This is a genomic window from Flavobacteriales bacterium (assembly GCA_026129465.1).
GTDB lineage: Bacteria > Bacteroidota > Bacteroidia > Flavobacteriales_F > PHOS-HE28 > PHOS-HE28.
Window position 1 is genome coordinate 2,820,619 of sequence record JAHCIA010000001.1, and the last position, 114,492, is coordinate 2,935,110.

At 62.3% G+C, this 114,492-nt stretch carries 108 protein-coding genes (2 of these 108 cut by a window edge); 55 read left to right on the top strand and 53 right to left on the bottom strand.

Annotation, left to right across the window (positions count from 1 at the left end):
• Window positions 1-184, bottom strand: the 5' portion of a protein-coding gene (locus KIT10_11970) for an NAD-dependent epimerase/dehydratase family protein (protein MCW5899975.1). It extends 767 nt beyond the left edge of the window; only the first 184 of its 951 coding nucleotides appear in the window; the start codon lies at window positions 182-184; the stop codon falls past the left edge of the window.
• A 90-nt stretch (window positions 185-274) separates the two neighbouring features.
• Here KIT10_11970 and KIT10_11975 point away from each other — a divergent pair, with 90 nt between their 5' ends.
• The 3 genes from KIT10_11975 to KIT10_11985 all read left to right on the top strand — a co-directional run bounded on the left by KIT10_11975 (window position 275) and on the right by KIT10_11985 (window position 3,000).
• Window positions 275-1,396 carry a rhodanese-related sulfurtransferase gene (locus KIT10_11975; protein MCW5899976.1) on the top strand — a complete coding sequence of 374 codons (1,122 nt, stop codon included), beginning with the start codon at window positions 275-277 and terminating at the stop codon, window positions 1,394-1,396.
• 68 nt (window positions 1,397-1,464) lie between these two features.
• A complete protein-coding gene (locus tag KIT10_11980) occupies window positions 1,465-2,622 on the top strand; it encodes a homogentisate 1,2-dioxygenase (protein MCW5899977.1) in 1,158 nt (385 codons plus the stop codon).
• Between the two features lie 156 nt (window positions 2,623-2,778).
• Window positions 2,779-3,000: a hypothetical protein gene (locus tag KIT10_11985; GenBank protein MCW5899978.1), complete on the top strand. Its 222-nt coding sequence runs from the start codon at window positions 2,779-2,781 to the stop codon at window positions 2,998-3,000.
• On the opposite strand, the gene KIT10_11990 is transcribed toward KIT10_11985, so the two are convergent.
• Together KIT10_11990 and KIT10_11995 are read right to left on the bottom strand one after the other, a co-directional pair.
• Window positions 2,992-3,387 (bottom strand): IS5 family transposase, encoded by a 396-nt coding sequence (locus tag KIT10_11990; protein MCW5899979.1) that lies wholly within the window; start codon window positions 3,385-3,387, stop codon window positions 2,992-2,994. The two genes, KIT10_11985 and KIT10_11990, sit on opposite strands and share 9 nt — an antisense overlap.
• Window positions 3,318-3,758, bottom strand: a complete 441-nt coding sequence (locus KIT10_11995) for a transposase (protein MCW5899980.1) — start codon at window positions 3,756-3,758, stop codon at window positions 3,318-3,320. Before KIT10_11995 ends, KIT10_11990 begins: the two co-directional genes overlap by 70 nt.
• A 105-nt stretch (window positions 3,759-3,863) precedes the next feature.
• Between KIT10_11995 and KIT10_12000 the strand changes: the two genes are divergently transcribed.
• The 6 genes from KIT10_12000 (at window position 3,864) to hppD (ending at window position 8,228) form a co-directional block, all read left to right on the top strand.
• Window positions 3,864-5,051, top strand: coding sequence for a hypothetical protein (locus tag KIT10_12000; GenBank protein ID MCW5899981.1), 1,188 nt, complete (start codon window positions 3,864-3,866; stop codon window positions 5,049-5,051).
• A 371-nt stretch (window positions 5,052-5,422) separates the two neighbouring features.
• Window positions 5,423-5,629: a DUF2281 domain-containing protein gene (locus KIT10_12005; protein MCW5899982.1), complete on the top strand. Its 207-nt coding sequence runs from the start codon at window positions 5,423-5,425 to the stop codon at window positions 5,627-5,629.
• Complete coding sequence (locus KIT10_12010; GenBank protein ID MCW5899983.1) at window positions 5,629-6,015, top strand: type II toxin-antitoxin system VapC family toxin; 387 nt, start codon at window positions 5,629-5,631, stop codon at window positions 6,013-6,015. Before KIT10_12005 ends, KIT10_12010 begins: the two co-directional genes overlap by 1 nt.
• Before the next feature lie 194 nt (window positions 6,016-6,209).
• Window positions 6,210-6,446 (top strand): hypothetical protein, encoded by a 237-nt coding sequence (locus tag KIT10_12015; protein MCW5899984.1) that lies wholly within the window; start codon window positions 6,210-6,212, stop codon window positions 6,444-6,446.
• Window positions 6,431-6,748, top strand: a complete 318-nt coding sequence (locus tag KIT10_12020; GenBank protein ID MCW5899985.1) for a type II toxin-antitoxin system RelE/ParE family toxin — start codon at window positions 6,431-6,433, stop codon at window positions 6,746-6,748. Before KIT10_12015 ends, KIT10_12020 begins: the two co-directional genes overlap by 16 nt.
• A 334-nt stretch (window positions 6,749-7,082) precedes the next feature.
• Window positions 7,083-8,228 (top strand): 4-hydroxyphenylpyruvate dioxygenase, encoded by a 1,146-nt coding sequence (gene hppD, locus KIT10_12025; GenBank protein ID MCW5899986.1) that lies wholly within the window; start codon window positions 7,083-7,085, stop codon window positions 8,226-8,228.
• A gap of 75 nt (window positions 8,229-8,303) precedes the next feature.
• Here hppD and KIT10_12030 read toward each other — a convergent pair whose 3' ends face one another.
• Window positions 8,304-8,723, bottom strand: a complete 420-nt coding sequence (locus KIT10_12030) for a DUF4345 domain-containing protein (protein ID MCW5899987.1) — start codon at window positions 8,721-8,723, stop codon at window positions 8,304-8,306.
• A gap of 162 nt (window positions 8,724-8,885) precedes the next feature.
• On the opposite strand from KIT10_12030, the gene KIT10_12035 reads away from it, so the two are divergent.
• From KIT10_12035 to aspS, 3 genes are all read left to right on the top strand, one after another.
• Window positions 8,886-9,788, top strand: a complete 903-nt coding sequence (locus KIT10_12035) for a polyphosphate kinase 2 family protein (protein MCW5899988.1) — start codon at window positions 8,886-8,888, stop codon at window positions 9,786-9,788.
• Window positions 9,789-9,820: 32 nt separating this feature from the next.
• Window positions 9,821-10,219 (top strand): hypothetical protein, encoded by a 399-nt coding sequence (locus KIT10_12040; protein ID MCW5899989.1) that lies wholly within the window; start codon window positions 9,821-9,823, stop codon window positions 10,217-10,219.
• A 63-nt stretch (window positions 10,220-10,282) separates the two neighbouring features.
• Window positions 10,283-12,040 carry an aspartate--tRNA ligase gene (gene aspS, locus KIT10_12045; GenBank protein ID MCW5899990.1) on the top strand — a complete coding sequence of 586 codons (1,758 nt, stop codon included), beginning with the start codon at window positions 10,283-10,285 and terminating at the stop codon, window positions 12,038-12,040.
• On the opposite strand, the gene KIT10_12050 is transcribed toward aspS, so the two are convergent.
• Window positions 12,037-13,695, bottom strand: coding sequence for a hypothetical protein (locus tag KIT10_12050; GenBank protein ID MCW5899991.1), 1,659 nt, complete (start codon window positions 13,693-13,695; stop codon window positions 12,037-12,039). The two genes, aspS and KIT10_12050, sit on opposite strands and share 4 nt — an antisense overlap.
• Before the next feature lie 74 nt (window positions 13,696-13,769).
• Here KIT10_12050 and KIT10_12055 point away from each other — a divergent pair, with 74 nt between their 5' ends.
• Together KIT10_12055 and KIT10_12060 are read left to right on the top strand one after the other, a co-directional pair.
• Window positions 13,770-14,246 (top strand): nucleoside deaminase, encoded by a 477-nt coding sequence (locus KIT10_12055; protein ID MCW5899992.1) that lies wholly within the window; start codon window positions 13,770-13,772, stop codon window positions 14,244-14,246.
• 57 nt (window positions 14,247-14,303) lie between these two features.
• On the top strand, window positions 14,304-15,035 hold the full coding sequence (locus KIT10_12060; protein MCW5899993.1) for a zinc-dependent peptidase: 732 nt from the start codon (window positions 14,304-14,306) through the stop codon (window positions 15,033-15,035).
• A 7-nt stretch (window positions 15,036-15,042) separates the two neighbouring features.
• Here KIT10_12060 and KIT10_12065 read toward each other — a convergent pair whose 3' ends face one another.
• From KIT10_12065 to KIT10_12075, 3 genes are all read right to left on the bottom strand, one after another.
• Window positions 15,043-15,792: a succinate dehydrogenase/fumarate reductase iron-sulfur subunit gene (locus KIT10_12065; protein MCW5899994.1), complete on the bottom strand. Its 750-nt coding sequence runs from the start codon at window positions 15,790-15,792 to the stop codon at window positions 15,043-15,045.
• Between the two features lie 59 nt (window positions 15,793-15,851).
• On the bottom strand, window positions 15,852-17,855 hold the full coding sequence (locus KIT10_12070) for a fumarate reductase/succinate dehydrogenase flavoprotein subunit (protein MCW5899995.1): 2,004 nt from the start codon (window positions 17,853-17,855) through the stop codon (window positions 15,852-15,854).
• 100 nt (window positions 17,856-17,955) lie between these two features.
• Entirely contained in the window at window positions 17,956-18,630 is a 675-nt protein-coding gene (locus tag KIT10_12075; GenBank protein ID MCW5899996.1) for a succinate dehydrogenase cytochrome b subunit, read from the bottom strand.
• 311 nt (window positions 18,631-18,941) lie between these two features.
• On the opposite strand from KIT10_12075, the gene KIT10_12080 reads away from it, so the two are divergent.
• Window positions 18,942-20,258 (top strand): aminopeptidase P family protein, encoded by a 1,317-nt coding sequence (locus KIT10_12080; GenBank protein ID MCW5899997.1) that lies wholly within the window; start codon window positions 18,942-18,944, stop codon window positions 20,256-20,258.
• Between the two features lie 75 nt (window positions 20,259-20,333).
• Window positions 20,334-20,858 carry a hypothetical protein gene (locus tag KIT10_12085; GenBank protein MCW5899998.1) on the top strand — a complete coding sequence of 175 codons (525 nt, stop codon included), beginning with the start codon at window positions 20,334-20,336 and terminating at the stop codon, window positions 20,856-20,858.
• 45 nt (window positions 20,859-20,903) lie between these two features.
• On the opposite strand, the gene KIT10_12090 is transcribed toward KIT10_12085, so the two are convergent.
• Window positions 20,904-21,044: a hypothetical protein gene (locus KIT10_12090; GenBank protein ID MCW5899999.1), complete on the bottom strand. Its 141-nt coding sequence runs from the start codon at window positions 21,042-21,044 to the stop codon at window positions 20,904-20,906.
• Window positions 21,045-21,052: 8 nt separating this feature from the next.
• Entirely contained in the window at window positions 21,053-21,313 is a 261-nt protein-coding gene (locus KIT10_12095) for a hypothetical protein (GenBank protein MCW5900000.1), read from the bottom strand.
• Window positions 21,314-21,723: 410 nt separating this feature from the next.
• On the opposite strand from KIT10_12095, the gene KIT10_12100 reads away from it, so the two are divergent.
• The 4 genes from KIT10_12100 (at window position 21,724) to KIT10_12115 (ending at window position 27,548) form a co-directional block, all read left to right on the top strand.
• Window positions 21,724-22,476: a response regulator transcription factor gene (locus KIT10_12100; GenBank protein ID MCW5900001.1), complete on the top strand. Its 753-nt coding sequence runs from the start codon at window positions 21,724-21,726 to the stop codon at window positions 22,474-22,476.
• Entirely contained in the window at window positions 22,476-25,550 is a 3,075-nt protein-coding gene (locus KIT10_12105; protein ID MCW5900002.1) for a histidine kinase, read from the top strand. The genes KIT10_12100 and KIT10_12105 overlap by 1 nt, the downstream gene beginning before the upstream one ends.
• A complete protein-coding gene (locus tag KIT10_12110) occupies window positions 25,547-25,816 on the top strand; it encodes a hypothetical protein (protein MCW5900003.1) in 270 nt (89 codons plus the stop codon). Before KIT10_12105 ends, KIT10_12110 begins: the two co-directional genes overlap by 4 nt.
• 175 nt (window positions 25,817-25,991) lie before the next feature.
• A complete protein-coding gene (locus tag KIT10_12115; GenBank protein MCW5900004.1) occupies window positions 25,992-27,548 on the top strand; it encodes a hypothetical protein in 1,557 nt (518 codons plus the stop codon).
• Here KIT10_12115 and thiL read toward each other — a convergent pair.
• Window positions 27,545-28,588 (bottom strand): thiamine-phosphate kinase, encoded by a 1,044-nt coding sequence (gene thiL, locus KIT10_12120; protein ID MCW5900005.1) that lies wholly within the window; start codon window positions 28,586-28,588, stop codon window positions 27,545-27,547. The genes KIT10_12115 and thiL overlap by 4 nt on opposite strands.
• A gap of 62 nt (window positions 28,589-28,650) precedes the next feature.
• The gene (locus tag KIT10_12125; protein MCW5900006.1) at window positions 28,651-31,812 is read right to left on the bottom strand and encodes a hypothetical protein; all 3,162 of its coding nucleotides are present in this window, start codon (window positions 31,810-31,812) and stop codon (window positions 28,651-28,653) included.
• A 377-nt stretch (window positions 31,813-32,189) separates the two neighbouring features.
• Here KIT10_12125 and KIT10_12130 point away from each other — a divergent pair, with 377 nt between their 5' ends.
• The 3 genes from KIT10_12130 to KIT10_12140 all read left to right on the top strand — a co-directional run bounded on the left by KIT10_12130 (window position 32,190) and on the right by KIT10_12140 (window position 34,307).
• Complete coding sequence (locus tag KIT10_12130) at window positions 32,190-32,516, top strand: iron-sulfur cluster assembly accessory protein (protein ID MCW5900007.1); 327 nt, start codon at window positions 32,190-32,192, stop codon at window positions 32,514-32,516.
• A 109-nt stretch (window positions 32,517-32,625) separates the two neighbouring features.
• Entirely contained in the window at window positions 32,626-34,074 is a 1,449-nt protein-coding gene (gene sufB / locus KIT10_12135; protein ID MCW5900008.1) for a Fe-S cluster assembly protein SufB, read from the top strand.
• A gap of 17 nt (window positions 34,075-34,091) precedes the next feature.
• Window positions 34,092-34,307, top strand: coding sequence for a DUF2905 domain-containing protein (locus tag KIT10_12140; GenBank protein MCW5900009.1), 216 nt, complete (start codon window positions 34,092-34,094; stop codon window positions 34,305-34,307).
• A gap of 12 nt (window positions 34,308-34,319) precedes the next feature.
• On the opposite strand, the gene KIT10_12145 is transcribed toward KIT10_12140, so the two are convergent.
• From KIT10_12145 to KIT10_12160, 4 genes are read right to left on the bottom strand one after another with little or no spacing between them, the layout of a single operon-like run.
• Window positions 34,320-34,790 (bottom strand): hypothetical protein, encoded by a 471-nt coding sequence (locus KIT10_12145; protein MCW5900010.1) that lies wholly within the window; start codon window positions 34,788-34,790, stop codon window positions 34,320-34,322.
• Complete coding sequence (locus tag KIT10_12150; protein MCW5900011.1) at window positions 34,774-34,983, bottom strand: hypothetical protein; 210 nt, start codon at window positions 34,981-34,983, stop codon at window positions 34,774-34,776. The genes KIT10_12145 and KIT10_12150 overlap by 17 nt, the downstream gene beginning before the upstream one ends.
• Window positions 34,984-35,016: 33 nt before the next feature.
• A complete protein-coding gene (locus KIT10_12155; protein MCW5900012.1) occupies window positions 35,017-35,172 on the bottom strand; it encodes a hypothetical protein in 156 nt (51 codons plus the stop codon).
• A gap of 15 nt (window positions 35,173-35,187) precedes the next feature.
• Entirely contained in the window at window positions 35,188-35,406 is a 219-nt protein-coding gene (locus tag KIT10_12160; protein ID MCW5900013.1) for a hypothetical protein, read from the bottom strand.
• A 366-nt stretch (window positions 35,407-35,772) separates the two neighbouring features.
• On the opposite strand from KIT10_12160, the gene KIT10_12165 reads away from it, so the two are divergent.
• The 4 genes from KIT10_12165 (at window position 35,773) to KIT10_12180 (ending at window position 39,994) form a co-directional block, all read left to right on the top strand.
• The gene (locus tag KIT10_12165) at window positions 35,773-38,202 is read left to right on the top strand and encodes a tetratricopeptide repeat protein (GenBank protein MCW5900014.1); all 2,430 of its coding nucleotides are present in this window, start codon (window positions 35,773-35,775) and stop codon (window positions 38,200-38,202) included.
• Window positions 38,203-38,323: 121 nt separating this feature from the next.
• Window positions 38,324-38,590, top strand: coding sequence for a hypothetical protein (locus KIT10_12170; GenBank protein ID MCW5900015.1), 267 nt, complete (start codon window positions 38,324-38,326; stop codon window positions 38,588-38,590).
• A gap of 204 nt (window positions 38,591-38,794) precedes the next feature.
• Window positions 38,795-39,550: a response regulator transcription factor gene (locus KIT10_12175; GenBank protein ID MCW5900016.1), complete on the top strand. Its 756-nt coding sequence runs from the start codon at window positions 38,795-38,797 to the stop codon at window positions 39,548-39,550.
• A 153-nt stretch (window positions 39,551-39,703) separates the two neighbouring features.
• Window positions 39,704-39,994 carry a hypothetical protein gene (locus KIT10_12180; protein MCW5900017.1) on the top strand — a complete coding sequence of 97 codons (291 nt, stop codon included), beginning with the start codon at window positions 39,704-39,706 and terminating at the stop codon, window positions 39,992-39,994.
• Here the strand turns inward: KIT10_12180 and KIT10_12185 are convergent.
• Together KIT10_12185 and KIT10_12190 are read right to left on the bottom strand one after the other, a co-directional pair.
• Complete coding sequence (locus KIT10_12185) at window positions 39,986-40,381, bottom strand: IS5 family transposase (protein MCW5900018.1); 396 nt, start codon at window positions 40,379-40,381, stop codon at window positions 39,986-39,988. The genes KIT10_12180 and KIT10_12185 overlap by 9 nt on opposite strands.
• Window positions 40,312-40,752 carry a transposase gene (locus KIT10_12190; GenBank protein MCW5900019.1) on the bottom strand — a complete coding sequence of 147 codons (441 nt, stop codon included), beginning with the start codon at window positions 40,750-40,752 and terminating at the stop codon, window positions 40,312-40,314. Before KIT10_12190 ends, KIT10_12185 begins: the two co-directional genes overlap by 70 nt.
• 105 nt (window positions 40,753-40,857) lie before the next feature.
• On the opposite strand from KIT10_12190, the gene KIT10_12195 reads away from it, so the two are divergent.
• The 7 genes from KIT10_12195 (at window position 40,858) to KIT10_12225 (ending at window position 52,192) form a co-directional block, all read left to right on the top strand.
• Window positions 40,858-41,460 carry a hypothetical protein gene (locus KIT10_12195; protein MCW5900020.1) on the top strand — a complete coding sequence of 201 codons (603 nt, stop codon included), beginning with the start codon at window positions 40,858-40,860 and terminating at the stop codon, window positions 41,458-41,460.
• Window positions 41,461-41,508: 48 nt separating this feature from the next.
• Complete coding sequence (locus tag KIT10_12200; GenBank protein ID MCW5900021.1) at window positions 41,509-43,032, top strand: T9SS type A sorting domain-containing protein; 1,524 nt, start codon at window positions 41,509-41,511, stop codon at window positions 43,030-43,032.
• A gap of 130 nt (window positions 43,033-43,162) precedes the next feature.
• A complete protein-coding gene (locus tag KIT10_12205) occupies window positions 43,163-45,481 on the top strand; it encodes a VCBS repeat-containing protein (GenBank protein MCW5900022.1) in 2,319 nt (772 codons plus the stop codon).
• A gap of 30 nt (window positions 45,482-45,511) precedes the next feature.
• Window positions 45,512-47,617 carry a T9SS type A sorting domain-containing protein gene (locus KIT10_12210; GenBank protein MCW5900023.1) on the top strand — a complete coding sequence of 702 codons (2,106 nt, stop codon included), beginning with the start codon at window positions 45,512-45,514 and terminating at the stop codon, window positions 47,615-47,617.
• A 145-nt stretch (window positions 47,618-47,762) separates the two neighbouring features.
• Window positions 47,763-48,266 (top strand): hypothetical protein, encoded by a 504-nt coding sequence (locus KIT10_12215; GenBank protein ID MCW5900024.1) that lies wholly within the window; start codon window positions 47,763-47,765, stop codon window positions 48,264-48,266.
• Between the two features lie 148 nt (window positions 48,267-48,414).
• Window positions 48,415-49,944 (top strand): hypothetical protein, encoded by a 1,530-nt coding sequence (locus KIT10_12220; GenBank protein ID MCW5900025.1) that lies wholly within the window; start codon window positions 48,415-48,417, stop codon window positions 49,942-49,944.
• Window positions 49,945-49,948: 4 nt separating this feature from the next.
• Window positions 49,949-52,192 (top strand): energy transducer TonB, encoded by a 2,244-nt coding sequence (locus KIT10_12225; GenBank protein MCW5900026.1) that lies wholly within the window; start codon window positions 49,949-49,951, stop codon window positions 52,190-52,192.
• 563 nt (window positions 52,193-52,755) lie between these two features.
• Here KIT10_12225 and dxs read toward each other — a convergent pair.
• Window positions 52,756-54,699: a 1-deoxy-D-xylulose-5-phosphate synthase gene (dxs, locus tag KIT10_12230; protein ID MCW5900027.1), complete on the bottom strand. Its 1,944-nt coding sequence runs from the start codon at window positions 54,697-54,699 to the stop codon at window positions 52,756-52,758.
• Window positions 54,700-55,090: 391 nt separating this feature from the next.
• On the opposite strand from dxs, the gene KIT10_12235 reads away from it, so the two are divergent.
• The 4 genes from KIT10_12235 to KIT10_12250 all read left to right on the top strand — a co-directional run bounded on the left by KIT10_12235 (window position 55,091) and on the right by KIT10_12250 (window position 59,581).
• Window positions 55,091-55,813, top strand: a complete 723-nt coding sequence (locus KIT10_12235; GenBank protein MCW5900028.1) for a pirin family protein — start codon at window positions 55,091-55,093, stop codon at window positions 55,811-55,813.
• A 121-nt stretch (window positions 55,814-55,934) separates the two neighbouring features.
• Window positions 55,935-56,480, top strand: a complete 546-nt coding sequence (locus tag KIT10_12240) for a YceI family protein (protein MCW5900029.1) — start codon at window positions 55,935-55,937, stop codon at window positions 56,478-56,480.
• A gap of 110 nt (window positions 56,481-56,590) precedes the next feature.
• The gene (locus tag KIT10_12245) at window positions 56,591-58,252 is read left to right on the top strand and encodes a hypothetical protein (GenBank protein MCW5900030.1); all 1,662 of its coding nucleotides are present in this window, start codon (window positions 56,591-56,593) and stop codon (window positions 58,250-58,252) included.
• Window positions 58,253-58,312: 60 nt separating this feature from the next.
• Window positions 58,313-59,581 (top strand): NAD(P)/FAD-dependent oxidoreductase, encoded by a 1,269-nt coding sequence (locus KIT10_12250; GenBank protein MCW5900031.1) that lies wholly within the window; start codon window positions 58,313-58,315, stop codon window positions 59,579-59,581.
• A gap of 78 nt (window positions 59,582-59,659) precedes the next feature.
• Here KIT10_12250 and KIT10_12255 read toward each other — a convergent pair whose 3' ends face one another.
• Both KIT10_12255 and KIT10_12260 read right to left on the bottom strand, forming a co-directional pair.
• A complete protein-coding gene (locus tag KIT10_12255) occupies window positions 59,660-60,604 on the bottom strand; it encodes a T9SS type A sorting domain-containing protein (protein ID MCW5900032.1) in 945 nt (314 codons plus the stop codon).
• A gap of 108 nt (window positions 60,605-60,712) precedes the next feature.
• Window positions 60,713-61,816 carry a hypothetical protein gene (locus KIT10_12260; GenBank protein MCW5900033.1) on the bottom strand — a complete coding sequence of 368 codons (1,104 nt, stop codon included), beginning with the start codon at window positions 61,814-61,816 and terminating at the stop codon, window positions 60,713-60,715.
• 70 nt (window positions 61,817-61,886) lie between these two features.
• Between KIT10_12260 and KIT10_12265 the strand changes: the two genes are divergently transcribed.
• The 5 genes from KIT10_12265 to KIT10_12285 all read left to right on the top strand — a co-directional run bounded on the left by KIT10_12265 (window position 61,887) and on the right by KIT10_12285 (window position 69,073).
• Window positions 61,887-63,176: a DUF2029 domain-containing protein gene (locus KIT10_12265; protein MCW5900034.1), complete on the top strand. Its 1,290-nt coding sequence runs from the start codon at window positions 61,887-61,889 to the stop codon at window positions 63,174-63,176.
• Window positions 63,177-63,231: 55 nt separating this feature from the next.
• Entirely contained in the window at window positions 63,232-66,597 is a 3,366-nt protein-coding gene (gene ileS, locus KIT10_12270) for an isoleucine--tRNA ligase (GenBank protein ID MCW5900035.1), read from the top strand.
• A gap of 580 nt (window positions 66,598-67,177) precedes the next feature.
• Window positions 67,178-67,600, top strand: coding sequence for a TraR/DksA family transcriptional regulator (locus KIT10_12275; protein ID MCW5900036.1), 423 nt, complete (start codon window positions 67,178-67,180; stop codon window positions 67,598-67,600).
• 29 nt (window positions 67,601-67,629) lie between these two features.
• Entirely contained in the window at window positions 67,630-68,301 is a 672-nt protein-coding gene (locus KIT10_12280) for a lipoprotein signal peptidase (GenBank protein MCW5900037.1), read from the top strand.
• A gap of 538 nt (window positions 68,302-68,839) precedes the next feature.
• Window positions 68,840-69,073: a hypothetical protein gene (locus KIT10_12285; protein ID MCW5900038.1), complete on the top strand. Its 234-nt coding sequence runs from the start codon at window positions 68,840-68,842 to the stop codon at window positions 69,071-69,073.
• A gap of 190 nt (window positions 69,074-69,263) precedes the next feature.
• On the opposite strand, the gene KIT10_12290 is transcribed toward KIT10_12285, so the two are convergent.
• Complete coding sequence (locus KIT10_12290; GenBank protein MCW5900039.1) at window positions 69,264-70,160, bottom strand: hypothetical protein; 897 nt, start codon at window positions 70,158-70,160, stop codon at window positions 69,264-69,266.
• On the bottom strand, window positions 70,157-71,170 hold the full coding sequence (locus KIT10_12295) for an aspartate-semialdehyde dehydrogenase (protein MCW5900040.1): 1,014 nt from the start codon (window positions 71,168-71,170) through the stop codon (window positions 70,157-70,159). Before KIT10_12295 ends, KIT10_12290 begins: the two co-directional genes overlap by 4 nt.
• Before the next feature lie 60 nt (window positions 71,171-71,230).
• On the opposite strand from KIT10_12295, the gene KIT10_12300 reads away from it, so the two are divergent.
• Window positions 71,231-74,653, top strand: a complete 3,423-nt coding sequence (locus KIT10_12300; protein MCW5900041.1) for a lamin tail domain-containing protein — start codon at window positions 71,231-71,233, stop codon at window positions 74,651-74,653.
• 10 nt (window positions 74,654-74,663) lie between these two features.
• Here the strand turns inward: KIT10_12300 and KIT10_12305 are convergent, their stop codons facing one another.
• From KIT10_12305 to KIT10_12330, 6 genes are read right to left on the bottom strand one after another with little or no spacing between them, the layout of a single operon-like run.
• On the bottom strand, window positions 74,664-74,810 hold the full coding sequence (locus KIT10_12305) for an SsrA-binding protein (GenBank protein MCW5900042.1): 147 nt from the start codon (window positions 74,808-74,810) through the stop codon (window positions 74,664-74,666).
• A 4-nt stretch (window positions 74,811-74,814) separates the two neighbouring features.
• The gene (locus KIT10_12310) at window positions 74,815-75,636 is read right to left on the bottom strand and encodes an OmpA family protein (GenBank protein ID MCW5900043.1); all 822 of its coding nucleotides are present in this window, start codon (window positions 75,634-75,636) and stop codon (window positions 74,815-74,817) included.
• A 32-nt stretch (window positions 75,637-75,668) separates the two neighbouring features.
• Window positions 75,669-76,571, bottom strand: coding sequence for a cation transporter (locus KIT10_12315; GenBank protein MCW5900044.1), 903 nt, complete (start codon window positions 76,569-76,571; stop codon window positions 75,669-75,671).
• 33 nt (window positions 76,572-76,604) lie between these two features.
• The gene (gene dnaG / locus KIT10_12320) at window positions 76,605-78,551 is read right to left on the bottom strand and encodes a DNA primase (GenBank protein ID MCW5900045.1); all 1,947 of its coding nucleotides are present in this window, start codon (window positions 78,549-78,551) and stop codon (window positions 76,605-76,607) included.
• A 58-nt stretch (window positions 78,552-78,609) separates the two neighbouring features.
• Window positions 78,610-79,053: a hypothetical protein gene (locus tag KIT10_12325; protein MCW5900046.1), complete on the bottom strand. Its 444-nt coding sequence runs from the start codon at window positions 79,051-79,053 to the stop codon at window positions 78,610-78,612.
• A 5-nt stretch (window positions 79,054-79,058) separates the two neighbouring features.
• The gene (locus KIT10_12330) at window positions 79,059-80,033 is read right to left on the bottom strand and encodes a polyprenyl synthetase family protein (GenBank protein ID MCW5900047.1); all 975 of its coding nucleotides are present in this window, start codon (window positions 80,031-80,033) and stop codon (window positions 79,059-79,061) included.
• A 101-nt stretch (window positions 80,034-80,134) separates the two neighbouring features.
• Here KIT10_12330 and KIT10_12335 point away from each other — a divergent pair, with 101 nt between their 5' ends.
• A complete protein-coding gene (locus KIT10_12335) occupies window positions 80,135-80,857 on the top strand; it encodes a hypothetical protein (protein ID MCW5900048.1) in 723 nt (240 codons plus the stop codon).
• 20 nt (window positions 80,858-80,877) lie between these two features.
• Here the strand turns inward: KIT10_12335 and rlmN are convergent, their stop codons facing one another.
• From rlmN to KIT10_12370, 7 genes are all read right to left on the bottom strand, one after another.
• The gene (rlmN, locus tag KIT10_12340) at window positions 80,878-81,951 is read right to left on the bottom strand and encodes a 23S rRNA (adenine(2503)-C(2))-methyltransferase RlmN (protein MCW5900049.1); all 1,074 of its coding nucleotides are present in this window, start codon (window positions 81,949-81,951) and stop codon (window positions 80,878-80,880) included.
• Window positions 81,941-82,633, bottom strand: a complete 693-nt coding sequence (locus KIT10_12345; GenBank protein ID MCW5900050.1) for a 2-C-methyl-D-erythritol 4-phosphate cytidylyltransferase — start codon at window positions 82,631-82,633, stop codon at window positions 81,941-81,943. Before KIT10_12345 ends, rlmN begins: the two co-directional genes overlap by 11 nt.
• Window positions 82,634-82,743: 110 nt before the next feature.
• On the bottom strand, window positions 82,744-83,793 hold the full coding sequence (queA, locus tag KIT10_12350) for a tRNA preQ1(34) S-adenosylmethionine ribosyltransferase-isomerase QueA (protein ID MCW5900051.1): 1,050 nt from the start codon (window positions 83,791-83,793) through the stop codon (window positions 82,744-82,746).
• Between the two features lie 174 nt (window positions 83,794-83,967).
• Window positions 83,968-84,720, bottom strand: coding sequence for a tRNA pseudouridine(55) synthase TruB (truB, locus tag KIT10_12355; protein MCW5900052.1), 753 nt, complete (start codon window positions 84,718-84,720; stop codon window positions 83,968-83,970).
• Window positions 84,720-85,514, bottom strand: a complete 795-nt coding sequence (locus KIT10_12360; protein MCW5900053.1) for an undecaprenyl-diphosphate phosphatase — start codon at window positions 85,512-85,514, stop codon at window positions 84,720-84,722. Before KIT10_12360 ends, truB begins: the two co-directional genes overlap by 1 nt.
• Complete coding sequence (locus KIT10_12365) at window positions 85,511-85,768, bottom strand: DUF3098 domain-containing protein (protein MCW5900054.1); 258 nt, start codon at window positions 85,766-85,768, stop codon at window positions 85,511-85,513. The genes KIT10_12360 and KIT10_12365 overlap by 4 nt, the downstream gene beginning before the upstream one ends.
• Before the next feature lie 11 nt (window positions 85,769-85,779).
• Window positions 85,780-86,655: a permease-like cell division protein FtsX gene (locus KIT10_12370; protein MCW5900055.1), complete on the bottom strand. Its 876-nt coding sequence runs from the start codon at window positions 86,653-86,655 to the stop codon at window positions 85,780-85,782.
• A gap of 65 nt (window positions 86,656-86,720) precedes the next feature.
• On the opposite strand from KIT10_12370, the gene KIT10_12375 reads away from it, so the two are divergent.
• The 3 genes from KIT10_12375 to KIT10_12385 all read left to right on the top strand — a co-directional run bounded on the left by KIT10_12375 (window position 86,721) and on the right by KIT10_12385 (window position 91,899).
• Window positions 86,721-89,642, top strand: coding sequence for a leucine--tRNA ligase (locus KIT10_12375; protein ID MCW5900056.1), 2,922 nt, complete (start codon window positions 86,721-86,723; stop codon window positions 89,640-89,642).
• Window positions 89,643-89,701: 59 nt separating this feature from the next.
• Window positions 89,702-90,541 (top strand): DUF3108 domain-containing protein, encoded by an 840-nt coding sequence (locus KIT10_12380; GenBank protein MCW5900057.1) that lies wholly within the window; start codon window positions 89,702-89,704, stop codon window positions 90,539-90,541.
• A gap of 86 nt (window positions 90,542-90,627) precedes the next feature.
• Window positions 90,628-91,899: a peptidoglycan DD-metalloendopeptidase family protein gene (locus KIT10_12385; protein MCW5900058.1), complete on the top strand. Its 1,272-nt coding sequence runs from the start codon at window positions 90,628-90,630 to the stop codon at window positions 91,897-91,899.
• Here KIT10_12385 and KIT10_12390 read toward each other — a convergent pair.
• A complete protein-coding gene (locus KIT10_12390; protein MCW5900059.1) occupies window positions 91,875-92,540 on the bottom strand; it encodes an NAD-dependent dehydratase in 666 nt (221 codons plus the stop codon). The two genes, KIT10_12385 and KIT10_12390, sit on opposite strands and share 25 nt — an antisense overlap.
• Window positions 92,541-92,614: 74 nt before the next feature.
• Between KIT10_12390 and KIT10_12395 the strand changes: the two genes are divergently transcribed.
• The 3 genes from KIT10_12395 to KIT10_12405 are packed head-to-tail and all read left to right on the top strand — an operon-like array spanning window position 92,615 to window position 94,145.
• Complete coding sequence (locus tag KIT10_12395) at window positions 92,615-93,202, top strand: hypothetical protein (GenBank protein MCW5900060.1); 588 nt, start codon at window positions 92,615-92,617, stop codon at window positions 93,200-93,202.
• Between the two features lie 34 nt (window positions 93,203-93,236).
• Entirely contained in the window at window positions 93,237-93,470 is a 234-nt protein-coding gene (locus KIT10_12400) for a transcriptional regulator (protein ID MCW5900061.1), read from the top strand.
• Window positions 93,471-93,500: 30 nt separating this feature from the next.
• A complete protein-coding gene (locus KIT10_12405; protein MCW5900062.1) occupies window positions 93,501-94,145 on the top strand; it encodes a hypothetical protein in 645 nt (214 codons plus the stop codon).
• A 12-nt stretch (window positions 94,146-94,157) separates the two neighbouring features.
• Here the strand turns inward: KIT10_12405 and ispG are convergent, their stop codons facing one another.
• From ispG to KIT10_12465, 12 genes are all read right to left on the bottom strand, one after another.
• A complete protein-coding gene (gene ispG / locus KIT10_12410; protein ID MCW5900063.1) occupies window positions 94,158-96,107 on the bottom strand; it encodes a (E)-4-hydroxy-3-methylbut-2-enyl-diphosphate synthase in 1,950 nt (649 codons plus the stop codon).
• Window positions 96,108-96,160: 53 nt separating this feature from the next.
• Entirely contained in the window at window positions 96,161-96,775 is a 615-nt protein-coding gene (locus KIT10_12415; GenBank protein ID MCW5900064.1) for a DUF4230 domain-containing protein, read from the bottom strand.
• 14 nt (window positions 96,776-96,789) lie between these two features.
• Complete coding sequence (locus KIT10_12420) at window positions 96,790-97,695, bottom strand: DMT family transporter (GenBank protein MCW5900065.1); 906 nt, start codon at window positions 97,693-97,695, stop codon at window positions 96,790-96,792.
• Window positions 97,696-97,708: 13 nt separating this feature from the next.
• Window positions 97,709-98,581 carry a hypothetical protein gene (locus KIT10_12425; GenBank protein ID MCW5900066.1) on the bottom strand — a complete coding sequence of 291 codons (873 nt, stop codon included), beginning with the start codon at window positions 98,579-98,581 and terminating at the stop codon, window positions 97,709-97,711.
• On the bottom strand, window positions 98,578-99,156 hold the full coding sequence (locus KIT10_12430) for a DUF502 domain-containing protein (protein ID MCW5900067.1): 579 nt from the start codon (window positions 99,154-99,156) through the stop codon (window positions 98,578-98,580). Before KIT10_12430 ends, KIT10_12425 begins: the two co-directional genes overlap by 4 nt.
• A 39-nt stretch (window positions 99,157-99,195) precedes the next feature.
• Window positions 99,196-99,552 carry an MmcQ/YjbR family DNA-binding protein gene (locus KIT10_12435; protein ID MCW5900068.1) on the bottom strand — a complete coding sequence of 119 codons (357 nt, stop codon included), beginning with the start codon at window positions 99,550-99,552 and terminating at the stop codon, window positions 99,196-99,198.
• Window positions 99,549-100,313, bottom strand: coding sequence for a cyclase family protein (locus KIT10_12440; GenBank protein MCW5900069.1), 765 nt, complete (start codon window positions 100,311-100,313; stop codon window positions 99,549-99,551). Before KIT10_12440 ends, KIT10_12435 begins: the two co-directional genes overlap by 4 nt.
• Window positions 100,303-101,427 carry a radical SAM family heme chaperone HemW gene (hemW, locus tag KIT10_12445; GenBank protein ID MCW5900070.1) on the bottom strand — a complete coding sequence of 375 codons (1,125 nt, stop codon included), beginning with the start codon at window positions 101,425-101,427 and terminating at the stop codon, window positions 100,303-100,305. Before hemW ends, KIT10_12440 begins: the two co-directional genes overlap by 11 nt.
• Window positions 101,428-101,430: 3 nt before the next feature.
• A complete protein-coding gene (locus tag KIT10_12450) occupies window positions 101,431-102,969 on the bottom strand; it encodes a HAMP domain-containing histidine kinase (GenBank protein ID MCW5900071.1) in 1,539 nt (512 codons plus the stop codon).
• Window positions 102,970-103,013: 44 nt separating this feature from the next.
• Window positions 103,014-105,698: a hypothetical protein gene (locus KIT10_12455; protein ID MCW5900072.1), complete on the bottom strand. Its 2,685-nt coding sequence runs from the start codon at window positions 105,696-105,698 to the stop codon at window positions 103,014-103,016.
• An 86-nt stretch (window positions 105,699-105,784) separates the two neighbouring features.
• Window positions 105,785-106,993 (bottom strand): RNA-binding S4 domain-containing protein, encoded by a 1,209-nt coding sequence (locus tag KIT10_12460; GenBank protein MCW5900073.1) that lies wholly within the window; start codon window positions 106,991-106,993, stop codon window positions 105,785-105,787.
• On the bottom strand, window positions 106,977-107,357 hold the full coding sequence (locus KIT10_12465) for a YraN family protein (GenBank protein ID MCW5900074.1): 381 nt from the start codon (window positions 107,355-107,357) through the stop codon (window positions 106,977-106,979). Before KIT10_12465 ends, KIT10_12460 begins: the two co-directional genes overlap by 17 nt.
• A 96-nt stretch (window positions 107,358-107,453) precedes the next feature.
• Between KIT10_12465 and KIT10_12470 the strand changes: the two genes are divergently transcribed.
• Entirely contained in the window at window positions 107,454-108,098 is a 645-nt protein-coding gene (locus tag KIT10_12470) for a DUF4412 domain-containing protein (protein MCW5900075.1), read from the top strand.
• Window positions 108,099-108,108: 10 nt separating this feature from the next.
• On the opposite strand, the gene KIT10_12475 is transcribed toward KIT10_12470, so the two are convergent.
• The 3 genes from KIT10_12475 to KIT10_12485 all read right to left on the bottom strand — a co-directional run bounded on the left by KIT10_12475 (window position 108,109) and on the right by KIT10_12485 (window position 111,308).
• Entirely contained in the window at window positions 108,109-109,056 is a 948-nt protein-coding gene (locus KIT10_12475; protein MCW5900076.1) for an LD-carboxypeptidase, read from the bottom strand.
• Window positions 109,057-109,102: 46 nt separating this feature from the next.
• Window positions 109,103-110,587: a T9SS type A sorting domain-containing protein gene (locus KIT10_12480; GenBank protein MCW5900077.1), complete on the bottom strand. Its 1,485-nt coding sequence runs from the start codon at window positions 110,585-110,587 to the stop codon at window positions 109,103-109,105.
• A gap of 103 nt (window positions 110,588-110,690) precedes the next feature.
• Window positions 110,691-111,308, bottom strand: coding sequence for an outer membrane beta-barrel protein (locus KIT10_12485; GenBank protein MCW5900078.1), 618 nt, complete (start codon window positions 111,306-111,308; stop codon window positions 110,691-110,693).
• Between the two features lie 57 nt (window positions 111,309-111,365).
• Between KIT10_12485 and metG the strand changes: the two genes are divergently transcribed.
• Genes metG through KIT10_12500 form a run of 3 tightly spaced genes read left to right on the top strand, consistent with a single transcriptional unit; the run spans window position 111,366 to window position 114,035 of the window.
• Complete coding sequence (metG, locus tag KIT10_12490; GenBank protein MCW5900079.1) at window positions 111,366-113,495, top strand: methionine--tRNA ligase; 2,130 nt, start codon at window positions 111,366-111,368, stop codon at window positions 113,493-113,495.
• A 22-nt stretch (window positions 113,496-113,517) separates the two neighbouring features.
• The gene (locus KIT10_12495) at window positions 113,518-113,790 is read left to right on the top strand and encodes a hypothetical protein (protein ID MCW5900080.1); all 273 of its coding nucleotides are present in this window, start codon (window positions 113,518-113,520) and stop codon (window positions 113,788-113,790) included.
• Entirely contained in the window at window positions 113,736-114,035 is a 300-nt protein-coding gene (locus tag KIT10_12500; protein ID MCW5900081.1) for a type II toxin-antitoxin system RelE/ParE family toxin, read from the top strand. Before KIT10_12495 ends, KIT10_12500 begins: the two co-directional genes overlap by 55 nt.
• Window positions 114,036-114,041: 6 nt before the next feature.
• Here the strand turns inward: KIT10_12500 and KIT10_12505 are convergent, their stop codons facing one another.
• Window positions 114,042-114,492: the 3' portion of a 1,4-dihydroxy-2-naphthoyl-CoA synthase gene (locus KIT10_12505; GenBank protein ID MCW5900082.1), read on the bottom strand. 404 nt of this gene lie beyond the right edge of the window; 451 of the gene's 855 nt are visible here — the last part of the coding sequence; the start codon falls outside the window, past its right edge; it ends in the stop codon at window positions 114,042-114,044.

Consider the following 114,492-nt stretch of genomic DNA (forward strand, 5'->3'; position numbering starts at 1 on the left):
TGCGCTCGATGCCCCGTCGGTCCATGGCGTCCACCATCACAAAGGGGCCATCCTGCTTCGCTTGAGGCTCCTTGATGTCGGAAGCCACCACATTGTCGTTACCGAAGCGGGCCCGGAGGCCTTCGACCAACTCGGTGCCGATCTGGCCGCTGGAGCCGATGACGAGGATGCGTTTGTCGGGCATGCGCAAGCTTTGCTGAGGCGCCAAATGTAGCGCCCACCCATGGCCCCGGATGCCCCTGAGGCCGTGGCCCTTCGGCTATCTTTGTCCGGCATGGAAGCCCATCATTTGCGCAATCATCACGGCCCCCTTGAGCTTCGGGCCCGTCTGGGATCCGAGGGCTTTCCGCGCACCACGCTCAGTTTCTACCGATACGTGCGGCTGGCCGACCCCGCTGCCCTGAGGAGCGAACTGTACACCGAGTGGGAAGCGCTGGGCGTTCTCGGGCGCATCTATCTGGCCCATGAGGGGATCAATGCCCAGCTTTCGCTGCCCATGCACCTCCTGGACAGGTTTCGCAAGGCGCTGGACGCGCGGCCGGAGTTCAACAGCGTGCCCTTCAAGATCGCCGTGGAGGATGATGGCAGGAGCTTCCTGAAGCTTGCCATCAAGGTGAAGAACAAGATCGTGGCCGACGGTCTCGCGGATGATGCCTTCGACGTGGCCAACGTGGGTGAGCACCTCGATGCGGCCGCCTTCAACAGAAAGATGGAAGAAGGTGCGCTGGTGATCGACATGCGCAACAACTACGAGTGCCTCATCGGGCATTTCGAGGGCGCCTACCTGCCCAGGGCCGATACGTTCCGGGGGGCGATCGAAGAGGTGAAGGAAGTGATGAAGGAGAAGAAGGACGCCGAGGTGCTGCTCTATTGCACCGGCGGCATCCGCTGCGAGAAGGCCAGCGCCTACCTGAAGCACGAAGGCTTCACCAACGTGGGCCAGCTGCACGGCGGCATCATCGACTACGCGCGGCAGATCAAAGCGCAAGGCCTGAAGAGCAAGTACAAGGGGCAGAACTTCGTGTTCGATGAACGCCTGTCCGAGCGCATCACTGACGATGTGGTGAGCACCTGCATGCAGTGCGGCGCAAAGTGCGACCGCATCACCAATTGCCACGAAGCGACCTGCAACCTGCTTCTGGTGCAATGCGAGGCTTGCGCCACCAAGTACGCCGACTGCTGTTCGCCCAGCTGCCGCGAGATCCACCAGCTGCCCATCGAAGCCCAACGCGTCTGGCGCAAAGGCCGCAGCACCCGCAGCACCAGGACCAAAGCCATCAACGACCCCGAAGGCCTGCGTCGCCGCATCCGTGAGGAAGAGGAGCTGCTCGCGCTCAATGGCACACTTCAACCCGAACTGACGACCGTCAACCCACAACCGACAACGAGCGCTTAGGCTTGCGCGGCAGAAAACTGACAACGGGCAACCGCCAACCCGCTCAACTTTCAACCCCCAACCGGCCAATGCCGATCTACCATACACTGGGCAAGATCCCTCACAAGCGGCACACCGTCTTCAAGAACGGCAAGGACCGCTTCTTCTACGAGCAGCTCTTCGGCACCATCGGCTTCGATGGCATGAGCACCCTGAGCTACCACGTGCACCGCCCCACCATGGTGAAGGAGTTGCGCAAGCCGAAGGACGTCAGCCCCAAGATCGCCATCGAGAAGAACATGCGCTCGCTGCGGCTGCACGGCTTCAAGACCAAGCCGGAGAAGGACCACCTCGCTGCGCGCAAGGCCATTCTGGTGAACAGCGATTGCGCCATCGTGCTCGCCGCGCCCCAGGCCAAAACCGTGGACTACTTCTACAAGAACGCCGACTGCGATGAGATGATCTTCATCCACAAGGGCAGCGGCACCCTGCGCACCTTCCTGGGCAACATCGACTTCAAGTACGGCGACTACCTGATGATCCCCCGCGGGATGATCTACACCATGGAGTTCAAGGACAGCGACAACCGCCTGTTCATCGTGGAGAGCCACCGGCCCATGTACACGCCGAAGCGCTACCGCAACTGGTTCGGCCAGCTGCTGGAGCATTCACCGTTCTGCGAGCGCGATATCCGTCGACCGAAGAAACTGGAGACACACGATGAGAAGGGCGACTTCACGATCAAGGTGAAGAAGCAGAACCTGCTGCATGAATTCGTGTACGCGAGCCACCCCTTCGACGTGGTGGGCTGGGACGGCTACAACTACCCCTACGCCTTCAGCATCCACGACTTCGAGCCCATCACCGGCCGCGTACACCTGCCGCCGCCCATCCACCAGACCTTCGAGACCGACGCCTTCGTGGTATGCAGCTTCGTGCCACGCCTTTACGACTACCACCCGCAGGCCATCCCCGCGCCCTACAACCACAGCAACATCGACAGCGACGAGGTGCTCTATTACGTGGACGGCGACTTCATGAGCCGCAACGACATCGGCCCGGGCCACATCAGCCTGCATCCCGCCGGCATCCCCCACGGCCCGCACCCCGGCGCCATGGAGCGCAGCATCGGCAAGAAAGTGACCGACGAGCTGGCCGTGATGGTGGACACCTTCAAGCCGCTGATGGTGACCGAGGAGGCGCTGAAGCTGGATGATGGGAAGTACTGGAAGAGTTGGTTGGAGTGAGTTGTCACCCTGAGCCCGTCGAAGGGTAGGGCGTGCCGGCGCCAAGTGCCCGCCGTCGGGCTATCCGCAGTAGTCCTCGCCGAAGACGGCTCCGGGCTACTTGCTCCTATCCCTCACGCACCGCCCTCAACTTTGGCCTGTCAAGACTATCGAGCAATGCGCATCTATCTCGACAAGAACATCTTTTCTGAGTTGAGAAAACCAGAGCGGCAAGCCGATTTGGAATTCCTCATTCAACTCAAGAAGAGACATGTCTTCGTCTTCTCGGAAGCGCATCTTGAAGACTTGAACCAGGACAAGACTGAGAAGAAGCGGGACGATCTCTTGTTCATGGAACAGCTGGTAGATCGGAACTACCTAGAAGCCATCTCAAAATAGTTTGCGCATGAGGATCATGGCACAAGCGAGCTGGACGAAGCCCAGGAAGTTGATGCTGTGATACTCGTAGCGGACCACAGTACGCCTGAAGTTGTTGAGCCAGGCGAAGCATCGCTCCACCTTCCATCTCCGCTTGTATCTGCGAAGCTCCCTTCCATCTTGGGATTTTGAACGCCCTGCGCGGTTCGGTGCGATCATGCGGACCTTCCTGCGCTTGAGCTTGCGATCGAGCTGATCGCTATCGTAGGCCTTGTCGCCGATGAGCACTTGGGGCAATTCTTCCATGAAACGCGCGGCCAGCGTTTGGGTCACGAGCTTCACTTCGTGGGTGCTGGCTCCGAAGGTCCGTACGGCGATAGGAAGACCAGCAGCGTCTGTGACGACCATGATCTTGGTGCCTTTACCTCGCTTAGTCGGGCCGATATGGAGCCCCCTTTTTTGGCACTGGAGAAGGTGCCATCGATGAAGCATTCTGTGATGTCGATCTTCCCTCTTCGTTTGAGGTCCTGCGCCAAGGCCCACAGCACCTTGTCCCATACGCCCTGCTGACACCAGCGCTGGAAGTACCGATGGCACGACTGGTAAGGAGGGTAGCGCGGTGGAAGATCCTGCCATCTGGCTCCTGTCCGGCAGATCCATAATACCCCATTGAACACCTCCCGAGCATCCAGTGGCTTCCTGCCACGCGTCTCGGTCCTCTCTTGAATAGGTGAGAGCAGGTCCTTGACCGCTTCCCACTGGGCGTCCGTGCAGTCCATCGTTTTGGACATCGAAAGAGGACATGCACGGTGAAAGGATCAAGACCCTCCCTTCTTCGGTTGTCAAACGCCCGTTGTTCATGGCTCAGGACACCTCAACTATTTTTGAGATGGCCTCTAGTCAATGATCTGAAGGAAGGTCGTGCCGACATTCTAATCGCCACCCCAACTGAAGCATTTGACGGCAAGTCATTCTTCACTCCGGGAAGTATTGGCGACTTGTTCGGCGCGTTCGATGGCCTGAGCGGAACACTGTCAGTCTTGATGAAGGGGCTGTTCAGCATACGGCTGCCTTTGAACCTGGCCTCTAACATTGCCGCCATGGATGAGGCCGGGCGGAAGATCTGGCTAAAGCTCATCCCCAATCCAAAGGACTACTACACAATCGGGGAATGGACTGAACTGTTTGGCTCATTCCTCGATGCGCTCCACGAAGACAGATCTGTTTACAAGGGAGTTCGAGGGGCAATGAGAGAGGCTGCAATGGAGTTTGACTTCTCCATTAGCTCTAAGGATATCAAGATGGTAGACCGCACCGGCAAGGAGTGGTCATTGATCGACATGATCAACACAGGAGTTGAAAACGCCAACAAGAACAAGACGCCCTCAACTCACGACTACCTGACGACGACCTTTCTCATGCTGAACTTGACCGGGGTAGACGATGAGCCGAACAAGAAGGCACGATTCACGAATACGCAGAACGATGCGGGCCATGCTTTCTTCGGTGGACACTGCGACTATCTCGTCTCCAACGATGTTGGGTTCATAGTCAAATCGAACATCGTTTTTGGAATGAGAGGAATTGCCACGGAGACGATGAACCTACAGCAGTTCCTACAACGGATGAGATACTTAGAGCAGATATCGGAGCAGAGTGGAGCAGCCCTTTTCAAAGCGCTAGGTCATGGTCTTCGGCATTCGTTCCTCACCACGTCGCCAAGCGTGATGTTCCCATGGCGCACCTATGTGGACTACAAGGTGAATGAACGCTATCTAAACCATTTCAACCGACTCCAAGCTATCCATGAGGGAGAGCAATCGTTCTTACTCCTAGAGCGTCATCAGAACAATCTCTCCCAGTTCGACATGTACTCGGAGTATCAGGTCGTAGTTCACCAACTTTTGGATCTCTTCGGTCTTGATGACGACGGTCTTGGCCGATTCAACGAGTTAGATATTGAGCAACTGCGTGCCAAGACTTGGAAGGGTCGGTGGTGGACGCTCAATGGTGCCACAATTGGTGTTGAGGTGAACCAGGGCACGAAGAAATTCTGCTTGCTCATTCTCTAGGAACGCTAAGTCAAGTGGCAGCTGAGATTCGCGTGAGGGATAGAAGCGGAAAGCCCGCAAGCCGGTAATCGGGCGAGGACTTGTAGGCCCGGGTCAAGCCCGGGCTGAACTCCTAGCCTGACCCGGCCGACACTGAGCGAAGCCTAGCGGAGTCGAAGGGTGGGCCGGGGCACGCCCCAATGACCTCTAACAGCGAACATCCATCGCTAAGCCCTCTGTTCCTCACACTCCCGCCATCACCCGCAACCGTTCCAACAGCACCGCCGACCGCTCCGTGGCGACCGGTAGCACGAAGTGTCCTTCGATGACTTCAATGCACCGCTGGACGAGCGGTTTTGCTGAACGAGTCCTGTACGTTGTACCTTAGCAGTATGTCCAGCGCCGGCCTCTTCATCAAGATCGAATCGCTCCCTTCAGGGTTGCGCAAGGAGGTGGAGGCCTTCATCGACGGCTTGCTAAAACGCAAGCGCAAGGGAGAACCCAAGCGCAAGCCCATCCCGTTCGGCAAGTTCAAAGGCAAGATCCGTATGGCGGATGACTTCGATGGGCCATTGGATGACCTGAAGGACTACATGTGATGGATGTCCTGCTGGACACCCACATCCTGCTCTGGGCATGGAGCGGCGATAAGCGCCTTACGAAAGCCCAGCGTGAGCTGATCGCATCCGAAGAGGTCCGTGCTTGTGTGAGCATCGTCCCGCTCTGGGAGATCGCCATCAAATCCTCATTGGGCAAACTGGAACTGATGGCACCGTTGGATGAGATGATCGCCTCCTTGCCGGAGTTCGAGTTCCACCTGCTGCATTTGCGAACCGAGCATGTGCAACGGGTCACCACCCTCCCCCTCCACCACCGCGATCCCTTCGACCGGATGCTCATCGCACAGGCGAAGCACGAGGGTATGCATCTGCTTACGGCGGATCCGCACTTCGCCGCTTATGGGGTGCCGGTGATCGCAGCGTAGTGGGTGTTTCGCGTGAGGGATGGCAGCGGCAGCCCGCCGCAGGGTTGGGTGAGCAGCGCACGGAGCGAGGAGGCCCGAGGAACGAGGGAGCCCGCCGACCGCTAGGCTGGCGAGGATAACGCGCGTGGGCATGATCAACGTGCCGCGCTCGGTCCCACAGGTCCTGTTTTACCTTTGGACTACAACCAAGAGCCATGAGCCGCATCGAGATCAAGCAAGCGAACATCGCGAAACAGGTGCTGAACACCAGCGATGAGGAAGTGCTGGACCAGGTGAAGGCCGTGCTGGACCTGCAGAGCGGTGACTGGTGGAAGAACCTGCCCGCCAAGGTTCGCAAGGACGTGGAACTGAGCCTTGCCCAAGCCGATCGCGGTGGGACGGTGAGCCACGCCGAAGCCATGAAGCAGATCCGCGCATGGCGAAAGCGGTAAGGTGGACGCCGAAGGCGATCGCCACATACATCGAAGTACTGAGCTACCTGCGGGAGAAGTGGACCGCCCGCGAGGAACAGCGGTTCGTGGACGAGGTGGAGGATACCGTCCGCTATATCGTGATGTTCCCGAAGGGGTTCCGGAGTACCGGCCATGAACGCCTTCGAGAAGCACCGGTCAAACCATACACTATCCTGCTCTACCGCATAGACCGCTCAGCCATCGTGATCATCGGCCTGTTCGATATGCGCCGGCATCCGAAGTATTTGAAGCAACTGAAGAGCGGATGGAAGAAGGCGTGAGCACCTGGCAAGAGAGGACCTGGGATTTGATGCGGTAGCGGGCATTCCGCGTGAGGGATGGTAGCGGCAGCCCGCCGCAGGGTTGGGCGAGCAGCGCACGGAGCGAGGAGGCCCGAGGAACGAGGGACCCCGCAGCCCGTTGCGGTGCCGCACAACGCAAGGTGGCTACAGCGAACAGCCCGACCCGAGGCTTTGCGAGGGGCACGCCCACACCTCGGCTGCGCTCGGCGGGACATGCCCGATACCCACACTGATCCAAATCATCCCCACCCCCGCAAAAAGCCCGAACTTTGAGGCACCGAGCGTTCGGAGAACCCATCTATCCCCTATCCCAATGGCAACCGGACTCAAAGACGTCGACTACGGCCTGGAGAAGATCATGGCTGATGCACAGGACTTCCTGCCCCTGCTGGGCACGGACTACGTGGAACTCTACGTGGGCAATGCCAAGCAGAGCGCGCACTACTACAAGAGCGCGTGGGGCTTTCAGAGCCTGGCCTACGCCGGCCTGGAGACGGGCGTGAAGGACCGCACGAGCTATGTGCTGGTGCAGGACAAGATCCGCCTGGTGCTCACCACGCCGATGAACCCCGAGAGCCCGATCAACGAGCACATCCGCAAGCATGGTGACGGTGTGAAGGTGATCGCCCTGTGGGTGCCCGATGCGAAGAAGGCTTGGGAGGAGACCACCAAGCGCGGCGCGAAGAGCTTCATGGAGCCGGTGCGCGAGGAGGATGAGCACGGTTACGTGGTGCGCAGCGGCATCCACACCTATGGCGAGACGGTGCACATCTTCGTGGAGCGCAACGAATACAAGGGTCCCTTCCTGCCCGGCTACCGCGCGTGGAAGAGCCACTACAACCCGGAGCCGGTGGGCCTGAAGTTCATCGACCACATGGTGGGCAACGTGGGCTGGGGCGAGATGAACCAGTGGGTGGATTTCTACGCCCGTGTGATGGGCTTCGCGCAGCTGGTGAGCTTCGACGACAAGGACATCAGCACCGAGTACACCGCGCTGATGAGCAAGGTGATGAGCAACGGCAACGGCCGCATCAAGTTCCCCATCAACGAGCCGGCCGAGGGCAAGAAGAAGAGCCAGATCGAGGAGTACATCGAGTTCTACAACGGCGCAGGTGTGCAGCACATCGCGGTGGCCACCAACAACATCATCGAAACGGTGGGCGCGCTGAAGGACCGCGGCGTGGAGTTCCTCTACGTGCCGCCCAGCTACTACGACACGGTGCTGGACCGCGTGGGCGAGATCGACGAGGACCTGGCGGTGCTGAAGCAGCACGGCGTGCTGGTGGACCGCGACGACGAAGGCTACCTGCTGCAGCTCTTCACCAAGCCGGTGCTGGACCGCCCCACGATGTTCTTCGAGATCATCCAGCGCAAGGGCGCCAAGAGCTTCGGCAAGGGCAACTTCAAGGCGCTGTTCGAAGCGATCGAACGGGAGCAGGAGAATCGGGGGACGCTGTAGGAGCGATCAACCATACGAGCGAAGGGCGTTCACCATGCGGTGGACGCCCTTCGTGCTTGAAGAGGCGGATCGCGCTCACACCGCCATCACCTTCCGCTCCCACCTCATCCGCCAGCCCAGCAGCCCCAGCGCCACCAGGCACAGCGTGCTTTCGACCACCAACCACTGGCTGCCGAAGTCGCCCAACGGGCCTTCCACGGAGATGGTCATGAGGCGCGAGAGGGCGTACATGCCCCAGAAGAGCGCGATGAAGCCCAGCGCGGCTTTGCGGTCGGTGAAGACCAGGTAGAGCAACACGCCCAGGATGGCGATGCCCACGCCTCCGTACACCCCGCGGATGGAGCTGTAGGCGTCGGTGTTGTCGAGCTTCACCTGCACGAGGTCCATCACGGCCTGCGGATCGCCGAAGGCCATGAAGCTCACGGAAAGGATGCCCATCACCGAGATGCCGATGAGCAGCCAGCTGCTGATGGAAAGAAGTCTGTTGGTACGCATGATGTGGTGGTGTTATTGGTTTCGGCGGCAAAGGTCCCGGGGCCACGTCCCTCGGGCACTTGATGTGGATCAAGAAGCGACCAGCGTCGGGTGGAGGGACCCGCTCGCGCACTCCACCTTCTCACCGCTTTCACCACCTTCACCACTCCAACAGCATGACCCATGCGTGCCATCCACCTCTCCGACCCGCGCTTCGTCATCACCAGGCCCGGCACCTTCCGCCTGAAGGACCATGTGTGCGACCTGCCCAGTTCCGCCATCAAGAAGGAGTTGAAGAAGCAGCTTGATGCCGACAAAGCGGTGATCAGCGACCTGCAGGAAGTGCTCTACGCCTCAGGGAAGCATTCCGTGCTCCTGCTTTTCCAAGCCATGGATGCGGCCGGCAAGGACAGCTGCATCCGCCACGTGATGAGCGGCGTGAACCCGCAGGGTGTGGACGTGCGCAGTTTCAAGGCACCCAGCACCAAGGAGCGCAACCATGACTTCCTGTGGCGCCACGCCAAGGCCATGCCCGAGCGCGGCTTCATCGGCATCCACAACCGCAGCCATTACGAGGAGGTGTTGGTGACCAAGGTGCATCCGAACTTCATCCTGGGGCAGAACATCCCCGGCATCCGCAACGAGAAGGACATCACGAAGAAGTTCTGGGAGCAGCGCTATGCGAGCATTCGCAACTTCGAGGAGCACCTGGCCCGCAACGGCACGGTGATCATGAAGTTCTTCCTGCACATGAGCAGGGAGGCGCAGCGGAAGCGCTTCCTCGAGCGCATCGACGATCCGAAGAAGAACTGGAAGTTCAGCACCGGTGATGTGGCCGAGCGACGGCATTGGGACAAGTACCAGCAGGCCTACGAGGAGGCCATTCGCGCCACGGCCACGAAGCATGCGCCGTGGTACATCATTCCCGCCGATGAGCAGTGGGAGAGCCGCGCCTTCGTGGGCCGTCTGCTGCGGCTGCGCCTGGAAGCCTTGGGACTGAAGCATCCCGAGCTCCATCCGGAGGAAAAGGCCAGGCTGAGGGACGCCCGTCGCGAACTGCTCGCGGAGAAAGCCTCCCGCCCTTGAGCGGACGTACCTTCGCGGGACCGAGACGCCCCATGACCTTCCTCCGAACCCTGCCATTGCTGCTGGCCACCGTGCTGCTCCAAGCCTGCGAGCGCGATGACACCCGGCCCACGGTGAACCCCACCATCGAGTTCCGCACCGAAGCCGGCTACACCTTCAACAACGCCACCGTGACGGTGGGCGATACACTCCTGGTGGGGGTGGTGATCAAGCGGGGCACCGACGCCATGAACCACTTCAAGGTCGCCCGCAGGTACGACAACGGTCCGGAGGAAGTGACCGACAGCCTGTCGATGGGCACGGACGTCTTCGAATTCGACAAGACCATCGTCATCCGCGATGTGCCCGGCACCGAGTTGTGGCGCTTCAATGTGGTGGAGAACGACGGGGACGTCATCCGCCGCTCGCTGACCTTCACGGTGGAGGAGTAGGCCCGCTACGGGTGGTAGCGCAAGGATAACTTCGCGCCCTGCCCGCCCTTGGCGGCCTTGCCCATGTACCGTACCCACACCTGCGGCGAACTCCGCCTCGCCGATGCCGGAAAGACCGTGACCCTCGCCGGATGGGTCCAACGCACCCGCGACCTGGGCGGCATGACCTTCGTGGACCTGCGCGACCGTTTCGGCATCACCCAACTCGGCTTCAACACCGAGCGGGACAAAGCCCTATGCGAGCAAGCCAATGCATTGGGCCGCGAGTTCGTGGTACAGGCCACCGGGGTGGTGAAGGAGCGGGAAAGCAAGAACAGGAACATCCCCACCGGCGAGATCGAGCTGATCGTCACCGAGCTGAAGGTGCTCAACGCCGCGAAGACCCCGCCCTTCACCATCGAGGAGGAGACGGATGGCGGCGATGAGTTGCGCGCGAAATACCGCTACCTCGACCTGCGCCGCGCCAACGTGCGCCGCAACTTCGAGCTGCGCCACCGTATGGCCATCGAAGTGCGAAACTATCTCAGCGCGCAGCACTTCCTGGAAGTGGAGACGCCCGTGCTGATCAAGAGCACGCCAGAAGGCGCGCGCGATTTCGTGGTGCCCAGCCGCATGAACCAGGGCGAGTTCTACGCGCTGCCGCAAAGCCCGCAGACCTTCAAGCAATTGCTGATGGTGGCCGGCTTCGACCGCTACTTCCAGATCGTGAAGTGCTTCCGCGATGAGGACCTGCGTGCCGACCGGCAGCCCGAATTCACGCAGATCGATTGCGAGATGGCCTTCGTGGAGCAGGAGGATATCCTCAACACCTTCGAGGGCATGGCGAAGCACCTGTTCAAGTCCATTCACCGGGTTGAATTCAACGAGGCCTTCCCACGCATGTCGTTCGATGAGGCGATGAAGCACTACGGCTGCGACAAGCCGGATCTGCGCTTCGGCATGCGCTTCCACGAGCTGAACGATCTCGCGCAGGGTAAGGGCTTCAAGGTCTTCGACGATGCCGAACTCGTTGTCGGCATCAATGCTGAAGGCTGCGCGAACTGGAGCCGCAAGCAAACCGACGCGCTGATCGACTTCGTGAAGCGCCCGCAGATCGGCGCCACCGGCATCGTCTTCGTGAAGTGGACCGAGGAAGGACTGAAGAGCACCGTGGACAAGTTCTTCACCCCTGAGCAGCTGCATGCATGGGCCAGTCGCTTCGGCATGAAGCAAGGCGACCTGCTATGCATCGTGGCGGGCAAGGCCGATAAGGCGCGCAAGCAACTGAACGAACTGCGGCTGCACATGGGCGAGCTGCTTGGCCTGCGCGACCCGAAGGTCTTCAAGCCGTTGTGGGTGATCGATTTCCCCCTTCTGGAGCAAGATGAAGAAACCGGCCGCTGGCACGCCATGCACCATCCCTTCACGGCCCCGAAGCCCGAGGATGCACAGAAGCTCGTGAGCCAGCAAGACCTGGGCAGCGTGCGCGCCAACGCCTACGACCTGGTGATCAACGGCACCGAGATCGGCGGCGGCAGCATCCGCATCCACGACCGCGCCATGCAGGAGGCGATGTTCCGTGTGCTGGGTTTCACGGATGAAGACGCCCGCTACAAGTTCGGCTTCCTCATGGACGCGTTCGAGTATGGCGCGCCCCCGCACGGCGGCGCGGCCTTCGGCTTCGACCGCTGGGTGGCGCTCTTCGGCCACCGCACGGACATCCGCGAGTTCATCGCCTTCCCGAAGAACAACGCGGGGCGCGATGTGATGATCGACGCGCCGAGCCGGATCGATGAGGAGCAGCTGAAGGAGTTGGGGATCGCCGCCGGATCGCGCGCCTAGTGCTTCACGATGCGGAAGACCACAGGTGCGGCAGGCGCCACCCGGGTCACCCGGAACAGGTAGATCCCAGCAGGTGACCCGGCCAGGGAGACCCGGTCGCTGGGTCCCACTTCATGGACCAGCCGGCCCTGAGCGTCCACCACGGTGATCCAGGACGGTGTGGACGGCAGCAGGAAGGCCAGTTCCTGATAGGGATCGTAAAGCAGGTCCAGTGTCGTGACTTCCGTTCCGGGCAGGCCCGTGGTCATGTCCGCCAGCTTCACCAGAAAACCATCGCCACCGCCACCGAAGAATTCCTGCTGCGCGCCCGGCGTGGCGATGCCACTGGCCGAGAGGGTGCTGCCGCTCACCACCGCCCAGCCGTCGGGATGTGCGCGCGCCGCGAATAGACCATCGCCCGAAGGGCCGCCGAGGTAGCTGCCCCAGAGCCGTGCACCGCTGGGGGTGAACCGGGCCAAATAACCATCGGACAGCCCCGCGTTCGCTGGCTGGAACGCATCCGGGGTGGCGATGCCCGACGGCGATCCACTTTGACCGGCGAGCAGGATGGTGCCGTCGTTGGTCACAGCCACACCGCGTGCGTCGTCGTAATTGCCGCCGCCATAGTAGGTGCCCCATTGCAGTATGCCGTCCGAATTGAAGCGCGCGAGGAAGGCATCGAAACCGCCCGCCAGCGTGTTCTGGTGTCCATTCAGGGCGATGCCTGCCGCGGAAGTGGTCGATCCAGCCAGGCAGATGTTCCCCATGGGGTCGCTGGTCACTTCCAAGGCCTGGTCGAAGCCGCCTCCACCGTAATAGGTGCCCCACAGCCGTACTCCGGCCGCATCGAATTTCATCAGAAAGGCGTCCCGGCCACCACCCGGTGTGTCCTGATGGGCGGCTCCCGCATGGATGCCGGCCGCTGATTGGGTGGAACCGCACACGATCACCGCACCGTCGCCGTCCACGTGCACGCTCTCGCCATAGTCCACCGCATCACCGCCGATGAAAGTGCACCACAACAGCAGGCCATCCGCGTCGTACTTCGCCAGGAAAGCATCGCTGCCGCCACCGCCATGAACGCCTTGGTGGGCTCCTGGTGTGGCGAAGCCGTACAAGCTCTGCGTGTTGCCCGTCACATACACCGATCCATCAGCGGAGGTGGCCACCGAGATGATCGCGTCGAGTGCCTCCCCGCCCAGGTAGGTGCTCCACAGCAAGGCGCCATCCTCGGAGTAGCAGGCCAGGAAACCATCGCTTTCGCCACCACCGTAGGCCGGCTGGCCCGCATTGAAGGAGAGGTCCGATTGCGAAGTGGTGTGGCCCGCCAGCATCACGCGGCCCCCGGCGGCGATGGCCACCGCGCTGCCGTAATCATGGCCGGGACCTCCGAGGTAGGTGGCCCATTGCAGCAGGCCTTGCGCGTTGAAGCGTGCCACATGGCCATCGAAATTTCCGCCGCCATGGACCGCCTGTGCCGCGTCGAAAGCGATACCGGAGATCGATGCGGTGCGGCCGCCCAGCGCGATGCTCCCGTTGGTGTCCAGCGCCAGAGCCACGCCCCAGTCCTCGGCGGGGCCACCATGATAGGTGGCCCATTGGGGTTGGAGCGCTTGTGCGTGAAGCGTTGCGGTTTGTGCCAGGGCGAACATGAGCATGGTGCAGGTCCTGTGCATGCCGTTGGATTTGCGGCAGCAATGTTAGCGGGCACGAGGTGTATACGCGTTGTGTATTGCGCATCTTCGCGGGGATGCGAGACGATGATCGTTTTCTGCGCGAGGCCATCGCCCTGGCCCGCCAAGGCATGGACCGCAACGAGGGCGGACCCTTCGGCTGTGTGATCGTGAAGGACGGTGCGGTCATCGGGCGCGGCAACAACCGGGTGACCAGCAGCAACGATCCCACGGCGCATGCCGAGGTGGTGGCGATCCGCGAAGCCTGCCGGTCGCTCGGGGCCTTCCAGCTGGACGGCTGCACGCTTTATACCAGTTGCGAGCCCTGCCCCATGTGCCTGGGCGCCATCTACTGGGCGCGCCCGGACCGCATCGTGTTCGCCGCCACGCGTGAGGATGCCGCCGAGGCGGGCTTCGATGACCAGCTGATCTACGACGAATTGCCGCTGCCTCCGGAGCAACGGCGGATCCCCACCCAGGCGCGCGTGCTGCGCCACGAAGCGCGGGCGGTGTTCGAGGATTGGAAGGCCAAGGAGGACAAGGTGCGCTACTGAGGCATGCATGAGGATCCGTCCGTGGGTTGGTGGCCCTTCATCCTGGCGTTCGGCGGGATGACCCTGTTCCTCGTCATGAAGCTGCGGGAGTCGGGCCTTTGGGGCCGGACCACGGCGCTCGATCGGCGACATCGGTCCATCCTCGCCAAGTACGCCATCCACTACCAACGGCTGGACCCCGTGCTGAAGCGCAAGTTCGAGCGCATCGTGGCGGCCTTCGTGCATGACAAGGAGTGGCGTGGGGCCGGCATGGCCGTGGCCGAGGAGATGAAGGTGATGATCAGCGCATGCGCGGCCGAATTGCTGCTCGGCTTTCCGGAGGAGCCGGTGCTGAAGCACTTCGAGACCATCGTCGTGTTCCCGGACACCTACCGCAGCACCACCTCAGGACACATGCACCAGGGCGAGGTGCGCCCCAAGGCCGGCATCATCATGATCTCCTGGAAGGACTTCCTGCACGGTTACGCGCACACCCGCGATGCGCACAACGTGGGCCTGCACGAGATGGCGCACGCGCTGTGGTTCGAGAACCGCATCGCCAACGGGGAACAGGACTTCATCCACCCGGAGTTGTTGCAGGACTGGATCGATCATGCCGATGCGGAGATCGAGCGGATCAAGGGTGGGCAAAGCCGCTTGTTGCGCAGCTATGCGGGCACCAACCAGGCGGAGTTCTTCGCTGTGGCGGTGGAGTACTTCTTTGAGCGCCCCAAGGAGTTCAGGGAGGACCTGCCGGAACTCTACGCCACGTTGAGCGCCATGCTGCGCCAGGACCCGGCTTCGTTGTAGCGGAGGTTCACTCCTTCGTCACGCTCGCCACCAGGTACTCCCGGTTCATGCGAGCGATGTGCTCCAGACTGATGCCCTTGGGGCATTCCACCTCGCAGGCGCCGGTGTTGCTGCAGTTGCCGAAGCCCTCCTTGTCCATCTGCTCCACCATGGCCAGCACGCGGCGTTCGGCTTCGGGACGCCCCTGGGGCAGCAGCGCGAACTGGCTCACCTTGGCGGCCACGAAAAGCATGGCGCTGCTGTTCACGCAAGTGGCCACGCAGGCGCCGCAGCCGATGCAGGTGGCCGCGTCGAAGGCCTTGTCGGCGTCGTCCTTGGGGATGGGGACCGCGTTGCCGTCCACCAGGTTGCCGCTGGTGTTCACACTCACGAAGCCGCCTGCGGCCTGGATGCGGTCGAAGGCGCCGCGGTCCACGGCCAGGTCCTTGATCACCGGGAAGGCCCCTGCGCGCCACGGTTCCACGTGGATGGTGTCGCCGTCCTTGAACTTGCGCATGTGCAGCTGGCAGGTGGTGATCATGCGGCCCGGTCCATGCGCCTCGCCATTGATGAACAGGCTGCACGATCCGCAGATACCCTCGCGGCAGTCGTGGTCGAACGCGATCGGGTCCTTCCCCTGGCGCACGAGGTCGTCGTTCAGCACGTCCAGCATCTCCAGGAACGACATGTCCTCGGAGACATCGTTCACGGGGTAGGTCTCCATGCGGCCTTTGTCGTTGGGACCGGATTGGCGCCAGATCTTCAGTGTCAGTTTCATGTTGCCCATGTTCCTGTCGGATCAGGCAGGTCGACCCCGAGGGTCGACGCTGCCGGGGTCTATTTGTATGAACGTTGCGTCAGTTTCACCTCCTCGAACGTCAGCGGCTCCTTGTGCAGGTTGGCCTTTCCGGGATCACCGGTCCATTCCCAGGCCGCCACGTAGGCGTAGTTGGCATCATCGCGGAGGGCCTCACCGTCGGGGGTCTGGTATTCCTCGCGAAAGTGGCCGCCGCAGCTTTCGTTGCGGTCCAGCGCGTCCAGGCACATCAGCTCGCCCAACTCCAGGAAGTCGGCCACACGACCGGCTTTCTCCAGTTCCTGGTTGAACGCATTGGCCTTGCCCGGCACCCGCACGTCCTTCCAGAACTCTTCCCGGATCTGGCGGATCTCCTGGATGGCCTGTTTCAAGCCCTCCGCGTTGCGGGCCATGCCGCACTTGTCCCACATCACCTTGCCCAGGCGGCGGTGGAATTCGTCCACGGGCTTGGTGCCCTTGTTGTTCAGGAAGTGGTCGATCCGGTCCTTCACGGCCTTCTCCGCCTCGTCGAACTCCGCACGCTTGGTGTCGATGGGGCCGGTGCGGATGTCGTCGGCGAGGTAGTCGCCCACGGTATAGGGCACCACGAAGTAGCCGTCGGCCAGTCCCTGCATCAAGGCTGAAGCACCGAGGCGGTTGGCGCCGTGGTCGCTGAAGTTGGCCTCGCCCAAGGCGAAGAGGCCCGGCACGGTGGTCTGCAGGTTGTAGTCCACCCAAAGACCGCCCATGGTGTAGTGCACGGCAGGGTAGATCTTCATCGCGTCCTTGTAAGGATCCTCGCCGACGATGTTCTCGTACATGTCGAAGAGGTTGCCATACTTGGCGCTCACCACTTTCTCGCCCAGTTCACGGACCAGCTCCTTGCCGGGGTTCTCGATCTTCTGCACGTTGGCCTCCAGCTTCCCGTAGCGCTCGATGGCGGCGGCGAAATCGAGGTACACCGCCTCACCGGTCTTGTTCACCCCGAAGCCCGCATCGCAGCGCTCCTTGGCGGCGCGGCTGGCCACGTCGCGGGGTACCAGGTTGCCGAAGGCCGGGTAGCGGCGCTCCAGGTAGTAGTCGCGGTCGGCCTCGGGAATGTCGCTGCCTTTCTTGCGGCCCTCACGGATCGCCTGGGCATCCTCCAGTTTCGCAGGCACCCAGATGCGACCGTCGTTGCGCAGCGATTCGCTCATCAGCGTGAGCTTGCTCTGGTGCTCACCGCTGACCGGTATGCAGGTGGGGTGGATCTGCGTGTAGCAAGGGTTGCCGAAGTAGGCCCCGCGCTTGTGCGCCTTCCACGCGGCCGTGACGTTGCTGCCCATGGCGTTGGTGCTCAGGAAGAACACGTTGCCGTAGCCGCCGGTGCAGAGCAGCACCGCGTGCGCGCCATGCCGCTCGATCTCGCCGGTGATGAGGTTTCTCGCGATGATGCCGCGCGCCTTGCCGTCCACCACCACCACATCGAGCATCTCGTGGCGGTCGAACATCTTCACCGTGCCTTTGCCCACCTGGCGCATCAGCGCGCTGTAGGCGCCGAGCAGCAGCTGCTGCCCTGTCTGCCCACGGGCGTAAAAGGTGCGGCTCACCTGCACACCGCCGAAGGAGCGGTTGTCCAGCAGTCCCCCGTAGTCGCGGGCGAATGGCACACCCTGCGCCACGCATTGGTCGATGATGTTCGCGCTCACCTCGGCCAGGCGGTACACGTTGGCCTCGCGGGCCCGGTAGTCACCGCCCTTCACCGTGTCGTAGAACAGACGGTAGGTGCTGTCGCCATCGTTCTGGTAGTTCTTCGCTGCGTTGATGCCACCTTGCGCCGCGATGCTGTGGGCCCGACGCGCGCTGTCCTGGAAGCAGAAGGCCTTCACGTTGTAGCCCATTTCCGCCAGAGAGGCCGCGGCGCTGGCGCCGGCCAGACCAGTGCCCACCACGATCACGTCGATGCGTCGTTTGTTGGCGGGTGCCACGATGCGGATGTGGCCCTTGTGGTCGGTCCACTTCTTTTCGAATGGACCGGCGGGGATCTTGCTGTCGAGCTTGCTCATGGAATGCGGTTGTCGGTTGACCGTTGTCCGTGGTCAAGCTGCCGATGCGGGGGTCGGACAAATGACAACTGACAACTGGCGCTTGGCATGCGTGCGTGGATCAACGATTGATGAACATCCACACAGGGATGAGGGCGAAGAACACCGGCAACACAACGGCGACGAAAACGCCGATGTTCTTGATGATGGGCATGTACCTCGGGTGGTTGAGCCCCAGCGACTGGAAGGCGCTTTGGAAGCCATGAAGCAGGTGGAAGGCCAGCACGGCCATCATCACCACGTACAGGGCCACATACCACAGTTCCGAAAAGGCGAACGCGACCACCGCGTAGAGGTCCTTATTGCCTGCGGCGTCCAGGCCGAGGTCGCCCCAGTGCATCTCATACCAGAAGCGCTTCATGTGGATGACCAGAAAGACCAGCAGGAGGGTGCCGAGCAGGGCCATCTGGCGGGCGTACCAGGCGCTGTTGGTGCCGGGCTTCTCGTAACTGTACTTCACCGGGCGTGCCTTGCGGTTCTGGATGGCCAGCAGGAAGCCGTCGAAGGCGTGGAACAGGATGCTGAAGTAGAGCACATAGCTGATCACCTTCACCACCGGGAAGGTGGTCATGAAGTGGGCGTACGCATTGAACCGCAGCTGGCCTTCGGGACTCATGTCCAGCAGCTGCAGGTTGCCGGCCAGGTGGGTAATGAGGAAGAGGACAAGGAAAAGGCCCGTGAGGGCCATCCAGTACTTCTTCGTGAGGGAGGAGCCGAGGAGGGCGGATCGTGCCATGGTCAATTGCTAACAGCGGAAGCGGCGATAGCGTTCGCGGCCGCGAAGGTAGCGGGCAGGGGTTCATGACGGGTTCCCGGGTTCTGTCAGGTGGCCGTTTCAGCAGGATGGCCCCAAGCCAGTTCAGCTTCGAACGAAACGCATGGAGACATTGCCGAACCAGCAGGACACGGACCCCCAACTCGGTCCATACCCCCAGCACGAACCCATTTGTGATGGTGCCATTCGGCAGCCCGGCTTTGGTCAGTCGGTCTCTCGCCGGCGTGCGACCCCACTTCTTCGCACCCCCTTCGCTCTCCTACCTTCGCCCTATGCGCTACACCCCCCCTTCCGCCGCCACCTACCGAGAGCATCGCGCCCGTTTCCGCCAGCAGATGGAGAAGGGTGGTCTCGCCATCTTCCACAGCAACGACGTGATGCCCACCAGCGCCGACGGGCACCTCCCGTTCAAACAGGCAAGCGACATCCTGTACCTCACGGGCATCGACCAGGAGGAGACCATCCTGCTGCTGTTCCCCGATGCGGTGGACCCCAAGGACCGCGAGATCCTCTTCGTGCGCGAGACCAACGAGCACATCGCCATCTGGGAGGGCGCCAAGTTCACCCAGGCCGAGGCCACCGCCTTGAGCGGAATCGCCACCGTACTCTGGACCAGCGCCTACGAGGCCACCGTGAAACGGCTGCTGCCCCAGGCGGAGAAGCTGTACCTGAACAGCAACGAGCACCTGCGCCAAAGCAACGAGGTGGAAACGCGTGAGGAGCGGCTGAACAAGGTGCTGCGAGAGCGCTACCCGCTGCATGAACTGAAGCGCAGCGCGCCGATCATGCACCGCATCCGCAGCCGCAAGACGGCCGAAGAAGTGGCGCAGATCCAGCGCGCGGTGGACATCACGGGCAAGGCCTTCAAGCGTGTTTGCGGATTCATCAAGCCCGGGGTGAAGGAGTACGAGATCGAAGCGGAGATCACCCACGAGTTCCTGCGCAACGGCTCGCGCGGGCATGCCTACACGCCCATCATCGCCAGTGGCTACAGCGCCTGCGTGCTGCACTACATCACCAACGACCAGGTCTGCCAGGACGGCGATGTGGTCCTGATGGACTTCGGCTGCGAGTACGGCGGCTATGCCAGCGATCTCACGCGCTGCCTGCCGGTGAACGGCCGCTTCACCGATCGCCAGCGTGCGGTATACAACGCCGTGCTGCGCGTGAAGAACGAGGCCACCGCACTGCTGCGTCCCGGAACGATGCTGGCCGACTACCACAAGGAGGTGGGCCGCATCATGGAAAGTGAGCTGATCGGTCTGGGCCTGCTGGACAAGACCGAGGTGAAGAATCAGGACCCCGAGCGCCCGCTTTACAAGAAGTACTTCATGCACGGCACCAGCCACTTCCTGGGTCTGGACGTGCACGACGTGGGCCTGTGGACCGAGCCCATCGCCGAGGGCATGGTCTTCACCGTGGAGCCGGGCATCTACATCCGCGAGGAGAAACTGGGCATCCGCCTGGAAAACGATGTGCTGGTGACCAGTGGCGCGCCTGACGACCTGTTCAAGGCTATCCCGGTGGAGGCGGAGGAGGTGGAGGAGTTGATGGCTTCCATCAGGAAGGCGTCCGGCGTGGCCATGTGATCCTGTTGCAGGCCCCCGGCTGATACCATCGTTACCTTCCGTGCTCGCCGGCATTGAGGGAGAAACTCCATCACCATGCGCATCCTGCGTCACCTCGGTTTCGCTGGCCTGTTGGCCGGCTCCCTCTTCAAGCTCATGCACTGGCCGGGCGCCAACCTTTTGGTCCTGACCAGTGCCATCATGATATTCCTGGCTTGCGTGGCGGCCTTTGTGCGTGCCCGTGAGCATCGCTCCACCGGCACGACCATCGCGCGGACGACCGGCTTGTTCCTGTTGGTGAGCGGTGTGCTGCACCTGCTGACCATACCGGGTGCGCTGCTCATGCTCTATGGTTCGGCGGGCGCAGCATCCTTCCTGCTTCTGTCGGACCGCATGGGTCTGCGCATGAAGGATGTCCGTCCACCACGACTGGCCGGACTGCTCCTGACGGGTCTGTTGTTGATGGCCACAGGAGGTCTGTTCAAGCTGATGCATTGGCCCACGGCCAACGTCCAACTCCTGGCCGGTCTCCTGGCCAGTGCGGCATGGATACTCGCCACCATGAGGGATCCCAAGCGCGGCGAGCGATCCATGTCCGTTGGGTCGCCAGAGCCACGATGACGGGCCACCTCGCCGATCGCAGGGCGATGGGCGCAGCAGGCCTGTTCAGCGGATGAGGTAGACCACTTGCACCGCCGTTTCCAGCGTGGTGTCCACCACACAGGTGTGGTGGACCTGTCCATACTCGTCCTTGTCCAGCACATTGCCGGCCACGGTGAGCCCGCGGTACACGGGAATGATGGGCATGGAGGAGGTCAAGCGACGCGGCGGAGTTGGAAGGGCTTCACGGTGGAGGTCTCCCCGTCGAGCACCATCAGGTAGTACTCCTCGCCGTCGAGGTCGGTGATGCGAACCCGCGTCACAGGGCCGCGCACTTCGCCGGTCTTCACGATGCGGCCTTGGTCGTCGCAGATGTCGAATAGCGCGTCATCGGTGCCCGGCTCATAGTCGAACATGAGCAGGCGCTCGATCTGGTCGATGCGTACGCGGATCTGGGTGCTTCCTTCCCTCGGCATGGTGGCTGACGGCTTCTACGCCGCCCGGGCCGCCGGGGTTCCGGAATGCGACGGAGCCCGGCCCGCCATGCGGCGGACCGGGCCCCTGCCACCAAACCAAGAACGAACGTCCTTGACCTAACTGCCCTGGTCGTTGAAGATCCACAGGCCCCGAGCTTGATGCGTGCTGGTGTTCATGGCAACGAGGGTTTTCGCTTTGACAACTCCAAAATACCGCGGGTTGTTCTCCATTCCTTGGCGGGAACGAGCAACGGCCCTGGCGCATGGACCAGCGGCGATGGTGCCGTGTGGAGAAGGGTCCAGCAGCCTGGCCCCGGCCCGCTCCGTTGGCCCGATCGGAAGCGCCGTTCACCGGCCGCACGTTCCCGCTATGGACGACCGGCCTATCTTTTCGCCAAAGACCTGAAGCCATGGCCCTGCGCGCGTTGATCGTGGATGATGAAGCCGATGCCCGGGAGAACCTCCGCCTGATGTTGGAGGAACACTGCCCCGAAGTGGAGATCGCCGGGCAGGCGGCCAGTGCGGCCGAGGCCCGGGCCAGGATCCAGGAGCTGCAACCCAATGCCTTGTTCCTGGACATCAAGATGCCGGGCGAGGACGGCTTCCAACTGCTGGCCTCCATCGCCGAGTTGGACCTGCCGGTGGTCTTCACCACCGCCTATGATGAGTATGCGCTGAAGGCCTTCAAACAGAATGCGCTCGCCTACCTGGAGAAGCCCATCGACACGGAGGAACTGAAAAGCGCCGTGGTGAAACTGCAACGACTGGCCGGCGTGATCGGCAGTGCCCAGCCCTCGGCGATCGCGGCTTTGATGAAGGACCCCGCATCGCCGTTGAGTTCACGGCTGGCCATTCCCGGCCGGGAGGGACTGGTGCTTCTGAAGCATGAGGACATCCTGTACCTGGAGGCCAACGACAGCTACACCACCGTGCATCTGAAGGATGGCAAGCGCAGTGTGAGCAGCAAACACATCCGGGTGTTCGAGAACAACCTCGATCCCAAGGTCTTCTTCCGGGTCCACAAATCATTCATCATCAACCTGGCCCACCTGTCCAGCTTCAACCGGGCCGAAGGCAACATGGCCGTGCTCGACACCGGTGCCATGATCCCCGTTTCACGCCGGCGACTGCCTGATTTCCTGGCCCTGATCAACACCTTCTGATGACCTCGAACGGCCGGCATCGGGCCGTGTCGGTGCGCATCGTTGCGATCCTGCTGCCGGGGTTGTTCCTCGCTGCGGGTACGCGGGGCCAGCAGCACTCTTTCCGGCAGTTCACGCCACAGGAGGGTCTGGCCCAAAGCCAGGTGCGCTGCATGGCGCAGGACGCTGACGGATATCTGTGGTTCGGCACCCTGGGCGGGGCCAGCCGGTTCGATGGACGCGTGTTCGAGAACCACGCCTTGCAGGAGGGCATACCGGATGCGCACGTGAGCGCCATGGCCGTTGACGGAGAAGGCCGCTTGTGGCTCGCGTCCGGATCGGCGCTTGTGAGGCGCGCTGGTCCGAAGTGGATGCGGGAGGAGTTGCCGCCGGGCCTGGGTGGCGCACGCATCCTGGGCCTGGTGGCCGGCCGTGATGGCCGGCTTTTCGTGGGCACCGATGGCGATGGCATGTTCGTGCGCGACCGGGACGGCATCAGGCCTTTGCCGGGTTATCCGGCCGATACCGCCTCCCATGTGCGCTCCCTGCTGGCGCTGCGCGATGGACGCCTCTTGATCGGGCTGCGCAATGGTCTGTTGCTCTGGGATGGCGGCCGCTGTACCCAAGTGCCGCTCGGCGATACCGAACCCAAGGCCGTGAGCGCGCTGGCGGAAGGACACGATGGCGGTTGGTGGGTGGGCACCTTCCTCGAAGGGCTCTACCACATCCTGCCCGATGGAAGACAGGAGGAGTACGACGAGGAATCGAACCTGATCCGCAACAACGTGCGCTGTCTGCTGGTGGACGACAAGGGCAGGCTTTGGGTGGGCACCAAGTTCGGCCTCAACCTGTTCGAGGATGGCCGGTTCAAGGTCTTCACCATCCACCAGGGCATGCCCAACGACAACGTCTGGTGCGCCTTCCAGGATCGCGAAGGCAACCTGTGGTTCGGCACCGATGGCGCTGGCGCCTTGCGTTACGCGGGTGACCGCTTCACGACCTTCACCATACGCGATGGTCTGTGCAGCGACCTGGTGATGAACATCACGCAGGATGCGCAGGGCGACCTGTGGCTGGGCACCTACGACAATGGCGTGTGCCGCATGGACGGCATGGCCATGGTCAATACGCTGGATGGTCTGCCCAACAACACCGTGTGGAGCGGCTTGTGCGGCCGTGATGGCACCCTCTGGTTCGGCACCAGTGAAGGCCTTGCCCGTATCGAACGTGGCGTGGTGCGTCCTCTGTCGCGGGAGGCATCACTCGCCCGGCAACGTGTACTCGCTTTGCATGAGGATGAAGCGGGCAACATCTGGGCGGGTACTCGCGATGGGCTGGTGCGCATAGGATCCGATGGGCAGGTGAAGCACCACCAGGCGGGCCCCGATGGACCCGGACGATCCATACGCAGGATCATCGACATTGGCGATGGCAAGATGCTGCTCGCCACGGAACAGGGCCTTTGCCGCTACGACCATGGAGTGTTCACCCGGTGGACCATTGCGGACGGACTGAGCGATGACAATGTGATGTGCCTGCTGCGCGATGGCGCCGGACGGGTCTGGGCGGGAACTTCCAATGGCATCACCTGCATGGAGGGTGGCGTGTTCAAGATCATACGACTCGCCTCGGATTTCGGATCCAACTATGTGGACATGCTGCTGAGCGACGAACGGGGACGTATCTGGGCCGGCACCAACAACGGACTCTTCGTCTTCCATCCGGACAGCTTGTTCGCCGACCCCTCCGCCCATGCACGGATCACCATGAACGACGGTCTGCGCGGTCTGGAGTTCAACTTGAACGCGGGGTTCGCCGATGCACGGGGAAGATTGTTCATGGGCAGTGCGGCGGGACTGGTCCACCATGATGTGCGCCGGCATGGCGATCCACCCCGGCCGCCCGCGCCCAACGTGCGCATCACGGGCCTGCGCTCCTTCCTTCAGCACACCGATTGGTCCGGCCAGTGCGACAGCATCGATGCCTCCGGCCTGCCCATTGGCCTTGAGCTCGCCTACCGCAGACATTACCTCACGTTCGACTACACGGGCATCAGCCTTGGCGCGCCCGAACGCGTCGTGTATCGCTACCGGCTGCTCGGGCTCGACAATGAATGGCTTCCGGCCACCGACGCGCGTTTCGCCAGTTGGAGCAATCTGCCGCACGGCGAATACACTTTCGAGGTGATGGCCGCCCTGCAGGGCGGGCCTTGGAGTGCACCGTCCGCATTCACCTTCAGGATCTCGCCGCCATTCTGGTCGCGCTGGTGGTTCTTCGTATTGGTGCTGGCGGCCATGGTGCTCGCGGTCCTCGGGGTGGCCCACTACAGGTCGGTTCGCAGGGCACGCGCCGAACGCACCCGGCAGCTCATGCTGCGGTCGCGCATGTTGCAACTGGAGCAGCAAGCATTGAACGCGAACATGAACCGGCACTTCGTCTTCAACGCGCTCAACAGCATCCAGTACCACATCAACCGGCAGGATCGCGCCACGGCCAGTCGCTACCTCACAAGCTTCGCCAAGCTCATCCGAAAGAACTTGGATGCCAGCCAGAACGACACCACCACCCTGGCGGAGGAGCTTGAGCGTTTGGAACTATACCTCACCTTGGAGCACATGCGTTTCAAGGACCGGTTCAGGTACACCATCCAGGTGGAAGCGGAAGTGGATACCTCACAGGTGCGTTTGCCCGCCATGATGCTGCAGCCGTACGTGGAGAACAGCATCTGGCATGGCATCTTGCCCATGCAGGAGCAGGGCCAGGTGGACATCCAGGTGGCGCGGTCAGGTCCCGGGCGCGTCCAGGTCACCATCGAGGATGACGGGGTGGGGGTGGAGCACAGCCTGCGGGCCAAGGAGGGTCAGGGTGGCGACCACATCTCCCGGGGGATCGAGATCACGAAGGGCCGGGCGGACATTCTGAGACATCTGGCGCTCACGGACATACGTATCACAGGACCCGAACAGCGCCACAATCCGGGGACGGGCGAGGCCTTGGGCACCAGGGTCGTGATCGACCTCCCCATGGGCCATGGCCCTGCTGAAGGCAAGCAGGGTTTGCGAAAGGGCCAGGGCCAGCCTATATTTGGAACATGATGCGGCTCCTCAGAACATTGGAGATCCTTCCCGCGCTGATGGCGGTGGCCTTGGTATTGGCCTTGTCCGCCTGTGGCAAAGAACCGCTGGTGGAGCCCTGCACTTATGCTGATGATGCTGCGGTGGCGAAAGCCGGCGGTGAAGGCCAGGGAGCCACTTCTTCAGGTGCCAGCACCGATGAAGGCAATGGCGAGGGCACGGACATCAGCGATGACGGCGACGATCTCGGGGACAGCGAACGCAACCGCAAGAAGAGGCCGAACTGACCCCCTTGGTCCGCCTCTTTCAAGGAACGCCCGGCATGCCGGGCGTTTTTCTTTGGGATGCATCGCCCCCGCTTCCTCCGCGGTGCATGCCGTTGCCCGTTGACCATACCGACCGATGTCGCATGCCTCGTAGTTTCCCTCTGCATCCGGCATCAAGGCCGGCACATGCCACGGCATGCCGAACAAGGCCCACGACCATGTGCATCGACTGGTGCGGTCGATGACGAGCACCGAGAAGCGCTACTTCAAGGTGCATACGGGCCGCCACGGTCAGGGCACCGGCCAGCATGAGTTGTTCGACGCCATCGCGGCGATGGAGGTGTACGATGAGGCCGCCTTGCTTGAGCGTTTCAGGGACCAGGCCTTCAGCCATCATTTCGCCATCACCAAGCGCCGGCTCTACGCATCGATACTGCGCTGCCTTGAGGCTTACCATGCCGACGGTTCGGTGGACGCCAGGCTGCACGGCATGCTGCGCCAGGTGGACCTGCTGCATGAGCGTGCGCTTTACGAGGATGCGGCCAAATTGCTGCAAGGCACCCGGCGCCTCGCCAGGCAGCACGACCGGCGCGCGATCCTGCTGGCCCTGCAGGACAGGGAACGCAAATTGTTGGAGCAGGGCAACTACGGCAAAGCACGCCTGTCGGATGTGGAGCGGCTTGCCACGGGCAGTGCGGAACTGCTGGCGGAGCAGGCCGAATTGGACACACTATGGGACCTGAAGAGCAGGGTCTTCCTGCTGCTCTATCGTGAAGGACGCGCGCGCGACATGGCCATGCGGGCGGCCTTGGATGAAGCGCTTGACCACCCCCTGCTCGACATTGCTACGCCGCTGCGCTCCGCGCACGCGCGGTTCCTCCGCCTTCATATCCTGGGCGCGGCGGCCTTCGCACTAGGCGATCTGAACACGTGCCATGCGCATCTGTTCGCCAACCTGGAATTGCTGCGGGCCGAGAAGGAGAAGTTCATGGACGACCCCTCGCTCGTGATCGGGGTGATGAGCAATCTGGTCCATGTCTGCGACAGCTTGGGCAGGACCGACGAGGCCGGCCAGCTGCTCCAGGAATTCCGCACGCTGCCGGCCACCTGGGCCATGCCGGAGACGGAGGACCTGGAGACGAAGCTGTTCATCAGCACCAACAGCCTCGAATTGTCGCTGCTGATGCGAAGCGGCGAGTTCGGTCGCGCTCTGGACCTGGTGCCTTCGATCGAGAAAGGTCTGCGGCGGCATGCGGGCCGGATGGGACCCGTGCGCAGGGGGGCGTTCCTCTACCAGGTGGCCTTCGCCCATTTCGCGGCAGGCCACCCCGATCAAGCCGTGAAGTGGCTGCACAGGTTGCTCAATGATGTGCGGATCGACGAGAGCGCGGAGATCGTCAGCTTCGCGCGCCTGCTCGATCTGCTCGCGTTGTATGAGGCCGGAAGAACGGACCTGCTGGCCTATGCGTTGCGGAACACCGAGCGCATGTTGCGGGCACGTTCCCGCACGCATCGTTTCGAGCCGGTCTACCTGGAGCTTGTCCGTCAGTTGCTCAAAGGGGGTGATGGTGCCACCATCGATCGGGCGATCGGAGCATTCCTCGGTAAAGTGCGCGCCCTGGAAGGCGATCCGCAGGAGCATGCGGCATTCGACCATCTGGACCCCATCGCCTGGGCGGTGGCCAGGCTGGAAGGGAGGGCCTTCGCGGAGGTGGTGCGCGAAAGGGCCCGCCGGGTGGGTCGTGCCGCCTAGTCGCGCTTCAGGAAGGCATCCCAGCCCTGCGCGGTCAACTCGTGCTCACTGCCCTGCTTGTCCACCAGGCGGTAGCCGCTGGCCTTGTCGGTCATGTGCCCCACCACGGTCAGGTTCGGGTTGCCCTTGAGCTTGTCGAAGTCCGCCTGTGCGATGGTGAAGAGCAGTTCATAGTCCTCGCCTCCGTTCAACGCGCAAGTGGTGGGGTCCAGGTTGAAGTCGAGTGCGGTGCCGTGGGTGGATGGATCGATCGGCAGCTTTTCATCGTAGAGGCGCACGCCCAGGCCCGAGCCACGGGCAAGATGGATGGCCTCGCTGGCCAGTCCATCGCTGATGTCGATCATCGACGTGGGCCTGACGTTCAATTGTTTCAGCAGATCGATGATGTCGCGCCGCGCCTCAGGCTTGAGTTGCCGCTCCAGGATGTAGTCGTGTCCGGCAAGGTCGGGCTGGGCACCGGTCTCGGTGAAAACAGCTTTTTCGCGCTCCAGAATTTGCAGGCCCATGTAAGCGCCGCCCAGGTCGCCGCTCACCACCAACAGGTCATGGTCCCGCGCTCCACTGCGGTACACGATGTCCTCCGGCCGTGCCGCCCCGATGGCCGTGACGGCGATGACAAGCCCGCTGCGGCTGCTGCATGTGTCGCCGCCTACCAGGTCCACACCATATTTCTCGCAGGCCAGCAGCATGCCCGCATACAGCTCATCCACGGCCTCCACGGGGAAACGGTTGCTGAGGGCCAACGCCACGGTCACCTGCCGGGGAGTGGCATTCATGGCGTAGACATCGCTGAGGTTCACCACGATGGCCTTGTAGCCCAAATGCTTCAAAGGCGCATAGCTGAGGTCGAAATGGACCCCCTCCACCAGCATGTCGGTGGTGACCACCTGGTGCAGACCCTGGGCGTCGATCACGGCCGCATCATCGCCGATGCCCTTCACTGAGGAGGTGTGCTGCAGCTGGATACGCGAGGCGAGGCGTTCGATGAGGCCGAATTCGCCCAGGGCGGAGAGCTCGGTGCGGGAAGGAGTGTCGGGCATGGTTCGGGCCGTCGCATCCCGATCGATGCGCGGGGCAGCGAAGCTACAGGCGCGGAACGGCTTCAATGGCGCACCACACGCACAGCCGCACGGTGGTCCCCGATGTCGAGTTGGAGCAGGTACACACCTGCCTCAGCAGGCAGCAGATCGCCGAGTGTGAAGGTGAACGTACCCTTGTCCACGCCAAATGTGGCATGCGCCACGGATCGCCCCAAGGTGTTCAGCGCGCGCACATGGAGCATTCCGCTGAAGGGCACATCCAGCTGGACCAGGGCATCGTGCTGGAAGGGGTTGGGCCAGACGCGGGGATCGGAGAGTCCCTGCATGTCATAGTTCAAAGCGATGATCGGCGAATGTGATGTGGTGCCGTCATGGTCCACCTGCCGCAGTTGGTAGAAATGGATCCCCCGCTTGTTCGGCCGGTCGTCCACAAAGTGGTAGTCCACGGGCGACCATGAATCGCCCATGCCGGTCACGCGGCCTATGGTGGTGAAGCCCGGGTCTTCCACATGTTCGGCTGATCTTGAAAGCACATCGAACCAGGCGTTGTTCTGTTCGCTGGCGGTGGTCCAGTGAAGGAGGCCATCCTGGCCTGAAACGCGGCCCGTGAACGAGAGCAGGGTGATGGGCAGGGGGTTCTGGCCGGAGATGGAAGCCAGGGTGAAGGGACCGAAGCGGTCGTTGGGCCCTGAGGTGACCGTGCCGGCCGCGATGTTGCCCGTGGTCCCTGTATTTCCGCGGTCGAACCAGGAGGGGGTCGGGGCGAGCGTGTCGAAATGCGCCACCCTCAGGTCGGGCAGGAAGGTCACCCCGCAACTGTTCACATCCCAACTCAGGGTCACCTGGCGCGCATGCGTGCCCACCTCCCGGTCCAGATGCCAGAACTCGCAGCTGCTGATGTGGTCCAGCGGTGGGTTCACCAGGTCGTTGTAGGGTGGCTCGGGATCCTGGTCGAAGTACTCCGCCACCAAGGACTCGATGGACAGACTTCGTCCCAGCGCGATGTTGTCGATGGCGAAGGACTTGCTGTTGACCACGCCATTGCCATTGTTCCGCCAGCGAATGCCGATGCGGGCGTTGGGGTTGTTGTTCAGCGCATTGGCCAGGGCGGGTGGCGGGCCACCTCCGACACTGAAGCAATTGTTGTTGGTGAAGTCGAACACATGCACCCATATGCTGCCATCGTAGGCCCATAGTGAAGCCACATCATCGGCATCCACGGTGTTGCCGCGCCGCGCCGCATAGCCGAAGCTGGTGATGGTGGTGTTGGAGAAGTCCATCACCGGCGATTCGGCGCGGAGGTCCGTGATGTTGTCCGGGCCATCATCGTAAAAGGCGCCGCAATCCACCGTGGGGCAGATGCCTCCGGCCAGCGGACCGATGTGCAGGGTGGGGTTCGTGCCCGGGGAAGGTGGACAACTGTTCAAAGGTCCCGACTCCGAATAGCTGATGTACCAGCGGTTGCCGGCCGGTCCGTTGGCCCCTGTGGCGGTCACGGTCCATGTGCCGAAGTCCGTGGTGTAATTGTGGGCGTCGCAGCCGGCCGCGCAATCCCCCGCACCGCGTGTGAAGGTCTCGGTCGATGGTCCCAAGGCCGAAGGCGCGGGCACGGCGCTCATGCCGATGGGTCGCATCAGCGCCCCCTTGCCCACCGGGAAAGTGAAGGCCGCATTGCCCAGTTTGCGCATCCTCCCCGTGACGAAGCTGGCGTTGCTGCCCCCGGTCGCGGTGGCGGTGGTGTTCAGCGTGAGCGCCGGTGCACCGCCGTCGTTCAATATCCGCCCGGAGGTCAGCTGCAGGTTGTTGTTCACCGTAAGGGGCATCTGCAGGGCCACGTCACCGGCCGCTTTGGCGACGGTGAGGTTGAAGGCCGTGAATCCGCCGGACCCGCTGATCGTCTGCTGCTGCCCGCCCGCCAGCGTGATGCGCCGCGTGTTGGCCGCCCCGTGGCCGATACCGCCGTGGCAGAGGATGTCGCCTTCCACGGAGAGGCCCGTGCCCGTGATGCTGAGTGTGGAGCCGGCCCGCACGGACATATCGCCCAAAACGGACATGGGCGTGGCGTTGGTGTTCGAGTAGGTCAGGGTGCTGCTGTTGGTGCCCGCGCCGCCCACATCCAGGTCGCCCAGGATCGTGGGGAAGCCCGTGGTCCCGGCGAAGGTCACCGCGAAGGCCAGGGTATGGAGGTTCTCGATCACCAGGTTGGGGTAGATCATGCCCACGGCCGTGGCCGAAGGGATCAGGCCGCTGTTGCGCCGCAGGATCCAAGTGGCCGTTTCCGCCATGCTGGCGATGCCCCCGAAGTAGTTGTCCTGCCAGTCCGTGGCATTGCTCGATCCGGTCTTGATGTACGTGCCGCTCGTGCCCAGTCGCCAACGTGCGCCTGCATCCCATTGGGTGGAACCCGGGGCCGCCCCGTTCAACGCATCCTCCAAGGTGCCCTGTACGTCCAGGTCCACCCCGGCGCCGTCGGCGATGCGGGGCGGACCGCCGGCCAGCACGAGCGTGCCGCCCTGTTCCACGGTGGTCTGGTCCATGGAGGCGTATTGGCTGATCGTCGCCGTGTGCCCGTTGCGGATGGTGATGCTGGCCGACACATGCGATGGGGTGTACGGCGTGGCCGACCACGGTGCCGCACCGGTGGGAGAGGTCTCCCAAATGCCCGCATCGTGCCAGGCACCGGAACCCACCGTTCGGAAATGGTCCGCGCTGTTGGCCGCCACGTAAATGTCGTCGATGCGGGAAACACCACCCGCAGCGACGGTGCCGCCACCCACGGAGGTGTTGTTCGTCATGATCCAGCGGAAGAACAACGAAGGCTGGTTCTCGCAGGCCACAGGCAATGGCACCGCCGTGAGGACGCCCTGGTTCCAGTTGTTCGCCGTGGTGATCGGCGGTACGGTGGCCAGCGCGGTCCATGCCCCTGCCACCCCGATCCGGTATTGCAGCGTGAAGTTGCGGGGTCCTGTGCCGGAGCTTGTCTGGCGCGAGGAGATCCAAAGGTTTTGGTGGCCCGTGGTGTTCACCTCGATCTGCCACCATTTGGCCCCCGCGCCAGCATCCCAGTCGGTCGCATGGGCGCTGAAGGTGGTATGGCCTACGAAAGTGAAACCCGGTGCCGCCGTCCCGATCGCCACGATCTGGGCGCCGGCGTTCTGTGGAACGGCCACATCCACCAGGGCATCGTCCGGGTTGTTGGGGAAAGTCCAACCCGCCAGGGTCAACTGGCCTTGGACCCACTGTGGAAACCCGGCCGCGACCAAAAAAAGGACGTGAAAACCGACCCGGGCCGGCGAACACATGCGCTTGGGTTGAACGGGGCCCATGATCCTGGTTGAAAGGTGGTACCGCACGATCAGGACAATTCGCGAGCGGACAAGTTCAACTTCGTGCAAAGCTATGCTGACCGTCAGCGCCATGGGGTCCTGGTCATCAGGCCATTTGGCGGGCGGGCGGCTGGATCTTGCCCAACAGGAACAATGCGTGCCGCCGATCGTTGTCCGCCTGGCCCATGACAAGGGCCTTGGCAGCTTGACTACCTTTGCGATGCCCCTTCTTTAGAAGCAATCCAAACAAGGGGAGGGTAGAAGACAAAAGTGTCATGATCAAAGTCTCTGAGAGCGCAAAAGCCGAGGTCACCAAGCTCCTCGGCATGGAAGGCCGCGGGTCAGACCACTTCGTGCGTGTAGGCGTGAAGGGCGGCGGTTGCAGCGGCCTGATGTACGACCTGGACTTCGACGATCAGCTGAAGGACGGCGACAAGGTTTTCGAGGACAACGGGGTCAAGGTCGTCGTGGACAAGAAGAGCCTGCTCTACCTGCTGGGCACCACGCTCGACTTCAGCGGTGGCCTCAACGGCAAGGGTTTCCAATTCGTGAACCCCAATGCGAACCGGACCTGCGGTTGCGGGGAAAGCTTCAGCATTTGAGGAAGAAGCCGCAGAGGCGCTATGACGCAGAGAACCCAGAATGAAAGCCCGCCGCAATAGCAGAACGCCCTCCCTGCGTCTCTGCGCCTCTGCGGCCAGCAATTGAGCCATGGCACAAGACACCGACGACATCCTCCGCGAGGTCACCGAGAAGGAATACGCCTACGGTTTCGTCACGGACATTGAGAGCGAGAAGGCGCCCAAGGGCCTGAACGAGGACATCGTGCGTTTCATCAGCGCCAAGAAGAACGAGCCCGATTGGATGCTCGAGTGGCGCCTGGAGGCCTTCCGCCTGTGGCAGAAGATGGAGGAGCCCGATTGGGCCCACGTGCACTACCCCAAGATCGACTACCAGAACGCCTATTACTACAGCGCGCCCAAGAAGAAGCCCACGCTCAACAGCCTGGATGAAGCCGACCCTGAATTGGTGAAGACCTTCGAGAAGCTGGGCATCTCGTTGGAAGAGCAGAAACGCCTGGTGGGCGTGGCGGTGGACGTGGTGTTCGACAGCGTGAGCGTGAAGACCACCTTCAAGGAGACGCTCAAGCAGAAGGGCATCATCTTCTGCGCGTTCAGCGAGGCCGTACATGAGCACCCCGAACTGATCAAGAAGTACCTCGGCAGCGTGGTGCCCCGCACGGACAATTACTTCGCCGCGCTCAACAGCGCCGTATTCAGCGATGGGAGCTTTTGCTACATCCCGCCGGGCGTGCGTTGCCCCATGGAGCTGAGCACCTACTTCCGCATCAACGAGGCCATGACGGGCCAGTTCGAGCGCACATTGCTGATCGCCGATGAGGGCGCGTACGTGAGCTACCTCGAAGGCTGCACCGCCCCCATCCGTGACGAGCACCAGCTGCACGCCGCCGTGGTGGAACTGGTGGCCCTGAAGGACGCCGAGATCAAGTACAGCACCGTCCAGAACTGGTACCCCGGCGACAAGGAGGGCAAGGGCGGCATCTACAACTTCGTCACCAAGCGCGGACTCTGCCTGGGCGATCGCAGCAAGATCAGCTGGACGCAGGTGGAGACCGGCAGCGCGATCACGTGGAAGTACCCCAGCTGCGTGCTCAAGGGCGATGACAGCATCGGCGAATTCTACAGCGTGGCCGTGACCAACAACCGCCAGCAGGCCGACACCGGCACCAAGATGGTCCACATCGGCAAGGGCACCAGGAGCACCATCGTGAGCAAGGGCATCAGCGCGGGCCTCAGCAACAACAGCTACCGCGGCCTGGTGAAGATCGGCAGGGGCGCCAAGGGCGCACGCAACTTCAGCCAGTGCGATTCGCTCCTGCTCGGCGACCGCTGCGGCGCGCACACCTTCCCCTACATCGAAAGCGAGAACCCGAGCGCGATGGTGGAACACGAAGCCACCACGAGCAAGATCGGTGAGGACCAGATCTTCTACCTCAACCAGCGGGGCATCGAGACGGAGAAGGCCGTGAGCCTGATCGTGAACGGCTACTGCAAAGAGGTGCTCAACCAGTTGCCGATGGAATTCGCGGTGGAAGCGCAGAAGTTGTTGGCGGTGTCGCTGGAGGGATCGGTGGGCTGAACGGGCCCGGATACGCGATGCGCCGTGCACTCATCCTCCTCGGCCTATTGATCCTGCTGATCGGCCTGCTCTGGCCGTGGCTCACCCAGGGCAACTGGTGGCGCTGGTTCGGACGCCTGCCGGGGGATATCCGGATCGAACGCGAAGGCTTCAGCTTCTACTTCCCGATCGTGACGATGATCGTGATCAGCGTGGTGATCAGCGCCGTGCTTTGGGTGGTGAGGAGGGGGTGAACGACGGGACCCTCACGCGGTTCCTTCCCGCCTTCGCTGCAATTCATCTACGTCCAGCAGGTCCTTCGGCCGGGCGGACTTGATCTTGCTGTTGACCAGGTCGTCGAAAGCGAGCACCCGGATCCGAGTGACCGGCTCACCAGCGATGGAAGCCTCTACCGCACGGGCGAACGCTTCTTCAAAGGAACAGCCCGGGTTGAAGCTGGTGATCAACTCCAATTCCTGCTCGGAAGAGATCTTGATGGACACGTTCTGCTCGGCGCTCAGCACCGATGGTGGCAGTTCGCTCTCATACCCCATGCTTGCAAGCACTTGCTTGAGCCGATCGAAGTTCTCCGGTGTTGGTTCGATCCAGAGATCCACATCAGCGGAATTGCGCTGGTAGCCGTGGAAGTTGACAGCCCCTCCGCCAACCATCAAGTAACGCAGGCCCAGTTCGCGCGCCGACCGCAGAAAGCCGAGCACATCATCCTCGTAGCGCATCCTTTCGGCGACGAATGATGAAGTTGCCCTTGCTTTCCTCGACCCAACCCTTCACCACATGCGGAAGGTCGAAGCTGCGCAGGAACGATAGCAGCCGCTCCGATGGGCTCAAGGCCAGGAACTCCCGCTCTCGCCGGGCGTTGCTCTCCGCCTTGGTCTCAAAGCGGAGGTCGGGTTTGCGGGGGGCATGCATGGACCCCGAAGATACGTGGGGCAAGCCCTCGTGTCAGGCCCCGAAGGACTTCAACCGGGTGGCTGTCTTCTCCCCCAACATCTCCTTCACCGCCTCTTCCACCGCCACGTCATCGATCCCGCACTCCCGGTACAATTCCGGCTGCGTGCCGTGCTCGATCCACTTGTCCGGGATCGCCAGGCGCTTCACGTGGGCGGCGTAGCATCAGCAGATATGGTTCTCAGGGGGGCTGCGGAGCGTGACATACCACACTTCTCGACCACTGTAATACAACCCTTCCTCTTTCACTGCCAGGGGCAGCATGGTAAAGCAAGCAGGCAAGAGTCCGCCCCTTGCATAGGCATAGAAACTTGCAAAGCCCTTGTCGCAGGCGCCGGTGAACTCGACCAGAACCTTGCCTTCCATATCGCGCGGGATCACCATACATAGACAGTGTACGTCCAACGGCGGAAAGCCATGTGAGCCAGACGCCCACTCAAGCGTGATGGGGACGCTGTCGTGCAGGATGGGAGCGAGCTTTACAAAGGACTGAGCGCCGACACCGATGCCGCATAAGGGCAAAGCACTGACAAGCAACGTCCTCGTTACGATGCTCGGTTGTGACCCCATCAAAACCATCTCTATGCGGTCCGAACAAGCCAGAATGAGCGATCGCTCGCTTGAGTGAAGCAGTATATCTAATACTCGACAGCACTGTGATCGGAAAGTTGATCGGTGGCGCAGCTTTCGACTCATGTCGATATGATGTTCATCATAAGCGACTGAAAGTATCGGCGATAGTCCCTATCATTGATAGCGTTGAGGAAAGTTAGTGCATCCAATTGTGGTGTTGACGAACAGGGCCAGCCATCCATGGTGAGAGCTCTTCGTCCAATAGTCTTCATAGCGCTATTGGGTGCTGATTGCCTTGGCGGATCCACCCTTTTCGCACAAAAGGTCGCCCGTATCGATTCCATCGAACAGGTGATCTCCTCCGCCAAGCATGATACGACCCGGATCGCCGCCATGCTGGCCCTTGGCGAGGCGATCTACATGACGGATCCCGACCGCAACTGGGAATTGTCAGCTCAGGCATTGACCGAGGTGGAACGTGCGTTGCGGCGTTCAGGAATGGGAGCCACGGAGCGAAGGGCCATGCGGCGGTTGAAGGCGCTCGCATCGAACAACAAGGCCGTTTCACATTTCATCTACGGCGAACTTGACAGCGCATTGACATTGTTCCGCGATGCGGAAGAGATCTACAAGCGCGTCGGTCCGGCAACGAGAGAAGCGGATGCATTGAACAACCAGGGGTTGGTGTACGGGGTGTTGGGGAATGTTCCGGAACAACGCCGTTGCCTGATCACTGCGCTACAGGTCTATGAGCGGGAAGGGGATGAAGTGAACGCGGCCAAGGCACGGATCAACATGGGCAACCATCTGAGGGAGCAGGGCCACCCCGATAGTGCGCTGCACTATTTCGGACAAGCGTTGGCGGACTTCGAAAGGCTGAGGTCCGATCACGGCGTTGCGAGCTGTGTGTTGAACATCGGGCAGGCCTTGGCCCAACAGGGCAAGCCGGTCCCTGCCATGGAGCATCTTTTACGCTGTGAGGTCATGTTTGAAGCGTTGGGTGATGTACGCGGCCTCGCCGTGTGTCTCAACAACATAGCCTCCATCCAAATGGATCTCGGTGCCACGGTCGAAGCGCTTCAATACCTCCACCGTGCGCTGGAACTGAACACGATGATCGGCGCGAAGGCCGAGCAGGCCACCAACCAATTGAATATCGGTGGATTACTTGAACGCCAGGGTTACGTGGACCTTGCGACGGAGCGATTCGAGCAATGCTTGTTGCTGTATACTGCAATTGGGGACCAGGTGGGTTTGACGATCGTCCATGGTCAGCTTGGTGACCTCTTGAAAAAGAGCGGGTCCATGGATCAGGCCGCGGTCCATTTCAACGAGGCCGTCCGGCTTGCCGAGGGCATAGGCCACCCCAGTGAACTGGCCAATGCCAAGTACAAATTGGCGCACTTCAAGAAGGACCTTGGTGACCTGGCAGCCGCCATGCACCTCTTCCATCAAGCCCTGGAACTGGATCTCAGCACCGACGACAAGTCTTCCACATCGCAAACCCAGTCGAGCATTGCAGAGTTGCATTTGAAACTGGCCGACAACGCTGCGGCCATCGAGTGGGCTGGCAAAGCACTGGCTACCGCCAGGGTCGCTGGTTATCCCAAGGACCTACTACGGGCTGCTGGTGCATTGCATGAAGCACTGGTCCGGAAGGGACGGTGGCGGGAGGCCGTGGAGATGCTGCAACTGTACCATCAGATGAAGGACAGTGTGAAGAACGCCGAACAGGCGAAGCAGGTGCTCAGGTTGCAACTGGAGCATGTTTTCCACCACAAGCAACTGGCCGACAGCCTCGCTCACCAGGCGCAATTGGAGGAACTTGAACATGAGCGCCAGGTGGCCGAGTTGAGGTCCAGGCAAGCGCGCGATCGTTCCTGGGCCATGGCGGGTGGTTTGATCGTGCTGGCCGTTGGTGGCGGTACCATTTTCCGGCTGGACCGCAAACGCAGGAAAGAGCGTCACGCGCGCCAAGCCGCGCACTTGCAAATGCGCCTGCTGCGGACGCAGATGAACCCCCACTTCCTGTTCAACGCCCTGCATGGCCTGCACGGCTACATCCAGGAGAACGAGCGGGAGCTGGCCACGGCCTTTCTGGCCAGGTACACCCGCCTGATGCGGTTGGTGCTGGAACATAGCCGGCAGGACGACATCACCCTGGCGGAAGAGATGGAAGCGCAGCGCCTTTACCTTGAGTTGGAGCAAGAGCGCATGAACGGCCGCTTCCAGCATCAGATCGAGGTGGACCCAAGCATTGACCCCGACCAGGTGCTGGTGCCGCCGTTGGTCATCCAGCCCCTGTTGGAGAACGCCATCTGGCACGGCATCTCACCCAAGCAGGGCATGGGGCGTATCCAAGTGAAAGTGACTCGGCACGATCAGTACCTGCGCTTTGCTGTGCAAGACAATGGCGTGGGCCGTGAGCATGGGTGTCAGAATGACACCGTTAGGCATGGGCGAACCTCCCTCGGCACTACTATCACGCGCGAGCGGCTGACCCTGATCGGCCAACGCCATGGCATGGATGCCGACCTGGTCGTCATGGACCTCGAGCAAGGGACCCGGGTGGAGGTGCGTTTGCCTTACGCCCAGACGGACGGTTAGAACAACCGTGCGCACGGTCATTTCCGCCGTCCACGCATTGGCGCTTCACAGAACCCTGATACACCATCAATTTGGCAGTACCGGAATGATCCGGATAGCCCCAATTGATACCCCCTTTCCGATGAGCACCGAAACCACCACCAAGCCCACCACCACCATCGTGATCAACCAGAAAAGCATGGGGCTGGCCCTGCTGCTCTCCTTCCTGTTCGGCCCGCTGGGCATGCTTTTCGCCACCATCGCAGGCGCTGTGGTCATGTTCATCATTGCGGTTCCGGTGGTGCTGTTCACCGGAGGCCTCGGTCTGTTGTTGACCATCCCCATCGGCATGATCTGGAGCGCATCGGCCGTGAACAGCTACAACCGGAAGCTGGCGGGTGGCGCTTGATCGACCCTTGAATATTTTCCGGCAATTACAGATGGTGCGTATGGTATGCATCATATCTATGATGCCGGTCGATCCACCCTACCTAGGACACCGATCGAGACTTGCATATTTCGCGGAAAGATCTACTTTGCCCTCCGAAGCCGATATGGGTGATCAGTGTGGAAGGATATCGGCATAGTGACCACATGAATGGTTCGATCACCCATGAAGCCCAGCCTCACCGCCGTTATCGTAGAGGATGAAGCACGCGCCCTCGCCCACCTGGAGGGCCTGTTGCGCAGGCAGCATCCCGAGGTGGATCTGCTGGGCAACGCCGTTGATGTGGAAGCCGCCATCGCGCTCGTGCGCCGGGCACAGCCACAGGTGCTCTTCCTCGACATCGAACTGAAGGACCGCACCTCTTTCGATATCTTGAAGGCCTTGGGTGATGCCCGTCCCCATGTCATCTTCACCACGGCCCACGATGGCTACATGCTACAGGCCATCCGTTTCAGCTGCCTGGACTACCTGCTGAAGCCCATCGACCCGGCCGAACTACGCGAAGCGGTGGCCAAAGCCCAGGAGGCCGTGCGCAGCGCGGAGCGCCCCGCGCAGATGGACATGCTATTGAAGAACATCGATCGCGCCGGAAGTGATCGCGTGATCGCCGTGCCGGTGGCGGATGGATTGGAATTCGTGCACGTGAACGAGATCCTCGCCTGCGAATCGGACTCCAACTACACCACGCTACATCTGCGCGATGGCAAACGCATGGTGATCTCGCGCAGTATGAAACAGTTCGAGGATCTCCTCCAGGGCACGGCCTTCATGCGGGTACACAATTCCTGGCTGGTGAGCCTAAAGCACATCCGCAAGTACCTCCGCGGCGATGGCGGCGAGGTGGTGCTTTCCAGCAACCTGCACGTGCCGGTGGCCAGAAGGAAGAAACAGGAGCTGATGGACTCGTTGGAGATGGTTTGAGATCAGGATAGGATCATGCATGCCCAGGCCACATCACACGATCGCCGTTCAGATGGAAGGATCCACCATCCACACAATGACTTCCACCGTCCGCTCGTGCGTGCGGGTTCTCTTGCGATCGACGAATCAGATTTGGACTCAACATTTAGAACCATGACGACCATGTCTATATCTCTCATTACTGCGGCTCGGGCTCTAGAACGCTTTGGCCTTCTCGTTATCCTGTTCATGTTGCCGTTCGGCTGGGAGGCCTCGGCGCAGCAGGTGCTCACCAACAAGGACTTGGTCCAGTTGGTAGAATTGGGGATGGGCGAGGAAGTGATCCTGAGCAAGATCGCGACCAGCCTGAACGATTTTGACACCAGTACAGAGGCCTTGGTTATACTGAAGAAGGCCGGACTAAGCAGTGCGGTCATTGCCAAAGTAGAAGCCATCTCAAAATAGTTTGCGCATGAGGATCATGGCACAAGCGAGCTGGACGAAGCCCAGGAAGTTGATGCTGTGATACTCGTAGCGGACCACAGTACGCCTGAAGTTGTTGAGCCAGGCGAAGCATCGCTCCACCTTCCATCTCCGCTTGTATCTGCGAAGCTCCCTTCCATCTTGGGATTTTGAACGCCCTGCGCGGTTCGGTGCGATCATGCGGACCTTCCTGCGCTTGAGCTTGCGATCGAGCTGATCGCTATCGTAGGCCTTGTCGCCGATGAGCACTTGGGGCAATTCTTCCATGAAACGCGCGGCCAGCGTTTGGGTCACGAGCTTCACTTCGTGGGTGCTGGCTCCGAAGGTCCGTACGGCGATAGGAAGACCAGCAGCGTCTGTGACGACCATGATCTTGGTGCCTTTACCTCGCTTAGTCGGGCCGATATGGAGCCCCCTTTTTTGGCACTGGAGAAGGTGCCATCGATGAAGCATTCTGTGATGTCGATCTTCCCTCTTCGTTTGAGGTCCTGCGCCAAGGCCCACAGCACCTTGTCCCATACGCCCTGCTGACACCAGCGCTGGAAGTACCGATGGCACGACTGGTAAGGAGGGTAGCGCGGTGGAAGATCCTGCCATCTGGCTCCTGTCCGGCAGATCCATAATACCCCATTGAACACCTCCCGAGCATCCAGTGGCTTCCTGCCACGCGTCTCGGTCCTCTCTTGAATAGGTGAGAGCAGGTCCTTGACCGCTTCCCACTGGGCGTCCGTGCAGTCCATCGTTTTGGACATCGAAAGAGGACATGCACGGTGAAAGGATCAAGACCCTCCCTTCTTCGGTTGTCAAACGCCCGTTGTTCATGGCTCAGGACACCTCAACTATTTTTGAGATGGCCTCTAGTGGAAGCGGGCAACAGCAGCTCCTACAACAAGGTCGTGGATGCCAATGACCCTGCTGCGCCCCACCGGCCAGGCATCTATTATTTCAACGAATCGGGGAACTTGGTGGAGCTACTGCCCAATGTGACCGCGCAAAGCAAAAGTCGCGGCAATCTGGGTACGCGCATGAGCTATGGCATCGCCAAGACCAAACAGGTGTCGCGCCTCAGCAAACCCACCGCGCGCACCCAATTCGATCGGGTGCCGGAGTTCTATTTCTACTTCAACCAACAGGAGGCAGCCTTCGAGCAGAACCTGTACAACTTCTACGGATTCGTTTCGGCCACCAGCCCAAACGAGTTCACCTTGGCAAAACTCACCCCCAAGGAAGATGCCCGCGAACTGGAGACCGGTGCGGCCAATTACTACACTTCCGAGCACGGCATCAGTTCCAAACACGCGGTGGACTTCAGCTTCGACCCCATCGCTCCCGGCATCTACAAGGTGACCCCGATCAACCTCCCATCAGGCGAGTATTGCTTTGTCTACACCGGAGCAGCACCCAGTGCTTACTCTCAGCAGAAGGTGTTCGACTTTGGTGTGAGATGATTCCTGTGCGCCTATTCCTAACTTCCAAAACAAACGAACATGCGGTACATGACAGCACTTTTGACCATGCTCACTTCACTGTGCGCGTTCACTCAAGCCGGTGGGGTGCTCGACCCATCCTTTGGAACCAATGGAATAGTAACGACGAGTATTGGCCCCGTCAGTGATTGGGCTTCGGACGTTGCTCTGCAAGATGATGGGAAGATTGTTGCCGTTGGCTTCGCCGGAATTACGTCGAACCCCTTCTCGAATGATTTTGGCACTGCTCGATACACTTCTAGCGGACAACTTGACCCTACTTTCGGGAGTGGAGGAACGGTAATGACCCATATCAGCGGAGACGACCAGGCGCGTGCAGTCGGCATCCAACCAGATGGCAAGATTGTCCTCGTGGGAACATCGTCGACGAATAGCAATGGAAACATCACGATAGTGCGATACAATGTGAATGGGACACTGGACAATACATTTGGTTCCAATGGAGTAGTTGTACGTAATACCGCGGTGAATGATGCAGGATTTACGCTAGCCATTCAACCTGATGGTAAACTACTGGTTGGTGGAAGCGCAACTGTAGGTGGTACATTGCGAATGATAGTTGCCAGATACAACCCCAATGGATTATACGACAATTCTTTTGGAACAGGAGGAGAGGTGATATTGAACTTTGGCCATACGGCGGCTGGTGTGTTTGATATGGAAATACTCTTGGATGGAAGAATACTTCTCGGAGGCTACTCCGGCAATACCAATGCACGCGATTTTGCGGTAGTACGGCTTAATGCTGATGGCAGTTTGGACGGGAGCTTTGGTACTGGAGGCAGTCAGATTACTTCGCTATCACCAGGCAATGATTTTGGCCGAGGTCTTGCAATTCAGGATGATGGAAAAATCCTGCTCTGCGGGGATACTAGAATAGGGAACGATGTGGCTGCCGCTTTGCTGCGCTATAGTGTCAATGGGATTCTGGATATCACCTTCGGCACCAATGGATTTGTCACCCTAAACCAAGGTCCCGGTGATGATATCGCTCAACGCGTCGTCGTTGATAGTGATGGCCGTATTCTCCTCGTTGGACAAGTGGCAGATGGAGCCGCAGTACAACACGCCCTTGTCCGTCACCTCAGCACTGGTGCCTTGGACATTTCGTTCGGAAGTAATGGCATCGCTTCTCTTCCTAACTCATCTGGATCAGCCTTGGTTCAACAGGCGGATGGTCGCATTGTAACGGTAGGCAGGATGGTCAACGGAGGCCTCAATGAGTTTTTGGTTACGAGGTACTTCGGGCCACCCACTCATCTAGACAATCCTATTGTCGGAGCTTCAATCAGGCCACGCATCTATCCCAACCCTTCCGCAGGGAGCTTCACGATCGAGAATCAGACATCCCGACCATTGGGAGCTGAGTTGATGGTCTTGGACGCCTTAGGTCGTGTGGTGGTGCAACCGTACACCGTGATCGGCACCGATCGCTTCGTTCTGGATCTCGAAGGAGAAGCCAGTGGTGTGTACTTCCTCCGCTTGACCACACCGGAAGGGGTATTCACGCGGGAGTTGGTGATACAGCGGTAATGCAGAACGGTGCGCTTAGGATTGTTCAAACGAGCGCATTGGCGGTGACTGTGTGAGGATCGATTTGTAGGCGAGCCAATAGGACAGAAGTCGAGAGGAGATAATTCTCTATGCCATGACGCGATGTACCATGAGATACGCACCACAACACATTACAAGTGTTCTACTTCTTTGCGCAGTCGCGTTTCCTTGCCAAGCCCAGTTCGGCGCAGGCATCGAGATAGCAGCTGATGTGCCCAATGATCTTCATGGCCGGATCGGGGCCGTGGATCTGGATGGCGATGGTGACCTGGATCTGGTCTTCAAGACGAATGCGGGCCTGGTCTGGGTGGAGAATATGGATGGGGCGGGCAACTTCGGAGCGCCAAACCTACTGGCTGGCGCCGTTGCACATTTTGCGGTCGCGGACGTGGATGGCGATAGCGACCAGGATGTGGTCTATGCGGATGGCGATGGGCAACTGTTCTGGATCGCGAATCTCGACGGCCTGGGGACCTTCGGCCCTCCACAACTGGTGACCGCAGTTGGCGGGCCTGTGGGGCGACTGCTATGCGCCGACCTGGATGGCGATGGCCTACCAGAAGTGGCCCTTGCGCTGAATAGTGGTGGGCAAGCCGTCGTGCAAGTGTTCCTCAACACGGGTGGGGCCTTCGCGCCCGCAATGGTCACTCCCTTCGGCACGGAGGGAAGCGGACTCAGGCTTTTGCATGGTGATATCGATCTGGACGGCAACGCCGATCTGGTGACCCTGGATGGCGATGGCATTTTGCGTGTGATGCGCAATGATATCGGGGATGCGGTGGATTGGGGGCTGGTGCAGGTCGCGGAGACCATGCCCGATGCATTGCTTCAGCTTGTGGATATTGATGATGATGGGGACTTGGACATTCTGATGAGCCAGTCTGGGCTTATGCAATGGGGAAAGAATTTGTCAGCACCAGGTGTGGTGGTCCCTTTTGTGCTGCACGACATCGCACCGGACGGCGCAGTGAACCATTTTGGCCATGCGCTTCGTCTAGGTTGTGGGCTGGGTGTATCGATCATCCATTATCAAGGAATAGCGGGCCACCTGTTCTGGTCATTCTTCGACCTGGACGTTGGAGACTTCATCAGGCCCAGTCCGGATATTCTGATCGCAGGTATATCGGCCTTTGGCATGTTGGCTTCTGCGGACTTGAATGGTGATGGCCGTGAGGACATTATCCACCTGAACCTCTGGAATGCGATGCTGATGTGGTACCCCAATGAGATGCCTGAGGTGGCAGACCCTGGAAGCGTGAGCATCGCACCATTCGATCCGGTGTGTGAGACCACTGGGCCTTTCATATTAACCAATGGATCACCTGGGGGCGGGGTGTGGAGTGGACCAGGCGCCAGTGGGTTGGAGTTTCATCCTGCTAACGCGGGTGTGGGGACGTTCACTTTGACCTATCAGGCAGCTGCTCCCTGCCCAGTGTCGGCCCAGGCGGATATCGTCGTGATCCCCACCACAAGTGAAGGGGTGGAGTTGGTTCCGTTCCCGATCCTGTGTGTTTCAGGAGGAGCCTATCCATTGGATATGCACGCCTCACCTTCCACAGGTATTTGGAGTGGTCCGGGGGTGACCAACAATGTTTTCATTCCGCCAGGGGTAGGCGCGTTCACTCTGACCTATTCGATCGAGGGATCCTGCATCCAGGTCCAGAGTGACATGGAAGTCATAGGCGCTCCCGTAGCGGTGCTTGTGGAAGGTGATATCAACAATGGGTGTGGTACGGACCCCTTGGTCTTCGAGGCATATCCACCCGGTGGCACTTGGTCGGGCTTGGCAGGACCGGATGGCGTGGTGCCCCGCTCTTGCGATAATCGTCCGGCTGCTGGCCAAGTGCTTTACACCTACGCTGCTCCCAACGGTGATTGTGTAGGGAGTACGGGCGAAATTTTGGATCTAAAGGCATGTGTTGCTATTGACCTCGGACCTGACATCGTGCTCTGCAGCAATGCGGATACCTTGGTCGTGACGTTGTTGCCGCCCTTCAATGGCGGTGCCGGGTTGGGGGGTGACTTTGATCTGGTGGTGTATAATCCCAACCCGCCAGGGCCACAATTACCCACCGGTTATTTCAGCCCCGATAAACTCCCTGGTGTCTATACGCTCACAGGCATAAGGACGGCTTCGAACCAGTGTCCCGGATACGACACGCTGCTGGTGGCAGTTGTGGCCGCGCCTGATGTGCTGACGGGGCAGTACGGACCATTGTGCAGCGATGGCGGGCCGATCGAGCTGTTGGGTGAACCAGCCGGGGGCGTATGGAGTGGCGATGGGGTCATCGGTGGTCAGTTCGATCCCACCGAAGCTGGCACCGGCACTTGGACGCTGACCTATACCGTGACCGAGAACGAGTGTACGGGATCCGCGAGCACGGATATCCAGGTGAATGGATCCATTCCTGTCGATCCCGGCACTTAAGGACCCCTATGCGCATTTGGGGATCCGATCGTGCTTGACCTGGCGCAACCATCCGGTGGAACATGGAGTGGCCCTGGTGTGGTGGGTGACGTCTTCACCCCGCCCGGACCAGGGTCATTCGTCCTTACCTACACCATACTGGAGCCTTGTGAGCAACAGGCCCAGACCACGATCGAGGTCTTCGGTACGCCTACGATCGAATTGGTCTCGGGCGATATTGCCAATAGCTGCGGCACCGATCCGCTGCTGTATACCGCCGATCCACCGGGAGGCACTTGGTCGGGCTTGGCAGGGCCAGGCGGTGTGGTGGATCGCTCTTGTGCCATGCGTCCGGCTGCTGGCCAAGTGCTCTACACCTTTTCTGCTGCCAACGGGGATTGTATTGGGAGCGCAGGTGTGATCCTGGATCTGAAAGCTTGTGTTGCCATAGACCTCGGGCCTGACATCGAGCTATGCAGCAATGCGGACACCTTGGTCGTGACGTTGCTGCCGCCCTTCAATGGTGGTGCCGATCTGGATGGGGACTTTGACCTGGTGCTGTATACCCCCAACCCTCCGGGTCCGCCGGTGCCTACTGGTTATTTCAGCCCTGGCAAACCAGCTGGTATCTATACGCTCACGGGTATGAGGACCGCTGCCAACCAGTGTCCCGGATACGATACGCTGCTGGTAACAGTTGTGGCCGCACCTGAGGTGGACCCTGGAGTCTACGGGCCAGCATGTAGCATTGATGGGCCGATAACGTTGGAGGGTGATCCGGCGGGCGGGACTTGGAGCGGTACTGGGGTCACTGGTGATCAGTTCGATCCGGCAACGGGCACACAGACCATTGTCTATACCGTGACGGAAGGGATCTGCACCACCATTGGGAGCGTGAGCATTGAAGTAGAGGAGCCCACCATCTGGTACGCGGATCAGGATGGGGACGGCCTGGGTGATCCGGCGGTGCAAGTCTTGGCCTGCGAACAGCCCGACGGCTATGTGCCCAATGATCTGGACCCCTGCCCGTTCCTGCCTTTCATGAGTCCCGGTGACGCCTGTGATGATGGAGATCCCTCCACAGGGAACGATACGGTGGATGTGAACTGTGCATGCGTTGGAGTGATGATCGACTGCAATGGTGAGGCAGGCGGCACAGCCTTCCTCGACAACTGCGGTGATTGCGTCGGTGGAAACACCGGCGACGTGGCCTGCGAAGCTGACTGCAACGGCGACTTCGGTGGCACTGCATTCCTCGACAACTGCGGGGTTTGCGTGGGTGGCAACACAGGTGAGTTGCCCTGTGTGGCCGACTGCAACGGCGACTTCGGTGGCACTGCCTTCCTCGACAACTGCGGGGTTTGCGTGGGTGGCAACACTGGTGAGTTGCCCTGTGTGGCCGACTGCAACGGCGACTTCGGTGGCACTGCCTTCCTCGACAACTGCGGTGACTGCGTTGGGGGCAACACTGGGGAGTTGCCCTGTGTGGCCGACTGCAACGGCGACTTCGGTGGCACTGCCTTCCTCGACAACTGCGGTGACTGCGTTGGGGGCAACACTGGGGAGTTGCCCTGCGTGGCCGACTGCAACGGCGACTTCGGCGGCACAGCCTTCATCGACAACTGCGGTGATTGCGTGGGTGGCGACACGGGACTTGCGCCCTGCGCGGATGATTGTCTGGGTGAGCCCGGAGGCGACGCAGAGGTCGATGCCTGCGGGGTGTGCTATGTAGGTGGCGCTACCAATCCCTCTTGGAACTCCACCTGTGCGGACTGTGTTGGCGTTCCATATGGCCCAGCACAGATAGGTACTCCTTGTGACGATGACGATCCGAACACAGAGAATTCATACTGGACGGACGATTGCAACTGTGATATTGGAACTGGTCATGGCAGGCACGATAACCGTTGGAGTGGGGTGTCGATCTTCCCGAATCCATCACCGGGCTTTTTCATCATCCGATTCAATGATCTTCAATTGGATCAGATCGAGATGTCGGTGTACAACTCCATGGGTCAAATTGTCAAGGCACCATATCAGATCGTGGGTTCTTCCGAAGGACTGCTTAACCTGGAGGGTGTACCCTCTGGGTTGTATTACTTGCGTTTGCTCCACGCAAAGGGCGTCAGGACATACGAGATAGTGATTCAGAGGTGATCGGATCGGATGACTGTAGAAGGTGGCTCGTTGTTCAATCCTCTGGCTTATTGTGTCTATCGACGACACGATTAATTCTGGGGCTTGACTTGCGCATTCGGAGGTAAAGAGTATTTTGGACGTCACAGAAAAAAGTAAGGTCATGATGAGAACGATCCTCGTATCGATGGCTGCGATATTGTGTTTGGGTTCTTGCACGGAACTGCTGCCAACACAAACGGCGAAGAGTCTCAACATCTATGGACCGGGTGTGATCCATCATCCGGTCATCGTGGATCTGGATGTGCAGGGCACAAAGATCAGTGCTTCAGCGACCGGGTTGGCATCCAATATTGCAGGACTCAGGAACGATGCGATCTCCAATGCAGTCAAGATGGCAGGCGCTGATGTGTTGGTCGAACCCGTCTTCGAAACCAAGCCCCAAGGAGGGCGCATTGTGGTGACGGTCACTGGATTCCCGGCCACCTACAAGAATTTCAGGCCAGCTCAACAGGCGGATGTCCCCCTGCTGGAGGCGGGTGTCATGCGTCAGGCCAAGGTCTCGGAGGTTGCTCCACAGCAAGTGCGGAAGAAAGGTGGTGGCGGAGCAGTGGTCGCGATAATAGTAACGTTTGGCCTGCTCATAGTCGTTGCGAATAGGCTCCTCTGACAGTTCCACTTGTTGCGGTTCGGAACACTATATCGGCATGTCAGTTTCGGCGATTGCGCATAGGTGGATTGGTTGGTATTTGGTCGCATGTGGCTGCGGATTCGCGAGTGCAGCTAGCGCACAAGTGTCGCGCACATGCAGATATGCGGTGGACTGGACCAATAGTTCCGGGAGCCTGCACATCATCTGGACGGAGCCCGAGGTCATATTGGAAGTGACTGCCTTGGAAGAGTCTGGTTATCGAGCCATGGGCGGCGTTCCGATCCCTTCCGCAAGCGCATTTCCAACGGATGTGAAGCTTCTGCTGGCCGCAGGCAGTACTGGCGGACAGCCCCAGCTAAGGCTTACATTGATGACACGCGAGGCACCCCCCATGCCGATCACCGGTCTGACCATGAAGGGTAATCGCGGTGTTGTCCGGGTGGACCGCAAAGTGCGGGATATGGTGTTGGTCAAACACGACGAGAACGGCGTGGCATGGCATCGTCGGGAAGTGGACCTTGAAATTGAAGACGGAGCTTTACATGGGTTGATAGGTCAACTTGTTGATCCTATGGAACTCTTAACGGGCACATCGACGAACCTCCATGCGGGCTGGGTTGCTGATGCAGGAGCTCGGATCTCCCAGGTCATGGAATGCGCCAAACCATTCTTCTCTTTCAGTAAGAGCCAATCGGAAGGTGGAGGAGCAGTGTCTGCGCCGATGGTAAGCGAGAGCGGAAGAACAGCAGGGCATGCCGCTGATGGACATGGATCCGTCAAGGGCTCGGATGACAAGGCGGAGGCTATAGTACCACGCGGATTGGGCCGTGTGAATACCACGGTGGTCACCGGCACCCCGTCCAACACGCCCGCACCTCCCATTAAGGCTGTTCCTTCTACTGGCGACCTGCCGCAGCGATCGAGCATCCCACCACACTTGGTCGCCCCCATTGAGCCCTTGGCGCCGATCCGTATCGGTAGCAGGCAGGCCATCATGGATGCCTACGAACGCCGGGTGGATAGTCTGGTCAAGGAGATGCTAAGTACCCGCCAATTCATCATCACTTCGGCATTCCGGGATGATGAGCTCGTGGAATGGATCCACAGAGATCATGCGGTCATTGTTTCCATGCAGGAGGAGTTGAGATCGCAGAAGAGTGCTACCGCAACCTCTTCCAGCAATGCTCGTGAGGCAGCGGCCCAAAGAGCCATCATCATCCAGGAGTTGCCTTCATTCTTTGGCGCGACCTCGGTGTATACCATGTTACGGCCCTTCTCCGATCTGGTGGATCTGGACACATTCAGGGTCCTTACTTTCGACGAGAGGGGAGGCTACCGGCATGTGCTGCGCATAACCACGGCGGGGGAGAACCGATACGAGGAGGAAATACTTCCCCTATCGATCATGGAGGGGGGCGCTGAGAGTCGATGTAATGATCTTGAGATCGAGTTGTTGCGGGTGCGGATGGCCCTGTCTCCAGGAGCATTCGTGCGAGACCCTGTGAACTCTACAATTCTGGAGCGCTCTGAGAACCGGGACCGACTGGATCTACCCTTCTCGATCGGTCAGCAGGATTTCCGTGACCTTTTCGAGGAACGACCCTTCGTGGGCTGCCGTTTCCAAAGTGACCCGGAAACGTGGCGCACACTGGTCTATTCACGGCGCTTGGGCCGGATCGTCAACATAGAACCCTGACAGCATGTGGCGATGGTTCGATAATGGTCTGGCCCTGCTGCTGCGCAGCACTGATGATGGCAGCTTTTTTCTGAAGCCTTGGTTCGCGTTCTACAGGGCGCTGTCGCTGCTCCTGTTCGTCGGTGGGGTGGTCATGGCATTGACTCTGGTCGGCACCGGAGTGACGATGACTTATCAGCTCCATCAACAGGAATTGCCCGAAGCGAGCGTGCAAACCTTGGCGACCTCGCTTTTGATGGCCATGGCGTTGCTGATCAATGGCTCCATGGGTGGGCGATTGATGTGGCTGCGGGGCTCCATGTTGTGGGCGCGCAGAGATGGCGAAGGGGGATACCATGTTGTACTTCTCGTGGCCGATCTGGTACGGACACTCGGTGAATTGTGGGGGCTGCTGGTGGCTCTATTCAGCATATCGTACTTCCTTGTCCTTTGGCCGGCACAGCAAGCGATCATGGCCGTACCATTCGTGGGGCATTGGATCGGGACGTTCATCTCACTGCCATTTCTTTATCCACTGACAGGGGTCATTGTCGGCTTCTTGGCCATATTCATCACGCGGTGGATCTCCGACTATCTGGAGATATGGTTCCGCATGGGTAATGATGTTCGGGCCATCCGTCAAGGGGGCGATCCGGTCGTTCACTCGCAGCCATCAACTATAGGTACCTATGCTACGCAAGATGTTGACTGGCGGATGGCTGGGGTCGTCAGCCTCGCTTATCTGATCGTGGCCACCCCATTGTACAAGGCATGGCCATTGTTACCCGCTATTGTCATGCTGGGTTCCGTAGGTCTTAAGCGATGGTGGCCTGGTGCTTCTGTGATGGTGGCGTTCATAACGCTGTTGGCGCTGGGGTTGCTCACAGGTGTGATCGCCAGGGGAGATACCGAGAGCTTGGTCGGCCATTTCCATACGGCGGGATTCAAGCTTCTTCTTCCTTTGTTCCTCATAGGCTTGGTAGCCGTTGCTTTGTCTTTGACCGAACTATTCCGCACGCCGACCAAGGAATGGTCTAAGCAAAGTGGTATCGCGACCACCGTGATCTTGCTGTTACTGTTCCTGGTCTTTCCCGTTTGGAGTACTTGGCAAGAAGGCTGGAAACGCCACGATCTAAGCGCGGAGGAGGAACGGGCGGTTCGAGACTTGTTCAAGGAATACCAGCAGAAGGCATTCGCGGTGCGACAGGGCGAAAACTATGACACAGTGAACGTCATTACCGTCGATCAGGCGCGATTCCAAGCAGACAAGTATGGGCAGATCACTGTTGAGCATGCCATCTCATGGCTGGGCACACACTGGTCGTCGAGATTCGGAATGCATCACAAGAGCATTGCGATTCCTGGTTTTATACAATATCGTTCCAAAACACGGGGAGATCAGTTGACCGTGAGTTACCATCCGGATAGCTTGGTGCTGCTGATGCAGAACCAACCGCTCCATGCGTTGCCATTGGAATCGGTGAGGGACAGGGTTTACGGCCGACAACGTCGTGATCGGAATTTGGCCATGCGTGACAGTCTACAACTGGTGCGTGATACACTGCGGGGGAAGTTCAGTTCCTACCGCTGCGCATCGCCACCTTGTTTTGCTTGGTTCGAAGTGGAGCAAGAGAACGGGTCGTGGAAGCGGATGGCGTTTTACTGTGAACGCCCGGTGATCAGTGGTTATCCACTTGCCAGTATGCCACCGGATGGGTCTATTTGGTCGTTGAAGATCAGGAGGACACTGTTGGATGGACAGGACCCCAACGCGGAAGGGGCAATCGCTTGGGAGCTGGAGGGAATGGATGATCCTGTCGAACCGCCAGAGCCGGAAGCAGTGCCCGAGCCGGTCAAGAATGACCCTCCCGTGAAAACTTCAGAAAAAATAGTAGTGGAGCAACAGCCCAAGGCGCCAGTCGAGAAACCGGTTCGACCGACCAGCAAGGTCTACCAAAAGAATGACGTGGATATAGAACCCGCATTCCCGGGTGGACGAACTGGATTGGATCGATACATTCGGGAGAATAAGCGGTATCCGGCACAGGATCGGGCTGAAGGAAGGACCGGAAAGGTGCGAGTGTCATTCGTGGTAGGCAAGGATGGTCGTGTCAAGGACGTTCGGTGCAGTCGAAGTGTTTCGCCGGGCTTGGATGCAGAGGCAATGCGACTGATCCGTGAAATGCCTGCTTGGTCACCTGGCTTTATGAGCGAAGGTGCCGTCGACGTTCAGATGGAGTGGACGATCGACTTTACGTTGAACGAATAACGCCTTTGGGCGGAAGAACAAATGAGAAAATTGCAACAAAGTATGATCCAGGCCACATTCATGTTGGTGGCTCTCTTGAGTGGGTGCGACCCAGAACCGAAGGATTTTGTAGGACTATGGTACGGCGGAGGCAACACCTATGTCATCAGCCTAGATGGTGAATCATATCTGATCTCAGACCACGAATCGAACATGAATAGAGCGTTCCATGGTCGAATACATTTTAAGCTTGAGAATGGAGAATTAGTAAATCACCAGATACCGGCGGTCATATCATTCCATCAAAAAGGCTCTATTTGTTTTGAGAATAAATCTAATGGATCGAAAGCCATGTTGCATAGCATATGGGTTGAATGATTTGCTCAGATTGGGTTCGCCATAGAGGTGAATACTTCACTTAAAGCCTGAAGTAGATATTTTCATCCACGCTTTCCCATCGTTCGACCAGTTCCCACAGCGGAGGCGGACAACATCTCCTTCACCGCCTCCTCCACCGCCACATCATCGATCCAGCACCTGCCTACGGCAGGCAGGCTCCCGGCAACGGCCAACGTTGATCCGCGTCAGGCACCAACCCGCACCACCTTTCCGGTATCCTTCCGCCCGAGCATTTCCACTGCTGCTTCCACGACCGCGATGTCGTCGATACCACATTCGCGGTACAACTCCGGCTGCGTGCCGTGCTCGATCCACTTGTCCGGGATGGCCAGGCGTTTCACGTGGGCGGCGTAACCGTGGTCGCCCATGAACTCCAGCACCGCGCTGCCCATGCCGCCGTGCAGGGCGTGGTCCTCGATGGTGACCACGTGTTTGAACTTGCCGAAGACCTCGTGCAGGAGCATCTCGTCGATCGGCTTCACGAAGCGCATGTCGTAGTGCGCCACGCTGTAGCCATCGGCCTCCAGGCGGTCGATGCCCTTGGCGGCGTAGTTGCCGATGTGGCCGATGCTCAGCACGGCGATGTCGGTGCCTGAGCGCACCTTGCGACCGGTGCCCACCTTGATCGCTTTGAAGGGCGTCTTCCACTCGGTCATCACCCCCTCGCCGCGCGGGTACCGGATGCTGAAGGGGCCGTTGCCGGGCAGCTGCGCGGTGTACATCAGGTCGCGCAGCTCCTCCTCGTTCATCGGCGCGCTCACCACCATGTTGGGGATGCAACGGAAGTAGGCGAAGTCGAAGTTGCCGTGGTGCGTAGGACCATCGGCACCGGCCAGGCCGCCGCGGTCCAGGCAGAACACCACGTGCAGGTTCTGCAGGGCCACATCATGCACCACCTGGTCGTAGGCCCGCTGCATGAAGCTGCTGTAGATGTTGCAGAAGGGCACCATGCCCTGCGTGGCCATGCCGGCACTGAAGGTCACGGCATGCTGCTCGGCGATGCCCACGTCGAAGGCGCGGTCGGGCATGGCCTTCATCATGATGTTCAGCGAGCAGCCGCTGGGCATGGCGGGTGTCACGCCCACGATCCTCGGGTTCTTCTCGGCCAGCTCCACGATGCTGTGGCCGAACACATCCTGGTACTTCGGCGGCTGCGGGCTCTTGGGCAGCACCTTGATGATCTCGCCGGTCTCCTTATTGAACAGGCCGGGCGCGTGCCACACCGTGGCGCTGCCGTTCTCGGCCGGTGCGTAGCCCTTGCCCTTCTTGGTGATCGTGTGCAGGATCTTCGGGCCGGGGATGTCGCGCAGGTCGCGCAGCACCTTCACCAAGTGGTCCACATCGTGGCCGTCCACCGGACCGAAGTAGCGGAAGTTGAGGCTCTCGAACAGGTTGCTCTGCTTCAGCAGCGCGCTCTTCACGGCGTTCTCCACCTTCTGCACGATGGCCTGCGCGTTGGGCCCGAACTTGCTCACCTTGCCCAGCAGGTTCCACACCTCGTCCTTCACCTTGTTGTAGGTGTGGCTCGTGGCGATGTCCGTCAGGTACTCCTTCAGCGCCCCCACGTTGGGGTCGATGCTCATGCAGTTGTCGTTCAGGATCACCAGCATGTCGGTGCCCGCACCGCCCGCATGGTTCAGCGCCTCGAAGGCCTGGCCCGCGGTCATCGCACCATCGCCGATGATCGCCACGCACTGGCGGTCCTCCTCACCCTTCAGCTTGCTGGCCACCGCCATGCCCAGCGCCCCGCCGATGCTGGTGCTGCTGTGCCCCACGCCAAAGGTGTCGTACTCGCTCTCGCTGCGCTTGGGAAAGCCGCTGAGGCCTTTATAGATGCGGTTGGTGTGGAAGACCTCCCGGCGGCCGGTGAGGATCTTGTGCCCGTAGGCCTGGTGCCCCACGTCCCACACCAGCTGGTCGTAGGGCGTGTTGAACACGTAGTGCAGCGCCACGGTCAGCTCCACCACCCCCAGGCTGGCGCCGAAGTGGCCGCCCTTCACGCTCACCACGTCGATGATGAAATCGCGCAGCTCGGTGCACACCTGCTGCAGCTGCTCCTCGGGGAGGGCGCGCAGGTCGGCCGGCAGCTGGATGCGCTCCAGCAGCGGGTAGTGGGGGACGGAACTCATGGCAGCAAGGGGTCTGGGGCAATGAACAAAGGTAACCGGCCTGGGGTTCACGGGGCGCTGAGGTTCAGCGGCTGAGACAATAAGAGGACAAGGTGGGATGGGTGTCGACATGCTCCATCATTTGGAAATATCTTCCATGGAAACTATCTTTACCCCGTCAACGAACCAAGACCCCGGGTCAACGTTCCTCTGTCGAACCCAACAAGAAGCACCCATGGACCGCAAGAACTTTCTCCGCAAGAGCCTCCTGGGCACCAGCATGCTGGTCAGCGGCGCTGCCGCCGCACAGCTCATGAAGAACCTGCCTGCCGGACAGGCAGGCGACATCGACGAGATCAAACCACTGGACCCGGTAGGGTTCGATCACCTCCCTCCAACACCCCCTGTACGCATGGGCAACATGGTATTGCACCGCGCCAGCGAGCGCGGCACCGCCGATCACGGCTGGCTGAAGGCCAACTTCAGCTTCAGCTTCGCCAACTGGTACGACCCCACCCGCATGCACTTCGGTGTGCTGCGCGTGATGAACGACGACATCATCGCCGCGGGCAAGGGCTTCGGCACGCACCCGCACGACAACATGGAGATCATCACGATCCCCCTGAAGGGTGCGTTGCAGCACAAGGACAGCATGGGCAACACCAGCATCATCAACGCCGGTGATGTGCAGGTGATGAGCGCCGGCACGGGCATCCTGCACAGCGAGTTCAACCCCTACAACGACAAGGATGCGAACACGCTGCAGATCTGGCTCTTCCCCAAGAAGCGCCAGGTGACGCCCCGCTACCAGCAGATGACGCTGGACCCCAAGGACCGCATCAACAAGTGGCAGCAGGTGCTGAGCCCTGACCCGGATGACGCCGGTGTGTGGATCCACCAGGACGCCTGGTTCCACATCGGCAAGTTCGATGCGGGGAAGAAGAACACCTACAACGTGAAGCGCAAAGGCAACGGCGTATACGCCTTCGTGATCGAGGGCAGCGCCACCATCAACGGCCAGCAGCTCGGCAAGCGCGATGCGCTGGGCGTGTGGGACACCGATGCGCTGAACATCGAGGTGGGCCCCAAGGGCGCGGAGATCCTGCTGCAGGATGTGCCGATGGAACTTTCTTGATGTGGAAGGGTGCAAGGGTGTCAGAGTGCGAGGGTGTATGCCCCCGTCGCCAAGCCTCTGACTCCCTCGCACCCTGACACTCTCGCACCCTCAAACTCTTCAACTGACAACCTCAACAACCATGGAAACAGCAACTGCAACGACCACCCAATGGGCCATCGACCCCAGCCACTCCGAGATCCAATTCAAGGTGAAGCACCTGATGATCAGCACGGTCACCGGAAGCTTCAAGGAATTCGGCGCCGAGGCCGAGCTGGAAGGCGATGACCTGACCAACGCCCAGGTGAGCTTCTGGGCCAGCACCGCCAGCATCTTCACCAACGACGAGAAGCGCGACGCGCACCTGCGCAGCGGTGACTTCTTCGACAGCGAGAAGTACGGGAAGCTCAGTTTCAAGAGCACCAAGGTGGAAGGCTCCGGCGACAGCTGGAAGGTGACCGGCGACCTCACCATCAAGGACGTGACCAAGCCCGTGACACTGAACGTGGAATGGAGCGGCACGATGAAGGACCCCTACGGCAACACCAAGGCCGGCCTGAACCTGAGCGGCAAGATCGACCGCAAGCAGTGGGGCCTCAACTGGAACGCGGCCCTGGAGGCCGGCGGCGTGCTGGTGAGCGACGAGGTGCGCATCCTGGCCGAAGTGCAGCTCGCCAAGCAGGGATAAGCGCGGGAGACCGCAAGGAAAGCGGAAAGGCCTGCTCCGGAAGGGGTGGGCCTTTCTGTTATTGTGACCCTGCTCAACGATCGATCGAGGCGGCTTGCACATCTTGCGGCATGTTGGACCTGCGCACCGAGGAAGTCCTTCAACTGCGCCGGAGCGTGGCGCGAACGCATGGGCAGGAGCGCTGGACCATGCTGCTCGCCGCGCTCGACCGCCCCATCCGCACCCCCAAGGCCCTCAAGGAGTGGCACGATCTGCTGCTCTTCCTGCTGGCCCATCCGATCGATGCCGCCGAGTATGATGCCGTGACCACTGCGTTGGATCGCGTGGCCGTCATCGCCCGCGACATGTTGCGGCGCGGTACACGCCACCGCCACAACTTGAGCAACTCAGGTCTGGAGGGTACACCGCTGCAAAGCACCTTCACCCATCGGCTTACGCGCTGGATGCTGGAACGCTGGGGCGATCGCATGGAGCTCTTGTCCGTGGAAGCCCCCATGGATGAGTTCGTCGAGCTGCTGCGCCTGCTGCTGCCACAGGCCGAAATGGAGACCGTGGACCAACCCGCGGTGGACGTGCATGGACTGCTCGACCGCACCTTCGGTCCTTCGCCTGCGGTGCAACTGTGGCGATTGGTCGATGGACTCGACAAGCTGCGTGTGGACGATCGTACGCGCGAACACCTGTGGGCGCGCATGCAGGTGTATGTGAAGGTGGAAGGCGCATCCGGCTGTGGGATGACCTTCGCGCGATGCCCGGTCGCAGCGCCGCACTACCTGTCCACCGGGTTGCAGCGCGGCGTTGACCTGCATGCGGTGGTGGATGAGCCCGTCGAAGGCCCGGTAAGCTTGTCGGCCGCCCAACGGAAGGCATTGATCGGTACCGCCCGCACCGTGCTCGCCACCCTGCACCGCGAGACCGACCCGGTGACATTCGCCGGAGCGGTGGAGTTCTTCGACATGGGCCGTGGTCTGCGCATCGCGCTCTTCCATCTCGATGTGGAGCACCGGCTGCCCTTCGACAGCTACGTGGGCTTCATGGCTTTCCGCAACGGTGTGCCCATGGCCTACGGTGGCGCGTGGATCTTCCCCGGCAGGAGCAAGGTGGGCATCAACGTGTTCCCCGCCCTGCGGGGTGGCGAGAGCGCCTGGTTCTTCGCGCAACTGCTGCGCCTCTACCGCCAACGCTTCGGGGTGGCCCGTTTCGAGGCGGAGGACTACCAACTGGGGCACAACAATCCGGATGGACTGAAGAGCGGCGCGTACTGGTTCTACTACCGCATGGGTTTCAGGCCGGTGACCAAGGCGCACCAACGCACGGCGGAGCGGGAGTTCAAGAAGCTATCCACCCGCAAGGATCACCACGTGCCGCTGAAGCTGCTGAAGGAGCTGGTGGAGCACGGACTGGAACTGGTCATCGCGGAGCATGATACACCCATCACCGATACGGCGGCACTCACCAAGGCCATGCAACAGCATGTGGTGGAGCGGTATGCGGGTGATCGCGCACTGGCCATGCGCCATGCTTTGGAGCGACTGGGGCGGGTATTGCCGCTGGGCGATCTGGCGGAATGGTCATCGCAGCAGCGCGCCGCCTTGTATCTGTGGGCGCTACCACTGGACATGGTGCCCGATCTTGAGAGGTGGTCAGCAGGTGAGCGGAAGCGGCTCGTGGCCATCATGGGCAGCAAGGGAGCGGTCTCGGAGACGAAGCACCAAGCGCTGCTTTCCCGGCTGCCACGGCTGCTGCATGCTTGGTCGGCCCTTGCAGGGTGACGTCCGTCACTGTCGTTGGCCTGTGGAACGTGGAGCTTTGACCCAACTATCCACGCGATCATGGCACTACCGCACTACGACATCCTCATCATCGGTGGCGGCACCGGTGGCATCATGACCGCCGCGCAACTGCGCCGCAAGGACAAGAAGCTCCGCATCGCGGTGATGGACCCCGCGAAGGACCACTGGTACCAACCGGCCTGGACGCTGGTGGCGGCAGGCACCTTCGACATGAAGGCCACGCGCCGCGACGAGGCCAGCGTGATCCCGCCCGGCGTGGACCACCTCAAGGAGTACGCGGCCACCTTCGAGCCGGAGGCCAACACCGTGCGCACCAAGGAGGGCAACGTCTATACCTACGGGCACCTGATCGTGGCATCGGGCATCCAGATGAATATCGACGACCTGCCCGGCCTGCGCGAAGCGCTCCAGACCGAATTCGTGTGCAGCAACTACCTCGACCCGGAGAAGACCCACCGCGTGATGAAGAACTTCAAGGGTGGCGTGGCGGTCTTCACCCAGCCCAGTACGCCCATCCGATGCGGCGGCGCACCCCAGAAGGCGGTCTATCTGGCCGATGAGTTCTTCCGCAAAAGCGGCGTGCGCGACAAGACCAAGCTCGTATTCGCCACGCCCGGCTCGGTGATCTTCGGTGTGCAGCCCTTCCGCGCCGCGCTGGAGGACGTGATCCGCAAGAAGGAGATCATCTTCAAGGCCTTCTACAACCCCGTGAAGATCGATCCGGTGAAGCGGGAGATCCACTTCAAGTGGAGCAAGCCGGGGGACAACCACTGCACGATCGCCGAGGAGCAAGGCTTGCCGGAGAGGATCGAGGGCGAGAGCACCATCGTGATGAAGTACGACATGCTGCACCTGGCCCCGCCACAAAGCGCACCGGACTTCGTGCGCCACTCCCCGCTGGCCTATGCCGATGGCCCGAACAAGGGCTGGCTGGAAGTGGACATCAACACCCTGCAGCACAAGCGCTATGCGAACATCTTCGGCCTGGGCGACAGCGCCGCCCTGCCCACCGCCAAGACCGGAGCGGCCATCCGCAAACAGGCACCGGTGGTGGTGGCCAACATCCTGCAACGCATCAAGGACGGCAAGCTGTCCCCTGTGAAGTACGAGGGCTACAGCAGTTGCCCGCTGGTGACCGGCTACGGCAAGATGCTCCTGGCCGAGTTCAAGTACGACAACGTGCGCGACAGCGACCCTTTATTGAGCAAGCTCTTTGACACGGGCAAGCCGCTGTGGAGCATGTGGGTGTTGAAGAAGTACATGCTGCCCTGGCTGTACTGGAACCGGATGCTGAAAGGGACGATGTGAGCACAGGGTCACCGGCCGCTTGAAGCGGAACGGCCCGCATCCTGCGATGCGGGCCGTCGTCTGCGATCCCGGTGTGGATCACTGCTTGATCACGGGATGTACGGACCCCATGTCCTGCCCTGCGATGCGCACGAAGTAGAGGCCGGCCGGCATGCCGGAGAGATCGATCTCCGCGCGCGCCTCCTGGCCCGGCATCAGGAATTGCCGCGGCGCAAGCACTTCGCGGCCGGTCACATCATGGATCGCGAGCGTGTTGTGTGGCGCGGCACCCGTTGCGGTCACCGTGATGGGACCTACCGTGGGATTCGGGTAGAGGTTCACCACTGGCGCATCCATTTCACCCATGCCAACGGTGGTCATGTCCACGAAAGTGACATCATCGATGTAGTAGCGCGTCTGGTCACCACCGGCGTAGGGATAGAAGTTGACCCCGCCGAGCTGGTTGGGACCTGCTGCGCCGTTGGACTGCACGTTGGTCTGCCACATGGCCGCCGGGTTGCCATTGATCGCCATGCCGGCCTGGTAGGTGTCCAGGTCGATCCCGATGGTGACATTGAACCACTGGTCCTGCGGGTACTGCACCAGCATGGCCGTCACGTTGGAGGTGTACTGGATGCCACCGTTCGCGCGGAAGGTCACGTCCACGGCCCAGCTGCCGGTGGAGACCATCTCCTGATGCTGCAGGTTGAAATAGCCACCGAATCCCTGGGGGATGTACATGTTCCACGAGAGGACATAGCTGCCGGAAGTGCGGTCGCCGAGGCGCAGGATGATGTCGCCGGGACCACCGTTCGCCGAGGTGGAATTGAACCGCGCACTGATGGTACCGGAAGCGGCCTGTTCATTGCTCAGCGGAACATCCTCCGCCATGCTGCCTGACCAGGTGGCCCAGGGAAGCCCCAAGGTGGCCACCAGCATCTGGCCGTTGTTGTAGGCGTCGAAATCCTCCGATATCAACACCACCTGGGGTGTGGCGATGATCGGGAGTGCGAGCGCGAGGATCAGGTGTAGGTGTTTGATCATGAGGATGAGGGTTTTGGTGAATGTGATGGAAAGTTAACATTTACTCCATGCGTTGCCCTTTCAGCGGGGCATGCGTTCCCGCATGCGTCATGGTCGCGTCAGATGAGCTCAACGGGCGATCATCAGCCGAAGCAGGGCCTGGTGATCTTGGGAGCGCACTTCCATCTGGTAGGGTCCCGGTTCCAGGTGGCCCACGGCGATGGCCCCTCCGGGTCCGGAGGTGATCGCTTCCAGCATGATCCCGCGCGCATCGTACAAGCGGACGGTCGCAGCGTGCTCCAGTCCCAGGATCCGCACAAGGTCCGAGGCCGGGTTGGGCGAGAGCCGCCATGGCGCTTCCGCCGCTGTCCCGCGCATGCCCACGGTGCTGTCCAGTTTCAGCGACCACAACCGGGCCGGTCCGCCGAAACCGCTCTCGCTGCTGATGTAGACCGAATCCGGCGCATGCCAGGCCACACCTTCCGTTTGCGTGAAGGGCAGTGCCACGTCGTGCCGGATCGCCTGGCCCTGGAAGAACCCGTTGCCGGAGTAGTCCGACAAGCGCCACACGAAGGGCATCAGGATGTTCGTGTAGCCGAGCAGCACCACGCGGCCCTGGACCGGGTCGTAACTGGCATCGGTGACCAGCCCCTGGGTGTCGAGGATCGTGCGTGGTGCGGCCAGGTGGTCGCCGGGGATCGCGGGCAGGGCGTATAGTTTCGTTCGCGCATCAAGCCACCGCTTGGTGAATAGGAACAGGCTGTCGTCCTTGGCGATGAAGGCCTCGAGATCCCAGTTGTTGGCCTGGTTGGCCGGGGTGAAGTCGGTCTGGTCCGCGTAGGCGAAACGGATCGTGTCCACCAATATGCTGGTGACACCGGGATCGATCAGTTGCGACAGCGGGAAACGGAAGATGCGCAGGTCGGTGCGGTTCCCCAGGTTGTTGCCGAAGTCGCCCACGTACACCCATTCCCCATCGTGTGTCACGGCCTCCCAGTCGATGTTGGAGGTGTTGGTGAGCGTTACTTCGCGCACCACCGCACCGGTGGCGGGTTCCACTTGGTACAGCTTCGCTTCGTTCCAACTGTCGTTGTGGGTCCAGAGCGCGCCGTCCACCACGATCAAGCCACTGGATTCCGGGACCGCAGGACCCAGCGTGCTCAGCAACGTGGGCGCCAGCGGCTGTGCTGCCGCGAAGAGCGGAAGCAGCGGAATGGCGAGGGCTAGTCGCATGGTCATGCAATGATAGGCAGCCAGGCAGGCCAAGGACGTGCGCTATCTTGCCCGGCGCAGCATCCGCCACATGCCCACCACGAAGCCTGACGTGACCAGGATCCTGTTCCAAGGCCTTGGTGTCGCGCTGCTCTTCAGCCTTGCCATCGATCTGCACCTCACCTTGAAGTATGGCGGGGTGGACCTGCGCGACAAGGTGGTGGGGGCGCGCAGCATCGTGGAAGGCCGTTCGCTCTACTTCGATCCCTGGCGCCCCGGCGAACCGGAGCGCTTCGCCGATCCCATGGTGCCGCCCGGGGCGGAGATGACACGCTATACGGGCACACCCTTCCAAGCCTTGGTGATGGCGCCTCTGGGTGCGCTGTCCTTCAGGCAGGCGCGCCTCGTCTGGCTCTTCGTGCAGTACGGTCTGCTGCTGCTCGCGATCATCCTCGCGCACCGGGCCTTCGCCATGCCGGGCCGCGATACCGTCATCGCCACCACCGCGATCGCCTTCGTGCTGCTGGCAAGCACCTCCTGGCACCTGCATGTGGAGCGCGGGCAGGTCTATGTCATCTTCACCTTCCTCATCGCGGCGCTGTTCTCCGCGCTGGCCCAGAACCGCATGGGCATGGCGGGTGTGCTTTGCACGCTGCTCGTCCTGTTCAAGCCCACCTACGCCGTGATGCTGCTGCCGCTGGTGTTGCGGCTCACCTGGCGCATGGCGGCCGGTGCGGCGGGGACCATCGCGGGCATGGTCGGCCTGTTCGCCTTGCTGCCCAACGGCCTGCGCGCCTGGGTGGAGTACCGCGACGCCATGACCATCTGGAGCGGCCTGATCGGCCGGGGTGAGCCGCCTTCCATGGCACCCGATGCTTTCGTCTATCCGGAAACGATCGAAGGACTCGCCAACCTGGGCCACCACCACCCGATGGAGTTCGAGAACGGCTCCATCGGCACCATCCTCTATGCCAAAGGCCTGTTGCTGCCGGGTTGGATGCCCTATGCGGTCCTCGTCGCCATCCTGTTGTTCGCCGGGCTGTGGTACGGCCGTTCGCTGTTGCGGGCCGGCCGCGCCGAGTTGCTGTTGCTCGGCTTCTGCTGCTGGACGGTGCTGATGATGCTGCTGCCCGTACCGCGCTTCGACTACCAATTGGTCCACTGGACCGCACCGGTCATCTTCCTGCTGCTCACCTGGCGCGAGCGCTCCTTCAACTGGAACATCGCGCTGCTGCTGGCCGCCGCCCTGGTGCTCGGGGCCTGGTCGCTGTTGCCGGTGAATGTGTTGCTCGCCGAGCTGGTCCTGCTGCTGGCCGCCTTCGTTCAGCTGCACCGGAGGCTGCGCACCGCAACACATCCGATGCCTGCTCCGGCGAGCTGAGCCGGCCCCGCGGTCCGGTTATCTTCGCGCCCTCTCCGCCAAGCGGCGGCCCGCCATGGACAAGCGTTTCCCGCAGTACGATGAACTCGACCTGACCAAGGTCGCCGAGGAGGTCCTGAGGACCTGGGAGGAAGAGAAGACCTTCGAGGAGAGCCTGCGTCTACGGAAGGACGCACCGCCTTTCGTGTTCTACGAAGGCCCGCCCAGCGCCAATGGCCTGCCCGGCATCCACCACGTGATGGCGCGCACCATCAAGGACATCTTCTGCCGCTATCAAACGCAGAAGGGCATGCGCGTGGAACGCAAGGCCGGCTGGGACACCCACGGCCTGCCGGTGGAACTCGGCGTGGAGAAGGAACTCGGCATCACCAAGGAGGACATCGGGAAGACGATCTCCATCGCCGACTACAACGCCAAGTGCCGTGAGGCCGTGATGCGCTACACCGATGTGTGGAACGACCTCACCAAACGGATCGGCTTCTGGCTCGATCTGGAGCATCCATACATCACGTACAAGACCAAGTACATCGAGAGCGTGTGGTGGCTGCTGAAGCAACTGCACGAGAAGGACCTGCTCTACAAGGGCTACACCATCCAGCCATACAGCCCCGCGGCCGGCACGGGCCTCTCCTCGCACGAGCTGAACCAGCCCGGCACCTACAAGCCGGTGAAGGACACCAGCGTGGTGGCCATGTTCAAGGTGGAGCGGGACGAGAAGAGCGAGTTCCTCTTCGAGGACGCTTTCGGCGATGTGTTCATACTGGCCTGGACCACCACGCCGTGGACCCTGCCCAGCAACACCGCGCTCACCGTGGGGCCCAAGCTGGAGTACGTGCGCGTGAAGACCTTCAACCCCTACACGCACGAGCCGCAAACGATGCTGCTGGCGAAGGCGCGGCTCAACGCGTACTTCAGCGAGAAGAACCAGGATGCTTCATTCGACGACTACAAGAAGGACGGCAAGAACATCCCCTGGACCATCATCGGCGAATGCACGGGCAGGGAACTGGAAGGCATCCGCTACGAGCAGTTGTTGAAGTACGCCCAACCCGCCGATGGCGATGCCTTCAAGGTGATCACCGGTGACTTCGTCACCACCGAGGACGGCACCGGCGTGGTGCATACCGCACCCAGTTTCGGCGCGGACGACCAGCGCGTGGCGAAGCAGCACGGCATCGGTTCGCTCACCCTGGTGGACCTGCAGGGACGTTTCACGAAGGAGATGGGCGAGTTCGCGGGCCGGTACGTGAAGAACGAGTACTACCCCGAGGGTCAGGCGCCCGATAGGAGCATGGATGTGGAGCTCAGCATCAACCTGAAGGAGATGGCCCGCGCCTTCAAGGTGGAGAAGTACGAGCACAACTACCCGCACTGCTGGCGTACGGACAAGCCCATCCTTTACTACCCGCTGGACAGCTGGTTCGTGCGCGTGACGGCGAGGAAGGACCAGCTGATCGCATTGAACAACGAGATCAACTGGAAACCCCAGAGCACCGGCACCGGCCGCTTCGGCAACTGGCTGGAGAACCTGCAGGACTGGAACCTCTCGCGCAGCCGCTACTGGGGCATCCCGCTGCCCCTCTGGCGCACCGAGGGTGGCGGCGAAACGATCTGCATCGGTTCGCTGAAGCACCTGAAGGAGGAGATCACCAAGGCCATCGCGGCGGGCGTGATGAAGGCCGACCCCTACGCCGCCTTCGACCCGGCGGACATGAGCGATGCCAACTATGACCGCATCGACCTGCACCGCCCCTTCGTGGATGACATCGTTCTGGTATCAGCCTCTGGCAAACCCATGAAGCGTGAGTCCGACCTCATCGACGTGTGGTTCGACAGCGGCGCCATGCCATACGCGCAGTGGCACTATCCCTTCGAGAACGAGGCTGCTTTCAAAGCCGCTTTCCCGGCGGCCTTCATCGCAGAGGGCGTGGACCAGACCCGCGGCTGGTTCTACACGCTGCACGCCATCGCCACACTCACGCAAGACAGTGTCGCCTATAAGACCGTGGTGAGCAACGGCCTGGTGCTGGACAAGCACGGCCAGAAGATGAGCAAGCGGCTGGGCAACGCGGTGGACCCCTTCGTGATGCTGGACAAGTACGGCGCCGATGCCGTGCGCTGGTACATGATCGCCAATGCGCCGCCCTGGGACAACCTGAAGTTCGACGAGGAAGGGATCAAGGAAGTGCAGCGCAAATTCTTCCGCGCGCTCTTCAGCACCTACAACTTCTTCGCGCTCTACGCCAACATCGATGGCTTTGATCCGGTCGCGCCGCAGGTGCCCATGGAGCAGCGCAGCGAGATGGACCGCTGGATCCTGTCGCGCCTCAACACGCTCATGTTCCTGGCCGACTCCGACATGCGTGTCTATGAACCCACCTCCGTGGCGCGCGCCATCCAGGATTTCGTGGTGGACGACCTCAGCAACTGGTACGTGCGCTTGAACCGGCGTCGTTTCTGGAAGGGAGAGCAGGGTGCCGACAAGCTCGCCGCCTTCCAAACGCTGTATCGTTGTCTGGAGGTGGTGGCCATGCTCAGTGCGCCCATGGCGCCCTTCTTCAGCGATCGCTTGTACCGTGCCCTGACAGGCAGGAGCGTGCACCTCAGCGATTGGCCTCAAGCGGACAAGTCGATCATCGACCACGAGCTGGAACACCGCACATCGCTCGCACAATGGCTGACCTCGCTGGCTTTGAGCATCCGCAAGAAGGAGGGGCACCGTGTGCGCCAGCCATTGGCGAAAATGCTGGTGCCGGTCACCAGCGCCCCGATGCGTGCGCGGTTGGAGGCCATTCGTGACCTATTGCTCAGCGAAGTGAACGTGAAGGAGCTGGTGATCCTCGACGCCAGCGCGAGCAAGCTCACCAAGAGGATCAAGCCGGATTTCAAGAAGCTCGGCGCTCGAATGGGTAAACTCATGAAGAGCGTCGCTGCTGAGGTGAACGCTTTCACCCAAGCGCGGATCGCGGAGCTGGAAGCGAAAGGCTCCGTGAAGCTGACGGTGGAAGGACAGGAGGTGGAGGTGCTGCGCGACGATGTGGAGATCACCGCCGAGAATGTGCCCGGCCTGAGCGTGGCCAGTGATGGACCACTCACGGTGGCGCTGGACATCACCCTCACCGACGAACTGGTGCGCGAAGGCATCGCCCGCGAGCTGGTGAGCCGCATCCAGGCCCTGCGCAAGGAGAGCGGTTTCGAAGTGACCGACCGCGTGGATCTGCGCATCCAGGCCAATGGCGACCAGCGTGTGACCGGGGCCGTCCGCGAGCACGCGTCCTGGATCCTTGCCGAAACACTTGCCGTAACCCCTGAGGACCAGGTGCTTGTGGAAGATCTGGCCAGAGGCGGTGAAGGGGTCCACGAGGTGGAGATCGACGAAGGCCTGCGTTGCGTGCTGCGCCTGGTGCGGACCGGCCGCTGAGCCCGCGATCCGGCTATATTTGCGGATCTTTCACGAAACCGGGACCGCCATGGCCAAGAAACCCGCACCCAAGAAGGCATCCAAGCCGGTCAAGAAGACCGCCAAGCCGGCCCCGAAAAAGGCCGCGGCCAAGAAACCGGCCAAGGCGAAACCCGCGGCGAAGAAGCCCGCTCCGAAGAAACCGGCCGCCAAGAAGCCGGCGCCCAATAAGCCCGTGGTGAAGAAGCCCGCTCCGAAGAAAGCCGCTGCCAAACCGGTGAAGAAGGTCGTGGCGAAGAAGGCCGCGCCGAAAAAGCCCGTAGTGAAAAAAGCGGCACCCAAGAAGCCCGTGGCGAAGAAGGCGGTCGTGGTGGCCAAGCCGAAGAAAGCCGCTCCCGCCAAGCCGGCCCCGAAGCCCGCACCCGTGAAACAGGCGGCACCGCCGAAGCCGGCACCCGCTCCGAAGAAAGTACCAGCACCGGCCCCGAAGGCCGTTACCCCCAAACCCGCAGTGACGAAGGAATCGAAGAAGGCGGCGGCCAAAGAACCCAAGGCCCCGAGCAAACCACTGGTCACCCAGCGCGTGGCGCCCACGCGCCCCATGGCCGCACCCGTGGTGAAGAAGCAGGTCTCCACCCTGGAGAAATCCGATCGCATCCGCTACAGCGACGAGGAGCTTAACGAGTTCAAGGAACTCATCCTGAAGAAGCTCGAAGAAGCACGCCGCGACTATGATCTGTTGAAGCAGACCCTGGCCAACACGGACAACAACGGCACCGACGACACCAGCCCATCCTTCAAGATGATCGAGGACGGCAGTGAGACGCTGAGCCGTGAGGAGACCGCGCAATTGGCCGCGCGCCAGGAGAAGTTCATCAAGCACCTGGAGGACGCGCTGCTGCGCATCCGCAACAAGACTTACGGCATCTGCCGCGTCACCGGCCGATTGATCAGCAAGGAGCGCCTGCGCCTTGTGCCCCATGCCACGCTGAGCATCGAGGCCAAGCAGCAGATGAGCAACTGACCGGCGCCGGGACCACGCATCCACAGGCCTTGAAGCGCGCCCTCCTCGTCATCCTGCTCGTCCTCGTGGCCGACCAGGCCCTGAAGGTGTGGGTGAAGCTGAACTTCTACTACGATGGCGCGGTGCCGCTCTTCGGCGATTGGGCCTACCTGCACTTCATCGAGAACCGGGGCATGGCCTTCGGCATGGAGTTCGGCGGCCGCTGGGGCAAGTTGCTGCTCACGCTCTTCCGCATCGCGGCGGTGGTCGCCATCGCCGTGGCGCTGCGCCGCATGGTGCGCGCGGGTGCGGGCACGGCCCTGGTCATCAGCGTGGCCATGATCCTCGCCGGCGCGCTGGGCAACATCATCGACAGTACGTTCTATGGGCTGATCTTCAGCCAGAGCACGCCCTTCCAGAAGGCGGTGCTCTTCCCGCCCGAGGGTGGCTATGCGCCGCTCTTCCACGGCGCCGTGGTGGACATGTTCTACTTCCCCATCTGGGAAGGGCGGCTGCCGCAATGGCTGCCGATCTGGGGAAGTGAGCATTTCATCTTCTTCCGGCCGGTGTTCAACATCGCCGATGCCGCCATCACCGTGGGCATCGGTTTGTTCATCGTGATGCAGCGGAAGGAGCGGAAGGAAGCGCTCGACCAGGCCACTGGAAGAGAAGTGGATGGGCCGGCCCCGAAACCACCAACCACACCTCACGGTTCCGAATAGAGCCGGACGCGAAGCCCCAGCATCTGCTGGGATCCGAAACTGATACTGGAGCCGAGGTCGCCGCCGAAGCGTGTGATCGTCCGGATGCCCGTGGACGCATCAACCTCTGTCCACCACGCAATAACAAGCGATCCCGCCGGTGCAGCACGCGTAATAGCCCGAACTGCAATTGACGCTGCAAGAGTTCCCACCGCTTTGGCTGCTGCACGCGGAAGAACCAGGTCCTCCACTGCCACATGCTTTGGGCATGCCCTCTTGTTCATTGACCGCAGTTGCGGACAGCAGTGCCCAAGCGGTCTCGTGATCGGTGGAAGCACTCTCCAAGTTCCAGCCGCCATCCAAAGACAAAATGGAAATGCCTATGACGCCAAATGTGGACGTTGTGCTGTCATCCTGCCCATCCACTGTGAACACTGTTACTTGACCACGTTCGCTAATGCACCTGACCTTGCGGCCTTCATCCACGACCTCCACGTGCCGGAACACACCCGGTATCCCATGTGATGGAAATATTCCCTCACTGCCCTTGTCCAATACGATGGCGCGCAAAGCCAAGGCATTGTTGCCGGGGGTTGTTTCAAATAACACGACCTGGCCAGCATGTCCCAATGGATGCGATCTCCATGGTGTGGCCATAGTCACTTCGTCCGGTGTGCGCGAAGAGGTCGCGTTTGGATCCTTGGAACATGAAGTCACAAGGGCCATGGTAGCTGACACCGACATCGCTATTTGCATCGATCTGAAAGCATTCGGCATGGCTCTGATTCTTTGATGTTGGATCAACCATATGGATGTTCCTAGCTCAAGGCCAAACCGACTTGTATCGACAATTGCATTGGAATGGCGATGATCAAATTCGGGGGGGGGGTGATTATCAGCGTGTTGCACCATAGCCAACTTGCATGGCCAATTCTTTCGATCCGACCTGGGCAGGTCAGATCCATAGCTGCACCAACCACGCCTCAAGGTTCCGAATAGAGCCGGACGCGCAGCCCCAGCATCTGCTGGGATCCGAAACTGATACTGGAGCCGAGGTCGCCGCCGAAGCGTGTGATCGTCTGGGGCCGAAGCTCGAAGCACAGGTCCATGCGCCGCAGGAAGTCGCCCTGCCGCGCCAGGCGGAAGGCGAACCCCAGCACGGTCTGCACCGTCACCCAGCCGCCGCCCTGGTTGCGGTAGCGTTGCTCGCGCTCTTCATGCGTGTGGCGCGATGCGGAGCCGTAAGGGTAGCTCACATCGGTGGTCACCGTATGGCGCACGGTGGTCCGGGCATTGAGCACCGCACCCGCGCCCACACCACCGCCGCCGAAGAGCGACCAGCGCGATGGGCCGGAGGTGCGGAAGACGATCGCCGCCTCCACCCCCAAGCGTTCCGCCTGGTGACGATACTGGTACTCCTCGGAGCGTGTGCTGTCCACCACGAAGTATTGGCCACCCGTGGAATAGAGCGTATCCACCGGCACGCGATCCGTGCGTGACCAACCCAACGTGCCGGCGGTGCCACTGGCATGGTGGATCCCTGCGCGCAACTCGGGACCGGGCTTCTCGCCGTTGTGGAAGGGGTGCAGGCCCAGCGCGATCAGAAAGGCCGGGGCGGCATCGAAGAACCACTCGCCGCGCCGCATGCCGTAGCCGCTCAGTTCCTCCGGCACCAGCGTGCTGCCAGGGGTCAACTGTCGGAAGTCCTCGGGGAAGAGATCGTACCGCTCCAAGGTGGAGCCACCGGAAAGCAGTTGCACCGATCCGAGCATGCCGGGCGGCCAGGGACCATGGGCGGAATAGTCTTGTGCCTGTATGGCTCCTGCGGCCATGGTGGCGGCCAGGACCCATGCGCAACGCCGGTGGCGAAAGCGGCTCATGCCTGGGCTGCGGCCGGGGATCCCTTCAGAAAGCCGTGCGTATGCAAGTGCTCCGCGATGCGCACCGCGTTGGTGGCGGCACCCACGCGCAGGTTGTCGGCCACCACCCACAGATTCAGCGTATTCGGCTGGCTCTCATCCATGCGCAGCCGGCCCACGAACACCTCATCGCGGCCATCGGCCAGCAGGGGCATGGGGTATTCGTCCTTCGCGGGATCGTCGAGGAGCTCCAGACCGGGGGCTTCGCGCAGCAGGCACCGCACTTCATCCAAGGTGAAGGGTCTTTCGAATTCCACGTTCACCGCCTCGCTGTGGCCGCCGGTCACGGGCACGCGCACCGCCGTGCAGGTCACGCGGATCGCGGGGTCCAGGATCTTGTGCGTCTCGTGCACCACCTTCATCTCCTCCTTGGTGTAGCCGTTGTCGAGGAACGCGTCGCAACGCGGGATCACGTTGCGGTCGATGCGGTGCGGGTAGGCCTTCTCGCCTTCGATGCCGGCGCGTTCGTCCTCCATCTGCCGCACCGCCTTCGCGCCGGTGCCGGTGACGCTCTGGTAGGTGCTCACCACCACGCGCTTCGCGGTGAAGGCCCGGTGCAGTGGCGCCAGCGCGAGCACGAGTTGGATGGTGCTGCAGTTCGGGTTGGCGATGATCCTGTCCTCTGCGGCGAGCAGGTGGCCGTTGATCTCCGGCACGATCAGCTTCTTGTCCGGTAACATGCGCCAGGCGCTGCTGTTGTCGATCACCGTGCAGCCCGCTTCCGCGAAACGCGGCGCCCATTCCAGGGAGGTGGCGCCACCGGCGGAGAAGAGCGCCAGGTCTGGCTTGCGTGCCACGGCTTCCTCCATGCCGATCACGGGCACTTCGCGGCCGCCGAAGCGCACCTTGCCGCCCACGCTGCGTTCGCTGGCCACGGCCAGCAGTTCATCCACGGGGAAGCGGCGCTCCTGGAGCACCTTCAGCATGACCCCACCGACCAGGCCGGTGGCACCTACGACCGCTACTTTCATGATGTTCGGGAAACGTGCGCCGGGGGCCGAAAGTACTACCTTTCACACCCCTCCAAAGGCATGCTCCGCACCACGCTCATCGCACTTTTCGCCGCCTGCATCGCACTGCCGGTCCGCGCCCAGTTCACCGACGGTTTCGACGACGGTGACTTCACGAACGATCCCACCTGGAGCGGTGACGCGGGCCTGTTCACCATCGTGCAGGAGGCCGGCAGCAACATGCTGCGCAGCAACAGCCCCGGCGCGGCCACCTACCACTTGAGCACACCCAGCCTACAGGCCGCCAATGCGCAGTGGGAGTTCTTCCTCAACCTGAAGTTCGCCACCAGTGGCACCAACTACGTGGACGTCTATCTGATGAGTCCGCAGGCCGATCTGATCCCACGGCCCGAAGGCTACTTCGTGCGCATCGGCGATACGCCGGACCACATCGTGCTGTACCGGCGTGTGGGCACCACCAACACCGCGCTGGCGGAAAGTCCGAACGGCACGGTGGGCAGCAGCAGCAACAACCCCTTCCGCATCAGGGTGACGCGTGACGCGGATGACCTGTGGACCCTGGCCTACCAGCCGGGTGGCACGGGCAACTTCACCCTGGCGGGCACGGCCACCGACGCCACCTTCAACAGCTGCACGCACTTCGGCGTCCTCATCGTACAGAGCGCCGCCGCCGGGCCGATCAACAACCACTTCTTCGATGACTTCATCGTCGGCAACATCCCCGTGGATGGGACGCCGCCCACGATCGTCGGCGTGGATGTGGTGGACGCGACGCAGGTGGACGTGCGCTTCGATGAACCTGTGACGCTCCCATCCGCCAACATCGCGGCCAACTATGCCCTGGCACCCGCGATCGCGATCAACTCGGCACAACAGGATGGCGTCGATCCCACCAAGGTGCGGCTGGTGTTGGCGCAGGCCATGCAGAACGGCACCACCTATACCCTCACGGTGAATGGTGTGGAAGATGCCGCTGGCAATGCCACGGTGGGCGCCACGGGTCAGTTCCTCTATTTCGTCCCCGATGTGCCCGCCTACCGGGAGGTGGTGATCAACGAATTGATGCCGGACCCCAACCCACCGGTGGGACTGCCGGACGCGGAGTACATCGAACTATTCAACGCCACCACGGACAAGTACTTCGACCTGGCGGGCTGGCGCATCACCACCCTCAGCACGAGCGCCACACTGCCCGCGCATCCGCTCGGCCCCGGCGATCACGTGGTGTTCGTGAACAACGCCCAGCTGCCCAACTTCTCCGCCTTTCCGAACGTGCGGGGATACAGCTTGAGCAACACGGCGCTGCTCAACGCAGGTACCACTGTGACACTCGAGGCGCCCGGCAACGTGGCGATCGATGTGGTGGCCTACACCTCGGATTGGTATCAGGATCCGGACAAAGTGAATGGGGGCTGGAGCCTGGAACAGGTGGATCCCTATGCGCCGTGCTCGGGCGCCCAGAACTGGCGGGCTTCGGTGGCGTCGCTCGGCGGTACACCGGGATCGCCCAATTCGGTGTTGCAGACCACACCCGATGACACGCCACCGGCCCTTGTGCAGGCGCAGGTGCTGTCCGCCAACGCGCTTCAACTCGTCTTCAGCGAAGGACTGGACGGTGCGAGCATCCCGGGCGCCACCTACACCATCACGCCCTTCGTGCCGGTGACGTCGGTCCTCCCACAGCCGCCGATCAACCAGCTGGTGCAGGTGCTGCTCGGCGCTCCCCTGGAGGAGGGGGTGATGCACACGATCACGGTGACCGGCGTGGCGGACTGCTCGGGCAATACGATCGCCACGGCCAACAGTGCGCAATTCCTCTTCTTCACGCCCGCCGCGCCCGCCTTCCGCGATGTGGTGATCAATGAGCTGATGGTGGATCCCACGCCCACGGTAGGTCTGCCCGATGCGGAGTACATCGAGCTCTTCAACACCACCACGGACAAGTTCTTCGATCTGGCGGGTTGGCGCATCACCACGCTCACCACAAGCGCCACACTGCCGTCGTACGCCCTGCTGCCCGGGGAACATGTGGTCTTCGTGAACAATGCGCAAGTGCCGAACTTCTCCGCCATACCCAACGTGGCGGGATACGGTTTGAGCACCACGGCCCTGCTGAACGACGGCACCACCCTGACACTTGAAGGACCTGGCGGCGCGCCTGTGGATGTGGTGGCATACACCTCCGCCTGGTACCGCGACCCCGCCAAGAGCGATGGGGGCTGGAGTCTGGAGCAGATCGACCCCTATCTGCCCTGTTCCGGCGCGTTCAACTGGCGCGCCTCCACAGGGATCGCGGGCGGCACGCCGGGTGAGGCCAACGCGGTGCTGCAAGTGGCGCCCGATACGGCACCGCCGGTCCTGGAGAAGATCTTGCCCCTGTCGGAAACGCTCTTGGAGCTGGTCTTCAATGAAGGGCTGGGCGGAGAGAGCGTGCTCGACGCCACGTATACCATCACGCCTTTCCTTCCCGTGAATGGCATCATATCCCTGCCACCGATCAACCAACGTGTGCAGTTGATCCTCGGTGCGGCCATGGAGATCGGCACGATCTACACGCTGGTGGTGGAAGGTGTGGACGATTGCTCCGGCAATGCGATCACTGGGGCCAACAGCGCGCAGTTCGCGCTGCCCGAAGCGCCGGAGGCGGGCGATGTGGTGGTGAACGAGGTACTGCCCAACCCGATCACCACCGGCGGTGAGTATGTGGAAGTATACAACCGCAGCACCAAGGTGTTGAGCCTGCAGGGCTGGAAGATGGCCAACGAGAGCGGTGGGGCGGTGGCCAACCCGCGCGTCATCAGCAACGAGCCGCTGCTGCTCTTCCCGGGTGAGTACATGCTCTTCACGCGCAACCCCTTCGTCACCGCGCAGCAATTCCCTTTGGGCCGCAGCGGGCGTTTCGTCACCGTGAACCTGCCGAGCTACACGAACACCAGCGGCGTGGTGGTGGTGCTGAGCGACCAGGACGATGTGATCGACCTGTTCCGCTACGATGACAAGCTGCACTTCCCCCTGCTGCGCAACGTGAAGGGCGTGTCCCTGGAACGTCAGGACCCCGACCGCCCCACCGACGACCGCACCAACTGGCACAGTGCCTCGGAGTATGTGGGTTTCGGCACACCGGGCTACGAGAATTCGCAGTATGCGCCCGCCCCCCGGCCCACCGGCGAGATGACGATCGAGCCGGCCATCTTCAGCCCCGACAACGATGGCTACCAGGACGTGCTCACCATCGCGTTCCGCTTCGACCAGCCGGGCTTCGTGGGCACCATGCGCGTGTATGACATCGCCGGGCGCGAAGTGCGCAGGTTGATGGACAGCCAGTTGCTCGGTACGCTCGGCGCCGTGTCATGGGACGGCATCCAGGACAACGGCAGCAAGGCGCGCATGGGCCCATACATCGTCCACTTCGAGGTGTACGACCTGGCCGGCAACGTGGAGACCTTCCGCAAGACCGTCACCCTCGCCCACCGGCTCGACTGAGGCGTATCCTTCAGTCCAAGGCGTTGCGCGTGACCCAATAGCGCCAGGCAAGCAGCAGCTTGTGGTGGCCGCCAAGCCGCATCATGCGTTCAGGGCGGACCTTCGGAAGCAGCAGCTTGTTCAGCCTTGCCAAGGTCAGGAAGAAGGCCCTGCGCATGCCCTCATGGTTCGCCCACCAGCTGGAAGAGTTCCTTCAGGTCGGGCGTGAGGATGATCTCCGTACGGCGGTTGCGCGCCCGGCCATCGGCCTCGCGGTTGCTGGCCACGGGGATCCACTCGCCGCGGCCCGCCGAGGTTACCCGCTTGGGGTCGAGCTTGTGGTCCGTGGTGAGGATGCGCACGATGCTCGTGGCCCGTGCGGTGCTCAGTTCCCAGTTGTCCTTGAACCGCCCGCTGGCGATGGGGATCGTGTCGGTATGGCCCTCCACCATCACGCCGATGTCCGCGTTGGCGTTGAGCACCTGGGCCAGCTGTCCGATGGCCTCCTTGCCCTTGGGGTCCACGTCCGCGCTGCCGCTCTTGAACAGCAGCTTCTCGCTGAGCGACACGTACACCTTGCCGTCCTTCATCGTTACGGTGAGTTCGTCGCTCTTGAAGTTCACCAGCGCGTCGGCCACCTTGCGGCGCAGGCTGTTCAGCGCGTTGGTCTGCGCGTCCAGCTTGCGGTTGAGTTCGTCCATGCGGCGCACTTTGTCCAGCAGTTCGGCGTCCTTCTTCGACAGCATGGCCTCGCTGTTGGTCAGTGATTTCTGCAACAGCTCCAATTCGCCCTCCAGCACCTTGGACTTGCCTTGTATGGCGGCCAGATCGCTCTGCGTGGACTTCAAGCCACCTTCCAATTGGGCGATACGCGCCACCTGGCGGGTGCTGTCGGCCTGCAGCCGCGACACATGGTCCGTGGCGGAGACGTACTTCTTCTTGGCCACGCAGGAGGGCAATACGAGAACGAGAACCAGGGCGGGATAGAGGATACGTGTGATCATGAGGACAGGGTGTTGGTCGAGGGAAAATTAGTTCATCGGTGCAGATGGTCCACATGCTCGCCTGGCCATTGCAGTTCGATGGTGGCATGATGCACGCCGAGTTCATGGAGGGCATGGCGGGCGAGTTCCTTGATGGCATGGGATTCCTCCAAGGAGCCGGTCGCCACCTCCAGGTGCACGCTGGCCACCACGTATTCGCCATCGAGGCTCCAGGTATGCGCATCGGTCAGGGCGCGCACACCGGGAATGGCCAGGAGCGCGGCCTCCACGCTGGCGGCCGCCACGCCATGGGGCTGCGCCTGCATGAGAATGGCGGTGCCTTTGCGCAGCGTGCCCATGGCGTTCACCAGGATGTAGGCGCTGATGCCCATGGCCAGGAGTGGATCCACCACGGCCCAGCCCGTGAAGTGGATGACGATGGCGCCGACGAGGACGGCCGCCCAGCCGAGCACATCCTCCAGCAGGTGCAGGTAGGCGCCGCGTTCGTTCAGCGTGCGTCCACCGTGCAGGCGCCATGCGGCCAGGCCGTTCATCAGCAGGCCGAAGACCGCGATCGCCATCATGCCGGTGGAGTGCGGTTCCACGGGCGCGAAGAGGCGCGGGATGGAGACGGTGAACATGAACACCGCGCCCACGATGAGGATCACCGAGGCGAGCCAGCCGCCAAGCATGCTGTAGCGCGCATAGCCATAGCTGTAGCGGATATCCCGGCCGCGCGTGGCCACGCCCTGCAGGTACCACGCCGCGCCCAGCACCAGGCAGTCGCCCAGGTCATGCACCGCATCGGTGAGTACGGCGATGCTGTTGGTGAGCCACCCGCCGATGGCTTCCACCACGGTGAAGGCGAGGTTCAGGAAGAACGCGGTGCGCAACGCGACGACCGAAGGCGGCGGAGGGGGAGTGGTGCCGTGCGCGTGCTGGTGGTGGCCGCCCATGCCGCCAAGTTAGACGGGAGGCGCATGAAGCGATCAGCCCACCACTACGCGGCCGGTCTTGCGTGCCAGCTTGGTCTTCACCTGGATCAGCCGGTTCTTTTCCGCCAGCACCAGGAGTTGCTCCTCATAGGGGACATCGCCGAGCTTGTCGTCCAGGTCGCGCAGCAGCCGGTCCACACGACGTTCCTTGAGGATGTCCACGGCCTCCTCCAACGCGTCGTAGAGCTCATGGCTCTCGTGCCGCACATGGATCTTGTGCCGTGCCTGCCAGTTGGGACTGAGCAGGTGCCGCTCCGTGAGGAGGTCGATGGCCGTGCGGCGCCATTGTTCCTCGTCATGCCCCACGTAGCGCGTATTGTCCACGTTCTGGCCCAGGTTCAGCGAGTGCCGGTAGTCGAGATAGATGGCGAGGAGGAGCGGATCGTCGAAGAGGATGTCGTCCAAGGCCAGCAATTCGAACATCACTTCGGCGAGTGAGCTCTCATCCACGGTCGTGGCGCCGTTCTCATCCTGCACGGGCACCATGATGCGTTGGTGGCCGTAGTTCAGCAGGATGCGCAACAGGTCCCGTTCCTGCGGCGTGGTGCCAACATCCTCCAGGGTCTCCTGCGATGGCGCGGACAGTGTGGCGATCGGTTCATCGGCCATCGCGGCATCCTCATGCCTGCGCTTGTGCCTGCGCCGAAGCGCCTTGTTCATCTCGCTGATGAGGGCCTGTTCGGAGACCTCCAGCATGCGCGCGCATTCCCTCAAATAGAGCGCGCGCAGGATCTGGTCGGGCACCAGCGCGATGCTGTCCACGATCTCGTGGATGGCCTGTGACCTCTTCACGGGGTCCTGCCCCACATCGGCCATGAGCAGCGCCGCCTTGAAGACCAGGAAATCCTTCGCCTGTTCCTCGAGGTACGTGCGCACTTCGCTGCTGCCGCGCGCCTTGGCGAAGCTGTCAGGGTCCTCGCCCTCGGGGAAGGTCACCACCTTCACGTTGAGGCCCTCCTGCAGCACCAGGTCGATGCCGCGCAAGCTGGCCTTCATCCCGGCGGCGTCACCGTCGTAGAGGATGCATACCGTGGGGGCGTAGCGCTTGATCAGGCGAACCTGGTCCTCGGTGAGGCTGGTGCCGCTGCTGGCCACGGTGTTGACGATGCCGGCCTGGTGCAGCGCGATCACGTCGGTGTAGCCCTCCACCAGGTAGCAGAGTTCCTGCTCGGCAATGGCCTTCTTGGCGTGGTGGATGCCGTAGAGCGACCGGCTCTTCACATAGAGGGCGCTCTCGGGGCTGTTGAAATACTTCGCCAGTTTCTTGTCGTTGCGCAGGGTGCGCGCACCGAAGGCGATGGGCTGGCCACTGAGCCCGAGGATGGGGAATATGACGCGCCCTGCGAAGAAGTCCCAGGCGGTGCCGTCCTCGCGCCGCTTGATCCAGCCGGCCTTCTCCAGCAATTCCGGATCGAAGCCATGTGCCAATGCCGCGGTGGCGAAGGCGTTGCCCTGTTCGGGCACATAGCCCAGCTGGAAGGACCGGATGGTGGCTTCGCTGAACCCGCGCTCCACGAAGTAGGAGAGGCCGATGCGACGCCCTTCGTCGGTGTTCCACAGGTGCTCCACGCTCCACTCCAACGCCCAGCGCTGGATCACGGCCAGCGCCTCACGCTCGTTCTGCTCTTCCTGCTGCTCGGGTGTCGCCTCCTCTTCCGGCAGATCGATGTTGTAGCGCTTCGCCAGCCAGCGGATCGCCTCCACGTAGCTCAGGTGCTCGTGCTTGCGCAGAAAGCCGATCGCATCGCCGGACTCGCCGCAGCCGAAGCATTTGTAGATGCCGAGGTTGGGCGTGACGTTGAAGGAGGGCGTCTTCTCGTTGTGGAACGGGCAGAGGCCCAGCCAGCGCGCGCCCTTGCGCTTGAGGGCCACGAATTCGCCCACGACCTCCTCCACGCGCATGGCGTCCTTCACCTGTTGGATGGCGTGGGGCTGGATCATGGAAAGGCGGTGCGGCGGGGCGGTGAATTTACGCCCGGCGATGGGTGCCGGACGGCGCTCAGCGCTGTTCCAGGATATGGCCGAGCGTGTCGTAAAGAACGGTCTTCAGGTGCGTGCCGTCCGCGCTGTAGAAGTTCCACTCGCCCGTGGGGTTCCCTCGGTGGTATTGGCCGGTGTAGTAGGGCAGCCCGCTTTCATGGTAGACCTCCGTGGAGCCGTGCTGGATCCCCTGTTCGAACTGTCCCCGGCTGCGGATCATGCCGTTGGGGAAGAAGGACGTCCAAGTGCCATGGCGCAGACCATCCATCTTGGGGCCGCGCATGCGCAGGGTGCCATCGTTGGCGCGGATCTCCTCCATGCCATCGCTGGTCCGGACGGTTCCTGCGGTGTCCGCGACACCGTCAACGGGCTTGTCCGCCGACCGCTGCGGTGCGCCCGCGGGTCGGTCGCAGGAGCACAGGATGGACAAGGCGATGGCGATGGCGGAAGGGCGGAGGAGCATGGCGTTCATTTCGTTCTTTCCACGGTGAAGCGCACCAGTCCTTCCAGCGCGTCACGTGCTTCCGTACGCGGAAAATGGTGGAGTTCGGCCAAGGCCAGATCGCGGTAGTGGACCATGCGTTGGTTCGCGTGCGCGATGCCGCCGGCCTCCTTCACCAGTTCCACCACGCGCGCCACGGCCCGCCCGTCCTGGTTTCGGTTCTTCACGGTGTCCACGATGCGGCGCCGCTCGGCCCGGTCCACCTGGCGCAGCGCATGGATCAGCGGCAGGGTGAGCTTCTTCTCCTTGATGTCGAGGCCGGTGGGTTTGCCCGTGTCCTGGCCCGCGCCATAATCGAAGAGGTCGTCCTTGATCTGGAAGGCGATGCCGGTGAATTCGCCGAAAAGCCGCATGCGCTCCACCTCCTCCTGCGGCCGTCCGGCGGCACTGGCCCCGCAGGCGCAGCACGCGGCGATGAGACTGGCGGTCTTCTGGCGGATGATCTCGAAGTAGGTCTCCTCGCCTAGATCCAGGTCGCGGCTCTTTTCCAATTGCAGCAGCTCGCCCTCGCTCATCTCGCGCACGGCCCGGCTCACGATGCGCAGCAACTCGAACTCGCCCTTGTCCACCGCCAGCAGCAGGCCCCGGCTCAGCAGGTAGTCGCCCACGAGCACGGCGATCTTGTTCTTCCACAGGGCGTTGATGCTGAAGAAGCCCCGGCGCATGGCGCTGCCGTCCACCACGTCATCATGCACCAGGGTGGCGGTGTGCAGCAGTTCGATGAGGCTGGCGGCGGTGAAGGCGCTCTCGTTGACCGGCCCGAACTGTCGGGCGCTGAGCAGGGTGAACATGGGCCGCATCTGCTTGCCCTTGCGCTTCACGATGTAGTGCATGATGCGGTCCAGGAGGGCCGTCTTGCTGCGCATGGCCTCGCGGAAGTGTGGCTCGAAGGCCTTCATTTCCGCCGCGATGGGCCGTTGGATCTCCTCGAAGCCGCGCATGGTGCGGGGCCAAAGATCGTGATCATGGGCGCGCGCCGGCCGCCGATCCGGGGACCGGCGCGCCGGAAAGCATGGTGTGCCATCGCATAACTTCGCTGTGGATGCGGATACCCTCCCTGATGACGCGATCGGCCTGCGCTGCGGCCCTTGGCTTGGCGGCCCTGCTGGCCCATGGCCAGTCCAAGGACGCCAGGGCCCGCGTGCTGCTGCGCAAGGAGCGGATGGCGGCGCAATTCGACACGGTGAACGTGGTGAAGAACGTGGTGAAGGCCAACCCCTTGCTCTTCCTGCGCGGCGAGATACCGCTCTACTACGAGCGTGCGCTCACCTACAGGCTGAGCATGGAAGTGGGGGTGGGCGTCACCCTGCGCAACTACATGGCCATGACCTTCATGGGCGATGATGCCGATGACTTCGGGGCCGGCACGGAGATCATTCCCAACCTCAGCTACCGGATCGCCGCGCGTTTCTATTTGGAGGACGACCTGGAACCCCAGGGCTGGTATGTGCAGCCGGAGTTCGGCCATCTGGTCTACGCCAAGGACATCCGCGAGGTGGGCCCGAACGGTGTTTTCACGGAGGTTCGCTACCGGGACCAACGCACCTTCAATGATGTGCGTGCCCTGCTGGGCTACCAGATGTTGTCGAGTTCCAGCAATTGGCTGATCGACGTGTATGGCGGTGTCGCCTTCCGGGACCGCAACCTGCGCAAGGTGCAGGAGAACCTCGATCCCGCCACACGGCTCTATACCTACAAGGTGGTCGAGTCGAACGACATCATCCCGGCCTTTTTCCTGGGGGTGAAGGTGGGGGTCGGCTTTTGACCGGGAGCTTTGGCTTCCCTCTACTTCAGCACCCGTTCTCCGTCCTTCAGCGCCGGCTCGTTCTTGTTGGCGAGTTGACCGCAGGCCGCGTCGATGTCGCGACCCCGGCTGCGGCGGATGCGCGCGATGATGCCCTTGCGGTCCAGGTACTGCTGGAAGGCCTCCGCATCCCGGCTGTCCGTTCGGCCGAACTCGCCGCCATCGATGGGGTTGTACTCGATCAGGTTCACCTTGGCGTGTACGTCGCTGGCGTAGCGGACCAGTTCCTGCGCGTCCTGCAGCGAGTCGTTGAAGCCGCGCAACAGGATGTACTCGAAGGTGACGGGCAGCCTGGTGGTGCGCGTGTAGTAGCGCAGGGCGTCCTTCAGTTCCGCGAGCGAGTTCTGCTCGTTGATCGGCATGATGCGGTCACGTTTGGCATCGTTGGCGGCGTGCAGGCTGAGGGCGAGGTTGAAACGTGCGCCGTCATCGGCCAGCTTGCGGATCATCTTGGCGATGCCGGCCGTGCTCACCGTGATCCGTTTGGCGCCCATGCCCAGCCCGTCAGGCGCCGTGATGCGTTCGGCGCTGCGCAGCGTCTCGGCATAGTTGAGCAGCGGCTCGCCCATGCCCATGTACACGATGTTCGTGAGACCCTGCTGGTAGTACTTCCGCGCCAGCCGGTCGATCAGCACCACCTGGTCCACGATCTCGCCGGCGCTGAGATTGCGGATGCGCTTGAGCTTGCCCGTGGCGCAGAAGCTGCACGTGAGACTGCACCCGATCTGGCTGCTGATGCAGGCCGTCAGCCTTGTGGGGGTGGGGATGAGCACGCCTTCCACGATGTGTCCGTCCCACGTTCGGAAGGCGCACTTCACCGTGCCGTCCTGGCTGCGCTGCTCCTCGGCGAGCACCAGCGGTCGCAGCACCGTGCGCTCCGCGAGTTGTGCGCGGAAGGCCTTGGGCAGATCGCTCATGTCATCGAAGGCGTGGGCCTGCTTTTTCCAGAGCCACTCCCATAGTTGCTTGGCGCGGTAGGGCTTTTCACCGATCTCCGCGACGAGCGTTTTGGTCTCGTCGAACGTGAGCGCGCGGATGTCGGTGCTACGATCCATGACCTGAAGCTACATTTGCTTGGCCCAACGCGAGTTCCGCAAGGCGCATGTCCATCGCCGTGGTCACCTTCAGGTTGTTCTCCTCGCCCTCCACCAGCGCCACCTGCATGCCGATCCGCTCCACCAGCGTGGCCTCATCGGTGAAGGTGGGATCGTAGGGGAGCTCGAAGGCTTTGCGCAACAGACCCGTGTGGAAGCACTGTGGTGTTTGCACGGCCAGCAACCTGGAGCGGTCCAATGCGCGCGAGCCATCGGCCGTGGTCTCGCGGATGCTGGGCACCACGGGTACCACGGGGATCGCGGCGGCATGCCGGTCCGCGGCGGCGAAGCAGCGTGCGATCAGATCCACACTGACCAGGGGCCGCACACCATCGTGCACCGCCACCAGGCCATCGCCCCGCACGTGCGCAAGACCCGCCTTCACGCTGTGCCAGCGTTGCTCTCCGCCGGCGACCACCTCATGCTCGACGAAGAAGCGATGGCCCATGCACAGCGCCTTCCAGATGTCGAAGTGCTCCTTGGGCAGCACCACGATCAGCGGCATTTCCGGATCGAAGCGGTGGAGGGCTTCGATGGTCCACATCAGCAGGGGCTTGCCCTGGACCGTTTGGAATTGCTTGGGCACGGGCCCGCCCAAGCGTGTGCCACTTCCTCCGGCGACGATGATGGTGGAACGATCCATGGATCCTCACCGCTAAGGCGCGGTGGCGCAAAGGAACGCAGAGGTGAAAAAAGCCGGGATCCGCTTTTCCAGCGGCCCTCCGCGCCCTGGCGTCTCTGCGGTGGGACCGATCAGATGATCAACATCGCGTCCCCGTAGCTGAAGAAGCGGTACTTGTCCTTGATGGCCACCTTGTAGGCGTTCCACACATGCTCGTAGCCACCGAAGGCCGCCACCTGCATCAGCAGGGTGCTTTCGGGCATGTGGAAGTTGGTGACCATGCTGTCGGCGATGCTGAAGTCATAGGGCGGGAAGATGAACTTGTTCGTCCACCCGTTCATGGGCTTCATGTGGTTCTCGGTGCTCACGCTGCTTTCGATGGCGCGCATGGTGGTGGTGCCCACGCAGCACACCCGCTTGCGGGCATCCTTGGCCCGGTTCACCACGTCACAGGCCTCGCGGGTGATGATCACCTGTTCGCTGTCCATCTTGTGCTTGGTGAGGTCCTCCACCTCCACGGGGCGGAAGCTGCCCAGGCCCACGTGCAGGGTCACTTCGGCGAAGTGGATGCCCTTGAGTTCCATGCGCTTCATCAGTTCGCGGCTGAAGTGCAGGCCGGCGGTGGGGGCCGCCACGGCGCCTTCCTCCTTGGCGTAGATGGTCTGGTAGCGCTCGGCGTCGCTCGGCTCGGTCTCGCGGCGGATGTAGCGCGGCAGCGGCGTTTCGCCCATCTCGGTGATGGCGTTCTTGAACTCGTCGTAGGTGCCGTCGAACAGGAAGCGCAGCGTGCGGCCCCGGCTGGTGGTGTTGTCGATCACTTCCGCCACCAGCTCATCGTCCTTGCCGAAATAGAGCTTGTTGCCGATGCGGATCTTGCGCGCCGGGTCCACGATCACATCCCACAGCAGACTGTCGCGGTTCAGTTCGCGCAGCATGAACACCTCGATCTTGGCGCCCGTCTTCTCCTTGTTGCCCCACATGCGGGCGGGGAAGACCTTGGTGTTGTTCAGCAGGAAGGTGTCGCCCTCGTCGAAGTAGTCCAGGATGTTCTTGAACTTCTTGTGTTCGATCTTGCCATCCTTGCGGTGCAGCACCATCAGCTTGCTGCCATCGCGGTCCTTGGTGGGGTAGAGGGCTATCTGCTCCTTGGGGAGGTCGAACTTGAAGGCGGTAAGTTTCATGGAAGATGTGGGGCTTACGGGCCCTGCCGGTTTTTGCGAGGGGGGCGAAGATAATGCCGTGGTGAAGCGAACGTCAACGCGATGTGCGGCTTGCGTCGCGGGCATGTTCCATCGGCACGGAATGCCGGTTCTGACGGGCGTTTCAGCGCTTACGTCGATCGCCCGATCCTGCGCTCAACGAACCGGTCCACGCTCCTTGGGCGGATGGTGTGGGGCGATCCGTTCCGACCAGGCCGCAGGTGCCAGGGCATCCTCTACCCGGTAGGGGCCTATGCGGGTGCGCCGCAAAGCGCTCAAGTAGGCCCCGCTGCCCAGCGCCTGGCCGATGTCGTGCGCCAGTGAACGTATGTAGGTGCCCTTGCTCACCTCCACTTCGAAGTCCACCTCGGCGCCGCGGATGGATGTGATCTCCAGCCGGGGGATCTGGACGATCACTTCGGCCATTTCCACCAAGTGGGCGCGCTCTTCGTCGCGGGCCAGGAAGTAGGCGCGCTCGCCTTGGAATCGCTTGGCACTGTGGGCCGGTGGGCGTTGCCGCACTTCGCCTTGGAAGCGCGCGAAAGCGGCATGGATCGCGGCATGGTCCAGGTGTTCCCATGGCCCGTGCGGCACCGGCTCGGTCTCGCGGTCGTAGCTGGGGGTCACCTGCCCCAGCGTGATCGTGCCCGCGTAGGTCTTCGGCAGCCCGATCATTCCGGTCAACATCTTGGTCATGGGCCCGTACGCCAGTATCAGCAGGCCGCTGGCCAGGGGATCCAGGGTGCCGGCGTGGCCCACTTTGATCTTGCGCCCGGCGGCGATGCGCATGGCTCCGCGCAATTTGCCCACCACATCGAAGCTGGTCCAGGTGAGCGGTTTGTCCACCAGAAGGAGGCCGCCGGCCTCGGGGTCGAATGCGAACGCTTGGGGATCCCGGCCCTGTTCCATCACACCATGCGCATGGGCACGTCCAGCAGGTACATCAGCACAATGGCGCCACCCACCACGATGCGGTACCAGCCGAAAGCCCGGAAACCGTGGTCGCTGAGGAAGGCGATGAAGCCCTTGATGGCGAGGACGGCCACGATGAAGGCCACCACATTGCCCACGGCGAAAAGGCCGAGGTGCCCGTTGTCCAGCGCGCCACCATCCTGCACATAATCAAACAGGCTCTTCACCGTGGCGCCCAGCATGGTGGGCACGGCCAGGAAGAAGCTGAACTCGGCGGCGTCCTTGCGGGTGAGGCCCTGGGTGAGACCGCCGATGATGGTGGCCGCCGAACGCGACACGCCGGGCACCATGGCCAGGCATTGGAACACGCCGATGAGGAAGGCGCGCCGGTAGGTGATGGGCCGAGACGCACCATGCTGTCCACCAGGCACCCACCGGTCTATGAATAGGAAGACCACACCGCCCACCAGCAGCGCCACGCCCACCACCAGCACATTTTCCAGCAACAGGTCGATCTGCTTCTTGAGAAGGAAGCCCGCGAACACGGCCGGAATGATGGCCACGGCGAGCTTCATGTACAGGTCCGGACCCTGGAAGAATCGCTGCCAATAGAGCACGATCACCGACAGGATGGCGCCAAGTTGGATGGCCACGGTGAAGAGCTTGACGAAATCGTCCTGCTCGATGCCCATGATGGTGGAGCCGATGATCATATGTCCCGTGCTGCTCACGGGCAGGAATTCGGTAAGGCCCTCGATGATCGCGAGGATGATCGCCTCCAGGAAGGTCATTGGGCGGCCTCGTCGTCGCGGGTGCGCTTCAGGATGGCGTAAACGATGAAGAGGTAGCCGGCCAGCGTGACGATCGGCGCCACGGTGATCCTCCGAGGATGGAAGATGGTGCTCTCATCGAAGACCTCCGGGTCGCCGCTGCCGCCGCCGCTCATGAGGATGAACCCGACCGCCACCACCGCCAGGCCGATGAGCAGCAGCCTGTAGTTCGTGGCCGTGAAAGGCATGTCGTTCCAATTCGTGTTGCGGGCCATGGGCGCGGGCTTCAGCTCCAGTGTATGTCGTTGTGGTCCATGCGAAGGTAGCGGCCCACGGCGAACCAGGTGCTCGCCAGGGCGATGAGCAGGCCGGTGGCCAGCACCGTGGCGAAGAGCAGCGCCAGGGTCGGCATGTCGGTGAAGGCCAGCACGTCGGGCACGTAACGCTTCAGCAATTGCAGCAGCCCGGCCAGCAGGCCCAGCGCCAGCAAGGCGCCGAAGACGCCCTGCCAGAAACTCTGCCCCAGGAAGGGCCGCTTGATGAACCATTGCGTGGCGCCCACCAGGTGCATGGTGCGGATCAGGAAGCGCTTGCTGTAGATGGCCAGCCGGATGGTGTTGTTGATCAACGCCACGGCGATCACCAGCAGCAGGGCCGTGAAGCCCAGCACCACCAGGCCCAGCCGCCGCATGTTCGCGTCGATGTTCTCCACCACGGCCGCGTTGTAGGCCACCTCCTGCACGCGCGTGTCGTTCTTCAGTTGCTCCACGATCCAGCGCAGGCTGTCCGGCGCCGCATGGCTCGCCTTCAGGCGCAGTTCCACCGAGGGCAGCAGCGGGTTGCTGCCGAGCACGCCCAGGAAATCCTCGCCCAGGTCCTCCTTCAGGCGTTCCGCGGCCTCGTCAGCGGTCACGTAGCGCGTCTCCCGTGTGAAGAGTTCGGTGTCCAGTTCCTTGCGGAAGCGCATCACGTCGGCCTCCTTCAGGTCGCGTTTCAGGAAAAGTTCCACGCGCACGTTCTCCTTGAAGTAGTGCTCCAGGGCCTGCGCGTTCAGCACCAGGAAACCCAGTACGCCCAGCATGGTGAGGACCAGTCCGATGCCGATGACGCTGCTTACGCCGGCGGTGCGGACGCGTGCACGGTAATGCCTGTCGATGCCCATGGAACGGCGCCAAAGGTAGGCGGCCCGGCGCGCCCTCTACATTTGCGCGCGGCAGCCGGAACAACATGGCCTACGAGCACAAGAGGATAGAGGAAAAGTGGCAGGACGAATGGCGGAAGCGCGGCACCTACCGGGTGAGCGAGGATCCGCTGTCGGGCGGACCCAAGTATTACGTGCTGGACATGTTCCCCTACCCCAGCGGCGCCGGCCTGCATGTGGGGCACCCGCTTGGCTACATCGCCAGCGACATCGTGGCGCGCTACAAGCGGCACACCGGCCACAATGTGCTGCACCCCATGGGCTACGACAGCTTCGGCCTGCCCGCCGAACAGTATGCCATCCAGACCGGCCAGCATCCTGCGAAGACCACGGCGGAGAACATCGCCCGCTACCGCGACCAACTGGACCGCATCGGCTTCAGTTTCGACTGGAGCCGCGAGGTGCGCACCAGCGACCCGGCCTATTACAAGTGGACGCAGTGGATCTTCCTGCAACTCTTCGACAGCTGGTACGACCACGGACAGCAGAAGGCGCGGCCCCTCGTCGAGCTGGTGGAGCGATTCGCACGGCAGGGGTGGGACGCTTCCGATACCTGCGTGCTTACCGGAGACATAGAAGAGGACCTTGAAGCATTCAGTGCCGCGGATTGGAACGCCTTCGAGGAGCGCACCCAACAGCGCATCCTGCAGCACTTCCGGCTGGCCTACCTGAGTGAGGCCTGGGTGAACTGGTGCCCCGCGCTGGGCACCGTGCTGGCCAACGATGAGGTGAAGGACGGCGTGAGCGAGCGCGGCGGCCATCCCGTGGAGCGCAAGCGCATGCCGCAGTGGAGCATGCGCATCACCGCCTACGCGCAGCGCCTGCTCGATGGATTGGACGGGTTGGACTGGAGCGATAGCATCAAGGAGGCGCAGCGCAACTGGATCGGCAGGAGCGAGGGTGCGCTCGTTCGCTTCAAGCTGAAGGATGCCATCGGTGATATCGAAGTATTCACCACCAGGCCCGACACCCTCTTCGGTGTCACCTTCGTCACCCTCGCCCCCGAGCACGAGTTGGTGGAGGTGATCACCCCCGCCGATCGCCGCGACGAGGTGATGGCCTACGTGAACACCGCGAAGAACCGCAGCGAGCGCGATCGCATGGCCGATGTGAAGAAGGTGAGCGGCGTGTTCACCGGGGCCTACGTTTCGCACCCGTTCACCGGCCAGGACATCCCCATTTGGGTGGGCGACTATGTGCTGGCCGGCTATGGCACCGGCGCGGTGATGGCCGTGCCCGGCGGCGACCAGCGCGACTGGAATTTCGCCACGCACTTCGGGCTGTCCATCGTGGCGGTGACCGAGGGTGCCGACATCACCCAGGGCGCCGACGAGAGCAAGGAAGGCACCATCTGCTCCGAGGGCTTTTTGAAGGGCACGCCCGTGAAGGAGGCCATCCCGCGCGCCATTGCGGAACTGGTGAAGCTGGGTGCCGGCGAGCGCCGCATCAATTTCCGTTTGCGCGATGCCGCCTTCGGCCGCCAGCGCTATTGGGGCGAGCCCATCCCCATCTACTACAAGGACGGTGTGCCCTGTGCGATGCCGGAAAGCGCACTGCCGCTGGAATTGCCCGAGGTGGACAAGTTCCTGCCCACAGCCGAAGGCGAACCACCGCTCGCGCGAGCCGCGAACTGGACCTACGAAGGCCATCCGCTGGAGACCACCACCATGCCCGGCTGGGCCGGCAGCAGCTGGTACTTCCTGCGCTACATGGACCCGAAGAACGAGGGCCGCTTCGCATCACCGGAGGCAATCGACTATTGGCAGCAAGTGGACCTGTACATGGGCGGCAGTGAGCACGCCACCGGCCACCTGCTCTACTTCCGCTTCTGGACCAAATTCCTGTACGACCGCGGCTGGATCCCCTTCGATGAGCCCGCCAAGAAGCTGGTGAACCAGGGGATGATCCAAGGGGTGTCGGCGAAGGCAACAGTGATCCTTGCGATTGATTGGAACCCGCGTGTGAACGCTGGTGAGGAAATACTCACTAGGAACGATCGGGGATTGCGCCCGATGATTTCGGAATCAATTGCTCGGGAACTCGACCAAACGGGTCATGCTGATGAACTGAGCACCCAATGGGGTAGCTATACAGGACAAACCCGAAGCTTCGCTTGGAACAAGGGCTCAGTCTATGTTCCCATTGACTACGTGGGAGAAAAGGACACTGTGGATGTCCAGAAGCTCACCCAAGACCCTTCGTTTTCAGAGTTTGAAGTGGTTACTGGGCCGGAGAGCGTCTTCATAGTTCGAAGAGAAGTCGAGAAAATGTCCAAGTCGAAGTTCAACGTGGTGAACCCCGACGACATCATTTCGAAGTACGGCGCCGACACCCTGCGGCTGTACGAGATGTTCCTGGGCCCCTTGGAGCAGAGCAAACCCTGGGACACCAACGGCATCGAGGGCACCTTCCGGTTCCTGAAGAAATTCTGGAACCTGTTCCACGGCGCCGATGATGCATTCACCGTTTCGGACGACGCCCCCACCAAACCCGAACTCAAGACCCTCCACGCCACCTTGAAGAAGGTGACCGAGGACATCGAGCGGATGAGCTTCAACACCAGCGTGGCGCAGTTCATGATCGCCGCCAATGAGCTGGTCGCGCTGAAGTGCAACAAGCGCGCGGTGCTGGAGCCGCTGGTGGTCGCCCTGGCGCCCTTCGCGCCGCACATCGCCGAGGAATTGTGGGAGCGGCTGGGACATACCACCAGCGTCACCGTGGCCGTTTGGCCCCAGTGGGACGCCCAATACCTGGTGGAGGACAACTTCAGCTACCCGATCAGCTTCAATGGCAAGACACGGCTGCAGCTGGAGTTCCCCGTCGCCCTGAGCCAGCAGGAGGTGGAGACCGCCGTGCTGGCCAACCCCGAGGTGCAGGCCCGCCTGGAGGGCAAGGCACCGAAGAAGGTGATCGTGGTGCCGAAGCGGATCGTGAACATTGTGGTATAGGCATGTTGGAGGTTGATGGTCGGAGGTGGGATCGGCACAGCCCTTGCCCATGGGGGGTCATGGCACGCACTTCCACCCTGATCCTGTGCGGGCTCGGCTTGTGTACGCTGGGCTTCACGCAAGTTGGTGGCCCTGCGGTCGCGGGCAACGCCCCTCCGGCCGAAAGCCCTGCCAAGGAGACACTGCCGCTGCGCAGCATACGCCACGATGCCTTCCGCCCCGGCGAGAAGCTCACCTACGTGGTCCACTACGGGTTCATCAATGCCGGTGAGGCCGTGGTGGAACTGCGCGACATGCCGCGCACGATCAACGGCCGCAAGGTGTGGCAGGCCGTGGGCACGGGCCGCAGCCTGGGCGCCTTCAACACCTTCTACAAGGTGGACGACCACTACAGCAGCGTATTCGACGCCGAGGGGGTCTTCCCTTGGGTCTTCAGCCGCAGCGTGAGCGAGGGCGGCTACGAGTTCAAGCAGGACTACGTGTACCACCAGCACAAACGGCAGGTGACCACCCAGCGCGAACGCACGCATGATGTGCCGCCCAGCGTGCAGGACATGCTCAGCGCCTTCTACTACGCCCGCACGATCGACTTCAGCCGCGCCACGCCCGGTGACATCTACGTGATCGACTGTTTCCTGGACGATGAGTTGTGGCCATTGCGCATGAAGTACATCGGCCGGGAGACCATCAAGCTGCGCAATGGCACGTACAAGTGCCTGAAGTTCCAGCCGGTGGTGCAGGAGGGCCGCATCTTCAAGGGCAACAACGACCTGAATGTGTGGGTGACCGACGACGGCAACCGCATCCCGGTGCTGGTGCAGGCCAAGGTGCTCGTGGGCTCCATCAAGATGCAGCTCACCGGCTACGAGGGGCTGGCACACCCCATCGCGAAGAACTGATCGCGCACGTTTTCACGCCCCCGGCGTGGAAATGATCCCCATCGCCCCGGCGTTGCGCCCGGGGCGATGTGCTTTCTTGCCCACCGATGCGCAAGAAGGGGTGGATGTTGACCGGTGCGGTGCTGCTGCTGCCCGTGGCCTACCTGCTGGTGGGCGTGGATGTGCGGCCCAAGGAGGAGTACGTGGAACCGCCGATGCCCGAAACCGTGGACAGCGTCCCACTGCCACCGAGTGCCTACGGCATCCCCATGTCGGGCTTCGTCCTGGAGCAAGGTGTACTGCGCGCAGGCGCCAACTTAGGCGGCTTGCTGGGCGAGCACGGCGTGCCGATGACCACCGTGCACGAGCTCGTGGAACTGGCCAAGCCGCACTTCGATGTGCGCCGCATGCGCAGCGGCCAGCCCTACGCCTTCATCTTCAGCGATGACAACGACCATGTGCCCAACCACTTCGTGTACGAGTCCGACGCGGTGGAGTACGTCGTCTTCGACCTGCAGGACAGCCTGAACGTGCGGGTGGGCCGGCGGCCGGTACGCACGGTCGAAGGCAGCGTTTCCGTGGCCGTGACCGGCGCATTGTACAACGATCTGTCGCGGGCCGGTGCCGATCCCATGCTGGCGCTGCAATTGGCCGACGTGTTCGCCTGGACGGTGGACTTCCACAAGATCCAGAAGGAAGACGTTTTCACCGTGGTCTATGGCCAGCAGGAGGTGGATGGACGCCGGCATGGCATGCCCCGCGTGACGGCCGCGCGTTACACCAGTGGCGGCCGCGTGCTGCAGGCGTTCCTGCATGAGCAGGAGGATGGCGCGCAATACTTCGATGAGGAGGGGAACAGTCTGCGCAAGGCGTTCCTGAAGGCGCCACTGAAGTTCAGCCGCATCTCCTCGGGCTTCAGTGGCCGGCGGCTGCACCCGGTGCAGAAGGTGATGAAGGCGCACCTGGGCACCGACTACGCCGCGCCCTACGGCACGCCCATCCTCAGCGTGGGCGATGGCGTGGTGGAGACCACGGGCCACACCGGCGGCAACGGCAACTTCGTGAAGATCCGGCACAACAGCGTGTACAGCACGCAATACCTGCACATGCGCAAGATCCTGGTGCGGCAGGGGCAGCGGGTGCAACAGGGCGATGTGATCGGTGAGGTGGGCAGCACGGGCCTGGCCACAGGACCGCACGTGTGTTTCCGCTTCTGGAAGAACGGCAGGCAGGTGGACCACCGCAAGGAGGAGTTCCCCAGTGCCGAACCCATAGCCGAAGCGCAACGGCCAGCCTTCGAGCGGATGCGCGACGGCTATGTCACGCGGCTCGACCGCCTGGAGGCGAAGGGTACTCAGGAGCGCTTGGTGAGCTTCTGATCCCCGGCCAGCGCGAGGATCTCCTGGTAGGTGTGCGTGCCACCCTGGTCCAGATGTGTGGCATTCAACAGGGCTTGGGCCAGCACATCATGCGGCATGGGCTTGTAACGAGCGGGAAGCAGGGGCGCGAAGAGCCGGCCCAGCGCGATGCCGATGCGCTCACCGGCCCGGTGTTCCTGTCGCGGGCCGGTGAGGATGGAAGGCTGGAACAAGTGCAACGCAGGGAGCTCCAGCGCCTTCAACTCCGCTTCCATTTCACCCTTTACCCGGTTGTAGAAGACGCGCGACCGTGGATCGGCGCCGATCGCACTGACAACACCTAACACGGGAATTCCTTGCGACTTCGCCCAGCGCCCGAGGCCCACCACCAGATCCTTGTCCACGTGGACGAACTTCGCCTTGTCGCCACCCACCTTGCGGATGGTGGTGCCCAGGCAGCAGACCACCGCGTCCAACCGCTCGGGACGGAGCGCTTGCAGGAGTTCCTCATGGCGCCATTCCTCCAGCTTGGGATGATGCGTTCCCAACGGCCTCCGTGTGAGGGCGATCACCCTGCTGAAGCGATCATCAACCAGGGCGAGCTTGAGGACCGTGGAACCGATCAGACCGGTGGGGCCTGCGACAAGCAGGGAGCGTGACATGCCACGAATTTCGGTGCGTATTGTAGTTTGTAATATAAACAAGTCTATATTTGTCCCATCCAACACCAACAACCATGGACAACACCCTCACCCCCGAACAGAGTCTTCGGCTGATCGAGAGCATGATCGGCCAGGCCAAGAAGAGCTTTTCCCGCGTGAGCTTCTACTTCCTGCTCTGGGGGGTGCTGCTCACTTTGGCCATGCTGGCCACCTATCTGCTTCGCGACCTGCCCAATGCCGTGGGCCAGGGCGCTCCCTGGGGCGTGGCCGGCATCGGAGGCGGCATCATCAGCGGTATCCATGGCGCCCGGCAGGGAAAGCGGGAGCCGGTGAACAATCCCATGGATGGCCTCATCGGGTGGCTCTGGTCATCCTTCGTCATCACCATGTTCATCACCATCGTCATGAGCGTGATGGACCAACGTGACCCGGCCGCGATGATCACGTTGCTCACGGGTATTCCCACGTTCATGACAGGACAGATCATGCGCTTCAGGCCGCTGATCATCGGCGGGGTCATTTTCTGGCTGGCCGCGATCGCCATGCACATCACGCAGGATCCGCTTGTGCTCACCTTGCTGTACTGCGGGGCCATGCTGCTCGGCTATATCGTCCCCGGTATCATGCTCAAGCGCCAGGAAGATGGCCTTCGCACCGCTTGATCCCATCCTGCACAACCAGTTGCGGCTCGCCATCATGAGCCTGCTGGTGGCCGTGGAGGAAGGCGACTTCAACTTTCTGTTGGAGAAGACCGGCGCCACGCGCGGCAATCTCAGTGTGCAGATCGGCAAGCTGAAGGAGGCGGGCTACATCACGGTGGTGAAGGGCTACAAGGACAACTATCCGCACACGCGCTGCAGCATCACGGCCCAGGGGATCAAGGCCTTTGAGAAATATGTGGCGGCGTTGAAGGACTATCTTGGCGAATGAGTCGCGCTTGCCAGCGGCTGGTGTATATCCATGCTCCGGAAAGCGTCCTACCTCTTTCTCGCTGCCACGCTGCTGCTGGCCGCCTGTGCCAAGGACCCGCCCCAGCCGCCCAACAACCCGGCGCCACCGCCCCCGCCGCCGGACGACCCAACGTTCGAGTTGTCGCTCGATGGTCCGATCGGTTTCCAGATGACCGCCGGTGGGAGCACCACCACGTGGGTTGAAGGCGGTGAGTTCGTGGCGCTGTTCGGCATGGATGGGGAGACCGGCACGCCCAGCACACGCATCTACACGGCCGGACTGGAAGCGGATGACGCACGCTTCATCGCATTCCGGGTGGGCACGCTCACCTACGATGGCCCGGTGGTGACGCCGGAGGAATTCCATGGCTTTCTATCGCCCGGTGCACGGCCCCTGGCACCCTTGATGCCCTTGCCTGGCGGAGTGGTCATCGACCATCGCGATGCGTCCGGCGCGTTCTGGTCCACCGTCTGTGGCTCGGCGGCGCAGGGGGGCGGCTTCTTCACCATCACCGATATGGCCACCGGAAGTGATGAACTGGGCATGTGGGTGCGCGTGGTGGCGGAGTTCCAAGGCACGCTGTACAACTGCGCCACCGGGGCCTCCATGCAGATGACCGATGGTGGCGCGGTGCTGGAGTTCTGGGAGTTCTGAGCAGAGGAGTGCTCAACCTTCCACCTGCTCCACCCACATCCCGTGCTCCTTGATCAGCGCGATCAACTCGTCCACGGCCTGTGCGCTGGGCACGTTGCGCTTCACCACTTCCTTCTCGCGGTAGAGCGTGATCACACCGGGGCCGGTGCCCACGTAGCCGAAGTCGGCGTCGGCCATCTCGCCGGGGCCGTTCACGATGCAGCCCATGATCCCGATCTTGACACCCTTGAGATGGCTGGTGCGTGCGCGTATCCGCGCGGTGGTCTCCTGCAGATCGAAGAGGGTGCGGCCGCAACTGGGGCAGCTGATGTACTCGGTCTTGCTGATGCGCGTGCGCGTGGCCTGCAGGATGCCGAAGGCCAGCCGGTTCACGGCCGCATCGTGGCCCACGCCTTCGGGCGCGATGAAGACGCCATCGCCCAGACCATCCAGCAGCAGCGCGCCGAGGTCCGTGCTGGCGTGCAGCTGCAATTGCTCCTCCGTGATGCCGCCGTAAGCGCGGCCGATCACCACCGGCACATCACAGCCTTGGTCCATCAGCTCGAAGAAGAGGCGGCGCTGCTCGGCGTTGCCGTGATCGTTCCACGTGTCGATGAGCAGTACGGCGGTCGCGTCGCTCTTCACCTTGGCGATGAACTCCGGACCCAGTTCCTTCAGTGTGCAGTGGATGAAGTTCAGCTGCGGATGCGATTCCATCCCCGCGAGGTAGTCCTTCGCGCTCACCTGCGGATAGTGGCGCTCCTTGTCCTTGTCGCCCAGCCAGGTGGCGTGCTCCTGCACGATGCCCAGCGTGCCGGGGATCTCGAAGCCGATGCGGTGCTTGCCGATGAACGCATAGTCGCAGGCCTGGTCCGCCAGATTCCACTTGTCCAGGGGAACACTGTAGGCATAGCCCCAGCTGAAGAGCGAGGCGGGTGTGATCCTCTCCTTGGCGCTGAGGTCGGCCATCACCACCGGTACATGGCGCGCACCGATGTTGAGCACTTCACGAGTATGGCGACGTTGGTGGCTGAAGGGATCGATCGGTAGCTCTTGCACCTCGGGGATCGGGTCGCCTCGCCGTGTACTGTAGCGGTCGGCCAGCGCGCGGGCCACGGGTATCTCCGCCTCGGGCTCCTCGGTGAGGCTTACGCGGATGGTGTCGCCCAGCCCGTCCTCCAGCAATGCGCCGATGCCCACCGCGCTCTTGATGCGGCCATCCTCGCCATCGCCGGCCTCGGTCACGCCCAGGTGCAGCGGGTAGTTCATCCCCTCGCGCATCATGTGGTTCACCAGCAGGCGGTAGGCCTGCACCATCACCTGCGGATTGCTGGCCTTCATGCTGAGGACGATCTCGTGGAAATCCTCATCGCGGCAGATGCGAAGGAACTCCATCGCGCTCTCCACCATGCCCAGCGGGGTGTCGCCGTAGCGATTGAGGATACGGTCGCTGAGGCTGCCATGGTTGGTGCCGATGCGCATGGCCGTGCCGTGCTCCTTGCAGATGCGCACCAAAGGCGTGAAGCGCGTTCGGATGCGGTCCAGTTCGGCCTGGTACTCGGCATCGGTGTACTCGCGCACGTCGAACCGCTTCTTGTCGGCGTAGTTGCCGGGGTTCACGCGCACCTTCTCCACGATGCGGGCGGCCGTCTCGGCGGCGTTGGGCGTGAAGTGGATGTCGGCCACCAAGGGCGTGTCGAAACCCGCCGCGCGCAACCGAGTCTTGATCTCGGCGAGATTCTCCGCGTCCTTCTTGCTGGGTGCCGTGATGCGCACCAGTTCGCAGCCCGCCTCGATCATGCGTATGCTCTGGGCCACGGTGGCCGCGGTGTCCATCGTGTCCGTGGTGGTCATGCTCTGCACCCGGATGGGATTGTCGCCCCCGATGCCGATGGAGCCGATGCGCACGGCGCGCGTCCGCCAGCGTTCATAGCGGGACAAGCTGGGGCAGTACTGCCAGGGGGCGACGGTGGAGACGGACATGGCCGGTATCGAGGCGCGAAGATACCCGGGAACAAGCCGGGCCCCGGCTTGGTTCAGCCCTTCAGACGGGTGCGTCCATCCTTGGGCGTGTAGCCCGCCTCCAGCGTCCAACCGGCGCTTTCCACGATGGCGCGCAATGCTTCGACCATGACGCCGCGCTGTTTGTCAGCCTCGTCGAACAAGCCGCTGGTGGGCACCTTGTCCAGCACCTGCTGCCGCGCCTTCGTGTTGAGTGCGGTAAGTTCCTGCGGGGAGAAGCGGTTGAATATCCCGTTGCTGATGTCGTAGTAGTCCACCTCATGTTCGATGGACAGCACCTGCGGTTCGGGAGGCGCCAGCAGGGTGACGGTGCGTGTGGCCTCGTCGGTGGTGATGCGCATCCCGTCCAGGTCGTAGCCCACGCTCACCCGCGCCTTCACGCGCAGAATGGCCTGCTTCTCGGTGAAGCCTGGCACGCTGTAGCGCCAGTTCCAGCTGTCCTTGTGGTGGTAGAGTTCGTTGAATTCGCCCTCCACGGTCACCAATTTGAGCACCGGCCGCATGCGCTCAATGAGCACGCTGGCGGACACCCGCTCACTGCCCTGGCCCGGGCGGTACACCTCACGTGTGATGAAGAATGCGAGTAGCGCGGTGGCGATGATGGCGAGGAGGAGGGTGATGCGTCGCATGGCAGGTGACGCGATCAGTGCGACAATGGTGCCACACCCGCCATGCGCCGGGCTTCGCGCTTGGCGAACCAGCCATTGGTGAAGAGGCAGGCGAGGATCAGCGCGAAACCCGCGTAGCTGCCCAGGTGCAGTTTCTCATCATCGCCCCAGATGACCAGTGCCAGCACGATGCTGTAGACCGGCTCGAGGTTCACGGTGAGGCTCACGGTGAAGGCGCTCAACTGGCGCATGACGGCGATGCCCGCCACGAAGGCGAAGCTGGTGCACAGCAGGCCAAGGACCAGATGCCACAGCACCTGGTCGCCGGCCAGCGACCACAAGGGCGGCGGCAACGTCCCTTCCACGGCCATCCACACGCCCACCACCACCGCCGCGCCGAACAACTCATACAGGCCGATGCGCCCGCTGTGGTCGCGCTTCACCAGTTGACCGTTCACCACGGTGAACCAGGCGGAGAGCAAGGCCGAGGTGGTGGCCACCAGCATGCCCATGCGCTGGCCGGTTTCCAGGCCGAAGATCATGACCAACGCGGCGATGACCAGAGAACCGAGTATCAGTTCATAGGGCCGCACACGGCGCTTGTTCCAGATCGGCTCCAGCAAGGCGGTGAAGATGGTGCTGGCGGCGAGGCAGGTGACGGCGATGGACACGCTGCTGATCTTGATGGCATGGAAGAAGGTCCACCAATGCCCGGCGATGATCACGCCCGTGAGCACATGGTGATGCCAGTCGCGCCGGTTGGGCAGCACGGGGAAGCCCATCCACCAGCCGGCGAGCAGCAACCCCAGCACACCGATCACGGTGCGCATGTACACCACCTGTTCGGCGTCCTGGTCGATGAGCCTGCCCAGGATGCCGGTGAGGCCCCAGATGAGCACGGTGATGTGCAGGAGCAGCAGGGCATTGTGGCGGCTTCGCATGCTGCTGGTGTGATCAGTGGATGGCTTCGCGTGCTTCACGAAGCTCTTCCGTACGCGCGCGCTGCCGCTCGATCTCCTGCCGTTTCGCGGCTTGTGCTTCGGCATTGCGGCGCAGTCCATCCTTCAATCCGGCATCACGCTTTCGGGCCTGTTCCATCGCGCGCTGCGCGGCGGCATGCCGCGATGTCAACTTGTCATGGTGCTTTTCCCGCGCCTTCAGTTCCTTGACGCCTTCCTCGGTGTGCGCCTCGCGCAGCGCTGCCCGCCGTTCCTCGGCATGCGTCCTGGCCACTTCGATCTCCTGTGCCAGCCGTGCCTGGTCCGCCACGGAGGTGCTGTCGCGCTGCCGGGCCTTGGAGCGCTGCATCTCCATGCGCCCCTGCTCGCGCTCCAGCATCGCCAGTTCGCCGCGCATGCGGGACAATGTCCGATCGGCCTGCAGTACCGCTTCGTCCGCGAGCCGGATGCGCAGGGCCAGGGCTTCGCGCCGCACGAATTCGCGCGCGCCCCGGACCATGGCGCTGTCGCTTCCCGGCCCGAGCCAGCCCATCGTGGTGAGAAAGGCCACATGCAACGTGGTGCTGCCGCTGCCTCGCGGCTGGTCGCCTTTCACCAGCACGCGCATCGTATCGTGCGAGATCTCCGGGATCAACGCCGTCATGCCGATGATCTCCTTCTTGCCGCCCACCTTGTGGCTCACGCGCTTCAGCACGCCGCGCCAGTGGTCCTCGATGGTCCGCGTACCAGCACCGTGGAAGGTCACGGCGAAGGTGGGGTGGATGCCGTCGCTGAAGGCGAAGGAGCGCTTCTCCACGGTGGTGGCATCCTGTGCGGCGCACGCCAGGGAGAGGCCCATTCCGGCCACGATGCAGCAAGCGCGGATCATGCTTCGTCCACTTGGCTCACGCCTCCGCTCACCACGAACTTCATCACATCGGTGGCGTTGGCCGGGATGGGGGTGATGTTCGCCATCGGCACGATCACCAGGTTGCCGCTCCAGGCGAAGGCGTGGGGCAGGTACACGGCCACCTTGCCGCCGGCGATGCCCAGATGCGACAGGTCGTCCTGCGTGATGAAGCCCACGCGCTCCACATCCATCGCGGAGCCGAGCCTCACCAGCACCGGCCGGTCGAATTTCTTCTTGTTGCCCACGAGCGCCTCCACGATGTCCTTCAGCGCGCCGTACATGGTCTTCAGGAAGGGGATGCGCTGCAAGGCCTCCTCGATGAGGTCGGCGAAGGGTTGGAACAAAAGCGAACTCGCCAGCCACCCCGCGCCTGTGATGATCGCCAGCAGCAGAATGATGCCCAGCCCGGGGATGTCGGTCTCGATGAGGCCATCGAGGAAGGCCAGTGAGCGCCAGACGGCCCAGACCGTGAGGGTGGCGGGCACGAGCACGAGCAGGCCTCGGAAGAAGTAGCTGAGGAAGATCTTGCCGATACGGCGTGTGGTGAGGCTCATGGCGGGGTGGATGGGCCCCGCAAAGCTATCGGACCGTCCTCACGCGCCCTGCTCCAGTTCGCGGCGAGCACGGGCCGGCAGTGAAGCCCGCACCAGGTCGTAACTGTGGCGCGCCAGTTCAAGAAGCAAGGCCGCCGGTACGCTTCCATCGGTGGTCACCGTGTTCCAATGCGCCTTGTTCATGTGGTAGCCCGGGGTGATGCCACCAAAGCGCTCGCGCAGGTCGATGGCGCGTTCCGGGTCGCACTTCAGGTTCACGCTTGTGAAGAGGTCCACATCCATCAAGGCGAAGATCTTGCCGCCCACGCGGAAGGCCAGGGTGCTCGCATCGAAGGGCAGGTCCTCGGTGAAGCCCGGGAAGCGCGCGCAGTGGTCGCGGAATTCCGCCAAGGTCATGGCAGCAAGGCGTAGAGCACAGGCCGGCTGGGGGCCGCGTCGTTCATGAAGTTCGCCACCTGCAATTCCAGCAGGTAGTCACCATCGCGCACTTCCCGGGGTATCCGCAGCAATTCGGAGATGGTGCGTTCCTGATCGGTGCTGTTGGGGAAATCCCAGAAGGCATGGTGCGCGGCCAGCACACCGCCATCCTCTTCGCGGTCAATGCTGGGCAGGTCCAGCAACAGGTGTTTCACGCCGATGCTGCGCAGCCAGGCGCATGCGGTGCTCTGCAGATAACAGGGGTTCGATCCGCTCCAATCGCGTGTGGTGGCGTCATCGCGGTGTGGCAGGGTGCGCACGATGATGGCTTCCGGGGGGCGTTCGCTCACCACGTTGCGCAGTTGTTCCAAGGTGATCACCTGGTCCTCCCTGGCATCGGGTGCGCGCCGTGTTTCGGGCAACAGGCTCACCAGTTGGGCGGTGAAGAAGTAGCGCTTCAGCAAGCCGCCCACCGGATGGATCTCGGGACTGATGTGGCCCACGCTCTCGGTGTGGGTGCCGTGGCCGTGTGGATTGAAATGGATGTCTCGGAAATTCACCGGGGCACCATCCTGCACGCTGAAGCGCGTGTCGCCCATGCGCACGGGCTCCATCGTCACCGGGCCCACGTACCATGCCTTGGTGCGGCCCTCGCCCGCGTGCAGCGGCAGACTCAGGTCGATGGGTTTCGACAGGTCCACGCGGAAGCTGCGGCCGTGGTGGGTGATCTCAGCGATCATCGTCGGTGACGAACAGGTCCGATGCGATGCGGTCGGCGTGGTGCCTGCCCGCCCTGGTCAAAGCTAAGCGGCCCCCTTCCAGGGTCAGGTTCCCTTGGTCGAGGTGTTTCCGCAGCAGGCCCTTGTTGACCCGCAGGGCGTCGATCTCCAACTGGTCGGTGCGCACGCCCGCGATCGTACGCAGGCCGGTCATCAAAAGTTCGTTGGTGCGTTTCGCCGGGGTCAGTTCCTCCTCGTCCCACCAGGGATCGCCGCGTTCAATGGCCTGTGCGTAACGCAGGTTGTGGGCCAGGTTCCAGCGACGACTTCGACCGTCGTAGCTGTGCGCCGATGGACCTGCCCCCAGGTAGGGCACACCCTCCCAATAGGCCGCATTGTGGCGGGATCGGTGGCCCGCCCGCCCGAAGTTGCTGATCTCGTATTGCTCCAGGCCGGCCTGCGCCATGCGGTCCATCAAGCGATCGAATTGGGCGCTCTGGTCCACATCGTCCGGCATGCGCAACAGGCCCAGGCGCACCTGGTGGTCCAGCGCGGTGCGTGCCTCCACGGTGAGGCAGTATGCGCTCAGGTGCGGCATGCCGTGGTCCAGGGCGATGGTGAGTTGCTCGTCCCATTCGGCAGTTGTCATGCCCGGCAGGCCGTAGATCAGGTCGATGGTCCAGGACGCGAACCCTGCGCCGGCGATGAGCGCGATGCTGTCCATCGCTTGTCGCGCGTCATGCGCCCGCCCCATCCATTTCAAGCGCTCATCGCGGAAGCTTTGTGTGCCCAGGCTGATGCGCGTGATACCGAGTTCCTTCCACATCGCGAGACGGTCCGGCGTGATGTCGTCCGGATTGGTCTCCAGGGTGATCTCGGCACCGGGTTCCACACCTTGGCGTTCATGTATCACACGCATGAAGCCCGTGATCTCATCCTGCTCCAGCAAGCTTGGTGTGCCACCGCCGAAGTAGACCGTGCCGAAGGGCCCATCCACCTCCCCCGAGCGAGCCTCCAATTCACGGTGCATGGCGGCCAGCACGCGTGACCGGGCGCCCATGCTGGTGCTGAAGTGGAAGTCGCAATAGTTGCAGGCCTTGCGACAGAAGGGGATATGCAGGTAGAGCCCCGCCATGGCTCAGGTGGGTTCGCTCACCAACGCCGAACCCAGTACACCGGCATTGAGCGTGATCCGGAAGGTCGTGCCCTTGCCAGGCGCGCTGCGTTTCACCACGATGCGGCCCTTGTGGTATTCTTCGATGATGCGCTTGCTCAGCGAGAGGCCAAGCCCCCAGCCGCGCCGCTTGGTGGTGAAGCCGGGGCGGAACACGGTGGCGTGCTGCGACGAAGGGATGCCCTTGCCCGTGTCGGTGACGTCGATATGCACCACGCTCGCCTCGGGCACGATCTCGATCGTGATGGCGCCTTCCCCTTCCATGGCATCCACCGCGTTGCGGATGAGGTTCTCGATCACCCAACTGAAGAGCGCACGGTTCAGCGGCACCTGCGATTCCGTGTCGGACGGCTGCTGCACGTCGATCCTCACCCGGCCCGGCAGCCGCGGCCGCAAGTAGAGCACCGTGGCGCGCAACGTATGGTAGATCCTCTCCGGGGTCAGTGCGGGCGCCGAGCCGATCTTGCTGAAGCGTTCGGTGATCACCTCCAGCCGGTCCACATCCTTGCGCATCTCGTTGATGGCCCCGGGGTCCACGCCCTGTGATCGGAGCAGTTCCATCCAGGCCATGAGCGAACTGAGCGGCGTGCCCAACTGGTGCGCCGTCTCCTTGGCCATGCCCACCCACACCTGGTCCTGCTCCGCCTTGCGGAATACGCTGAACAGGGCGTAGGCCACCAGCAGGAAAAGGCAGATGATGGCCAGCTGCACGTAAGGGAAGTAGCGCAGCTGCGTGATCACCAGCGATTCCTCGTAGAAGATCCAGTGGCGCCCCTGTCCGGGCAGTTGGATGGCGATGGGCGCGTTGGCCTTCTCCATGGCGGCTATGCGCGCCAGCATGGCCAGGCTGTCGGAGGCGATCTCCTCGTCGATGTTGGTGTGCTCTATGATCCGTGTGCGTGTGCTGTCGGTGTAGATCACCGGCACGGCGGCGGTGCCCATCACTGTTTCGGAGATGAAGGAGCTGATGATGCCGTCCATCACTTCCTGCAATTCGGTGAACACGCGCGAGTCCTTGTAATAGAGGTATTGCTTGTCGCGCGCCACGTCGATCTCGATGGGCTCGCCACGCTGCGCCATCAGGGCCACCTCGGCTTTCAGCAGCGCCGGGTCCCTGGAGATGCGCTCCGGCAGATTGCGGTGGAAACGCGGTTCGCCCTTGCTGTCGGTGATGATCACCGGGATGGTGGTGTTGTCCGTCACCACCTTCAGCACGAAGGTGAGGTCCACATCGCGGCCGCTCACCAGCCGTTGCTGCGCCTCGCCGAGCAGTTCGGCCTTCTTGCGCTCCTCATCACGCAGCCGCTCGAACAGCCGTTCCGTGTAGTTGACCAGCTCGGCGCGGTTCTGCACCGCCTCCGCCCATAGGCGCACCTTGCGGCGCTCGCCCTCGCGCACATTCTCCACGATCTGGTTGCTGTACCAGAGCGATGCCGCCACCAAAGCGAAGGCCACGGCGGCGAGCACCAGTTTCCAGCGTTGCTTGCGCGAATAGAGGTCCATGCGTTCCGGCGGCCGTGAAGATCGCCAATGCGCGGCGGCCCGCTTCAATCCTCCACCTTGAACCGCTCCTTTTCCTCCGGCTCCTTGGCCTTGTCCAGCAGTTTGCCCAGCCCACGCTTGGGTTTCTCCTCCTTCTTGGCATCTGTCTGACCGGGCGTCCGGCCATCATCCCACTCCACCTCGAAGCTCGGGGTGTTGGCGGGTGTCGCGGGCTTTTCGGCCTTGGTGTCGTCGCGCCCCTTGAAAAGCCCGAGTTCTTCGCGCAGGATGCTGCGCAGTTCGTCCTTCTCCTGCTGGAACTGGTCGCGCCGGCGCTGGCTGGCCATGGCGCGGTCATTGGCGAAGCGCGGGTCGTTGGCGGTGCCGTACATGTGCAGGAAGATGCGCATGCCGGTGCCATCGTCGATGATCGGGCCGAACTCGTCCTTCGCGGGTTTGCCCAGGCGGAAGAGGTCGCCAAGACGGAAGTCCAGGTGGTGATCGATGCGGTCGTCGAACCAATGGGTGCCACTGAGGCGGATGTCCAGCGTATTGCTGCGCACCTCCATGGCGGGGATGCGCACGGCGCCATCGCGGATCTCGATGCGGTTCTCCAGCCTGGCGAACCGAACATCGGCGAGCCGGTCGCGCAGCGCCTTGGTGTCCACGAAGGGGGATACGAGCTTGTTCTTGCGCAAGTGGTCGGCGATCTCCAGCAGGGGCTTGTGGTCCTTGATACCACCGTCGTCCACGATGATGTCGATAGTGCAGACGAGGCGGTCCATGTCCAGCGCGAAGCTTGGTTTGAGGGGTGCGCGCATGGAAATGCGGGCCTGCGCCGTGCCGCTGAGGTGGCGATGGCCGATGAAGTCCTGGCCGAAGTCCTGGAATTCCCGGAAGAGGGCCTTGATGTCGATGGCCTGACAGGTGGCATCGATGGCCAGGGGGAAGGAGGCGCCGCCACCGGGGCGCGCATCGAGTTCGAGGCTGCCGAGCACGGCGCCCCTGGCGGTGTTGAAGGTCACGGGCGCCACCCGCAGCATGCGGTCCTTCAGACGCATGCCGCCGTTGATGGCCGTGGCTTCGAAGTCCTCGAAGACCAGTTGGTCCACCTGGGCGCGCAGGTCCAGATCGATGGTGGCGGGCAGGCTCAGCACATACGGATTGATGTTCGCCGTGCTATTCGCGGACCGCTCATCGGTCAGCAGGGCGGCGAGGTCGATGCGCGGGGAGGAGAACTCGGCCTGGATGGCGAGTTTCTGGTCGTTGAACAGGAGGTAGGGCACCAGGTCACGCAGATCGCCACGCAGGGCCATGGCGTTGCCTTGGATCACGGCTCTCGGGATGTCCACCCGGGCGTCGTTCCCCTGCAAGGCGAGGTCCGCATCGAGGTGCTCCACCCGGTGGCGGATGCCCTTCAATTTCAGCGTGGCATCGCGCAGGGATGCGTTGCCCGAGATCTTCAGGGCCTTCAGGTCGGCCACACGGAAGTCGGCCACATCGCGCAGGCGCCCCTCCACGCTGGCATCCGCCCGCACACGCCCGCTCACCTGTTCCAAGGTGTCGATCCGTGCGATGCGGAGCAGGTCGGCCAGGGCCATGTCCGCCCGGAGGCTGGCCTTCAGCGGCGCGTTGGTCAGGCCCTTGCTGTCCCATTCCGCCGCGAAGGAGCCGCCGCCACTGCGCGCCTCCAATCCGCTGATCAGCAGCCGTTGAAGATCGCCCCGGGCATTGAGTTCGATGGCCACTTCGCCCCGGACATCCGTGAGTACCGCGCCACTTCGTTTCTCCTTCAACCTGCCGCCCGTGACCTTGGCTCCCACCGACAAGGCCGGGGCGTCCATGGGCCCGGCGTAGCGCAGGGCGATGTCGCCGGTGCCTTTCACCACGTAGTGGCCCAGTTGCGCATGCATCGCTTCCGGCAGCAACTCCAGCACACGGTCCAGCGGCAGGCCGAGTCCATTGGCGCGCAGGTCCACGGTGCGTTCCCGTTCGGTGCCGGTAATGGCCAGGGCCACTTCCAGGGGCGCATCACCAAGGTCCACCGTGCCGTGTGGGATGCGGAATGCACCTTCCTCACCGCCGAATCCGAGGTCCAGTCGCAACTGGGCCTGCCGCTCGCCCACGTGCCGGGTCTCGCCCTGGTCCCAATGCCGCAGCGCCAGGTCGCCTTCCAGCCGCAGGGTGTTCAGGCCTTCGCCGAAACGTCCCGTGAGCGACATGTTGCGGCTGTGCGCCGCCACCTCCAGTTGCGAGCGGTCATCGCGGTAACGCAGGTCCAAGCGATCCATGCTTACGCGCCGCAGATCCACCGTGCCACCGCCGGTGGCGCTGCTGTCCTGCTTCCAGACGAGGTAGTTCTCACGCCCGTTCCCATCCAGCCCCGGTCGCAGGGTCACCCGATCGCCATGGATGCGTTCGATGGTGTGGTCCTTCCGGAAGAGCCCCCAAATGCTGAACTCCAGAAAGAGTTCACGGGCGAAGAGGAGGGTGTCCGCGGCCTGACCGTCGGAACGTTTCTCCATGGCCAGCACATCGTGCAGGCGCAGGCCGGCCATGGGGAAGCGCGCGATGAGGGTGAGGTCCATGTCGCGCACGGACACCGGCGCATCGAGCTGATCGTTGATGGCGCCCACAAGTGCGGCCTTCACCTCGGGTTCGTAGTGCTTGGCCAGGAACACCAAGGTGGTGAGGGCCACCACGAAAAGGACGGCGGCGAGGAGCAGGATCTTCCGGAGACGGCGGAACATGGGAACGGCGCAAGGTATCCGCGTGCGCAGCGGGATAACGGCCGATCGCGTGCCGTTCGTTCACAGCGGCTTGTGGGCCGGTGGGATCAGCGCCGTTTGCTGAGGAAGAGCACCTCCTTTTCCGTGAGGTGCCGCCACTTGCCCCGGGGCAGGTCCTTTTTGGTGAGGCCTGCGAAGACCACGCGGTCCAGCTTGACCACCTGGTAACCGAGGGACTCGAACATGCGGCGCACGATGCGGTTGCGGCCCATGTGCAGCTTCACGCCCACCTCGCGCTTGGTGGCGCCGGTCACGAAGTCCACCTCGTCCGCCTGGGCGGGTCCATCCTCCAATTGCACGCCCTGCACCAGCTGTTGCATGTGGGCCTTGGTCACGGCCTTGTCCAACTCCACATGGTAGATCTTCTCCGCGCCGTGGCTCGGGTGGGTGAGCTTCTTGGCCAGGTCACCGTCGTTGGTCATCAGCAGCACGCCGGTGGTGTTGCGGTCCAGGCGGCCAACGGGGTAGATGCGTTCCGGACATGCCGCGGTCACAAGGGCCATCACGGTACGGCGGTCGCGCTCATCGTCGGTGGTGGTGATGAAGCCCTTGGGTTTGTTCAGCAACACGTAACGCTTGGTCTCCATGCTGATGCGCTGGCCGCCATAGTGGACCTTGTCGCCGGGCATCACTTTGGTACCCAGTTCGGTCACCACTTGGCCGTTCACCGTCACCACGCCGGCCTTGATCAGGTCGTCGGCTTCACGGCGGCTGCAGATGCCGCTTTGGGCCAGGTAGCGGTTGAGGCGGATGAGACCATCACTGGGTGCCGGGGCCTTGTGCCGGGCACCCTTGCCATGGATGTGCCCCCGACCCACCCCGGGTGGGCGTCCGGCGCGCTGTTCCCGTTTCTCGCGTTTGCGGTCGTCCCGCTCCTGCTTGTACTGCTCCTTCACGGATGGCCGTGCGGGCCTGTCCGCCCGGCTCCCCCGGTCCGCTTCGTCCCGAGGCCTTTCACCACGGCGGACCGCTCCGGACGGGCGTCCGGAGCGCTGTTTCCCGTTCTCGCGTTCGCGGTCTTCCCGCTCCTGCTTGTACCGATCCTTCACGGATGGCCGCGCGGGCTTGTCCACCCGGTTCCCCCGGTCCACTTCGTCCCAAGACCTTTCACCACGGCGGACCGCGCCTGGGGGCCGGCGACCGGCGCGTTTGGAGCTGCCTTGGCCATCCGGCGGTCGCGAAGCGGGTCGCTGGGCACCATTACCGCGCCCAGTGCGGCCTTGGGGGTTCCTGCGGGACTTATCTCGGTCGGTCATGTAGGGTGGGATAGAAGGCGTCAGTGATGTGGTGGATGTATGGTTTGCCACCGGGGTGCAGGATGATGCTGATGATATCGAACCGGAGGCCGAGTTGGCATCCGGTCGCTTCCACATAGGCATTGGCCGCCTTGAGGATCTTGCCGCGTTTGCCCTTCTTCACTGCTTCGGCGGGTTGCCCGTATTGGTCGCTGCTGCGGGTCTTCACCTCCACGATCACCAGTTCCATGCCCTGCCGTGCGATGATGTCCAGCTCGTGCCGGCCATGGCGCCAGTTGCGCTCAAGCACCTCCAGGCCATGCTCCTCCAGGAAGCGGCTGGCGATGGTCTCACCCCGGTCGCCGGTGACGTTATGCTCGGCCATGCGTCGATAAGTCGCTTGCGTAACCCTGACCCAAGGGGTCCGTTGAAGGCCAAAATTGGGGAACTTTCCGCCTGATCCAAGGAACCCTGCGAACCCATGCGAACCTTTCCTCGCCTCGCCTGCATTTCAGCCCTGTTGTCTTTGTCGCTGATGTCCCCGCTGATGGCCCAGGCCTTTGAGGGGATCATCGAATTCACCAAGACGACCGGCCCCGTGGTGACCAACTACAAGTACCATGTCAAGGGCGATCGCATCCGCATCGAGGAGATCAGTGCCCGCGGCGAGGTGCAGGGCATCATGCTGGTGGACACGCGCGACAAGACCGTCACGGCCATCAGCCCCGAGCGCAAGCTTTACATGGACGTGCCCAACATGCGCCTGCCCAAGGATGTGAAGACCGTGGTGCAGAAGACCACCGAGACGATGACCTTCGCCGGCTACACCTGCGAGAAGTGGGTGGTGAAGAGTCAGGCCGAGGATCGTCAACTCACCTACTGGGTGGCGGCCGACCAGTTCAATTTCTTCATCCCCTTGCTGGAGACCCTGAACCGCAAGGATGAGCAGGCCGTGTTCTTCCTGCAGGTGAAGGATTCGAAAGGTGTGTTCCCCATGCTCGGCATCGAGCAGAAGTTGGATGGCGCGGAGATCAGCCGCTTGGAGGTGACCAAGGTGACCAAAGGCGCCCAGAAGCCGGCCCTGTTCGAGATCCCCGGCGGGTACAACAAGTTCGAGCGGAATTAGGCCGCAGTGGTCAAGCGTAGCTCAGCGTCGCGCCCATGGGGGTGACGCTGAGCTTCGCTTTTGCGCCCATTATGAGCGCCCGGTTGTCGGCGACATGCCCGGCCGGGAAGCCAAAGCACACTGGGTAGCCGTAAGGCGCCACCGCCTCGGCGATCATGGCCTCGGCTTCCATGCCGAAGGGGTCCTTGTCATCCTTGTCGCGCATGCCGCTCATGCCCCCCACGATCAAGCCTGCCAGCTCCTTGAACCAGCCGCCGTGCTTCAGGTTCTGCACCATGCGGTCCACATGGTACCGGAGTTCGTCCAGGTCTTCCAGGAAGAGGACCTTGCCCTTGGGGTCGATGTCGAAGGGCGTGCCGCGCAGGGCGTAGAGAATGGAGAGGTTGCCGCCCACAAGTACACCCTCGCACTGGCCAGCGCGCTGAGTATCGAGTGGTGAGTGGTGAGTGGCAGGTCTCGCCGAGTCCACTCGCCACTCACCACTCACCACTCGATACTCCCCCCCGAACAACACCCTCCGCAAACTCTCCCTGCACTCCTCCGTTTTGATCCCGATCGCGAAGGGCATCTGGGCATGCAGGGAAGCTACACCCAGCCCATGCAACGCATTGTGCAACACGGTGATGTCACTGAATCCGATGACCCACTTGGGGTTCCGCTTCAAGGGTGACAGGTCCACCCGGTCCATGATGCGGATGGTGCCGTATCCGCCACGGGCGCACCAGATGGCCCGCACCGCAGGATCCTCTATGGCGGCTTGGAGATCGGCGGCGCGTTCGGCGTCGATGCCCGCCTGCTGGAAGTGTCGGCGGCCAATGCCCGCGCCCAGCTTCACGCGCAGGCCCCAGCTTTCCGCCAGGGCGATGCCGTCGCGCAATTCATCCCTGGAGATGGCACGGGCCGTGGGGATGATGGCGATGGTGTCGCCGGGCCGGAGGGAGGGAGGGATGATGACCATGGGGCGAAGAAAGGTGCTTCCCGCCCACAAGGCCACCACGCGGTCGTCATCGTTCCACCACCAGTCTGTGTGTGACGGCATGCCCGCCATGCAGCACGTTGACCAGATACGCGCCTGGTGCCAGGGATGTGAGGGGGATCTCCATCCGATCCTGCGCCGCACGCTGTTCCAACATCACCCTGCCTGTCACGTCCAGCATGCGCACCACGGCACCCACGGGAACGTCGCGAAGGCTTGCCACCTCGGAAGCCGGGTTGGGGAACACGCCGAAGATGAAAGGGGCCTCCTGCTCGCCCACGGATGCGCCTGTGGCATCACCATTCAAGCGGATGATGTATTGGTTGGTGGGGAAGCCGTCGCCCAGGGTCAAGCCCTGTCCCTGGTAGGAAGCGTTCTGCGTCACCACCAGGATCCTCCCATCTGCCTGCAGGGCGCAGTGATAGGCCAGCGGGGCGTTGCCGAAGCCATTGGCCGTGTCGAAGGTGCTGTCCAGCGTGCCATCCGCGTTGAGGCGCATCACACCGGATATGGAAGTGACCCCATCGTATGCGTTCAGGAAGTAGCCCGTCACGATGATCTTGCCGTCGCTCTGGATGGCCACACCGGTGGGGTATACGCCGCTGATCTGCGAGTTGGTGGCCGCATGGAAGCTCACATCCGGCGTGAGGTCCGCGTTGTAACGCATGATCTTCACGATGCTGGAGGTCTGAAGCCCGGCCACCACGATCTTGCCATCGGGCTGGATGGCCGTGCGCGGGTGGACGTCGTCGAAAATATTGGAGCTGTGGATATAGCCGGTATGCACGAACGACTCGTCCCGCGAGCCGTCGGAGTTCAGCACGGCAAGGCCTCCGGGCCAGTTGTTGAAGCGGCCTGCCACCAGGATCTTCCCATTGGGCAGAACCTTGATATCCCTGATGTTCGTCGGTGCCTGACCGGCATTGAAGGTCCCATCCACCGCGCCATCCGGAAGCAGGCGGCTGATGCCCGTGCCATGGGTCCCGGTGCCGTAAGCCCCGGCGATCAGGATCTTCCCGTCCGGCTGCAACGCGATGGCGTTGATCGTGGGGTTGTTCTCAAAGCCCGCGTTGAAGCTCATGTCCTGGCTGCCATCGTTGTTCAAACGGATGATGCCGCGCTGGTTCACACCGTTGGAGAAGTCCGTGAACTGGCCACCGACCAGGTATTTGCCATCGGACAACTCCACGGCCGATCGGATACGCAGATAGTAGTCCTGGTCGAAGTCGGGCCCGTCGAAGGTGTTGTCCCAGGAACCATTGGCATTCAGGCGTACCACACCGCTCATGGTGGTATGGAGCGGGTCGTGCAACGAACCGAAGAAGAGGATCCTACCATCGGAAAGCGGCAGTACCCTGGTCAGCGGGAATTCGTTCGGGCTGAAGCTCAGCGCGCCAGCGCCGGACAGGTCCAGCACGAAACTTTCGTCGCGATGGGTGTTGGGGGTTTGAGCGTGGGAGAGCAGGGGTAGCGCGAGCAGGCTGCCAAGGAGCAGTGCGTTCTTCATGGTCATGTTGTCCTCGGCAAAGGTCCCTGGAGGCCATGGGCGCAGCATACGGTGATCGCCGTAGCGCGCTACGGCGATCACCGCCATTCACCCGCTCTTCCAAGCGTACTCAGAAGCGTGCCACCAATCCACCCTGCACCACGCTCTTGGCACCGCCCACCTCGGCATAGACGCCTATGTTGCTGGCCAGGAAGTATCGCGCGCCCAGCGTGAACTCGAAGCCGAAGGGCATCAAGCTCTTCAGTTCCACGCCGCTGCCACCATGGGGCCCCGTGGAACTCAATTCCCAGTTGGCGTCGCGGTAGCCCAGCCCGAAACCGAAGTAGGGGTCGAAGCGATCGCTGTTGCCGAAGTGGTAGTTCAGGCGGGCCAGGGCACTCCAGGTGGAACGCTTGGTGGATTCATGATAGTAGTTGATGTTGCTCTGCTCATCCGTCACATCGTAGCGGTATGACCATTCGTTGACGGCATAGGCCAGGTTGAGGCCCAGCCCGATGCGGTCGGTCACGGCGTATTCGTACTTCAGGTAGAGCGGCCCGACCCCCTTGTGGTCGAGGTCCAGGTAGTCGTCGAAGCTCCGATTCAGGTTGCCCAGGAAGGTCACGGCGCCGTGGCCCACGGAGATGGCATGGCCGCCTTCCCGGAAGCCCTGGGCCTGCAGGGTGGTGTGGCCCATCATGCCGGCAAGGGCACCGAGGGCGATGAAGGATCTGATGTTGGTTCGCATGGTGTTGTGAGTTGTTCGAGGCTTGTGACGCCCGGGCCGTTCGCTTGTTACAGGCCCATGATCCGCCCAGCCGATACCTTCGCCGACCGTTGGTCCCATCGCATGAAACCGCCTACCCGCCACACCGTCACCGCCGCGCTGCCTTACGCCAACGGCCCGCTGCACATCGGCCACATCGCGGGGGCCTACCTGCCGGCCGACATCTACGTGCGCAGCTTGCGCCAGCGGGGCAAGGAGGTGCTTTTCGTCTGTGGCAGCGATGAGCATGGCGCGGCCATCACCATGCGGGCCATCAAGGAGGGCACCACCCCGCAGGCCATCGTGGACAAGTACCACGCGCTCATGGGCCGGGCCTTCACCGACTTCGGCATCCACTTCGACATCTACCACCGCACCAGCAGCGCTCTGCACAAGGAAACCTCGCAGGCGTTCTTCCTGCGATTGCACGAGCAGGGCGCCTTCACCGAACAGCGTGAGGAGCAGTACTACGATGAGGAGGCGAAGCAATTCCTGGCCGACCGTTACATCATGGGCACCTGCCCCAAATGCGCCAACCCCGATGCCTATGGCGACCAGTGCGAGAAGTGTGGGAGTGCGCTCAGTCCCAAGGACCTCATCGATCCGCGCAGCACGCTCAGCGGCGCCAAGCCCGTGCTGCGCCACACCAGCCACTGGTACCTGCCCATGGAGCGCAGCCAGCAGTGGATGGAGGACTGGATCAACACCGGTAAGCTTGACGGCGACCAGCAGCACGATCCCACCGAGTGGAAACCGCAGGTGCTGGGCCAGTGCAACAGCTGGCTGAAGGACGGCCTGCGCCCGCGCGCCATGACACGCGATCTGGATTGGGGCGTGCCCGTGCCGCTGCCCAATGCGGACGGCAAGGTGCTGTACGTATGGCTGGATGCGCCCATCGGCTACATCAGCGCGACGAAGCAGTGGGCCCTGGAAAATGGCGAGGACTGGGAGAAGTGGTGGAAAGCGGATGATACCCGCCTGCTGCACTTCATCGGCAAGGACAACATCGTCTTCCACTGCATCATCTTCCCCATCCTGCTGAAGCTGCACGGTGGCTTCGTGCTGCCACAGAACGTGCCAGCCAATGAGTTCCTCAACCTCGAAGGGCGGAAGATCAGTACCAGCCGCAACTGGGCTGTGTGGCTGCATGAATACCTGGAGCGCTGGCCCGGCCGGCAGGACGAGTTGCGCTACGCGCTGGCCACCATCCTGCCCGAGTTCCGCGACAGCGAGTTCACTTGGAAGGACTTCCAGGACAAGAACAACAACGAACTGGTGGCCATCCTGGGGAACTTCGTGCAGCGCGTGTTCGTGCTGAGCCACAAGTACTACGGTGGCAAGGCGCCGGCCAGCGTGGGCAACATTGACCTGGATGTGGCGCTGTGGAGCGCGATCCACGCCCAGGTGGAGGAGGTGGCCGCGCAGGTGGACGCCTTCCGTTTCCGCGATGCGCTGCTGGCCGCGATGAACGTGGCGCGCGCCGGCAACAAGTACCTCAGCGACAACGAGCCTTGGAAGCTGGAAAAGACCGATCCGGACCGCACGCGTACCATCCTGCTCAACAGCCTGAATGTGGCGGCCGTGCTAAGCATCGTGTTGGAGCCCTTCCTGCCCCACACCACCGCCACGCTGCGTCGCATGCTGGGCATCGGCACACTGCCTTGGGGGGACGCCTTCCGTACGGACCTCATCGGCCCCGGCCAGGAGTTGGGCAAGCCCGAACACCTTTTCAAACCCATTACCGACGTGGAGATCCAGCCGGAGATCGATCGTCTACACGCCACCGCACCCTTGGAGCAACCTTCAACCTCTCAACCCTCAACGTCTCAACCTGCCAAGCCTCCGATCACCTTCGACGACTTCACCAAGCTGGACCTGCGCGTGGGCACGATCGTGGCGGCGGAGAAGGTGCCGAAAGCCGACAAGCTGCTGAAACTTGCGATCGACATCGGTGAAGCGGAACCGCGCACGGTGGTCAGTGGCATCGCCATGCACTACGCGCCCGAGCAGTTGCCCGGCCAACAGGTGGTGCTGGTGGCCAATCTGGAGCCGCGCAAGATGCGTGGGGTGGAAAGCCAGGGCATGGTGCTGATGGCCGAGGATGCCGATGGAAGGCTCGTGTTCGTAGAGCCCAAGGAGGTGGTGAAGCCAGGTGGGGAGGTCCGGTAGGGCCGGGTTCTATCTTTGGTTCATGGCGACCGACAAGACCAAGCTGGAGATCGTCAAGAAGGTGCTCGCCTTGACGGATGAGACGGCCTTGGAGAACCTGCATGCTTTCCTCACGGCGGAACCTGCGGCTCCATGGGGCGATCTGCCAACTGAAGTGCGAGCGTCACTTGAGCGCAGCATGCAGCAACTCGACCGGGGAGAAGGACGGTCGCACGAAGCGGTGATGGCCAACGCAAGATCATGGTCGAAAGCATCCGCTGGGCGCCGGAAGCAGAAGCGGGCTTCCTCCAAGTGATCGCTTACCTGCGTGCTGAATGGTCCGAGCGCGAGGCGATGCGTTTCATCCAACGCACGGATACCATGGTGCGCATGCTGATGCGCTTTCCGGGCATGTCGCGCAAAGGCCGCAAGGGCACACGAGAAGTGCTTGTCACCAAGCACAACATCATGTGTTTCCGGGTGAAAGGGAGCGAATTGCAGATCGTGGGCTTCTGGGACACACGCCAACATCCACGGAGAAGGAGGATCACCCCGCCGTGACCACCTTCACGGGATCCACTTGATGCTCGAGAAATCCGGACGCCGCTTTTCCAGGAAAGCGTTGCGGCCCTCTTTCGCTTCCTCGGTCATGTAAGCCAGGCGCGTGGCCTCGCCGGCGAAGACCTGCTGGCCCACTAGTCCGTCATCGAGCAGATTGAAGGCGAACTTCAGCATCTTGATCGCCGTGGGGCTCTTGGCCAGGATCTCCTGCGCCCATTGCCAGGCGGTGGCTTCGAGTTCGGCATGCGGCACCGCGGCGTTCACCATGGCCATTTCGTATGCCTGTTGCGCACTGATGTCGCGGCCCAGGAAGAATACCTCGCGCGCACGCTTCTGCCCCACCATCTTGGCCAGGTAGGCGCTGCCGTAACCGCCATCGAAGCTGGTCACATCGGCATCGGTCTGCTTGAAGATCGCGTGCTCCTTGCTGGCCAACGTCATGTCGCACACCACGTGC

Coding starts and splice junctions, on each gene's coding strand:
- KIT10_11975 (MCW5899976.1), top strand. CDS start 275: ATGGAAGCCCATCATTTGCGCAATCATCACGGCCCCCTTGAGCTTCGG.
- KIT10_11980 (MCW5899977.1), top strand. CDS start 1,465: ATGCCGATCTACCATACACTGGGCAAGATCCCTCACAAGCGGCACACC.
- KIT10_11985 (MCW5899978.1), top strand. CDS start 2,779: ATGCGCATCTATCTCGACAAGAACATCTTTTCTGAGTTGAGAAAACCA.
- KIT10_11990 (MCW5899979.1), bottom strand. CDS start 3,387: ATGGTCGTCACAGACGCTGCTGGTCTTCCTATCGCCGTACGGACCTTC.
- KIT10_11995 (MCW5899980.1), bottom strand. CDS start 3,758: ATGGACTGCACGGACGCCCAGTGGGAAGCGGTCAAGGACCTGCTCTCA.
- KIT10_12005 (MCW5899982.1), top strand. CDS start 5,423: ATGTCCAGCGCCGGCCTCTTCATCAAGATCGAATCGCTCCCTTCAGGG.
- KIT10_12010 (MCW5899983.1), top strand. CDS start 5,629: ATGGATGTCCTGCTGGACACCCACATCCTGCTCTGGGCATGGAGCGGC.
- KIT10_12015 (MCW5899984.1), top strand. CDS start 6,210: ATGAGCCGCATCGAGATCAAGCAAGCGAACATCGCGAAACAGGTGCTG.
- KIT10_12020 (MCW5899985.1), top strand. CDS start 6,431: ATGGCGAAAGCGGTAAGGTGGACGCCGAAGGCGATCGCCACATACATC.
- hppD (MCW5899986.1), top strand. CDS start 7,083: ATGGCAACCGGACTCAAAGACGTCGACTACGGCCTGGAGAAGATCATG.
- KIT10_12030 (MCW5899987.1), bottom strand. CDS start 8,723: ATGCGTACCAACAGACTTCTTTCCATCAGCAGCTGGCTGCTCATCGGC.
- KIT10_12035 (MCW5899988.1), top strand. CDS start 8,886: ATGCGTGCCATCCACCTCTCCGACCCGCGCTTCGTCATCACCAGGCCC.
- KIT10_12040 (MCW5899989.1), top strand. CDS start 9,821: ATGACCTTCCTCCGAACCCTGCCATTGCTGCTGGCCACCGTGCTGCTC.
- aspS (MCW5899990.1), top strand. CDS start 10,283: ATGTACCGTACCCACACCTGCGGCGAACTCCGCCTCGCCGATGCCGGA.
- KIT10_12050 (MCW5899991.1), bottom strand. CDS start 13,695: ATGCACAGGACCTGCACCATGCTCATGTTCGCCCTGGCACAAACCGCA.
- KIT10_12055 (MCW5899992.1), top strand. CDS start 13,770: ATGCGAGACGATGATCGTTTTCTGCGCGAGGCCATCGCCCTGGCCCGC.
- KIT10_12060 (MCW5899993.1), top strand. CDS start 14,304: ATGACCCTGTTCCTCGTCATGAAGCTGCGGGAGTCGGGCCTTTGGGGC.
- KIT10_12065 (MCW5899994.1), bottom strand. CDS start 15,792: ATGAAACTGACACTGAAGATCTGGCGCCAATCCGGTCCCAACGACAAA.
- KIT10_12070 (MCW5899995.1), bottom strand. CDS start 17,855: ATGAGCAAGCTCGACAGCAAGATCCCCGCCGGTCCATTCGAAAAGAAG.
- KIT10_12075 (MCW5899996.1), bottom strand. CDS start 18,630: ATGGCACGATCCGCCCTCCTCGGCTCCTCCCTCACGAAGAAGTACTGG.
- KIT10_12080 (MCW5899997.1), top strand. CDS start 18,942: ATGCGCTACACCCCCCCTTCCGCCGCCACCTACCGAGAGCATCGCGCC.
- KIT10_12085 (MCW5899998.1), top strand. CDS start 20,334: ATGCGCATCCTGCGTCACCTCGGTTTCGCTGGCCTGTTGGCCGGCTCC.
- KIT10_12090 (MCW5899999.1), bottom strand. CDS start 21,044: ATGCCCATCATTCCCGTGTACCGCGGGCTCACCGTGGCCGGCAATGTG.
- KIT10_12095 (MCW5900000.1), bottom strand. CDS start 21,313: ATGCCGAGGGAAGGAAGCACCCAGATCCGCGTACGCATCGACCAGATC.
- KIT10_12100 (MCW5900001.1), top strand. CDS start 21,724: ATGGCCCTGCGCGCGTTGATCGTGGATGATGAAGCCGATGCCCGGGAG.
- KIT10_12105 (MCW5900002.1), top strand. CDS start 22,476: ATGACCTCGAACGGCCGGCATCGGGCCGTGTCGGTGCGCATCGTTGCG.
- KIT10_12110 (MCW5900003.1), top strand. CDS start 25,547: ATGATGCGGCTCCTCAGAACATTGGAGATCCTTCCCGCGCTGATGGCG.
- KIT10_12115 (MCW5900004.1), top strand. CDS start 25,992: ATGCCGAACAAGGCCCACGACCATGTGCATCGACTGGTGCGGTCGATG.
- thiL (MCW5900005.1), bottom strand. CDS start 28,588: ATGCCCGACACTCCTTCCCGCACCGAGCTCTCCGCCCTGGGCGAATTC.
- KIT10_12130 (MCW5900007.1), top strand. CDS start 32,190: ATGATCAAAGTCTCTGAGAGCGCAAAAGCCGAGGTCACCAAGCTCCTC.
- sufB (MCW5900008.1), top strand. CDS start 32,626: ATGGCACAAGACACCGACGACATCCTCCGCGAGGTCACCGAGAAGGAA.
- KIT10_12140 (MCW5900009.1), top strand. CDS start 34,092: ATGCGCCGTGCACTCATCCTCCTCGGCCTATTGATCCTGCTGATCGGC.
- KIT10_12145 (MCW5900010.1), bottom strand. CDS start 34,790: ATGCGCTACGAGGATGATGTGCTCGGCTTTCTGCGGTCGGCGCGCGAA.
- KIT10_12150 (MCW5900011.1), bottom strand. CDS start 34,983: ATGCATGCCCCCCGCAAACCCGACCTCCGCTTTGAGACCAAGGCGGAG.
- KIT10_12160 (MCW5900013.1), bottom strand. CDS start 35,406: ATGGTGATCCCGCGCGATATGGAAGGCAAGGTTCTGGTCGAGTTCACC.
- KIT10_12170 (MCW5900015.1), top strand. CDS start 38,324: ATGAGCACCGAAACCACCACCAAGCCCACCACCACCATCGTGATCAAC.
- KIT10_12175 (MCW5900016.1), top strand. CDS start 38,795: ATGAAGCCCAGCCTCACCGCCGTTATCGTAGAGGATGAAGCACGCGCC.
- KIT10_12180 (MCW5900017.1), top strand. CDS start 39,704: ATGACGACCATGTCTATATCTCTCATTACTGCGGCTCGGGCTCTAGAA.
- KIT10_12185 (MCW5900018.1), bottom strand. CDS start 40,381: ATGGTCGTCACAGACGCTGCTGGTCTTCCTATCGCCGTACGGACCTTC.
- KIT10_12190 (MCW5900019.1), bottom strand. CDS start 40,752: ATGGACTGCACGGACGCCCAGTGGGAAGCGGTCAAGGACCTGCTCTCA.
- KIT10_12200 (MCW5900021.1), top strand. CDS start 41,509: ATGACAGCACTTTTGACCATGCTCACTTCACTGTGCGCGTTCACTCAA.
- KIT10_12205 (MCW5900022.1), top strand. CDS start 43,163: ATGAGATACGCACCACAACACATTACAAGTGTTCTACTTCTTTGCGCA.
- KIT10_12215 (MCW5900024.1), top strand. CDS start 47,763: ATGAGAACGATCCTCGTATCGATGGCTGCGATATTGTGTTTGGGTTCT.
- KIT10_12225 (MCW5900026.1), top strand. CDS start 49,949: ATGTGGCGATGGTTCGATAATGGTCTGGCCCTGCTGCTGCGCAGCACT.
- dxs (MCW5900027.1), bottom strand. CDS start 54,699: ATGAGTTCCGTCCCCCACTACCCGCTGCTGGAGCGCATCCAGCTGCCG.
- KIT10_12235 (MCW5900028.1), top strand. CDS start 55,091: ATGGGCAACATGGTATTGCACCGCGCCAGCGAGCGCGGCACCGCCGAT.
- KIT10_12240 (MCW5900029.1), top strand. CDS start 55,935: ATGGAAACAGCAACTGCAACGACCACCCAATGGGCCATCGACCCCAGC.
- KIT10_12245 (MCW5900030.1), top strand. CDS start 56,591: ATGTTGGACCTGCGCACCGAGGAAGTCCTTCAACTGCGCCGGAGCGTG.
- KIT10_12250 (MCW5900031.1), top strand. CDS start 58,313: ATGGCACTACCGCACTACGACATCCTCATCATCGGTGGCGGCACCGGT.
- KIT10_12255 (MCW5900032.1), bottom strand. CDS start 60,604: ATGATCAAACACCTACACCTGATCCTCGCGCTCGCACTCCCGATCATC.
- KIT10_12260 (MCW5900033.1), bottom strand. CDS start 61,816: ATGCGACTAGCCCTCGCCATTCCGCTGCTTCCGCTCTTCGCGGCAGCA.
- KIT10_12265 (MCW5900034.1), top strand. CDS start 61,887: ATGCCCACCACGAAGCCTGACGTGACCAGGATCCTGTTCCAAGGCCTT.
- ileS (MCW5900035.1), top strand. CDS start 63,232: ATGGACAAGCGTTTCCCGCAGTACGATGAACTCGACCTGACCAAGGTC.
- KIT10_12275 (MCW5900036.1), top strand. CDS start 67,178: ATGGCCGCACCCGTGGTGAAGAAGCAGGTCTCCACCCTGGAGAAATCC.
- KIT10_12285 (MCW5900038.1), top strand. CDS start 68,840: ATGGCGCGCAAAGCCAAGGCATTGTTGCCGGGGGTTGTTTCAAATAAC.
- KIT10_12290 (MCW5900039.1), bottom strand. CDS start 70,160: ATGAGCCGCTTTCGCCACCGGCGTTGCGCATGGGTCCTGGCCGCCACC.
- KIT10_12295 (MCW5900040.1), bottom strand. CDS start 71,170: ATGAAAGTAGCGGTCGTAGGTGCCACCGGCCTGGTCGGTGGGGTCATG.
- KIT10_12300 (MCW5900041.1), top strand. CDS start 71,231: ATGCTCCGCACCACGCTCATCGCACTTTTCGCCGCCTGCATCGCACTG.
- KIT10_12305 (MCW5900042.1), bottom strand. CDS start 74,810: ATGCGCAGGGCCTTCTTCCTGACCTTGGCAAGGCTGAACAAGCTGCTG.
- KIT10_12310 (MCW5900043.1), bottom strand. CDS start 75,636: ATGATCACACGTATCCTCTATCCCGCCCTGGTTCTCGTTCTCGTATTG.
- KIT10_12315 (MCW5900044.1), bottom strand. CDS start 76,571: ATGGGCGGCCACCACCAGCACGCGCACGGCACCACTCCCCCTCCGCCG.
- dnaG (MCW5900045.1), bottom strand. CDS start 78,551: ATGATCCAGCCCCACGCCATCCAACAGGTGAAGGACGCCATGCGCGTG.
- KIT10_12325 (MCW5900046.1), bottom strand. CDS start 79,053: ATGCTCCTCCGCCCTTCCGCCATCGCCATCGCCTTGTCCATCCTGTGC.
- KIT10_12330 (MCW5900047.1), bottom strand. CDS start 80,033: ATGCGCGGCTTCGAGGAGATCCAACGGCCCATCGCGGCGGAAATGAAG.
- KIT10_12335 (MCW5900048.1), top strand. CDS start 80,135: ATGCGGATACCCTCCCTGATGACGCGATCGGCCTGCGCTGCGGCCCTT.
- rlmN (MCW5900049.1), bottom strand. CDS start 81,951: ATGGATCGTAGCACCGACATCCGCGCGCTCACGTTCGACGAGACCAAA.
- KIT10_12345 (MCW5900050.1), bottom strand. CDS start 82,633: ATGGATCGTTCCACCATCATCGTCGCCGGAGGAAGTGGCACACGCTTG.
- queA (MCW5900051.1), bottom strand. CDS start 83,793: ATGAAACTTACCGCCTTCAAGTTCGACCTCCCCAAGGAGCAGATAGCC.
- truB (MCW5900052.1), bottom strand. CDS start 84,720: ATGGAACAGGGCCGGGATCCCCAAGCGTTCGCATTCGACCCCGAGGCC.
- KIT10_12360 (MCW5900053.1), bottom strand. CDS start 85,514: ATGACCTTCCTGGAGGCGATCATCCTCGCGATCATCGAGGGCCTTACC.
- KIT10_12365 (MCW5900054.1), bottom strand. CDS start 85,768: ATGGCCCGCAACACGAATTGGAACGACATGCCTTTCACGGCCACGAAC.
- KIT10_12370 (MCW5900055.1), bottom strand. CDS start 86,655: ATGGGCATCGACAGGCATTACCGTGCACGCGTCCGCACCGCCGGCGTA.
- KIT10_12375 (MCW5900056.1), top strand. CDS start 86,721: ATGGCCTACGAGCACAAGAGGATAGAGGAAAAGTGGCAGGACGAATGG.
- KIT10_12380 (MCW5900057.1), top strand. CDS start 89,702: ATGGCACGCACTTCCACCCTGATCCTGTGCGGGCTCGGCTTGTGTACG.
- KIT10_12385 (MCW5900058.1), top strand. CDS start 90,628: ATGCGCAAGAAGGGGTGGATGTTGACCGGTGCGGTGCTGCTGCTGCCC.
- KIT10_12390 (MCW5900059.1), bottom strand. CDS start 92,540: ATGTCACGCTCCCTGCTTGTCGCAGGCCCCACCGGTCTGATCGGTTCC.
- KIT10_12395 (MCW5900060.1), top strand. CDS start 92,615: ATGGACAACACCCTCACCCCCGAACAGAGTCTTCGGCTGATCGAGAGC.
- KIT10_12400 (MCW5900061.1), top strand. CDS start 93,237: ATGAGCCTGCTGGTGGCCGTGGAGGAAGGCGACTTCAACTTTCTGTTG.
- KIT10_12405 (MCW5900062.1), top strand. CDS start 93,501: ATGCTCCGGAAAGCGTCCTACCTCTTTCTCGCTGCCACGCTGCTGCTG.
- ispG (MCW5900063.1), bottom strand. CDS start 96,107: ATGTCCGTCTCCACCGTCGCCCCCTGGCAGTACTGCCCCAGCTTGTCC.
- KIT10_12415 (MCW5900064.1), bottom strand. CDS start 96,775: ATGCGACGCATCACCCTCCTCCTCGCCATCATCGCCACCGCGCTACTC.
- KIT10_12420 (MCW5900065.1), bottom strand. CDS start 97,695: ATGCGAAGCCGCCACAATGCCCTGCTGCTCCTGCACATCACCGTGCTC.
- KIT10_12425 (MCW5900066.1), bottom strand. CDS start 98,581: ATGATCCGCGCTTGCTGCATCGTGGCCGGAATGGGCCTCTCCCTGGCG.
- KIT10_12430 (MCW5900067.1), bottom strand. CDS start 99,156: ATGAGCCTCACCACACGCCGTATCGGCAAGATCTTCCTCAGCTACTTC.
- KIT10_12435 (MCW5900068.1), bottom strand. CDS start 99,552: ATGACCTTGGCGGAATTCCGCGACCACTGCGCGCGCTTCCCGGGCTTC.
- KIT10_12440 (MCW5900069.1), bottom strand. CDS start 100,313: ATGATCGCTGAGATCACCCACCACGGCCGCAGCTTCCGCGTGGACCTG.
- hemW (MCW5900070.1), bottom strand. CDS start 101,427: ATGGCGGGGCTCTACCTGCATATCCCCTTCTGTCGCAAGGCCTGCAAC.
- KIT10_12450 (MCW5900071.1), bottom strand. CDS start 102,969: ATGGACCTCTATTCGCGCAAGCAACGCTGGAAACTGGTGCTCGCCGCC.
- KIT10_12455 (MCW5900072.1), bottom strand. CDS start 105,698: ATGTTCCGCCGTCTCCGGAAGATCCTGCTCCTCGCCGCCGTCCTTTTC.
- KIT10_12460 (MCW5900073.1), bottom strand. CDS start 106,993: ATGACCGACCGAGATAAGTCCCGCAGGAACCCCCAAGGCCGCACTGGG.
- KIT10_12465 (MCW5900074.1), bottom strand. CDS start 107,357: ATGGCCGAGCATAACGTCACCGGCGACCGGGGTGAGACCATCGCCAGC.
- KIT10_12470 (MCW5900075.1), top strand. CDS start 107,454: ATGCGAACCTTTCCTCGCCTCGCCTGCATTTCAGCCCTGTTGTCTTTG.
- KIT10_12475 (MCW5900076.1), bottom strand. CDS start 109,056: ATGGTCATCATCCCTCCCTCCCTCCGGCCCGGCGACACCATCGCCATC.
- KIT10_12480 (MCW5900077.1), bottom strand. CDS start 110,587: ATGACCATGAAGAACGCACTGCTCCTTGGCAGCCTGCTCGCGCTACCC.
- KIT10_12485 (MCW5900078.1), bottom strand. CDS start 111,308: ATGCGAACCAACATCAGATCCTTCATCGCCCTCGGTGCCCTTGCCGGC.
- metG (MCW5900079.1), top strand. CDS start 111,366: ATGATCCGCCCAGCCGATACCTTCGCCGACCGTTGGTCCCATCGCATG.
- KIT10_12495 (MCW5900080.1), top strand. CDS start 113,518: ATGGCGACCGACAAGACCAAGCTGGAGATCGTCAAGAAGGTGCTCGCC.
- KIT10_12500 (MCW5900081.1), top strand. CDS start 113,736: ATGGTCGAAAGCATCCGCTGGGCGCCGGAAGCAGAAGCGGGCTTCCTC.